This window comes from Gordonia hongkongensis (assembly GCF_023078355.1).
Lineage (GTDB): Bacteria > Actinomycetota > Actinomycetes > Mycobacteriales > Mycobacteriaceae > Gordonia > Gordonia hongkongensis.
In genome coordinates, this window is the sequence record NZ_CP095552.1 from 3,166,221 (window position 1) to 3,281,563 (window position 115,343).

Below are 115,343 nucleotides of genomic sequence, written 5' to 3' on the forward strand. Positions count from 1 at the left end.
CACCGTGCCGGCGCGCGGACTCGATGGCACCCTCGAGGAGTTGCCGCGCCCGCCCGGGATCGGCGTCGAGCAGACACTCGCCGGACACGTAGCGACACCAGGCCGCGACAACGTCTTCACCCGCTGTGGCACAGGCGATCTCGAGGGACCGCGCAGCCGGGTACGCGTCCTCGCCGCGGTAGGCGCGGATGAGCAGTGCACTGATGTCGGCCATGTGCGCCGCCCCCGGCATCCCGGCCGCCAGTGCGAGTTCGCGGAACGTCCGCGCGTCGTCGAGCGCAGTGTCGAGATCCCCCTGAAACAGGCCGATGTCCACGAGCATCATGTGGAGGTAGACGCGGACCGACGGGTCTGGGCCGGCGTCGAGGCCCCGGCGCGTGCACCGCCGCGCGGTCGGCAGGTCGCCATCGAAGCGGGCACCGCCGGCCGACACCGCCCACACCGCGGACCCGAGCGACGAGTCGTCGTGACGGTCGATGAGCATCCGCGCCCATGCGGTGACCTCCGGACTCATGGTCAGTTCGAGGAAGGGGATCGACCCCTGCAGGATCGTGTCGGCGAGAGCGGGATCGTGAACACTCGCATGGTCGATCGCCTGCCGCACGTCATCGAGCCGTTCATCGATCAGGCGCGCGGCGTCGAGGTGTCCGCGACCGTAGACCTCGCACCCCAACGGACCGAGCCAATCCGCGACCCACGCGGTGTGCGCACACCGCGCACCGTCGAGGGCGTCCCGACTCGCCAGTGCATCGATACCGAAGGCACGCAACGTCTCCAAGAGGAGGTAGCCCCCCGGATCGACCGACACCATGCACGCGTCGACCAGTTCGGCCATCGCATCGGCCACGTCTTCGCGGTCCAGCACTCCCGTCGCCGCGGCCAGGAACTCCGCATCGTCGAGTCCGAACCGGGAGGGGAAGATGCTGAGGACGTCGAACAGACCACGCGCCGAGTCGCTCAGCAGTCCATAGGACCAGTCGACGAGTGCGTGCAGGCTCCGGTGCCGGGGCGCGATCCCGCGCGGACCGCGCAGGACCCGGAAACGCCAGTGCAGTCGGTCGACGAGCACTGCCGGCGGTATCGCGCGCGCCTTCGTCGCCGCGAGCTCGACGCCGAGCGGCAGGCCGTCGAGCCGTCGGCAGATCTCCGCGATCGCCGGCGCCGTTGCTTCGTTCAGCTCGAAGCGTGGATCGCGTGCCCGGGCACGGACACAGAACAGCCGGACGGCATCCGACGACTCGATGGCGGCGGGCGCCGCATCCACGTCCGGCACCGGAAGTGGATCAAGGGAGATGATCTGTTCGGCGGCAATTCCCAGCGGCACCCGTGAGGTCGCGAGCACCGTGATATCGGGGCACCGATCCTGCAGCGCGACAACGAGTTCGACCGCTGCCTCGAGGACGTGCTCACAATTGTCGAGCACGAGCAGTCCGCGTCGACCGGTCAGCGCGCCGGTGAGTGCGTCCAGGGCCGCGACATCGCGACGCATCGACAGGCCCGTCGCCGAAGCCACCAGGTGCACCACCGCGTCGCGGCTCGCGACCGCTGCCAGTTCGGCGAACCAGACGGGACGGTCACTCGCCGACCGGACATGGTGCCGGACAAGCGCCGTCTTGCCGACACCACCGGGGCCGAGGACCGTGACGACCCCGCGTCCCCGCACGGTTGCCGTCAGGCCCGTCAGGTCGGCATCCCGGCCTATCAGCTGGCCCGAATCATGGTTCGCCGCGCCGATTTCGGTATGTGGTACCGCGACTGTTCCGGCCGGCCGCCGATCCCCGCGGACGCGGCGCGGCGGCGGGTCCCCGTCGAGGATGCGGGCATGCAGCTCGCGGACCGACGGGGCCGGGTCCGTGCCGAGATCCTCCGCGAGGCGTCGACGCAACCGTTGGTAGGCATCGAGCGCCTCGGCCGCACGATCCGTCCGCCACAGCGCCGCCATGACCCGGAGGTGGAGCCCCTCGCGATAGGGATGATCATCGACGAAGGGCAGCAGCCGGACATAGGCGTCTTCCGGACGGCCGAGGGTGACCAGGGCATCGGCAGCTGTCTCCGCGGCCAGGACACGCCGTTCGAGGAGCGCCCCGACCTCCGGCTGCGCCCAGGCACAGTCGGCGAACTCGCCGTATGGCGTTCCATGCCACAGACTCTCGGCCTGGTCGAGCAGATCGACAGCCAGCTGGGGCTCGGCATCGACGACGGCGACGGCCCGTGCCACGGTGTCGTCGAAGAGCAGTGTGTCGACATCGGTCCGATCGACGATGAGCGTGTACCCGGGCGCGGTCGTGACGACTCGCAGACGGCCGTCGACCTGACGTCGCCGCAAGGTGGTTCGTAGTCGGAAGACGAGGTTGTGCAGGGCCGACTCCGGGGTGGCCGGCGGCGCGTCGGGCCACAGGATGTCGGTCAGCCAGTCCACATCGGCCACCGCATTCGCGCGCGATGCCAGGGCGGCGAGCAGACAGCGGAGGCGAGGCGTGCCGAACTGCGGTCGGGACACACCCGCGTCATCCGGTGTGTCCACCGGACCCAGCAGAGTGAGACAGACCATGGCCTTATCATCGCAGGATGTCCCCCAACCAGGCGGAATCCGAACAAACGACATCGAACGGCCCGGGGTCGAGCCGTCCCCCGAGGATCCTCGGCGACGTGGACTCCGCGACCAGCGACCGTGCCAGCCGGTGGTGGTGGGATCACGACGCGGAGAACTATCACGTCGAGCACGGCGACTTTCTCGGTGCCCATGCCGCAGGCGGGGATTTCGTATGGTGTCCGGAGGGTTTACGCGAGGCCGATGTCGGGCTCCTGGGGGACATCGAGGACCAGGACATCCTCGAAATCGGCTGCGGTTCGGCGCCCTGTGCCCGGTGGCTGGCCGCGCACGGCGCGCGCGCAGTCGGCGTCGACCTGTCGCGGCGGATGCTGGGCATCGGACTCGACGCGATGGCGGCGGAAGGCGTGCGGGTCCCGCTCGTCCAGGCGACCGCCGAGACCCTGCCCTTCGCGGCCGCGTCGTTCGACGCCGCCTGTTCGGCCTTCGGCGCGGTACCGTTCGTCGCCGACTCGGCCGGGGTGATGAACGAGGTCGCACGGGTGCTGAAGCCCGGTGGGCGTTGGGTTTTCGCCGTCAATCATCCGATGCGCTGGATGTTCCTCGACGATCCCGGGCCGGAGGGCCTGACCGTACGGATCCCCTATTTCAACCGCACGCCGTACACCGAGACCGATGCCGACGGAACGTTGACCTACGTCGAGCACCACCGCACCATCGGTGACCGTGTTCGCGAACTCCGGGCCGCCGGGTTCATTCTCGACGACGTCATCGAACCCGAGTGGCCGGACGGTTTCGACCGCACCTGGGGGCAATGGAGCCCGTTGCGCGGCAGCTACTTTCCGGGAACAGCCATATTCTGCAGCCACAAGGCCGACTAGCGGCGCTCACAGCAGCTTCGACAAGAACTCCCGGGTCCGCTGTTCTCTCGGATCGGCGAGGACCTGACGAGGGTTCCCCTTCTCCACGACGACGCCGCCGTCCATGAACACGAGCTGGTCGGCGACTTCCCGGGCAAAACCCATCTCGTGCGTGACGACCAGCATGGTCATGCCCGACGCAGCCAGCTCACGCATCACCTTCAGGACATCGCCGACGAGTTCGGGGTCGAGCGCCGAGGTGGGTTCGTCGAACAACATGAGTTTGGGGTCCATCGCGAGCGCACGCGCGATGGCGACACGCTGTTGCTGGCCACCCGACAGCTGGGCCGGATAGGCGTCGGCCCGGTCGGACAGGCCGACCCGGTCCAGCAGGTAGCGGGCTTTGTCGACCGCCTCCGAACGCGACTGACGCTTTACCTGCATCGGCGCCTCGATCACGTTCTCGAGGGCCGTGCGGTGCGGGAACAGATTGAAATGCTGGAACACCATGCCGATGTCGCGTCGCTGGGTCGCCGCGTCCTTGGCACTCATCTCGTGGAGCTTGCCGTTGCGTTCCCGGTAGCCGATCAGATCACCGTCGACGTAGAGCCGGCCGGCGTTGACGACTTCGAGGTGGTTCACACAGCGGAGGAACGTGGACTTCCCCGATCCCGACGGACCGATGAGACACAGCACCTCGCCGCGCGCCACCTCCAGCGAGATCCCCTTGAGGACCTGGACCGAACCGAAGCTCTTGCAGACCCGGTCGGCCACCACCATCGGCGGCGGCGATCCGCCGGCGGCCGGTGCGGCCGTGTCTTCTGCGGGACTCATGCCTTCTCTCCCCCTGCCGGCCCGGCGGCGCCGCCGGGCGCAGTGGCCGCGCCGTCGGCCATCGTCTTGAGTTGCCGCGCCGTGAGCTGTCGGGTCGCGCCCTTCGCGTAGTAGCGCTCCACGTAGTACTGGCCCACCATCAGGACGCTGGTGATGACGAGGTACCACGTGGACGCGACGAGAAGCAGCGGGATCGGCTCGAAGATCACGCCCGAGATGTCCCGCTGTCGTCCGTAGAGGTCGAGGGTGAGCGGCACCGCCGCCACCAGGCTCGTGGTCTTGAGCATGCTGATCAGCTCGTTGCCGGTGGGCGGGATGATCACCCGCATGGCCTGGGGCAGCACCGTTCGTCGCATGGTCTGCGCCCACGACATACCCAGTGCCACCGACGCCTCGGTCTGTCCTTCACCGACCGAGGACACACCGGCGCGGACGATCTCGGCCATGTACGCGGCCTCGTTCAGGCCGAGTCCGATGACCGCGAAGAGGAACGCGGCGTTGAGCGTCTGGATGTCGAGCGACACGAACTGGTGCACGAACGGGATGCCGAGGTCGATCTGCTTGTAGATCGCCGGGAACAGGCCCCAGAAGACCAGCTGCACGTACACGGGGGTGCCGCGGAACACCCACAGATACACCCACGAGGTCCCGCGCAACACCGGGTTCGGGCTCAGCCGCATGATCGCGAGGACGACGCCGAGCACGATGGCGATGGTCATCGACAGCAGGGTCAGCGCGAGCGTGTAACCGACCCCCGACAGGATCCGCGAGTCGAAGAGATAGTTGCCGTACGTGCCCCAGCTGTAGGCCTCGTTGGTGGCGGCACCGTAGACGAACAGTGCACCCAGCACGACTATGATCACCGCCGCGACCCACTGTCCGGGACGACGGAGCGGAACCGCCTGGATCGGTTCGGGTTCGTCCGGCGGGGAGGCGGCGGTGCTGTGCGGTGACGTCATGTCAGCTCACCGCGCCGTTGATGACGGAGACATCGATCATGCCCTCCTCGAGGCCCCAGTTGGCCGCGATCTCTTCGTACTGTCCGTTGTCCATCAGGTACTGCACGGCCCGCTGCAGTGCGGGCGCGAGCGGTGAGCCCTTCCGCACCGGCCACCCGTACGGCGCGGAGTCGAAGACCCCGCCAGCGGGCTTCAGACGGTCGTCGGTGCGTTTGATCGCGTAGGCCGTGACCGGTGAGTCGGCCGACATCGCGTCCACCCGACCCAGGATCAGTGCGTTGACGGCCTCGTCCTGGCTGTCGAACCGGACCTTGTCGATCGCCGGTTTCCCCGCAGCGACACACGCCGCGCTCTTGGCGGGAACCTCGTCGGTGTCCTCGTAGGTGGTGGTCTGCACCGCGACTCGGAGGCCGCAGGCGTTGTCGGGGTCGATCTCGTCGTCGTTGTCGCTCGCCTGCGCCCACTGCACGCCCGCGCTGTAGTAGGTCACGAAGTCGACCTGCTTCTCGCGCTCGAGGGTGTCGGTGAACGACGACATCCCCAGCTGGTAGGTCCCGGCCTGCACCGAGGGGATGATGGTGTCGAACTGGGACTCCTTGTAATCGGGTACGAGTCCGAGCACCTTGCCGACGGCGTTCATCAGGTCGACGTCGTAGCCGATGATCTTTCCCGATGCGTCCTTGAACTCATTCGGCTGGTACGGGATGTTGACCCCGACGATGAGGCGTCCGGTGCGCGCGATCTCCGGTGGGACCAGCGCGGCGATCTCCGGCACCGTCGCGACGTCGACGTCGATCGGGACGACCTGACCGGCGCGCTCCCGCGCCTCGTTGTCCACGCATCCGGTCACGACGACCAGGACGGCGAGCAGGACGCCGAGCCAACGAGCCACCCGCGTCACACCACTACCCTTCGTCCGGCCGATCGCACCAACTCACTGTAGTTCGCCCGCCGCACCCCGGCTCGCCACCCACCGTTCACGCGTGTGCGCGCCCGTTTTCGGTCCTCAATCCGAGAGTCCCGCAAACCATTGCTCCCGAGACCGAAAGAACAACAAACCGCTGGTCTATGTTGTGCAAGCGATGCCCCCCTCTGCTCCCTGAGGTGCGAGGAGCGCTAGCGACGAGCCACGAAGGGTTGGCGACGCATCTCACCAAGACCCTTCGTGACGGCCTCCGCAAGCTCCGGCCTCCTCAGGGAGCAGTAATCGGACCCGCTCCGAGCACAACGAATTGTTTCGTAGTCCGCTCGCAGAGCTCACCCCTCGACTATCCGCCGGACCACCGCGTCGGCGAACTCGGCGGTGCTCGCCTCGCCGCCCAGGTCGCGGGTCGCGGTGTGCGCGAGCGTCTCGGCAACCGCCGCGTCGATCCGGGCACCGGCCGCGACGAGGGCCGCGTCGTCGGTCATCTGCCCGTACCTCTGAAAACCCATTGCCACCGAGGCGATCATCGCGACCGGGTTCGCGATGCCGCGCCCGGCGATGTCGGGTGCGGCACCGTGCGACGCCTGCGCCATCACGCGGGACTCCGAGCTGTTGACCGAACCGGCGATGCCCAGCGAACCGGCAAGCTCGCCGGCGAGGTCGGACAGCACGTCGCCGAAGAGGTTCTCGGTGACGAGGACGTCGAAGTCCGCGGGACGCCGAACCAGCAGCGCCGCCATGGCATCGACGTGTTGCTCGGACACCTCGATCTCGGGGAACCCGGCGGCGATGTCGCGGCATGCATCCCGGAACAGGCCGGTGGTCATGCGCAGGACGTTCGCCTTGTGCACGATGGTCAACCGCGGCTGCCGGTCGGAACCCGCACGCTCGATCGCGGCGGCGCATGCGACTCGCGCGATTCGCTCCGACGCCGCGCGTGTGACGAGCCCGACCGCCAGTGCCACGTCGGGTGTCGGCATGAATTCGCCGCTGCCGACCGCCATGTTGCGATCGGCGTAGAAGCCCTCGGAATTCTCCCGCACGACCAGGACGTCCATGTCCGGCCGGAGCGCCGGAACACCCGGAAATGCCCGGGCGGGACGGAGATTGGCGAACAGGTCGTACCGGGTTCGCAGGACCGCTCCCGGCGTGCGGTCCCCATGACCCGGCGGGTACGCCGCCGAGTCGTGGGGGCCGACGATCCAGAAGCCGAGCTCGTCGAGGGCCGTCAGCGTCTCCGCCGGCACCGGATCGCCGTGCGAGGTGATCGCAGACAGCCCGAAAGGTAAGTGCTGCCAACTGATCTCGATCGATTCCGCACGAGCGGCAGCCTCGGCGATCGTCACCGCCGCCGGCACGATCTCGGGTCCGATCCCGTCCCCGACGAGGACTCCGAACTCTCTGTCCCGGTCACCCATCAGTGAGCTGCGTCGTCCCAGGAGCGTCCGAACCCGACCGACACCTCCAGCGGGACGGACAAGGTGATGGCATTACCCATCTCTTCCCGGACAACGGCCTCGACGGCCTCCCGCTCACCCGAGGCGACCTCGATCACGAGTTCGTCGTGGACCTGGAGAAGTGTTCGCGACGTGAGCCCTTCAGCTGCGAGGCGCTTGTGGACGTTGATCATCGCGACCTTGATGATGTCGGCGGCGGTGCCCTGGATGGGAGCGTTGAGCGCCATCCGTTCTGCGGCCTGCCGGCGCTGCCAGTTGTCGCTGTTCAGATCGGGCAGATACCGCCGGCGACCGAACAGTGTTGCGGTGTACTCGTTTCGGCGGGCCTCGGCGACCACGTCGTGCAGATAATCGCGCACCCCGCCGAACCGCGCGAAGTACGCCTCCATCTGCTCCTTGGCCTCGTCGCGGCTGATCTTGAGCTGGGCGGCGAGCCCGAATGCGCTGAGCCCGTAAGCGAGTCCATACGACATGGCCTTCACCCGGTGGCGCATCTCGGTGGTGACCTCGTCGATCGGCACCCCGAAGGCCCGTGACCCGACGAAGTTGTGGAGGTCTTCCCCGGTGTTGAAGGCCTCGATGAGGCCGGCGTCCTCCGACAGGTGTGCCATGATCCGCATCTCGATCTGGCTGTAGTCGGCGGTCATGAGGCAGTCGTAGGGCACACCGGTCGCGGTGTCGGCGCCGACGATGAAGCCGCGCCTGATCTCGCGGCCCGCCTCGGTACGCACCGGGATGTTCTGCAGATTCGGTTCGGTGGACGAGAGGCGTCCCGTCGCGGCGATCGTCTGATTGAACGTCGTGTGAATACGTCCGTCGGCCGCGACCGACTTCAGCAGCCCGTCGACAGTGACCTTCAGCCGCGTCGCGTCGCGGTGCTCGAGGAGGTGTGCGAGAAAGGGATGCTCGGTCTTCTCGTACAACGACTGCAACGCGTCGGCGTCGGTGGTGTAGCCGGTCTTGGTCTTCTTCGTCTTCGGCATGTCCAGCTTGTCGAAGAGAATGGTCTGCAACTGTTTCGGCGAACCGAGGTTGATCTGTTCTCCGATGACCTCGTAGGCCGCCTCGGCCGCGGCGCGGATCCGGTCGGCGAACATCCGCTCGAGGGCACCGAAATGATCGACGTCGACGGCGATGCCCGCGGCCTCGGCATCGGCGAGCACGAACGACAGCGGCAGTTCCATCTCGGTGAGCAGCGGTTTGGAGTCGATCCGGTCCAGTTCCGTGTCGAGCGTGTCGGCGAGTTCCTGGACCGCCCGCGCCTCGAGCATGTGCTGTTCGGCCACCCGCCCGTCCGAATCGTCGTCGAGCAACGACATCTGGCCGTCGCCCGGGCCGCCGTCGGCGCGCAGTTCACGACGCAGGTAGCGCAGCGCGAGGTCGTCGAGGTTGAACGTCCGTTGTCCCGGTCGGACCAGGTAGGCCGCGAGCGAGGTGTCGCTGGTGACACCGTCGAGCTTCCAGCCGCGTGAGCGCAGCGCGTGTACGGCCCACTTCGCCTCGTGAACCGCCTTCGGCGCGGACGGGTCGGCGAACCAATCCCCCAGTGCCGCCTCGTCTTCGGGATTCAGCGCGGTCACATCGACATAGGCGGAGGTCCCATCGGCGGCCGCGATCGCCACCCCGGTCGGGTCCGCCCCGACCACGACATGCGGGGCGGTGACGGCGAGACCGACGCGACCGGTGCGCGCATGCTCGGTCAGCCATCCGGCGACCTCACCGGCACCCAGGACCGCGCCGTCGAGATCGAAACCTGCTTCCGCCTCGGGTTCGACCGAACTCAACGTCGAGAAGAGACGGTCCCGCAACACCCGGAATTCCAGGTCGTCGAACAGCTGGTGGATACGGTCCCGGTCCCACCCGACCATGGCCAGGTCGTCGGGGGACGTCGGCAGCTGCATGTCCCGGACGAGTTCGGTGAGCTGTCGGTTGGTCTGTACCGACGCCAGATGAGCGCGCAATGCGTCGCCGACCTTGCCCTTGACCTCGTCGACGTGATCGACGAGGGCCGCGAGCGACCCGTACTCGCGGATCCACTTCGAGGCGGTCTTCTCCCCGACTCCGGGGATACCCGGCAGGTTGTCGCTGGGGTCGCCGCGCAGCGCGGCGTAATCGGGGTACTGGGTGGGGGTGAGACCGTACTTCTTCTCGACCTCCTCGGGCGTGAACCGCGTGAGGTCCGACACGCCTTTGCGCGGATAGAGCACCGTGGTGGAGGCGTCGACGAGCTGCAGCGAGTCGCGGTCACCGGTGACGATCAGGACCTTGTATCCGTCCTCCCGGGCCCGCGTCGCCAAGGTCGCGATGATGTCGTCGGCCTCGTAACCCTCGATGGCCAGCACCGAGACACCCAGCGCGTCCAGGACCTCTTTGGTGAGATCGACCTGGCCGTTGAACTCGTCCGGGGATTTGGACCGCTGCGCCTTGTACTCCGGATACATCTCCGACCGGAACGTCTTGCGTGAGACGTCGAAGGCCGCGGCGATGTGCGTGGGCTCCTCATCGCGCAGCAGGTTGATCAGCATCGAGGTGAAGCCGTAGACGGCGTTGGTCGTCTGACCCGAATGGGTTTTGAAGTTCTCCGCCGGGAGCGCGAAAAACGCCCGGTACGCCAGGGAGTGCCCGTCGAGCAGCATCAACACCGGCTGCTTGGTCTTGCCCTTGGCTCCGGGTGCCGCCTTGCCCGTCGATCCGGTGGCCTTGGCTGGGGTCGTTGCCGGGGAACTCTGCGCTGGACTCACAATCGCCGAGTCTAGTGACCGCCCCCGACACAGCCTGCCGGACTCCTCACACTCGGCCGCTCACGGGAGGGGCCGGTACATGGACCACACCTTGGGGCCGTCGAGCGGCAGTTCGAACTCCTCGGTCACGCTGAACCCGAAACGCTCGTAGAGGGGCACGTTGCGGACGTTCGAGCACTCGAGATAGGCGGGTCCGTCGATCTGCTCGAGTCGATGCCCCAGGAGAGACGTGCCCACCCCGACCCCGTGCACCGGCGCCCCGATCTGACCGAGGTACCAGTGCGGCTCCTTGGGACGTCGTTTGCCGAACTCCTCCTCGAGCTTCATCCCGCGGCTCATCCGCGAGCCCATCGCCCGGAAGAAGCCGACCATCGACACCATCTGCGACAGGGCCGAGACCTTGTGGCCCGGGGGATCCCAGGCGGCGGCACCGACCGGTTGCCCGTCACGCATCGCGAGATCGAGCGTCGAATTCGGGCCGTGGCTGTACTTGAGCAGGGTGCGGAACATGATGAGGTGCCGCGCCGTGTCGGGCTGCATCCAGACCGTCACCGGGTCGTCGGCGAAGGCCTGCGCCAGGAGCGATGCGGCGAGTTCGACGTCTGAGGTGGTGGACACGCTGACCGGGACCATCGGACCAGCGTACGACCCGGATCGGGTCTCCGACAGCACATCGCGACTTCCCGACTGGGCAGCGTCGAGGAGAAGTTACCTCCGGGAAACGTCGTTGTCGCCACGTGGTGACGACGCTGGCGCTAATGTCCCGCAGGGTGACATCGCAACGCGCCGGCACCGCGCCGCAGACGCCGCCACGATGCGCTCTCGACGACCGTCCCGATCGCGAGAGCCATCCGCCTGGCCACCTTCCACCGATGCGCCGGTCGGCGATCGCGATGCTGGTGTTTCTCGCCGCGTCGATGCTGTTCGGGCTGTTCGGCGCCTCCCCGGCCGCGGCCGCGCCCGGCGACTCGGTCCGCGTCTTCGGCGTGCTGCGCAACGGTACGGACAAGGTCGCCGGCGTCGAACTCGAGGCCAAGGACGCATCCGGAACCGTTGTCGGCACCGCGACCTCGTCGGCCACGGGTGCGTGGTCCATCAACGTGCCACCCGGCCAGTACACGATCGTCATCAACACCGACTCACTCCCCGACGGCGTCGAGGTCCAGAAGGCGGAGCTGCCCGTCGACGTCAGTGGGGGCACCGCGCGACCGGTCATCTTCTCCTTCGGCGACGTCCGCACCGGCACCGAGGTGTCGGCGGTCTCCGAGCTGACACGGCTGGCCATCGACGGCATACGGTTCGGCCTGATCATCGCGATCACCGGCGTCGGTCTCAGCCTCATCTTCGGCACGACCGGGCTGACGAACTTCGCGCACGGCGAGTTGGTGACACTCGGCGCGGTGATCGCATGGGTGATCAACGTCAAGCTCGGCGTCCAGCTGATCCCGGCGACGATCCTGGCGGTGATCGTCGGGATCGGTATCGGCATCCTCAACGAGCTCGGTCTGTGGAGACCGTTGCGAAGACGACGAACCGGGCTGATCGCCATGCTCGTCGTGTCGATCGGCCTGTCGCTGGTGCTGCGCTACCTGATCCTGATCTTCTTCTCCGATCGCGCCGAACCGTTCGACGACTATCAGGCGCAGACCCAGATCGGCTCGGGCCCCTTCGCGATCACACCGGTCAACCTGGCCTGCATCATTATCAGTATCGTGGTCCTACTCGGCGTCGCACTGCTGTTGCAGCGCACCAGGATCGGCAAGGCCATGCGAGCGGTCGCCGACAACAAGGACCTCGCCGAGTCGTCGGGTATCGACGTCGACCGGGTCATCCTGTTCGTGTGGGCACTGGCCGGCGGTCTGGCGACGCTCGGCGGCGTGATGTTCGCGCTCTCCGAGCTCGGCGGCCGGGTGCAGTGGGAGATGGGCTTCAAACTGCTCCTGCTGATGTTCGCCGGCATCACACTCGGCGGTCTCGGCACGGCCTACGGCGCACTGCTCGGGTGTGTCATCGTCGGTCTGCTCGTCCAGTTGTCGACCTACATCCTCAGTCCGGACCTGAAATACATCGGCGGGCTGCTGATCCTGATCATCATCCTGACCATCCGGCCCCAGGGCATTCTCGGATCTCGAGCGAGGATCGGCTGACCCATGGACATCATCTCAGCGCTCCAGATCGCGATCGCCCAGCTGATCGGCCCGTCGGCGATCTTCTACGCCCTGCTGGCCATCGGCCTGAACCTGCACTTCGGCTACGCCGGCCTGCTCAACTTCGGCCAGATCGCCTTCGCACTGCTCGGCGGATACGGCGTCGGCATCATGGCGGTGAACTACGACCAGCCGTTGTGGCTCGGCGCCCTCATCGGCATCGCCGCGGCCGGGATGCTGGCCGTGGTGCTCGGCCTGCCGACCCTGCGTCTGCGCGCGGACTATCTGGCGATCGTCACCATCGCCGCATCGGAGATCCTGCGTCTGGTCTTCCGTTCGACGTCGACCGACGATTTCACCCGCTCCACCAACGGCATCTACGGATACGCGGGCAGCTTCTTCTCCATCAGCCCGTTCGACAACGGCAAGCAGTACTCGTTCCTCGGGGTCAAGTTCCTCGGCGGCGACCTGTGGTCGATGGTGGTCGGCTGGATCGTCGTCGGCCTGCTGTGTGTGATGGTGTATCTGCTGGTCCGCAGTCCGTGGGGCCGCGTCCTCAAGGCGGTGCGCGAGGACGAGGACGCCGCCCGCTCGCTGGGTAAGAACGCCTACTTCTACAAGATGCAGGCCCTGGTACTCGGCGGTTGCATCGGCGGCCTCGCGGGTGTCTTCAATGCCTTTGCGACGCAGTCGATCAATCCCGACTTCTACTCGACCGCACAGACGTTCTTCGCCTACGGCGCGCTGATCCTCGGCGGGGCGGCGACGGTGTTCGGTCCGGTGCTCGGTGCCATGTTGTTCTGGTTCCTCCTCGCCGTGCCCGACGCACTGCTGCGGCAGGCCACGTCCGGCGACGACCCGCTGTTGAATCTGTCCGCGCAGCAGGTCGGCGCATTCCGCTACGTTCTGCTCGGTCTGGCGATCATCCTGATGATGGTGTTCAGACCGCAGGGCCTGCTCGGGAACAAGAGGGAGGTGCAGCTCGATGCCTGACGACTCCGCCTACACGGGTACTGCGGCCATCCGGGCGACGCGCCGGGACCTCACCGCGCTCTCGGCCACCGAGCGTGCCCAGCTGTTCGCCGGTGTGGCCGCCGAGTCGGGTTCGCCCAAACCCGATCCGATCATCGTGGTGGACAACATCTCCCGTACTTTCGGCGGCATCAAGGCGGTGCAGGTCGATCATCTCGAGGTGCAGCGCGGCGCCATCACCGGCCTCATCGGCCCCAACGGCGCGGGCAAGACCACCTTCTTCAACCTGATCACCGGCTTCGACAAGCCCGACTCGGGCACGTGGTCGCTCAACGGCGACTCCCTGGGCCGGATGGTTCCGCATCAGGTGGCCCGCCGTGGCATGGTGCGCACCTTCCAGCTCACCAAGGCGCTCGCGAAACTGACTGTGCTGGACAATGTCCGACTCGGCGCGACCGGGCAGCGGGGCGAGCATTTCCTCGCCGCACTCGCGCCCTGGGTGTGGCGCAGACAGGAGGCCGAGGTCACCGAACGCGCACACGAGTTGCTCCGGCGCTTCAAGCTCGACGCCAAGGCCGACGACTTCGCCGGCTCCCTGTCGGGCGGGCAGCGCAAGCTGCTGGAGATGGCGCGCGCCCTGATGACCGACCCCGAGATCGTGATGCTCGACGAGCCCATGGCGGGCGTCAACCCGGCCCTCACCCAGAGTCTGCTCGAACACATCAAGTCGCTGCGGGACGAAGGGGTCACGGTCGTCTTCGTCGAACACGACATGGACGTCATCCGCGACATCAGCGACTGGGTCGTCGTGATGGCCCAGGGTCAGATCATCGCCGAGTCGCTCCCGGATCGCCTGGGCGACAACGACGCCGTCGTGGACGCGTACCTCGGCGGGCATCACGACCAGGCCCTGGAGTTCGACGATCAGGGCCGGCCGGTGGGCGCCACCGCGGTCCTCGCGGAGAAGGTCGAGGCGGCCATCGAGGCCACGCTGGAGGAGGGCGGCGATCTCTCCGAGGTCACCGAGTTGCCCTCGGCGACCCCCGACACGAAGGACGGACGATGAGCACCGACCCCGGTCCCGGACAGCTGACGCCCGCGCAACTCGCGGCCACCGCCGAGGAGCACCGCAAGCTGGCCGGCGACGCCCTGATGCGGGCCGACGACATCACCGCCGGCTACCTGCCCGGCATCAACATCCTCGAGGAATGCAACTTCTACCTCGGTGACGGGGAGATCGTCGGGATCATCGGCCCCAACGGTGCCGGGAAGTCGACGCTGTTGAAGACCCTGTTCGGACTGATCCCGGTGCGCAAGGGTTCGGTGACCCTCCGTGGCGACGACATCACCTCGGCAAAGGCCCATGTTCTCGTCGACAAGGGTGTCGGTTACGTCCCGCAGACACAGAATGTGTTCTCCGCGTTGACGATCGAGGAGAATCTCGAGATGGGCGTCTATCTGCGGCCCAAGACCTTCGCCAAGCGATTCGACTTCGTGTCCGAACTCTTCCCGCTGCTCTCGGAACGGCGAAAGATCAAGGCGGGTGCGCTGTCCGGCGGCGAACGGCAGATGGTCGCGATGGGCCGTGCGCTGATGATGGACCCGGCGGTACTGCTGCTCGACGAGCCGTCGGCCGGTCTGTCCCCGATGTTCCAGGACGAGGTGTTCATCCGCTGCAAGGCCATCAACGCGACCGGCGTCTCGATCATCATGGTCGAGCAGAACGCCCGGCGGTGCCTGCAGATCTGCGACCGCGGGTATGTCCTCGACCAGGGCCGCAACGCCTATACGGACACCGGCCGCAACCTGGCCACCGACCCCAAGATCATCGAGCTCTACCTCGGCACGCTCGCGGGCAGCTCCGAGAAGAACTGAGGTCATAGGCCCGTCCCGACGGCACTTCCCCCGCCGACCGCACCGACGACGAGACCCCCGGCCGAAGCCGGGGGTCTCGTCGTGTGCGGGTCTTACTGCGCCGCGACCGAGACGTACTTGCGCGTCGGGGTGAGCAGCTTGTTGGCGTCGTCGAACTCCAACACACCGTACGAGCCGACACTCGGCTCACCGGCTGCGTTGAACGCCAGGTTGCCGGTCTTGCCGACGTAGGCGATCGTCTTGCCACCGTTCAGCAGGTCCAGGCAGGCCTGGTAGGAGTCGCAGTTCTCCTCGCCGTTGGTCACCCCGATGATGTTTGCCGCGATCGCGCGGCCGTCGGTCGACTTGGCCGCGGTGGCCGCGAGTGCACTCAGCACCGTGGCGTCGTAACTCTCACCCGAGTAGTTGAAGTCGATGAGATCGCCGTCGACCTCCTTCAGGGCCGCCTGGAAGTCACCGCTGGTCTGGGTGAGCGGCGTGGTGCCCTTCATACCGGCGAGCAGGCCCGGACCGACGGCCTCACCGAGGGCGTTGCCCATGTTGCCGTCGACACCGTAGACGAGCTTGCCGTCGCTCGGGCCGATGCCCACCTCGTGCATACGTGTGATGATCTTGGCGCTCTCCTCGAAACCGATGACCGCGATGCCGTCTGGGTTGAAGTTCTTCACCTGATCGACCTCGGCGTTGAACGACTGGGCGTTCGGGTCGTAGATGATCTTCTGGATCTGGTCGGCCGGGACACCCGCGGCCTCGAGATCGCGAACGGTGTTGTCGGCCAGTCCGGTTCCGTACGGGTCGTTGAGCGCGAGGATCGACACGCGCTGCACGCCGTCTTCGGCCATCGTCTGCGAGAGCGCCTGCGCCTGGAGGGTATCCGCCGGTGCGGTGCGGAAGTACTGCCCCTTGTCCTCGTAACAGGTGAATTCGTCGGAGGTGTTGGCGGGCGAGAACATGACCGCACCCGCATTGGCGACCTTGTCGATCACCTTCAACGACACCGAGGACGACGCGGCACCGATGATCACCTGCGTTCCGGCGCTGAGTTCGCGGTCGACGGTGGCGTTGGCCGTGTCTGTCGTGGTGTCTCCAGAGTCACCGGTGACGAGCTCGACGGGTTGGTCGAGAACCCCGCCGGCGGCATTGATGTCCTTGATCGCGAGCTCCACGCCCGCCTCCATGGGCGGTCCGAGGAAGGCCAGCGAACCGGTCGCCGGGAGCAGGGTGCCGACCTTGAGTGCGGCCGTGCTCGCCGGGCCGGGGACAGCCTTGGGCGGGTTGCACGCCAGCTTCTGTGCGAGGCCGAGGCCCGGAGGTGCGGGGGTCGACTCGACGGCGGCACTCGACGACGCCTCGGAACCGCCGTCGGAACCCGAATCTGAACTGCTACAGCCCGCGATCACCAGCGTCGCCGCCGCGGTCACGACCACTGCCCCGCTCCTCAAAAAGCGTACGGACATCGATGCTCTCCTTGCGTCTGGCCTGCGCGTTCGGCGTTCGGCCGGTGCGTTCGGCATTTGTCACGAAGGCGGCGCATCGCCGTAGGGCGAACCGCGCCTCGCAGGAGAAAAGCTAGCGCGATCTTGTTGCGGCTGCGTAAAGACAGTGAAACTGGTTTGCGCGCAGAGGCATTGCGTCGTCCAGGGGTTCTGGATCAGTCGCTGCCGAGCGTCTCGACGACAACCTGCGCAACGGCTTTCATGGTGGTCCGGCGGTCCATGGCCGCGCGCTGTATCCATTTGAAGGCCTCTGGTTCGGACAGAGCCTGCTTCTCCATCAGCAGGCCCTTGGCCCGCTCCACGAGCTTGCGGGTCTCCAGCCGCTCGTTCATGGTCGCGACCTCACGCTCGAGCTGTTTGAGCTCCTGGTAGCGACTCACCGCCACCTCGATGGCCGGCACCAGATCGGCCTTCGTGAACGGCTTGACGAGGTAGGCCATGGCACCGGCGTCGCGCGCCTTGTCGATGAAGTCGCGTTGGCTGAACGCGGTCAGCATGACGACCGGGGCGAGGCGCTTCTCGGCGATCTCGGTCGCGGCATCGATACCGTCGCGCACGGGCATCTTGATGTCCATGATCACGAGGTCGGGGGCCAGCGACTCGGTCAACTCCACGGCGACCTGCCCGTTCGGCGCCTCGCCGACGACGTCGTAGCCCTCTTCACGCAGCATCTCGGTCAGATCCATCCGGATCAACGAATCGTCCTCGGCCACCAGCACGCGGTGTGTTGTCGTGGTCTCACCGGCTGCGGTCGTCGCACTGTCGGTCACCGTCACCATCCCCTCCTCCGCGTCGCTGACGCCACGTCTGTGTGCACGCAGAGTACCGGTTGGCAGGCCGCTCGGCCGATCATCTAGAGTTGGTTCCCGGCGCGGGCAACCCGCGCACTGGCCCCCGTAGCCCAATTGGCAGAGGCAACGGATTCAAAACCCGTCCAGTGTCAGTTCGAGTCTGACCGGGGGCACCAGAAACGACCTGATCACCGCCCGCTTTGCGGCGGCTCGGCACACTCACCAGGCCAACGCCGGTTCGCAGCCGCCGACGCCGATCCCGACATCGTCGCAACGCACTGTCCGGACCCCGAACAGACGCCTCAGGAGCTCATCGGCACCCAGGTCGGTGTGCTCCGCCCAGCGTCGGACACGGTGTCGTGCACGCGACGCCGTGAGCGTGACCGACGCCGGCCGCAACCCGCCGAAGTCCACCGTCACCTGGCCACCCTCCCCCGGTGCGACGCGCGTCGCGAGGAGCGCGAGCGAATCAGCGGAGAAGACCACGGGCCCGGCAACCTCGACGACGAACCTGCACCGCGACAGCGTCGACGCGTCCGGGCCACCGATCCGGATTCGCGAATCACGGACTCCGAGCTGAGCAACCAGCGTTTCGGCGTCGTCCCCGACAAGCCAGGCGGCGGCATCGGACCCGCGCAGGGCGCTGCCGACGGTGTGCAGCAGCGAAGCCGCGGTGTGGCCGTCCGTCGACACCAGCACGACGATGTCCGGGATCGGATACAGCAGCCCGGCGGTCCGGGCCGCCGGGTCGGTGACGAGCGGGGCGAGGGCCAACGCTTCGACATTCTTCGCCGAGACCCGTTCGGACACAGCGCGTTCTGCCCAGTCGGGTCCGTCGTGCCAGGCGACGGCGTCGGGTTCGTGAGCGAACACCGCACCCATCATGAAAGCCCGGTTCGCGAATTCCCAATCCTCTCCCCCGTACTGGACGAACGAAGGGTCGAATCCTCCCACGTCGTCGAACAGCTGTCGGCTGCAGCTCATCACCGCGCTGATCATGTACTTGTAGCCGTCCCAGCCCGGGACCAGGAGGTTGGATGTGCGGTCATAGGCGTCGACCAGCCACTCGGGTTCGTGGTCGTGCGCGGCCTCGAGATGCCGCTGGGCGGACAGCCATTCGACCACCGAGCGCGGCTCGACCTGACTCAGGTCCCCGTGCTTACGACGGCCGACCACGAGTACATCGGGCACCGCGGCGGCCAGTCGGACCATGTGCGAGATGTAGCCGGCGGTCGGAACCGTGTCCGCGTCGAGGAAACACAGCACCGAGCCGTTCGACGCAGCGACACCCAGGTTGCGGGCGGCTGCGGCTCGAAATCCCTTGTCCTCCTGCCTGACCACGGTGATGGCCAACCGGGAGGTCCACGCGCTCACATCCGGGGGAACTCTCGATCCGTCGTCGGCGACCACCACCTCCAGTCGATCCGGCGGATAGGTCTGCGCCGTCAACGCCTCGAGGACCAATGAGAGTTGGTGTGGCTGCTCGTAATACGGGATCACGACGCTCACCAAGGGTCTCGACGAAGTACTCCCGACCAGGTCCCAGCGATTGTCGGGCACGATGGTCCGGCCATCGTCGAGTCCGACGATCGTCACGCACTCCACCGCCGCAGCAACAGCTCGTGACTCCGACCGACATCGGCGGCGGTCGGCGACGGCGACACCGCCGCATCGATCCGCGTGGATTCCGGCTCCGCGAACGCACTCTCGATGGCGGCCCGGAGCGCAACGTCGTTGTTGTCGTGCATCGTGAGCACGCCCGGCGACCGAGCGGCGAGTTCCTCGGTGTAGGCGGTCCGCGGAACCAGCGGACGACGTCCGGCCGAGATCCAGGAGTTGATCGAACCGGATGCCGACATGTGCCGGTGGTATGCGACCGGAACCGTGACGTCGGCCGACGCCCGGCGGAGTTCGTCGTCCGTCAGGTAGCCGGTGATCGTGCATCGCCTCCCCGTGTCCGCGGCGAGCTTCGCGAGGTCGTCGGCGAGATCGTCGTGGCCGGGCGACGGAGTTCCGAGCGCCACGAAGCCGACCGATGGATCGAGACCGGCCATCGCTCGGAGCGTCTCGATGTGACCCTTCCCCGGATACAGGTAGCCGAGCACACCGACGGTCAATTCGTCTGAGTCCGAGGGCTTGTGGGCACGGACGGCGTCGAACATCAGCGGCACTACCTCCACCTCGATCGACGCGTCGACATACTCGGCGAAGAGCGACGCCTCGTGTCGGCTGGACACGATCACGCCCGCCGAAGACCGGGCCACCGCTCGGAAGAACTCGATGCGGGCCGGCATCGCCCGTCCATCCGAGGGCTGCGGCAGATCGTGCAACGTCACCGAGACCGGACGTCGGAGCCCCGCAATCATGGCGAGCAGGTTGTCGCGCGCTCGCAACGGAGTGTGTCCGAACAGACGGTCGGTCACGTGCATGTGCACGTGTGCGCACTCGGCCAGAACCGAGGACACGCCGGCACAGCGCGTGCGGAGGTGTGCCAGTCGATGATCGCCACCCTGGGCCGTCACCGCGTCGAAGACAGACTGGGCATACCGCACCACACCGTGCGAGCGGGGTCCGACGAGGAGGTGCCCCACTGGGCTCGTCATGACATTCCCAGGATCTCGATGAGATCGCCGTACCGGTCCAGCACGGCGTCGATGAACTCGGGATGCTCTGCGTACCACTGCATCTGACTGCGGTGCACCTCTTTCTCGGTCAGCACCGCACCGTCGACGTCCCAGGACGTCCGCGGGGGCGCCTGGATACCGAGCGCGTCGATCACCCGTCGTTCCAGCGGCGCCCGGATGTTGCCGAGCAGGTCGCGTGACGGCGGGACCGGCGCCGATGCCCCGAGCGCCTCGAGAATCCGACCGCCGAGGGTCAGTAGTACCCGGTTGCCGGGATGGTTGATCGTATGTGCGGCGTCGGCCCCGACGTCGAGCAGGATGTCGGAGATCCCGACGTCGCAGTGTCGCCGCTCGCGAACCTCGAGCTGGGCCACACTCCACTGTGCGGCCTCCCGGAAGCGGTCGGCGGAGACCTCGACATCCCATTCGTCGAAGCGGGTCCGGCCGGCTCTGACCGCCAGGACGGTCCGGAGATCGTGGTAGGGAACAGCAGCGGGTACTGCGGACGGTCGCGCGGGATGTCGGGCGATGACCTGAAACGGGAACAACCCGCCGTAGCGGATGACCGGCCACACCACGACGGTCGCGGCCGGCGCTATCTCCGCGAGGTCGGGTCCACCGATCGGGAGCCCCCGGTATCGGGCACGTACCGGCTGAGAGACGATGACCGCGGCCCGGCGGACGAGGCGTTCGACATGAGCGATGTCGGTGGACTCGAGTTCGTGGACCGGTGGGACTCGAATGGTGCGGAACGGAAGGTCCGGGGAGCTGGACAGCACGATCCGCAGCGCTTCGGCCTGGCAGTTTCCCCAGACGACGAGCAGCTGCTCGTCATCGTTCATCTGCGCCTCGGTGACGCCGTAGAACTCGCCGTAGTGTCGGGTCCGCCCGTCCACCAGCACGGTGTCACTCGACGTCATACGCACTTCGCTGTGGTCGAGCGACCTGGTGGTGTGCTGTCATCGTGTGTATCGACTCCCCTCGCGGACAACCGGCCGACCCCAGCTCCTGGTATATCCGTTCGTCTCGCTGACGAATCATCGGCTTGGTCACACTGCCCCGGTCCCCAAACATTCGGAACGAACCGGAAACCGGACGGGTGAGCGACGGCCCCGGTGATCAGATCACCGGGGCCGTCTGCCGTACAAGAGGTGACGTCACAACGTCCGGGCGATGATCTCCTTCATGATCTCGTTGGTGCCCGCGTAGATCTTCTGGACGCGGTTGTCGGCCCACAGACGCGCGATCGGGTACTCGTTCATGTAGCCGTACCCGCCGAACAGCTGCAGGCACTCGTCGGCGACCACCATGGCCCGGTCACTGTTCCACCACTTCGCCATGGCGACGGTCGGGATGTCGAGCTCGCCCTTGATGTGCTTGTTGATGCAGTCGTCGACGAACACGCGCGCGATCCGTGCCTCGGTCGCCGCCTCGGCGAGTTTGAATTTCGTGTTCTGGAAGCTGAAGATCGGCCGGCCGAATGCCGTGCGGTCCTTGGTGTAGGCGATGGTCTCGGAGACGGCCTTCTCCATGCCGGCCACCGAGGCCAGCGCGATGATCAGCCGTTCCTGCGGGAGCTGCATCATCAGCTGGACGAAGCCCTGGCCCTCTTCGGGGCCGAGGAGGTTCGAGGTGGGGACGCGCACACCATCGAAGAACAGCTCCGAGGTGTCCTGCCCTCGCTGGCCGATCTTGTCGAGTACCCGGCCGCGTCGGAAACCTTCGCGCTCGGCCTCGACCAGGATGAGCGAGATGCCCTTGGCTCCCTCGGAGACGTCGGTCTTGGCGACGACGATGATGATGTCGGCCTGACCACCGTTGGTGATGAAGGTCTTGGAGCCGTCGATGACTTACTCGTCGCCCTGCTTGATCGCCTTCGTCTTCACATTCTGCAGATCCGATCCGGTACCCGGTTCGGTCATCGCGATGGCGCCCACCGCCTCGCCACTGGCCATCTTGGGCAACCAGGTCTTCTTCTGCTCCTCCGAGCCGTACTCGAGGATGTAGTGCGCGACGATGCCGTTGTGCAGGCTGACGCCCCACGAGCTGTCGGCGACGCGCGCGCCTACTCCTCGATGAGCACGGCCTCGTGCGCAAAGGTGCCACCGCCGCCGCCGTACTCTTCGGGAATCGACATGCAGAGCAGGCCGAGGTCACCGGCTTTGTTCCACAGGTCGCGGTCGACATGGTGCTGCTCGATGAACTTCTCGGTGTTCGGCTGGATCTCCTTCTCACAGAAGCTACGTGCGAGATCCCGCAGCGCGGTGAGATCGTCGTCTTCCCAGGAGGACCGTTCGGTCATGGTGTGCGTACCTATCCACGATTGACAGTGTCAACGGTGAGCGTAACAGTCACCGTTGGCACTATCATGGCGGCGTCGTCATCCCTGACTGCGGAGCACGTTCTTCGTCGGTACGGCCGACCACCGCCGACTCGACGACATCGGGATGGCTGTCGAGCACCCGCTCCACCTCGACCGACGCGATGTTCTCACCGCCGGAGATGATGACGTCCTTGCTGCGGTCCCGGATCTCGACGTACCCGTCGGCGTGCATGACCGCGAGATCACCGGTTCGCAACCAGCCGTCGACGGTGGCCGCGGCCGTCGCCGCAGGGTCGCGGTAGTAGCCGAGCATCACGTTGTTGCCGCGGACCACCAATTCACCGATGGTCTCGCCGTCGGACGGGACATCTCGTCCCTCGTCGGACACCACCCGAACCCGCCCTGCCACGATGTTCCCGATCCCCTGCCGTGCCTTGCGTACGGCGCGTTCGTCGTCCGTGGCGTCGTCCCACTGAGGCTGCCACTCGTTCACGACGATCGGGCCGAACGTCTCGGTCATCCCGTAAAGATGGGTGATCTCGATGCCGAGCCCGGCCATCCGCGAGAGCAGCGCGGGAGATGGCGGTGCACCTCCCGTCGCAGCCCGGACGACGCGGTCGAGCCGTGCCGCGGACGGGTCCTCCGCGATCATGGTGAGCACCGTGGGAGCCGCGCTGAAGTGAGTCACCCCTTCCTCGGTGAGGTGGCGCCAGATCCGTCCGGTGTCGATGCTGCGCAGGCAGAGGTTCGTACCACCCGCGGCGATGACGGCCCAGGTGAAACACCAACCGTCGCAATGGAACATGGGTAGGGTCCACAGGTATGTCGAGCCCGGTCCGAGACCGGAGTGGTACGCCATCGCCAAGGACTGCAGGTACGCGCCGCGGTGGTGGTACATCACGCCCTTCGGACGGCCCGTCGTCCCCGAGGTGTAGTTGATCGCCAGCAACCCCCGCTCGTCGGTCTCCCGCCGAATCGGCGCCCCGGCCTGCGCGAGCAGCGACTCGTACTCGTCCGCGCCGTCCGCTGAACCACCCACGACGACCCGGATCCCCACCGATTCGGCGACCGCCCGTGCACGGTCGGCGAACTCAACGGTCGCGACAAGGAGCGTCGCACCGCTGTGCTCCAGGATGTAGACGAGCTCGGGTTCGGACAGCCGGATGTTCAGCGGCACCAACACCGAACCGTGCGCGGGCACGGCGCTGTGCAGTTCGAGCATGACCGCACTGTTCGCACAGAGGGCGGCCACGCGGTCACCCGGCCTGACGCCGAGCGCCTCCAGCGCGGCGGTGACGTGCCCGACCCGCCGATACAGGTCGGCGTAGGTGAGGCGGAGCGCACCGTCGATGACGGCGGTGCGGTCACCCCTGTAGATGTAGTGAGTCGTTGCTCTGGGCGCAACGTTGTGCGACATCTGGCCTCGAGCGGGTGGCCCGCGCGCGCCGCGCACCGGGGAACGGGAGTTCGTCGAAGACGATACTGCGTATGGGTCCGTTAACGTCGGAAGAGCTTGTTGCCCAACCACACCAGCGGGTCGTAGGTGCGGTCGACAACTCGCTCCTTCATGGGGATCAACGCGTTGTCGGTGATCTTGATCTGCTCGGGACAGACGTCGGTACAGCACTTGGTGATGTTGCAGAGGCCCAGTCCGTGCTCGGTGCGCGCCGAGTCGCGGCGTTCGGCCACGTCCAGGGGGTGCATGTCGAGTTCGGCGACGCGCATCAGGAAACGCGGCCCGGAGAAGTTCTGTTTGTTGTCCTCGTGATCGCGCACGACATGGCAGGTGTCCTGGCACAGGAAGCACTCGATGCACTTGCGGAACTCCTGCGAACGCTGCACGTCGACCTGCTTCATCCGGTACTCCCCGGCGCCAGACCCGGTGGCGGTGTGAACGATTGCACTTCACGGGCTTTGGCGTAGTTGAACGAGACATCGGTGACCAGGTCGCGGATCACCGGGAACGTGCGCATCGGGGTCACCGTCACGACCTCGTCCTCGGTGAACGTCGACATCCTCGTCATGCACAGCAGTTTGGGACGCCCGTTCACCTCCGCCGAACACGATCCGCACTTGCCCGCCTTGCAGTTCCAGCGCACCGCGAGATCCGGAGCCTGCGTCGCCTGTAGGCGGTGGATGATGTCCAGCACCACCTCGCCCTCGTTGACGGTCACCGTGTAGTCCTCGAGACCGCCGGCGTCGGTGTCGCCGCGCCAGATCCGGAACTTCGCGTCGTATCCCATGTCAGTCCTCCGAATGCCCCTCGGCTCGCTCGCCACCGGCGCCGGGATGACCGGCTATCTCGGCCGCCGTGTAGTACTTCTCGATCTCGGGGAACTCGAACAGTTCCAAGAGGTCCGGCCGCATCGGCGTCTGTTCCGTGCGCACGACGCTGACCTCCGGCACCGCGGCGTCGTCCCCGTCGAGGTCCGCGGTGCACACAAGCAGCGCATTGCGCCAGTTCGAGTCCATGGACGGATGGTCATCGCGGGTGTGACCACCGCGGCTCTCGGTGCGCATGAGTGCGGCCTTCGCGACGCACTCGCACACCAGCAGCATGTTGCGTAGGTCGACTGCGAGATGCCAGCCCGGATTGAACTGCCGATGTCCCTCGACTTGCATGCCGCCCAGACGCTTTCGCAGGTCCGCGAGCACGCCGATCGCTTCCTGCATCTCGTCCTCTTTCCGGATGATCCCGACCAGATCGTTCATGGCCTGCTGGAGGTCGGTGTGCAGGGTGTAGGGGTTCTCCGGTTTGCCCTCGGCCGGCGGATCGAAGGGCGCCAGCACGGACGCCGCCGCCCGGTCGATGTCGTCGGCGGAGACTGCGGGACGGGTCGTCAGCGATTCGACGTACGCCGCCGCCCCGAGGCCGGCCCGCCGTCCGAAGACCAGCAGGTCCGACAACGAGTTTCCGCCGAGCCGGTTCGAACCGTGCATCCCGCCGGAACACTCGCCGGCCGCGAACAGGCCCGGAACCCGTGACGCGGCCGTGTCCGAATCCACCTCGATCCCGCCCATCACGTAGTGACAGGTCGGCCCCACCTCCATCGGTTCGGCGGTGATGTCGACGTCGGCGAGCTCCTTGAACTGGTGGTGCATCGACGGCAGCCTGCGCATGATCTCCTCGGCGGGCATGCGGGACGCGATGTCGAGGTAGACGCCGCCGTGCTCGGTGCCGCGTCCGGCCTTGACCTCCTCGTTGATCGCCCGCGCGACCTCATCCCGCGGTAACAGGTCCGGTGTTCGCCGGGCGCTGTCGTTGTCCGCCAGCCATTCATCGGCCTCCTCTTCGGTCTCGGCGTACTGACCTTTGAAGACCGGTGGGATGTAATCGAACATGAAGCGCTTGCCCTCGGTGTTCTTGAGAACTCCACCGTCGCCGCGAACGCCCTCGGTCACGAGGATGCCCTTGACGCTGGGCGGCCACACCATCCCGGTCGGATGGAACTGGACGAACTCCATGTTGATCAGGCTCGCGCCGGCTCGCAGTGCCAAAGCGTGCCCGTCGCCGGTGTATTCCCACGAATTCGACGTCACCTTGAACGACTTGCCGATCCCGCCGGTGGCGACGACCACCGCGGGCGCCTCGAACACGATGAACCGGCCGGACTCGCGCCAATACCCGAACGCACCGGCGATCGCGTCGCCGTCCTTCAGCAGTTCGGTGATCGTGCATTCGGCGAACACCTTGATGCGCGACTCGTAGTCACCGGTGGCGGCGTAGTCCTCCTGCTGCAGCGAGACGATCTTCTGTTGCATCGTCCGGATGAGCTCCAGCCCGGTGCGGTCGCCGACATGAGCGAGTCGAGGATAGGTGTGGCCGCCGAAGTTGCGTTGTGAAATCCGCCCGTCCGCGGTTCGATCGAACAGGGCGCCATAGGTTTCGAGCTCCCAGACGCGATCCGGGGCCTCCTTGGCGTGCAACTCGGCCATGCGCCAGTTGTTCAGGAACTTGCCGCCTCGCATCGTGTCCTGGAAGTGCGTCTGCCAGTTGTCTTTCGAGTTGGCGTTGCCCATCGAGGCGGCACATCCGCCTTCGGCCATGACCGTGTGGGCCTTGCCGAACAGCGATTTGCACACCACGGCCACCGAGTAGCCGCGCTCGCGGGCCTCGATGACCGCCCGCAACCCGGCACCGCCCGCACCGATGACAACGACGTCGTACTCGTAGCGTTCCGGCTCGGTCATCTATCGGGACTCCCAACGTTGAGAACGGCTGCACCACAGGCGTTGTGTTGTCACTCGGTCAACCCACGAACCTCAGGTCCGAGATGGTGTTGCTGGCGACGAGCATGATGTAGAAGTCGGTGAGCACCAAAGTCCCGAGCGTGATCCAGGCGAATTGCATGTGCCGGGTGTTGAGCTTGGACACCTGACTCCAGACCCAGTACCGCACCGGATGTTTCGAGAAGTGCTTGAGCCGGCCGCCGGTCACGTGGCGACACGAGTGGCACGACACCGTGTAGGTCCAGAGCAGGAGCACGTTGACGACGAGGATCACGTTGCCCAGCCCGAAGCCGAAACCGCCGCCTTCACCGTGGAAGGCGACGATCGCGTCGTAGGTGTTGATCACCGAGATGACCACGGCCGCGTAGAAAAAGTACCGGTGCGAATTCTGGATGATGAGCGGTAGTCGCGTCTCGCCGGTGTAACGACTGTGGGGTTCGGCGACGGCGCAGGCAGGCGGCGACAGCCAGACCGACCGGTAATAGGCCTTGCGGTAGTAGTAGCAGGTCAGTCGGAACCCGAGCAGGAACGGCAGCGAGAGGAATGCCAGCGGAATCCACATCGGGAGTTCGGGGAAGGGGGTACCGAAATGACTCGCCCCGGGCACGCACGACTCGCTGAGGCACGGCGAATAGAACGGCGAGAGGTAGTGATAGTCCGCGGCGTAATAGGCGGTGCGCACGAAGGACCGGATCGTCGCGTAGATGACGAAGGCCGCGAGACCCACGACTGTCAGCAGCGGCGACAGCCACCACCTGTCCTGGCGGAGAGTTCGGGCCAGGATTCGCGCGCGGCCCGGAGAGAAGACCCCGACTGTGTCCCGCTCAGTCGCGGGGGCGCTCACTTCGTGCGCTCACGCGAATGAAAGCCCAGCCCTTCGTCTTGCGCACCCAGCCAGGCCGATTCGTCCGACTTGCAGTCAGGCACATAGATCACCTGGTCTCGCCCGACTTTCGTCTGCAGCAGCGGTGGCGGCGCGTGCTCGAAGTCGTGAAGGTCGATCTCCAGCCGATCCAGATCGTTGGACATTCGCCGAACCGCGTCTACATCGCCGTACTGCGTCTGCAGCGTGGTCATGTGATGCCGTAGCGCACCTATACTCCGATGCAGCTCCTTCAACTCGGTCGGTATCATGGCACATCCCTTCCTGCCTATGTGATGAAAAACACAGTACCGGCCGGGCCCGCTGAGTCAACGATGTTGGCGGAACGTGTCTGCTCCCCGACCGGAGGCCGCCAGATGAACGACGACGACCACATTCCCGCGGAGAACCTGCCCCGTGCCGAGCAGCGATGGACCGCATCGGCGTTCGTACTGGTCGCGATGGCGATCCCGTTCCTCCTGCCCGCGCGGTACGCCGCCGGTACCGCTTGGCTGCTCCCCGCGATCGAGGGGATGGTGCTGCTGACACTCATCGTGGTGGACCCGGGCCGCATCGACCGGCCCGGCCGGTGGGTCCGCAGCCTCTCCGTGGGGCTGGTCGTCGCCATCGCCGCAGGTGCGGCGTGGGGAGCGGGACGACTCGTGTGGGACCTGCTGCACGGAGATCCGCAGACCGCGGCGGCGAACCAGTTGCTGGTCGCCGGGGCTCTCGTCTGGCTGCAGACCGTCATCGCGTTCGCATTCCTCTACTGGGAGCTCGACGGCGGCGGTCCGGTGAACCGGCACCTGCGTCCGGCCGCATACCCGGACCTCGCCTTTCCGCAACACCTCGAGCCCCGACTGGCACCGCCGGGATGGCGTCCCGTGTTCTTCGACTACCTCTATCTGGCCCTGACCAACGCGACTGCCTTCAGCCCCACCGACGTGATGCCGCTGTCGCGTCGTGCGAAGCTGGCGATGGCGTCGCAGTCGCTGTTGTCGATCGTCATCCTCAGCCTGGTGGTGGCCAACGCGGTCAACCTTCTCGATTGACGACCGCGGCACGATCGCACACCGGAATAGGGTCGGCGACGTGACGGTTGTGCCGGCGGGGTCCGGAGGACCAGATCGGAGTCACGATGAGCGAGCCATCTATCAGGACCGTGCCGTCGCGGCAGGTCATCCCGGGTACCGAGCGGCACATCTTCCGGAGCGGGTGGCTCGATTCCCGCCAGTCCTTCCCCGTCACGGGCAACTTCGATCTCGCGGCGAACGCCCACGGAGTCCTGCTGGTGCACAACGACGATCGCGTCGACGCCGGTGAAGGTTTCGACGCCCACTTCCACCGGGACGCCGAAATCGTCACTTGGGTACTCGAAGGTGCTGTCACTCATCGTGATTCGTTCGGCAACACCGGCGTGATCACGCCGGGCGTCGCGCAGCGGATGAGCGCGGGCCGCGGGATCACCCACACTGAGGCGAATGCGTCACGGCGCAGCGAGAACCGGGACCTGCGCGTCGTGCAGATGTGGTTGGCGCCCGAGCACGGTGGAGGTGAACCCGGCTACGCCGAACGCGACTTCAGCGCCGATCTCGCGACCGGCGGGCTGGTCACGGTGGTCTCCGGCAGGCCCGAACACGCGGGCACAGATGCGATCTCGATCGGCAACCCGTTCGCGGCGCTGCACGTGGCCCGGATCGGTTCCGGACAGTCGGTCGCCCTTCCCCCGGCACCGTACGGACATCTCTACGTGGCGCGCGGCGAAGTCGACCTCGACGACGGCGCGCGACTGGTCGAGGGCGATGCGCTGCGCACCATCGATCAGGGCGAGGTCACCGTGTCCGCGAGGTCTGAGGCCGAGATCCTGTTCTGGGAGATGCACACGAACATCCTCGGTCTTCCACGGCCAGTGGGTGTCACAGGCGTAGGTGAGGTTCGGTGTCGCAGCCGCGAGATGCACCATCGCGGCGAGGCTGATGCCCAGGTGCGAATTGGAATGCATCGACAGGCCGAGTCCGAAAGTCTCACAGATACCGCCGAGGAGACGCGACCGCTGCAGGCCGCCCCAGTAGTGGTGATCGGACAGGACGACCGAGACCGACCGCTTGCGCACCGCCGGTTCGAGGTGGTCGAAGGCGACCACGCACATGTTCGTCGCGAGCGGCATGGACGCCTGCTCAGCGACGCACGCCATACCGTCGAGGCCGGGGGTCGGGTCCTCCAGGTACTCGACGATGCCCTCGAGTTCCGCCGCGACGCGCACCGAGGTCTCCACGGTCCACGCCGCATTGGGGTCCAGGCGCAACGGGATTCCGGGGAACTCCGCGTGCAGCGCCTTGATCGCCGCGATCTCTTCGTCGGGGGCGAACACGCCGCCCTTCAGTTTGATCGCGGTGAACCCGTAGCGGTCGATCATCCGGTGTGCCTGCCGGATCAGTCCGCTCGGATCGACGGCCTCGCCCCACTCGTCCGGCAGTCCGTTGGTGCCGGCCGCCCCGGGGTGGGCCGCCCACTTGTAGAACAGGTAGGCGCTGAACGGAACTCGGTCCCGCACGCGGCCGCCGAGCAGATCGCTCACCGGTCGACCGAGGACCTTGCCCTGGATGTCGAGACAGGCGACTTCGAATGGCGAGAAGACACGATCGGTGGTGCTGGCCGTGGTGATCATGCCGGCCACTCCGTCGCCCCCGGTCACCGACAGGGTCGAGACCCACAGGTCGATGGCATCGCGCAGGTTGTGGAGCGCGAAGGCATCGAGTCCGATGATCGCCTCGGCGGCGGCCTCCATCCGCGCGAGATGAGCGGTGTCGGCATAGGTCTCGCCGAGCCCGCGGATTCCGCCGGCCGTCTCGATCACGATGATCGCCCGCAGTGCGTAGGGCTGGTGCACACCCACCGTGTTGAGCAGCGGCGGGTCGACGAAGGCGACCGGGGTGACCGTGACCTCGGTGATCGTGGTGTCGGTGTGCGGACTCGCCACGGTTCGCGTCCCGACCGGCACCGACTGGAAGGTATTCGTCGACATGAGTTCTCAGACCGTGGCCTGCGCGGCGAGCGTCGTCGCGAGGACGGCGCGCCCGGCGGCGGTGATCCGCTCGAGCTCGGCCTGGTGCTCCGGTGTCGGCTGGACCAGCGGCGCGCGCACCGGACCCGCTTCGATGCCCTCCATCGTCACACCGTGCTTCACGAGTGCGACCGCATAGCCCGGCACCCTGTTGCGCAGACGGACCAAGGGGTGGAAGAACTCTCGCAGCAGCGCCTCGGTCAGCTCGACGTCGCCGTTCTCCAACGAGTTGTAGAAGGCCAAGGCCAGTTCCGGGGCGAACGCGAACGTCGCCGACGAGTACAACGTGACACCGATGGCGCGGTAGGCCTGCTGGGTGATCTCGGCGGTGGGCAGGCCGTTGAAGAACAGGAACTCCTTGCTGTCCCCGAGTGCTTCCTTGACCGCGATCACGATGCGCGACACGTTGTCGAGGTCACCGGTGCCGTCCTTGAACCCGATGACCGTCGGCAGCTTGGCGACCTCGATGGCCGACGCCTCGTCGAACACGGCGTTGCCGCGGTTGTAGACGATGAGCGGCAGATCGGTGGAGGCCGCGACTGACCGCGTGTACTCGGCGAGGCCGGCAGGCGGCATCGTCACCAGGTACGGGGGCAGGAGCAGGATGCCGTCGGCCCCATTGGCCTTCGCGCTCACCGCGAACTCGCGGGCCTGGACGAGGGAGCCGCCGGCACCGGCGAACACCGGGACGCGGCCGGCGACGGTCTCGACCGCGCAGCGGACGATCCGCCCGAACTCCTCGAGTCCGAGGGCGTGGAATTCGCCGGTGCCGCAGGCGACGAACACGCCGCCGGGACCGGCGGCCACCCCGCGGTCGATGTGTTCGGCGAGGCGACGGTAGTTCACCTCTCCGGTGCTGTCGAAGGGTGTGACAGGAAAGAACAAGACGCCGTTGAGCATTGGGACTCCTTGGATGGGGTGAGGATCAGTCGCGGATGAGTTCGCCGTCGACACGGCGCCAGATCTGTTCGGGGTTTCCGTCGGCAATGGGGTTGGGCAACAGCGCCGTCGGAACGTCCTGATACGCCACCGGCCGCAGGAAACGCTCGATGGCGAGCGACCCGACGCTGGTGCTACGGCTGTCGGAAGTGGACGGATAGGGTCCGCCGTGGACCATCGCGTGTCCGACCTCGACGCCGGTGGGCCACCCGTTGAAAAGGATTCGCCCGGCCTTGAGTTCGAGTGCCTCGAGAAGCACCCGGGCGTCGTCGAGGTCGGAGTCCGCAGCATGAACGGTCGCGGTGAGCTGACCTTCGAGCTCGGCGGTCACCTCCCGCACCTGTTTGAGGTCGCGACACCGCACCACGAGGCTCGACGACCCGAAGATCTCCTGCTGCAACGTCTCCGAAGCGAGAAAGGTCTCGGCCCGCGTGCCGAAGAGCGCGGCGGCGCAGGTGTTCGGACCCGTCGCTTCCGCCGATCGGGCGAGAACCTCCGCGGCCGAACCGAACTCCTCCACGCCGGAGGCGTAGCTCGCGGCGATCCCCGGGGTCAGCATCGGCGTCGGCGTCGAGGCGGCGATCGCCTCCGCGGCAGCGGCGATGAATGCATCGAGATCGGGACCGTCGACCGCGATGACCAGGCCGGGATTGGTGCAGAACTGTCCCGAACCCATCGTCAGCGAGCCGACGAATGCGCGGCCGAGGCCGGCGGCATCGGCACGCAGCGCCCCCTCCAGCGGGTAGACCGGATTGATCGAGCTCATCTCTGCGTACACCGGGATGGGTTCGGCTCGCGACGCCGCAGCGGCGACGAGAGCCGTTCCGCCCGAACGCGACCCGGTGAAGCCCACCGCCTTGATGCGCGGGTCGGTCACGAGGGCGATACCCAGGTCGGGCCCGCTGCCGTAGAGCAGGGAGAAGGTGCCGGCAGGCATTCCGGTGGCGGCCACCGCCTCGGTGATCAGACGTCCCACCAGTTCTGATGTGCCGGGATGGGCGTCGTGGGCCTTCACCACCACGGGACATCCGGCGGCCAATGCCGACGCGGTGTCGCCGCCGGCGACCGAGAACGCGAGCGGGAAGTTACTGGCGCCGAACACGGCGACGGGTCCGAGCGGCACCTTGCGCTGCCGGATGTCGGCGCGCGGCAGCGGCGTCCGATCCGGCCGTGCGGGATCGATCCGGGCGCCGTGCCAGCTGCCCTCGCGCAGCACCGAGGCGAACAACCGGAGCTGACCCGACGTCCGTCCCACCTCACCGGTGATCCGCGCCGCCGGGAGTCCGGTCTCGGCCACGGCACGCTCGACGAGGACCTCGGTCGCCGCATCGAGGTTGTCCGCGATCGTCGAGAGGAACCGCGCCCGTTCTTCGGACGAGGTGGCGCGATACGGTCCGAACGCTTCCGCGGCCGCAGCGGTGGCACGGACGACGTCGGCTGGGGTTCCGTGTGTGTACGCGGGCAGGAGACGAGTGCCTGTCGTCGGGTCCACGCCGTGGACGGCCTTCCCCGCGCCGGTCACCCGCTCACCCGCGATGATCAGTTGTCCGGTGAGGTCCTGCGTCGTCAGCGGTGCGGGGTGCTGCGCAATGGTCATCGTGGTCCCATCCGTTGTGCGTTGGCATTCCGCCGAGGTAGCCCGGCCGCGGCGGCGCCACGAGAGAGGTGTCATCTGCTCTCGATGGCGGGTCGCCGTCGGCGCGGCTGTGCGGTGAGCTCGGCCTTGCCCCGACCGTAGAACCCACGATCCATACATGTCCAAGTCAAATATGGACGTCTTCAATGCTCAGAGTGAATCGACCCAGGTGTCCGGTTCAGTCGGGACGCGCTCGCTTGTCAGCCGATACGTCATCCGGCCGGCCCACGCCGCGCCGCGTACCGGACCAACAGCAGTCGACAGTGGGACAATCACTGCGCCGAATCCGACATACCGCACATCGCCGAGCCACGGCGAGCGGCGGCTGTCGGAGCGGGCACACCACCCATTCGACGAAAGCGGAATCCAGAACCGATGAAGCGCATTCGCCTCCTCGCCGTCATGGCCCTGGCCATCACGGCACTCACCGTCTCCTACGGCACCGCACACGGCGCTCCCGCGCCCGCGGCGCCGTCCCACTTCTCCAGCGCATCCGCCGACGGGACCTCCATCACCTCCCAGCTCCGCAACGCGACGTTCGTCGCAGGCGAGCAGGAACTCCGGGTCGTCGACTCACACGGACGGACCATCGAGCGAATCGGACTGGTGCTGCCGTTCGACGGCGCCGCTGTCCCGATGCGCGCGAAGGTCTCCGCCGACCGCACCCAGGCGACGTTCACCCCGATCCTCACCCCCGAAGCCCGCGCGGCGATCGCTGCCGGCGTCCGCCCGGCCTCGGCGAAGAAGGACCGCGCCTACCAGCAGATGATCTGGCACATCACCAACGGGTGGAACCGCGGCGGCAACGTCACCACCGCCATCGGCGCTCTCGCCGGCCTCATCATCGGCTGCATCATCATCGTCGGCTGTGTCTGGGGTGCGGGCGTCGGCGCGGCCATCGGAGCGGTCATCGGTATCAACAACGGCGACCCCCGCGCCGGGCAGTCGATCCTGAACTGGATCAACACTCCGTAAGTCCAGCGAGCAGGGCTTGGCTTCTCGGGTCCCAGATGCTGCAGAATCCCCAACTCCGCGTGCGGGGTTGGGGATTTTCTGCTTCTTCCGGCCTCGTGGACGCGTTTTCGGCGCAGGAGGCCGCGTGCACCGCGCCGTGGAAGGTCGAAGGCCGTCAGTGACCGTGTCGGCAATCGGCGCCGAACGTCCGACCCCGGGTCACACTCGCGCATCTCACCCAATGCAGATGCGCGTGTTCAGTCCGGTGGCGACGTCGTAACCGGCCGCTCAGATGCAGCAGATGACCCGCCGAACCTGACCGGCCGGGGCCCGATGATGGGTTGATCGATGTACGTCACGGCTCGTTCCATCAACGAGTTCGCCGCGCGCACACTGGTGGAGGTCGGTGCGGCTCTCTCGACCCCACGTGCTCCCGCCGACGACTCGTCGCCGAAAAGACCCCTCCGCGAACCGAGTTCGGCGCACCTCGAGACGGGGTAGCCCGGACGACTGGACATCGGCCCGACGTCTATCGACTTCAACCGACCCGAACCGTCGCCGACCTCCGGCATCGGATCGGATGGAGACCGCCGGATACATGTCTCACTACCCAGGACCCGGCGGGTCACCGCGACCGGAGAACACCGGGTCGTAACCCCGCCGCGCACCCACCCACGGGGCGCCACAAGAGTGCGTCATCGCACCAGGCCGAGAACCGCCGGCCGGCCACACCCGAGGGATACGCCCTCAACAGCCAACGCGCCCACATCGATACCTGGACAGGGGTGTAGCCATCGCTGAAGATGCGGTAGGCGACGCCACCGCGACACAGCTGTTTCACCTCCAGCGAGTAATGCTGACCTTGCCCCCCGGATAAGCGGCACGACGGCTCCGCCGGTCCCACGTATCGCCCGCACCATCGAGGCGACCGTTTCGACGACCCAGTCAGTGTCTCGGCGATAGCAATTCCCGCATACTCAGCGGCATCTGAAATCGCTGAGCCGGACGATACCCTTCGGCCCCCAACATATGTCGCCGCTACCTTCCGCACGCCGGCAACGCCAGTCCGGTCGCCGCCGGGGACGTCGAGACTGCTCCATAAGTGAACATGCACACCCGATCCGGGCGTATTCGAAAACTGGAGCGACTTGAACCAGCCACTGATCACGATCCACGCACGGTCAACGCGAATCGACGCACAGTCAACGAAATATGCTGCACAGTCGATCGATTCACGGTTCTCGGCTTGTGGAATTTCCTCGAAATCGAACGCATGTGGATCTCCTGACCTGAAAGTGGGCGGTTTTCGGTCAGTTTCGATGTTGGAGTTCCGGGCATGCGCCGCCCCTGGTGAGGTTGGCCATCGCGATCAAAGCATCGGGAGTGTGAAATCCGTATGACCGCTTTGTCAATGACCGCAGATGGCAGTTCGTCGCCTCGACTCGAGCGTTGCTCATCTGACACGTGACCGCGTTGTAGATTTGCACCTCTCGTTTACGGATACTCGGCGCCGAGGTGCGAATCTCGGGTATATCGCAGGCCTCTGCCTTCCTCAACCAGCGCCGCAACGGCGCCCAACATGAGGAGTACGCACCTGAAAGTATGTGCCTTATTTCTTCTTTCATCTGATACGCACGGGCCAGCACACTGTTGGCATCGGCGACCACGATGGACTGCAGCCGCTCTTGACTCTCGGTGAGGTTGTCAGGATTCTTCAACAACGCCCACCTCAATCGGCCGCGTTCCACCTTTGACAAGCCAGCTATCCGGCTCATCACCCGAGACCGGCATCGATCCAGCGCCTGATTGACCCACTGCAGCACATGAAATGGGTCCATACACCAGTACGCTCCCGGCGCCCGCTCGGCGAGGACCGCACCGATGTACTCGGCGCCATCAGCACTGATGTGGGTGATCTCGCCGGCTCGCACATCACCCAGTTCATCGAAGAACCGCTCGATGGTCGCCTTCTTGGCGCCCTCACCAGCCCACACCAGTTGCCCTGTGTCATGGTTGACCACGACGACCAAGTACCGGCGGCCCTTGCGATAGGCGATCTCATCGATACCGATGCGCCGCAACCCGTTCAAGCGTTTGGTGAGTCCGACATGATCGTCGACCACACGCTCGACGATACGAGACACCGTCCGCCAGGAGACCCGCAGGTAGGCGCTCACCGCGGTCATCGGGGCGTGCGCACACATCCACGCGACGGTGTCGTCAAACGCCCTGGTCATCTTCACTTCCGGACGTGCCCACGGAACCAACTCAGTCTTCACACCATGGCGAGGGCACCGCACACGCGTCGCGGGCAGCTCGAGGAAACACCGCCAGCCGCCCATATCCAGATGCCGCCACAACCGCGGTGCCGGCGGCTGATCGTAACCCGGGCAGCGCTTCTTGCACTGCGGACACCGTGATCGTGCGTTCTTGTGCAGTTCTAGTGTCGCCACCATGACGTGCCCGCGATCATCCTCATCGAACCTGACACCCACGACACGGGCACGCTCGATTCCAAGCAACTTCTGCAGTACTCTGACAGTGCGCAACGCCCACTCCTCTAGGTCTTTTTCTTCGCAAGTCAAAACCTAAGCGAGACTGGGCGTTGCGTGCATTAGGCTCGCTAAAAGTAGCCCACTTCAGGGTCAGAAGAGCCACGCATGTTCCGGTACCTTGGAGTCATGCCAGAGCTCGCCACTCTCCTCGATCAACTCATCGAGACCACCCCGCCCGCCGACGACCCAACCGGCAGAGCAACATTCGACTCCCTCCACACGTGGCGCCTGATCCGCAACCTTGCCGATCACCAGATCGGCACCCACGCAGCACAACTCGACGAACTCGGCGTCGCGCAGAAGACCGGCAGCACCACCAAGAAGCTGCTGATCGAGTCAGGACATGCGCCGGCCGCCGCCCTCCGCACCATGCGCAGTGTCGACGCGCTGCCCAACCTGCCCGCTGTGGCGCGTCACGCTGCCGACGGACGACTGTCGAGCGAGATCGTCGATGCCATCGTCCGCGGCATGAACGAGATCGATAGACGTTGCGGGGAAGCGCTTTCCGTCGACAAGCGCTCCCGGTTTGAGATCGAACTCATCGCCCAAGCACTATCCGGTGCAACACCGACTGAAGTGCTCAAGCATGCGCAGGCCATCGGCAACGCTCTCGGCGATGCGTGTGACGCAGGAACCCCAGCGTCGGACGATGCAAGTTTGAACTCGGTGAGCGCCCACACCACCGACGACGGCCGCGTCGAGGTGCGTGCTGATCTCACCCAGGTGGTGGGCGAGAAGTTCTTGGCCATGATCGACGAACGGTCCTGCCCACGACCCGAACCCGACAGCACCAAGGATCGTCGCACCGCCGAGCAACGCCGCGCCGACGCCTTCGAATTGATCCTCGACCAAGCCGCGATCGGCGCGACCATCGACACCGTCGGAAGTCCACGCACGCAGCTCATGCTGACGATCCCCGCGACCGGAGACCTGGCGACGCTGCCGTGGACCGGATCGGTCAGCCAAGCGACCGCGAAACAGGCGTCGTGCGACGGATCGCTGACCCCTCGAGGCTCGCTTCGCTCGCACCTCGGGGAGCAGGGGCGACTCGACGCTGAGGGCGTACCGCTACAGATGGGCCACACCCACCGCTTGTTCCCGGCGCACCTGCGCAAAGCAATGATCGTCCGCGACGCCTGCTGCATCAAATGCGGTGCGCCACCGTCACATACACAGGTCCACCACGTCACCCATTGGGCCGACGGCGGCGCCACCGACCTCGACAACGGGTGTCTGCTGTGCCAGCGCTGCCACACCCAGGTCCACCACCACGGCTGGGACATCGTCATGGGATTTGACCGGCACCCCTGGCTCGTCCCACCCACCTCGATCGACCCGCACCGCCGACCACTACCCGCCTACAACCGCCGCACCATGCGCCTCGACGACGCCGCCTGACCGGCCGTCCGACAACCACTTTCGCGTAGCACCCTCCGCACCCGGGCCATACCCGGGACCGCATCCGTACTTTGACAACTCCACAGCGGAATACGACCGACCCGCTCCCACTCGGCCATTCGAGCGGGAGCGGGTTCCGGGCAGCCGAACCCGAACTCGGCGGCGACCACAGGAACAGGCCTCGGACAAGCACCACGACAGCGAGCAGCGCACCGCCCGTGCGGAGCCGTGATGGGCAAGACCTCGGCCGTGGCCATGGAACAGCTCAAGGTGCTCGTGTTCACCGGTGTGCGAACCGACTGGCCGACTCGACGACCGAGATGAAGGACAGGGCGGTCTCGAAGGCCCCGGCAGCGGCGAAGCGATGTCCCTGCCGCCCAGGTCCCCGACGGACGTCCCTGAACCGGGGTCTCTTTACAAATCTCGGTGAATGTCTAGACAACAGACATTGTCGCGGTTAATGTCTAGTGGCGTAGAACACAGCCCGCCCAGACAGGAGCGCGTATGAGTACCGCACCGACCCCGTTCACCGCGGATGACTCCGCCGCCGAGTGGAAGGACCGCAAACGCCATCTTTGGCTGCTCGGCCTGATCCCACCGACGTCGATCTTTCTCGCAATGGGTCTCGTCGCCGGCTTCAATGCGATCGGCCATGGTTTCGACGTCGTGTCGCCGGTGTGGTGGTGGATCGGGCCGCTACTCGTCTACGTCCTGCTCCCGATCCTCGACGTGTTTTTCGGGCCCGACGGATCGAATCCGCCCGAAGAGCTGATGGAGCAGCTGGAGAACGACAAGTACTACCGCTACTGCACGTACGTGTACATCCCGTTCCAGCTCGCGAGTCTCGTGATGGCCTGCTACCTGTGGACGGCCGACGACCTCAGTTGGCTCGGCATCGACGGCGGGCTCGGGCTCGCGTCGAAGATCGGGCTGGCGCTGTCGATCGGCGCGATGGGCGGGATCGGAATCAACACCGCTCACGAACTGGGGCACAAGAAGGACGATCTGGAACGCTGGTTGTCGAAGATCACTCTCGCCCAGACGTTTTACGGTCACTTCTACATCGAGCACAACCGTGGGCACCACGTGCGGGTCGCGACGCCCGAAGATCCGGCCAGCTCCCGTTTCGGAGAGTCGTTCTGGCGCTTCCTCCCCCGTAGCGTCTGGGGAAGCCTCACGTCCTCCGTCGAACTCGAGCGCAAACGCCTCGAGCGGGCGGGCAAGCCCTTCTGGCATCCGAGCAACGACGTCCTCAACGCATGGGCGATGTCGATCGTGCTGTGGGGGGCGCTCACCGCGATCTTCGGCTGGGAGATCCTCCCCTTCCTCGTGATCCAGGCCGTCTACGGTTTCTCACTGCTGGAGACCGTGAACTACCTCGAGCACTACGGTCTACTCCGCCAGAAGACGCGGACCGGCCGCTACGAGCGGTGCACGCCCGAGCACAGCTGGAACTCCGACCACATCTGCACCAACATCTTCCTGTACCACCTCCAGCGCCACAGCGATCACCATGCGAACCCCACCCGGAGGTACCAGACGCTGCGCAGCTTCGACGGCGCGCCCAACCTGCCGAGCGGATACGCGAGCATGATCACGCTCGCCTACTTCCCGCCGATCTGGCGGCGGGTGATGGACAAGCGGGTGCTCGACCACTACGACGGAGACGTCGAACGGATCAACATCGCACCGCACCGCCGCGAACGCGTCCTGGCCGAGCACGGGGTGTCGCCGCGATGAGCACCTTCCGTTGTCCGGTCTGCGATTACGTCTACGACGAGACCGTCGGCGCTCCCCGGGAGGGATTCCCGCCCGGCACGCCCTGGGCCACGATTCCCGACGACTGGCCGTGCCCCGACTGCGGCGTGCGGGAGAAGATCGACTTCCTCGGCGCCGGGAGCGAAGCGAGCGGGCCGGATGATCTCGGCGCCGGGAGCGAAGCGAGCGGGCCGAATGACCCCAGCGGCGCCGAGAGCGAAGCGAGCGGGCCGGATGAAATCAGCGAAGGGAACTCTGTGCGATGAACTTCAAGCTCTTCCGTTGTGAGGTCTGCGGTTTCGAGTACGACGAAGAGCTCGGCTGGCCGGAGGACGGCATCGAGCCGGGCACCCGCTGGGCCGACATCCCCGACGACTGGAGCTGCCCGGACTGCGGTGCTGCCAAGGCCGATTTCGAGATGGTCGAGGTGGCCCGTCCGTGAGCGCCGGCACCACCCGGGGCGGTTCGGTGGTGATCGTCGGCGCCGGCGTAGCCGGCATCACGGCTGCGGAGTCGCTGCGTTCCAACGGTTTCGACGGAACAATCACCGTGTTCGGGGACGAGCCACAACTCCCCTACCGACGAACGGCGCTGAGCAAGAACCTCGTCGACGGCGACCTGACGGACGCCAAGATCACGCTCCGTCCGCCCGGGTACTGGTCGGATCGGGGCATCGAGATCGTGACCTCGACGCGCGTCGCCGACGTCGACACCTCGTCGCGGCGGGTCTGCCTCGCCGACTCCTCCCAAGTGGATTACGACGCGCTGGTCCTGGCCACCGGAGGGCGTGCCCGGCGACTCCCCGGCACGACGTCGTCCCCGCTCGCCCTGCGCACCCGGCACGACGCGGCCGAGCTCCGGCACGCGATCCAGGACGGGCCGGTGATCGTTCTCGGCGGCGGACTGATCGGACTGGAGATCGCCGGAGCCGTGGCGTCGACCGGAGACGGTTCGCGCGTCACCGTCATCGAGCGCGAGACGTCGCTGTTGTCACGGGTCGTTCCGGCAACGGTGGCCGAGGCGGTGGCGACCCTGCACCGGGAACGCGGGGTGCAGATCCTCACCGGCGTGGTGCCCACAACGATCACCGCCGAGTCCGTGACGTTGGCGGACGGGCGGACCTTGACCGGAACGGTGATCAGCGCGATCGGAATGGAGCCCGATCTCGAATTGCCGCGCAGCGCAGGGATTCCCGTCGATGCGGCCGGGATCGTCGTCGACGATTCGCTGCGAACCGGGGTCCCCGGCGTCTACGCGGCCGGCGACGTCGCGGCGCGGCCCCATCCGTTGACGGGCGCACCGATGCGTGCCGAGCAGTGGCTCACCGCGACCGAGCACGGCAGACTGGTCGCCATGACGATCGCCGCCGACCTCGGGCTGGACACCGGCATCAGCACTGCGGTACCGCGTGTGCCACTGGCCTGGACGATGCAGTACACGACCAACATCCAGATCGTCGGGTGGCCGACATCGGGAGATCGTGTGGAGGTCGACCTGGACGACTCCTGCTCTGTCGTGCGGGCTTTCGCCGGAAGTCGTCTCGTCGGCGCGGTCTGCCTGGGCAGGGGCGGCTCGGGACGATCCCTGCGCGCCGAGATCGAGTCATCTCTCCAGCCGGTCGGTGCGCACGGATGACGACTCGCAACTATGCGCAGGACAGCAAAGCCCTGCTGCACAATTCGCTTCTCGACGGACTGCACGACCTGCTGCTGGACCGGGACTGGGCGGCGGTGCGCATGTCCGATGTCGCCGCCGCGACGGGGGTCAGCCGCCAGACCGTCTACAACGAGTTCGGCTCCCGTTACGGCCTCGCGCAGGGCTACGCGGTGCGGTTGGCGGGCCGTTTCGCCGGCCATGTCGCAGATTCCTTGGCGAGTTCCGTCGACGACGTCACCGAGGCCCTGCACAAGGGTTTCGGTGAATTCTTCGCCGGAGTCGCCACCGACCCGCTGATCGCCTCGCTGCTGTCCGGCGAGGCCAAACCCGATCTGATGAAGCTGATCACCACCGATGCGGCACCGATCATCACCACGGCCGCCGACCGGCTGGCCGAGGCCTTCCGCGAGTCCGAGTGGCTGTCGATGCCGGAGTCCGACGTCGTGCGGATCTCGCGCGCGATCACCAGGATGGCGCTGAGTTACATCGCGATGCCCCCGGAGGGCGATCGCGACGTCGCTTCCGACCTCGCCGAGGTCATCGCCCCCGCCATCGAGGCGGCCCGCACGCGGATGTGACGTCAGCGCCGCAGCAGGTTCCGCGTGCCTCGACGGATCACCGCGCGGTAGATGCGGTCGATCGTGCCGATCCGCGCGTCCTCCGGGTCCACGAGTTCGTTCTCCGCGATGACAGACTCCTCGCCGTCGATCGTCTCGTGATCGAATGCCTCGAGTGTCCGGCCCGGGCCGGTCAACCGATCGACCGCCCCGACGAGTGAGTTCTCCTGTGCCACAGTATCGTCGAACACCTCGTGGTCGACGCCCAGATGCTCGGACAACAACCGCGTGCGCATGGACAGGATCGTCTCGCGCAGGTCCCCGTCGGCAGGGTCGTTCGGATCGGCCTCGATGGCGACGTCACACTCGCTGTCGAATCCGAGCGACCGGTTGTTGAGGTTCGAGGATCCGATGCGCAGGAGGACGTCGTCGACGATGAGCACCTTGGCGTGCACGTAGATCGGGTCCCCCTCGGCCGTCACGGGGTAGAAGGCGCGGAATCTGTCGTACTTGTCGGCGCGCCACAGGAGTTGCAGCAATTTGTGCCGCGCACCGTCCATGGCGAGCCGTTCCACCGGACTGTCCGCATGCCTCGGCAGCACCAGGACGATCTCGGGCCCGTCGGGCTCGGCGAGTCGTTCCGCCAGCGCGTCCGCGACCTCGCGCGCCGCCAGGTACTGGCTCTCGATGTAGATCGTGCGGCGGGCCGCGGCGAAGGCCGCACGGTACAGGCGCCGGATCTCCTCGACCTGGGGCCGGTCGTCGTACTGCGGAATCGTCCGGGCCACCGCGACGTCGCAGTCGGTGAACGTGACGTCGAGATCCGTCGGCCAGATGTCGGGGCCGTCGGTGTCGACGAGGGGTTTGAGGCTCTCGCCGGTGGCGGCCTCCCACCGGTCGAGCGCGACAGACGCGACCACGCGCGCGGCGTCGCCGTCGAGGGCGACCGTGACGTCATGCCAGGGCCCATGCGGCCGGTCATCGGGATCCCGGCGAAACTCGTTGTGCGACAGATGTTCCGAAGTGTCCCACCGGTTCACCGTCATGTCGATGCCGCCACAGAACGCGAACTGGTCGTCGATCACCGCGATCTTCTGATGATGCGCGGCGGAGACGGGGTGGGCGGCGTCGATCCGGTAGTGCAGACGACGGCCGGTGAGCAGATCCTGGACGAAGGGCGGCGCGACTCCGCGCAGGATTCCGGTGAACGCGCCGGTGCTCCAGCGCAGGACGTGGATCTCCAGTTCCGGACGGTTGTCGATGAGCCACCTCAGGAAGTCACCGAGCACGTCGGGGACCTCGTCGTCGGCGGTCCGCGGATCGAGCCGGATCCGGGTGTCCACGTCCCAACCGATGAGGACGATGCGGCGCCGGGCCTGCAGCAACGCCGACTTCGCGTGCAGGAAGTAGTCCGCCGCGTCGACGATGCATGCGACGCGGTCGGCGGTCGCGATCTCCCGGCACGTGTCCCCGGCACGCAGGATCGGCTCGTGATCTGACTCGTCCACCGCGTTCGCTCCTTGAATCGCCTTGGCCCCCCGACCGGCGCCCATTGTGCCAAGCGCGCATGTCGCCCGCGCGGGCGAGGCGCCGGGCGAACGTCGGCGGGGACGAGGAACGAGGCGCGGCCACGGACGATGCCTACACTCGTCGAGGTGAGCGCCGACACGACTGCCGACCGACCCGCAGACGGTGCGGGCATGCGCCCGGTGCGTCGACGCGGTCGGCGGACGGTGATCGCCGCGGCGCTGGTCGTGATCGTCGTCGCGGGCGTCGGTCTCGTCGCATGGCGGGCCGTACCCGAACGGTGGTTACCTGGGACACCGCCGAGTTCCCGCAGATCGACGCCGCGGAACTCACGCCGGCCCAGCGACGCGTCGTCGAGGCGGTGCGCCACGAACACACCGCTCAGCGTCCCGGGACGTTCTACTCCGAGGGCGTCGACGAACCGTGGTGCGCGAACTTCGTGAGCTGGATCATGCGGACGGCCGGCAATCCGCTGGTAAATCCCCACTCCGGTCACTGGCGCATCCCCGGGGTGTACACGCTGCAGGAATACTACGAGGCCGCCGGTCGGTTCGACGCGGTCGGCGAGCAACCGCCCCGAGTGGGCGACGTCGTGCTCTACGACCGGTCGTCGGGATTCGGACAGCACACCAACATCGTCGTCGCAGTCGATGGTGAGTCCGCCGTCACCGTGGGGGGCAACGAGATGGGCCGCATCCGGGTGCATTCGCTGGACTGGCGCTCCGACGGCGGTGTCGTCGGATTCGGCCGCGGATTGCCGGGGTGACGATGACAGACTTCACCGGGTTCCCGGAGGCCGCCCTCGACTTCTACGACGATCTGGAGATCGACAACTCCAAGGTGTTCTGGGAGGCCCACAAGGCCACCTACCGTGCCGCGGTGGCCGAACCCATCCGCGCCCTGACCGACGCGCTGGCCGACGAGTTCGGCCCGGCCAAGATCTTCCGACCGCACCGCGATGTCCGGTTCTCGAAGGACAAAGCGCCGTACAAGACCCATCAGGGCGCGTTCGTCGCCGTGGCCCCGGCCACCGGGTACTACGTGCAGATCGGCGCACCGGGTGTTCGCGTCGGCGCGGGCTTCTACGAGGCCACCCCGGCCCGGCTCGCCGAGATTCGGAAGTCCATCGACCACGACCGCAGCGGACCCAAGCTCGAGAGCCTGCTCCGGCGGCTCACGGGGGACGGCTGGGAGATCGCCGGGGACCGGCTGAAGACCGCACCTCGCGTGTACGACGTCGCCCACCCGCGAATCGAACTGCTCCGCCACCGATCGCTGTCGGTGGGTCGGGACTACGGATTCGACGAGATCATCCATTCCGCGGAACTCGTCGATCGGGTGCGGCGGGACTGGCGGGCGACGGTCCCGTTCGTCGAGTGGATCGCGGCCCGCACCGGTAGCTGAGAGCCCGCACCGACCGGTTCGCGCGCCACATGGAAACGATCAGACGGCGACTTCGACGGTTGGCGCGCGCGTGCAACGGGAGGCGGGTGATACTGGTCGCCGACCGCGTCCGAGATCCGAGGACGATCACAGGCACCCGGGTGGACCTCCGATGACGATCCGAGTTTGTGACCCCGATGCCCGAGGAGCACCGATGACCGACACCGTCCACTACGGGCACATCTTCCATCTCGCCGGCAGTCCCGCGATCACCGAGGCGGTGGACGCGCTGGTATCGATACCCGACGGAGCTCTGGTGGTCGGCGACGACGGCACGATCAAGTTCGCCGGCGAGAGATCCGAGCTCCCTTCCGAATTCGCGAGCGCGGAGGCGCACGAGCACCCGAGCGGGTATCTCATCCCGGGCTTCGTCGACACCCACATCCACTTCCCGCAGACCTACGCCGGCGACTCCTACGGCGGCGGGCAACTGCTCGAATGGCTCAATCTGTGCATCTTCCCGTCCGAATCCAAGTTCGCCGACCACGAATTCGCCCAGGCCGCCGCGGTCGAGTTCACCAGGCGACGGGTCGCCGCGGGTACGACGGCGATGATGGTGTTCGGTTCCGCCTTCCCCCACGCCCAGGATTCCCTGTTCACCGAGACCCAGAAGGCCGGGCTGCGTATCGTGGCCGGCCGCGGCATCCAGACCGTCGGCGGTGACACCGCCAAGCCGCTGCTGACCTCGGAGGAGGAGGCGATCCGCCTCACCCGGGCCGAGATCGACAAGTGGCATGCCGCCGACACCGGCGACTACCGGACGGCGCTGCTCCACGTCGCGATCGTCCCGCGGTTCTCTCTCTCGGTGACCACCGAGACGCTGAAGAACCTCGGTGACCTCTACGACGAATACCGCGAGCAGGGCGTCTACGTCCACAGCCACCTCAACGAGAACAACCGTCCCGGCACCGGAGAGGTGGACACCACCAAGGAGGTCTACCAGGTCGACTCCTACCTCGACACCTATGACGGGAAGTTCCTGCCCGGATCGCAGGTCGGCGGCAAGAGCCTGCTCGGTCCGCGGACCATCCTCGCGCACTGCGTGCACTGCCAGGACGCCGAACTCGCGCGCATGGCCGAAACCGGTACCTCGATCTCGCATTGTCCGGTGTCTCAGTTGTTCCTCGGATCCGGCACGATGCCGTGGAAGCGCACCGTGGCGGCGGGTGTGAACATCTCCGCCGGAACCGATTTCGGCGGCGGCGACGAATGGCTCGTCCCGCGCGTACTCGGAGATGCCTTCAAACAGCACATCACCGAGCCCGGAGACGCCGGGGTGTCGATGCACCCTGCCGAGATGCTGTTCATCGGGACCGTCGGCGGGGCCCGGGCACTCGACATGGAGAACCGTTTCGGCAACTTCGATGAGGGCAAGGAAGCCGACTTCCTGGTCATCGAACCCGTGGACGCCCTGAAGTCCACGCTGGAGAACGCCGTCCGGTCCGACGATGCCGATCTCGCCCGCGACCAGACCCTGTTCGGCCTGCTGATGGGCCTGCGCGAGTCGTCCATCGCCGAGGTCTACGTCCAGGGGCGTCGGGTCACCGTCTGACCGGCAGCCCATGAATCGGCGACCCGAGGACACGACGATCGTCACCACCCACGACGCCACAGGCACCGCGATCATCGCGGTGTCGGTCTTCCACGCCGGCGACACCGGCGATTTCGCGGAGTGGGCCGCGACACTCGCCGCGTCGGCCACCGACTCCGACGGCTGTCTGGGTGTCGCGATCTCGGCGGTGACCGACGGACATTTCGACCCGGCGGTCGCCACCACCTTCGTCGACGAGGACGCCCTGGACCGTTGGCTCGACAGCTCGGGTCACCGCGCGGCGCTCGATGCCGGACGAGCGCGCGGTTGGCTACCGGCGACGCCCGTGCTCGAACTCGTCGACGGGCGGTCGCCCCCGCCCGGTGTCGGCGCGTTCCGGCACGACATCGTCACCGGAGCGGTGCCCGAATTCATTGCGGCACAACACGTGTTGACCAACTCGGCGAGCGAGTTCGGCGGTTACGAGGGCACCGCGCTGTTCGTCGATGCGCAGCAGGAGACATCGCTGTCGGTGTTGCGGTTCCGCACGGACCGTCAGCTGGCGTCCTGGGTCTCGTCGAGCCGACGCAGCGAAGCGCTCGCCGGGCTGCGTTCGAGCCTGACCCATGATTTCGAGACGATGGCCAGCACGACGGCCTTCGGCACCACGGTGCGCACCGATCGCGGCCGGATTCTGCAGACACCGAATTGGAAGTCGGCGATGATGGTGCTGCTGGTCCTGTACCCGACCGTGATGACCCTCTCCAGGTTCCTCGGCCCGACACTCGATCGTCTCGGTGCGGAGCCGTGGCTGGCACTGTGGCTGAGCCAGGTGGTCAGCGTCTCGCTCATGCAGTGGTGGCTGATGCCATGGGCCTCACGCCCGTTCCGGCGGTGGCTCGATCCGGTCGACGGAAGCAACTGGCGGAGCAACATCGCGGGAGCGGCTACGGTCCTGCTCCTCTACCTCCTGTGTCTGACGGTGTTCGCCAACGTGACGTGGCTCCAGTTCTGGGACTACGCCGACGCCTGATCTCGGCTCACCCCACGATCCCGTCGACGTACAGCCAGCGGCCGTTCGCTCGAAGGAAGCGACTGCGCTCGTGCAGCGATCCACGCTCCGCACCTCGCCGATAGTGGGCCGTGAACGTGACCTCTCCCTCGACCTCGAACAGTGAACCGCCACTACTCGACTCGATGTCGAGGCGGTACCAACTCATCGACTCGTCCAGATCGAGTGCGGCGGGGCGGGTGTCGGGATGCCAGCTCGCGAGCAGATGATTCCGATCGCCGAGCGCGAAAGCGGTGAAACGCGAACGCATCAACGTCTCTGCGGTCGGCGCGGCCCGCTCACCGGCGAGAACGGGACCGCAGCAGTCGCCGAGCGACGAGCCGGACGTGCACGGGCATCTCTCGGGGACGTCCCGCATTTCCGAACCGCGTTTCACCCCTCGATCGTAGGGTAGACAGGAGTGGCGGCCCGCCCGGGCGGCGGACCCACCGCGGACTATGCCCTGATGTTCTCACGATTGGAGCGATTACCTTGTCGGACAATGTGTATCGAGTCATCGAAGTGGTCGGATCGTCATCGACCGGCACCGACGACGCCATTCGTAACGCGATCGCGCGTGCCTCGCAGACCGTCAAGCATCTCGATTGGTTCGAGGTCACCGAGACCCGCGGCCACATCGAGGAAGGTCAGATCGCGCACTTCCAGGTCACGCTGAAGATCGGTTTCACGCTCGAGTCCTCTGCCGACGCGGCACAGTGACCCGCGACCTCACCGCCGTGAGTTCGCGGCGGTGAGGAACGCACCGATCTCGGCCCCGACGGTGCGAGGAGACGCCCGCGTTCGGCATGCGCCCGGTCGGGTCCGAACCTAGACTTCGGGGGATCATGACGCGCACTCAGCTCCTCCCCGGCCGGTCGATCCGATGAAGTACACACAGACGATCGCCGGCACCACCTATGGGTTCGACGGCCTCGTCGAACTCATGGCGAAGGCCACCCCACGCCGATCCGGCGATGAACTGGCCGGTTGCGCCGCCGACTCCGACGCCGAACGTGCCGCGGCCGCATGGCAACTCGCCGATGTGCCACTGAGCCGATTTCTCGACGAGCCGCTGGTGCCGTACGAGTCCGACGAGGTGACCCGACTGATCGTCGACACCCATGACCGGACCGCGTTCGCCGAGATCGCCGACCTGACCGTCGGCGGGTTCCGGGACTGGCTGCTGGAGATCGCCACCCGATCCGATGCCGGTGAACGTCTCGCCCGCGTCGGCCCCGGACTGACCCCCGAGATGGTGGCCGCCGCGTCGAAGATCATGAGGAACCAGGACCTGATCCTGGTGGCGGCGGCGACCAGGGTGACGTCCGCCTTTCGCTCGACCATCGGACTGCCCGGCCGGATCGCGACGCGCCTACAGCCCAATCACCCCACCGACGACCCACGCGGCATCGCCGCGGCGACCCTCGACGGCCTGCTCATGGGCTGCGGCGACGCGGTCATCGGGATCAACCCGGCGTCGGATTCGCCGCGGGCGACCGCCGACCTGCTCCACATGCTCGATGACATCCGGCAGCGTTTCGAGATCCCGATGCAGTCGTGCGTGCTGTCGCACGTGACGACCACGGTCGACCTCATCGAGCAGGGGGTGCCAGTCGATCTCGTGTTCCAGTCGATCGCGGGCACCGAGGGCGCCAACAAGGGGTTCGGCGTGACCCTGGACATCTTGCGCGAGGCCGACGAGGCGGGACGGTCGCTGCGCCGCGGAACCGTCGGCGACAACGTGATGTACCTGGAGACCGGTCAGGGATCGGCCCTCTCGGCCGGTGCGCATCTCGGCACCGGCGGCAAGCCGGTCGACCAGCAGACCCTGGAGACGCGGGCCTACGCGGTGGCGCGGATGCTGAAACCGTTGTTGATCAACACCGTCGTCGGCTTCATCGGACCCGAATATCTCTACGACGGGAAACAGATCATCCGCGCGGGACTCGAAGATCACTTCTGCGGCAAGCTGCTCGGGCTCCCGATGGGTGTCGACGTCTGCTACACCAATCACGCCGAGGCCGACCAGGACGACATGGACACGCTGCTCACCCTGCTCGGCGTCGCCGGCGCCGCGTTCGTCATCGCCGTGCCCGGGGCGGACGACGTGATGCTCGGTTATCAGAGCCTGTCGTTTCACGACGCCCTCTATGTCCGTGAGGCACTCGGACTGCGGCCCGCGCCGGAGTTCGAATCCTGGCTGGCGCGACTCGGCATGACCGACGGCGCCGGTCGCATCCTGCCGGTCGATCCGGGCGAATCCCCACTCCTGCCACTGGCGTCCGGGCGATGACGCCGAGCCAGCCCGCACCCGCGGATGACCGATCGACCCCCGACCCCTGGACCGAGCTGCGCCGGAGCACACAGGCCCGGATCGGACTCGGACGCGCGGGCAATTCGCTTCCGTCGCAACGGGTCCTCGAGTTCCAGTCCGCCCACGCAGTCGCCCGCGACGCCGTCCACGAGCCGCTCGACGTCGAGGATCTCACGCGCGCGATCGGCGAACTCGACCTCGATCCCCCGATCGTGGTCCGGAGTCGCGCGGCAACGCGCAGCGAGTACCTGCGCCGACCCGACCTCGGCCGGCTACCCGAAGATCTCTCGCAGCTCCCGCACGCCGACGCCGAGATCGGGATCGTGCTGGCCGACGGACTGTCACCGCGGGCCCTCACCGATCACGGCGGCGGCTTGGTCGCGGCACTGTTACGTCAATTCGACGGCCGGTACTCGATCGCGCCGCCGGTCATCGCGACCGAGGCCCGCGTCGCCCTCGGTGATCACATCGGCGAGGCGCTCGGCGTCAGCACGCTCATCGTGATCATCGGCGAGCGTCCCGGCCTCTCGGTCGCCGACAGCCTGGGCGTCTATCTCACCCACCTCCCCCGGCCGGGACGCGCCGACTCCGACCGGAACTGCATCTCGAACATCCACCCGCCCGACGGTCTGCACTACGACGTCGCCGCGCGGACGACTGCCGCGCTCATCGACGGCGCCCGGAAACTCGGACGATCCGGTGTCGCACTGAAGGACATGTCGCGCACGGACGCCCTCGCGCAGATCGACGACGCGGAGGCACTCCCGCACGAGTCGTGAGTGCGTTTCACTCCCTGAGGTGCGAGCGAAGCGAGCCTCCTTCTGCTCGCTGATCCGAAAGGACGACACAACCATTGCTCCCTGAGGTGCGAGGAGCGCAAGCGACGAGCCACGAAGGGTTTGACGACGCATCTCACCAAGACCCTTCGTGACGGCCTCCGCAAGCTCCGGCCTCCTCAAGGAGCAGTAATTGGGCCCGCTCCGAGCACAACGAGTTCGTTCCAGTCCACGACGGCCGCCAGGTGCAGCTACTGAGGTGCGAGCGAAGCGAGCCTCGAAGGACTCCATACGTGTCTCACCCGGCCCTTCGTGGCTCGTCGCTAACGCTCCTCGCACCTCAGGGACCAGTTGGGTCTGTGCTTCTTTCGGATCAGGGAGCGGAGGGGTCAGGTCCCGAGGATCTTCGCCTTCTGTGCGGCGAACTCGGCCTCGGTGAGGATGCCCTGCTGGTACAGGGCTCCGAGCTCCTTCAGCGCCGAGATGGTGTCCGTCGGGGTCGATGCGGGCGCCTGCTGCTGAGGCGGCGGGGCGTACTGGGGTTGTGCGTACTGTTGTTGTGCCCGTGGGTCCTGGGGAGCGGCACCCTGCTGGGCCCATCGGCTCGCCTGGCGTCGGGACACCCGGTTGCTCACCGCCGTCGCGGTGCCGGAGATGACGGCGGTGCGGGCGACGCCGCGGAGAAGTCCTGGCATGGTCTGTCCTTTCGGGGTTTCAGGTCGGTGGTCGCAGTGCGCTACGCGGTCGGAGCGGCCGGCGCCGCCTCGTCGGCCGCATCGAGTTGGGCGAGCAGTGCGTTCACCGGTATCCGGCCCGAAGCGACGAGCTGTCCGCCACCCTTTCGGACGGCCGTGGCGAACGGAGCAGCCCATGCGTTCTCCCAGACGAGGACGGCCGCGCTCGACCCCGGATCGATCACCGTGGCCGCCTCCGCGAGGTCGGAGTCGTCGAGCAGGGAGGTCGCCGCGCCGTCGAAGATCGCGAAATCAGCGCCGAGCGAGTTGATCTCGAGCCGGGCGACCGTACCGTCGGCGTCCTTGGTGATGAAGACGATGTCGATCAGTCGCACGATTCCGCGGTCGATCAGATCGATGAGATGTGGAAGTGCCTCACCGGTCGGCTGCTTGCCCGTCCACTCGACAACGATGTAGTCGATGGGTCCGAGTTCGCGGTCAGCCGTCTGGTCGACACCTGCTTGGTCGTCCAATTCCTTCTCCCTGTCTCGTGCCGTCGATGTGACCGTCTGGCAGCGGGCCCCGGTCACGACCTCAGATCCACCACCGAACGTCCCGGTTGCGCCTCGTACAGTTCGCCGATCTCACTGGCGTACTTGGTCGCAATCGGCTTGCGGCGCAACTTCATCGTGGGGGTGAGCTCGTCGCCGCCGGGATCCCAGGCGGTCGGCACGATGGTAAATCGTTTGACCTGCTCCACGCGGGACAGTGACCGATTTCCGGCACGGATTGCCACCGCCACCTCGTCCACCACGTCGGGGTGCGAGGACAACTCGGTCAGGTCGGCACCGGACAGGTCGAGTCGCTTGGCTCGCGCGGCCGCCGCATCCGGGTCGAGAACCACGAGCGCGGACACATAGGGCCGGCCGTCGCCGATCGCCGCGACCTGACCGATCAGCGACGACGCCGCCTTCATCGCGTTCTCGATGTTGGTGGGCGACATGTTCTTCCCGGACTCGTTGATCATCAGTTCCTTCTTGCGGTCGACGATGGTCACGTTGCCGTCACCGTCGATCGTCGCGATGTCACCGGTCGACAGCCAGCCGTCGGCATCGATCGTCTCGGCCGTCTTGTCGGGCTGTTTGCGGTAGCCGCGCATCACGACCGGTCCGCGGACGAGGAGCTCTCCGTCGTCGGCCAGTCGCACCTCCATGCCGCGGACCGGTTTGCCGACGGTTCCGATCCGGAGGTTGTCGCTGGTCGTCATCGTCGAGACGCCGGTGGTCTCCGACATCCCCCAGACCTCGAGAACCGGGATACCGAGTCCCAGGAAGAACTTCAGCACCTCCGGTGGGATCGCGGCCGCACCCGATCCGGCGAAGGAGACTTGGTCGAGGCCCAGTGCGGAGCGGACCTTGCGCAGCACCAGGCGATCGGCGAGACCGTGTGAGAGACCGCCGGAGCCCTTGCCGTCGATCTGGGCCTGCGCCGCCGAGGCCCCGGCGCGGAACGCCCAGTCCGCGAGCGCCTTCTTGACCGGGCTGGACTCCTCGGCCAACTTCGCCTCGATCCCCGCTCGGATCTTCTGCCACACCCGCGGCACCCCGAAGAAGAACGTCGGGTGCACGTCGGGAAGGGCCGCGGCGATCTCCCGGGGATCGGGCACCGTGGTGATCTGGATGCCGCGCATCATGTTCGCGGCGTGGGAGGAGACCCGGTCGGCGATGTGCGCTGCGGGCAGATACGAGATGGCACGGTCGTCGAAGCCCGCCTGAACGATCTCGGCGAGCGCCGTCATCTCGGCGACGATGTTGCGATGGGTGATCTCGACGCCCTTCGGCGGGCCGGTGGTGCCCGAGGTGTAGATCAGGGTCGCGAGGTCCTCGGGTTCCACCGCCTGCCATGCCGCGGTGAAGTCGAATCCGGCCGGCGGCGGGGACTGTTCGAGATCGGCCAGCGACAGCGCGCCCGTCGCGACGCCGTCGACGACGATCGTGGTGGACACCCCGGTCGCCGCGGCGGTGATCGCGGGCAGAAACACCTGCTCGGTGACGACGACGGAGTTCTCCGCGTTACCGAAGAGGTACTCGATCTGTTGGGGCGAACTCGTGTTGTAGATCGAGAACGGAACCGCGCCGAGGTGCAGCGCCGCGGCGTCGACGAGGTGGAACTCGGGGCGGTTCGTCAGCATGATCCCGACGGTGTCGCCGCGCTTGACCCCCAGGGCCGCGAGCCCCCCGGCGATGGCTTCGACGCGCGCGGCGTACTCCGTCCACGTGATCTCCTGCAGCCCACCGACCGTACGGATGGCGACGGCGTCGGGCCGTACGGTGACCGTCTGCTGGAACGCGGCGGGCAGCGTCGCCACTGCGACACCGGTCTGATGGGGGAAGGTGATGGTCTCTGCAGCGGTCATGACAGTCCTCGACTGGCCGAAGTGATGTGTTGCACGTCACATTAGCCAGTTCGGGCGCGCGTCACGGCCGGTTCCGGTGAATGGTGAACTGTTGACAAAAACCCCAGATCAGGACCGTTTGTCGAGCGAAGGACGCTCGGTCAGCGACTCGAGATTCCAGGCGCCGCCACCGGTCAGCTCGAGCAGATCGGTGTGATGCTGGTCGGTGGTGCTGCGGTGACTCACCGACACCAGGATCGTCTCCGGCAGCTCCGTGCGGATGAGCGAGTACAGCGAGTACTCCAGCCCCTCGTCCACGGCCGAGGTCGCCTCGTCCATGAACACGGCCTGCGGCCGGGTCAGCAGGATGCGCGCGAAGGCGATGCGCTGCTGCTCGCCCGGGGAGAGCACCTTGACCCAGTCCTCCTCGTCGTGGAGCCGGTCTGCCAGATGCGGGAGGAAGACCTTCTCGAGCGCCGCCTTGATGGCCTCGTCACCGACGTCGTCGGGCAGTGCCGGGTAGGCGACCGCCGTGCGCAGATCCCCCAGCGGGATGTAGGGCATCTGCGACAGGAACAGCGTGTGCTCCCCCGGCGGCCGGGTGAACTCGCCGTCGATGAAGGGCCACAGTCCGGCGAGGCCGCGGAGCAGTGTCGTCTTGCCCGAGCCCGACCGCCCTTTGACGACGAGAGCGGCCCCGGGTGCGAGGGAGAGGTTGAGCGCGCTGATGAGTTCGTCACCGCTCGGGGTCTTCACGTCGACGTCCGACAGAGCAACGGCGCGTTCGCGATCCACAGTCGTGACCTCGGCCATGGTCCGCGAGCGCGCATCGGCGTCGGCGAGACCGTCGAGACGGATGATCGACGCGCGCAGAGCGGTGAAATCGTCGTAGGCGTTCCGGAAGAACGAGAGTGCGTCGTGCATCTCGCCGAAGGCGCTGGCGGTCTGCGTCATGTCACCGAGCTTGATCTGACCGTCGAAGAACCGCGGTGCCTGCACGAGAAGTGGGAACACCACCGCGAGCTGCGACGCGCTGAAGTTCCATCCGACGAACGCCAGCTGCACATGGATGATCTGCCAGAAGTTCTTCACGACCGCACGGAATCTGGTCATGAGGTTGTTGTGTTCGACGCGCTCGCCGCTGTAGAAGGCGACGTTCTCCGCGCTGTCACGGACGCGGACGAGTGCGTAGCGGAAGTTCGCGGTGAGGCGTTCGCGCCAGAAGTTCAGTCGGATCAGCGGGCGTCCGATGGCGAACGCGACCACGCTGGCGACGAGAACGTAGACCAGGACCAGCCACATCATCATGCGCGGGATCTCGACCCCGAACAGCGTGACCGGCCCGGACAGGTCCCAGAGCACGACCGAGAACGACACGATGGACGCACACGCCGGGAGCACACCGTTCGTCGAGACCCCACCGCCGCCCCAGAACAACGACGAGCCGACGGTGGCGATGTTGGTGATGTCGGCCTCGATACGCTGGTCCGGGTTGTCGACGCCGGGGTGGATGTCGACGGCCCGTCGCTGCGGATCCGACTTAGCGCGCCCGAATCGTCTGCGCCGCAACAGTCCAGCGCTGAGGTCGACGAATCGGTTGCGGTAGAAGGCACGGCCGGACATCCAGTCGCCCGTCGCCCCTTCGGTCAGCCAGTAGCGGAGCCGGATCTCGAAAGCCGCACCGACATAGATCTCGACCATGGTGCGGACGACGTGAGTGGCGGCGAGGATGCCGAAGATCGTGATCGAATGCCAGAACGCGTCTTTGCCGATCTGGAGCATCTCCGCTCCCTGTGGCCCGCCCGTCGCGATGCCCTCGGCCGCGGTTTGCAGGGACGTGTACAGGTCGTTGCTCCAGTAGCTGAACAGGACGCTCAGCCGCACACCGAGCAACGACAGCAGGGTGAGGACGACGACCAGCGCCCACGCCCAGACCCGGGTTCTCGGGTCGGTGAAGAACCCCCCGATCACCCGCCACAGCGGGCCGCCCCACCGGCTGAATCGCGACAGCAGGTACCCGATCACCAAGATGGCCACGGCCGAGATCGCGAACGCGATGGCCAACCACTTCAGACTGGCCCACACCTCGTTGCCCCAGTCGATGCTGTACTCCACGCACACTCCTCGCGTCGGATGGCCCGGCGGCGGGCATCACGGTCGACAAACCCCGGTCGATCGCAGCGATGGCCCCGCCACCACGGGTCCGGGCCTCAACGATGATCCGGCGCAGTTTAACCCGGCGTTCACCCGGTGTCCGGGCAACCGCGTCGACGGAGCGCCGACCGGTCGCCGGGAGCGCGGAATGTCGGTTTTGCCGAGCGGTTCTGGTGACGTCAGCCCAGCGGGCGCAGCACCGCACCCTGCTGGAGCGCCGCGGTCGAGACCGACTCCGAGAAGCGACCGTCGGCATCGCCGACGCTGACGAGATAGCCCGCGTCGGTGTACTCCACGCCGCTCACCTCGAAGGTGAGTTGGCACCCGTCGTCGCCGCGGAGGAACACCGACAGCGTGGTGGTCGCCACCTCGCCGCCGGCCGCGTCGTAGAGAACGACCGGTGCGCCGCGGGCCAACGTGCCGCCGTCTGGGAGCGCGGCGTTCTCGGTCAGACAATCCGCAACGACCCCGCCCTTGGCGGTGAACGTCGGGGTGGTCAGCAGGCCGGCGACGACCGCGACACCCACGATGACCGCGAAGACGATCAACGCGACTGCGGACGCGACGATGACCGGGACCCGCGTGCGCCGCTGCCATGTCCGGCGCGGCAGCGGCGGGCCGGGGTCCAGCCACATCTCGGGTGCGGGGCCGTACCCCGGGGTCATCGACCCGCCCGTGCCGCGATCCATGAGCTCCCCCTGCAGACCCGTGCGGTCACTTCTTGGGCGGGAAGTACTTGATGAGCGCTTCTTGCACGACCGACGTCGCGAGAGTGCCGTCGCGCATCCAGAACCGGCCCGATCCCATCCCGCGTGACCCGGTGGCGACCGGCGACCGGGTGGCGTACAGCAGCCAGTCGTCGAACCGGAACTCGCGGTGGAACCACATCGAGTGATTGACAGTCGCGGCGAACAACCGGTCCATGCCCCAAGAGAGGCCGTGGGTGGTGATGATCGAGTCCAGCACCGTGGTGTCGGAGGCGTAACACATTGCGGCGACGTGCATCACGGGGTCGTCGGGCATCGTGCCGTCGGCCTTCATCCACACCCGGTTGTCGGTCAGCTTCTCCCCCGCCTCCTTCGCCTTCCAGCTCGGATCGTTCGCGAAACGGATGTCGATGGGGTGCAACGCATTCACGAAGGCCGCGATACGGTCCTCGTAACCCTTGAAATGCTCACCGAGAGTGGGCAGTTCCTCCGGATAGGGCACCTGGGGGATCTCCACTGCGTGCTCGAGCCCAGAAGTGTTGTCCTGGAACGCGACCAGCATCGTGAAGATCTCTTCGCCGTCCTGCTTGGCCGTCACCTGACGATTGGCGAACGACCTGCCGTCGCGGAACCGGTCGACGTGGTACTCCAACGGTTTGGTGACATCGCCACCACGGATGAAGTGCGCGTGCAGCGCGTGGATCGGCGGGTTGCCCCGACTCAGGCTCCGGGCCGCCGCGACGACCCCCTGGCCGAGCAGCTGACCGCCGAACGTCCGGGCGGTGACCTGCTCGGGATGGTGCCCGATGAACAGGTCGTCACCCTGACGTTCGACGTCGAGCAACGCGAGTAGCTTGCCGAGATCCCCGGCCTGGTCCACGGTCATGCCTCACACCCTAGAACCCGGACGCGGCTGCGTCGCGCACCGGCCCGAGCAGGAGCGGACGCGGTCAGTGGTCCTGCTCGCCGATCCGGTGCACGTGGATCAGGTTGGTCGAACCCACCGTCCCGGGCGGGGCCCCGGCCACGATCACCACGACGTCACCCTCGCTGAGCCGCCCGATACGCAGCAGCTGATGGTCGACCTGGTCGATCATGTGGTCGGTCGTGTCGACGTGGTCGACGATGAACGTCTCGGTTCCCCAGCTCAGCGCGAGCTGGCTGCGGACAGCCTGGGTCGGCGTGAACGCCAGCAACGGGAGGCGCGAGTGCAGACGGGCCAGTCGACGCACGGTGTCCCCGGACTGGGTGAACGCGACCAGCGCCTTCACCTCGAGGCGCTCGCCGATGTCGCGCGCCGCGTAGGAGATGACACCGCGCTTGGTACGGGGCACGTGGGACAGCGGCGGCACGTCGCGGGGGCCGGTCTCGACCGCCCGGCAGATCCGGTCCATGGTTCGCACCGTCTCGAGCGGGTACTTGCCCACCGACGTCTCGCCGGACAGCATGACCGCGTCGGCACCGTCGAGGACCGCGTTGGCCACGTCGGAGGCCTCGGCCCGGGTCGGGCGCGAGTTCTCGATCATCGAGTCGAGCATCTGCGTCGCCACGATCACCGGCTTCGCGTTCTCACGGGCCATCTGGATGGCCCGCTTCTGCACCAGCGGCACTTCCTCGAGCGGCAGTTCGACGCCCAGGTCGCCACGGGCGACCATGATCGCGTCGAAGGCCAGCACGATGGCCTCGAGGTTCTCGATCGCCTCGGGCTTCTCGAGCTTCGCGATGACCGGCACCCGGCGGCCGACGCGGTCCATCACCTCGTGGACCAGTTCGATGTCGGAGGGGCTGCGCACGAAGGAGAGCGCCACCATGTCCACGCCCAGTTCGAGGGCGAATTCCAGGTCGGCGATGTCTTTTTCCGACATCGCCGGCACCGAGACACTCATCCCGGGCAGCGACAGCCCTTTGTTGTTGCTGACCGGGCCGCCCTCGGTCACGGTGCAGAGGACGTCGTTGCCCTCGACCGCGGACACGGCGAGGCCGACCTTGCCGTCGTCGACGAGCAGGCGGTCGCCGGGGCTGGCGTCCTCGGCGAGCTGCTTGTAGGTGGTCGAGACGCGGTCGTGGTCGCCCACGACGTCGTCGACGGTGATGCGCACCTGCTCGCCGGTCTCCCAGACGGTCGAGCCGTCACAACCGTCGAAACGGCCGAGCCGGATCTTGGGGCCCTGTAGGTCGGCGAGGACGCCGACGGCTTTCTCCGTGGTGTCCGAGGCCTTGCGGACGCGCGCATAGACGGCCGCATGGTCCTCATGCGTGCCGTGGCTGAAGTTCATCCGGGCCACGTCCATGCCGCTTTCGACGAGCTCTTTCAGTCGCTCGTCGCTCGCGGTGGCGGGGCCCAGGGTGCAGACGATTTTGGTTCGGCGTGTCACAAGAACACCTTAGTCCCGTCCATGGTCCATCTCCATGTCGCCGACGACATGTCACCGGCTCGCCACCGGCTGTTACCGCTGGTGGCGAGCCGCTACCGCCGAGTATGAAATTTACTTAACTTGTTGCGGCCGCGTGTGTTCGACCGAGCCCGTCGGGTGGCGGCGAGGGCCTGCTCAGCGCACCGACAGGGGCAGGGACGCCGGACGGACCGGAGACGGGAGGTCGGACTCGCCGACCAGGAACTCGTCGACCGCACGCGCGGTCGAGCGACCTTCCGCGATCGCCCACACCACGAGCGACGCGCCGCGGTGGGCGTCACCGCAGACGAACACGCCCGGGGCGTCGGTCTGCCAGTCGCTCCCGCAGGAGATGACGCCGCGCCGGTTCGGCTCGATCTCGAGATCGGCGAGCAGCGCCCCACCCCGTACCCCGGCGAACCCGATCGCGAACAGGGCCAGCTCGCAGGGGATCTCGAATTCCTCACTCACCGGCGTGATCTCGCGGCGCCCGTCGGCATCGCGCGTCACCTCCACCTCGGCGAGCACCATCGTCGTAACGTTGCCGTCCTCGTCACCCTCGAATCGCTGAACCGCAACCTGGTGCAGCCGTTCGCCGCCCTCGTCGTGTGCGCTCGAGGTCCGCATGATCAACGGCCATGTCGGCCACGGCGACCGTTCGTCGTCGCGCTGCCCGGGCAGTTCCGGGTTGTAGTCGAGTTGCACGACCGAGGCCGCGCCCTGACGGTGCGCCGTACCCAGGCAGTCGGCTCCCGTGTCACCACCGCCGATGATCACGACGTGCTTGCCCGCGGCGGTGATGGGTGACGGCCCGTCGCCCTCGCACTCCTTGTTGGCGGGCACGAGATGCTCCATGGCGAGGTGGATGCCGTTCAGCTCCCGCCCCGGCACCGGGTTGTCGCGTGCCTCCATCGCACCGATGGCCAGGACCACCGCGTCGTGGTTCGCGCGTAGATCAGCCACGGACAGGTCGGCCCCCACGTCGCAGTTGGTGACGAAGGTCGTTCCCTCCGCCCGCATCTGGGCGATACGTCGGTCGATGTCGGACTTCTGCAGCTTGTACTCCGGGATGCCGTAGCGGAGCAAACCGCCGAGACGGTCGTCGCGCTCGTAGACGGTGACGTCGTGACCAGCCCGGGTGAGCTGTTGTGCCGCAGCCAGTCCCGCGGGTCCGGAGCCGACGACCCCGACCGACTTGCCGGTCGTGGACTCGGGCGGCTCGGGCCCGATGATGCCTTCGGCCCACGACTCGTAGGCGATGGTCTTCTCGATGCGCTTGATCGTCACGCTGCCGCCGGTCGCCGGTTCGGAGATCGACAGCACGCAGGCGGACTCGCACGGCGCCGGGCACACCATCCCGGTGAACTCCGGGAAGTTGTTGGTCGCGTGCAGCCTGCTGCTCGCGGCATCCCACCGGCCGCGCCGGACGAGGTCGTTCCACTCCGGGATGAGATTGCCCAGTGGGCAACCCGCGGTTCCGGAGTGACAGAACGGGATACCGCAGTCCATACACCGGCGGGCCTGTCCGCTGACCTCGTCGAGGACCTTGATCGGATTGTCGGCGTGTTCGTAGACGTCGTCCCAGTCCTGGACGCGTTCGGCGACCGGACGGTACTTCGCCTCTTTCTTCGGGACCTCCAGGAACCCGCGCGGGTCAGCCACGTGCCGCCTCCATGATCGCTGAATCGACGTCGCGCCCTTCGGCTTCGGCCATCCGGGCCGCGTCGAGGACACGCTTGTAATCGGTGGGCATCACCTTGGTGAACGCCAGGCAGCGTCGAGGCCAGTCGGCCAGTATCGATGCGCCGATCGCGGAACCGGTCAGTTCCGTGTGCGTGGCGATGGTGTGCTTGAGCCAGGCGAGGTCTTCCGGGTCGGGACGCAGGAGTTCGACCATGGCCGTGTTGACCTTCGCGGGATCGAGGTCGTGGACGAACGCGATACCACCCGACATGCCGGCCGCGAGATTGCGTCCCGTTGGTCCGAGGACGACCACCCGGCCACCGGTCATGTACTCGCAGGCGTGGTCGCCCACTCCTTCGACGACCGCCGTCGCACCCGAGTTGCGTACCGAGAAGCGTTCTCCCACTCGGCCTCTGAGGTACACCTCGCCGGAGGTCGCCCCGTAGAGGATCGTGTTGCCGGCGATCACCTGGTCCTCGGCGACGAACAGCGAGTCGGGATTCGGCGTGACGACGATCTTGCCGCCGCACAATCCCTTTCCGACGTAGTCGTTGGTGTCACCGGTCAACCGGATCGTCACTCCCGGCGGCAGGAAGGCCCCGAGCGATTGCCCGGCCGAGCCCTCGAGCCTGACCGTGATCGTGTCGTCGGCGAGGCCGTCGGCCCCGTACCGCCGGGTCACCTCCGAGCCGAGCAGGGTGCCGACCGTCCGGTTCACGTTGCGCACCGGCAACTCCAGGGTCACCGGGTGTGCGTCCTCGAGTGCACCCTCGGCGAGCTGGATCAGCGTCTGGTCCAGCGCGCGCTCGAGGCCGTGTTCCTGGCCCCGCACCCGACGACTCGGTCCCTTGTCCTCGATCTTGCGGAAGATCGGGCTGAGGTCGAGCCCCTTGGACTTCCAGTGCGCGACCGCCGCGTCGGTGTGCAGACGCTGCGACTGCCCGATGGCGTCGTCGAGCGTGCGATAACCCAACTGCGCCAGATACTTCCGGACGTCCTCGGCGATGAAGCGGAAGAAGTTGACCAGGTGGTCGACCTGACCGGTGAAGCGGGACCGCAACAGCGGATTCTGGGTGGCGACGCCGACCGGGCACGTGTCGAGGTGACAAACGCGCATCATGATGCACCCGGCGACGATCAGCGGCGCGGTGGAGAACCCGTATTCCTCGGCGCCGAGCAAGGCCGCGGTGATGACATCGCGCCCGGTGCGCAGCGCCCCGTCGCACTGCACCGTGATGCGGTCGCGCAGGCCGTTCAACATCAGCGTCTGCTGGGCGTCGGCGAGGCCGATCTCCCACGGCGTGCCGGCGTGTTTGAGCGAGGTCAGCGGCGACGCGCCGGTGCCGCCGTCGTGCCCGGAGATGAGGACGACGTCGGCGTGCGCCTTCGACACCCCGGTCGCGACCGTCCCCACGCCGACCGCACTGACCAGCTTCACATGGATGCGTGCCTGCGAATTCGCGTTCTTCAGGTCGTGGATCAACTGGGCGAGATCCTCGATCGAGTAGATGTCGTGGTGCGGCGGCGGCGAGATCAGCGCGACACCCGGCGTCGAATGCCGGGTCTTCGCGATCCACGGATACACCTTGTAGGCCGGGAGCTGGCCGCCCTCACCGGGTTTGGCACCCTGCGCCATCTTGATCTGGATGTCGGTGGCGTTGATGAGGTAGTCGCTGGTCACGCCGAACCGGCCCGACGCGACCTGCTTGACCGCGCTGCGGCGTTCCGGATCGTAGAGACGCTCGACGTCCTCGCCGCCCTCCCCCGAGTTCGACCGGCCGCCGATCCGGTTCATGGCCATCGCGATGGTCTCGTGGGCCTCCGCGGAGATCGATCCGTAACTCATCGCGCCGGTGTTGAAGCGCTTCATGATGTCCTCGACCGGCTCCACCTCGTCGAGCGGGATCGGTTCGCGCGCATCGAGATCGAAGTCGAACAGTCCGCGCAGGGTGCCACCCTCACGCGAGAGCCGGTCGACCTCGTCGGAGTACTTCTGGAAGATCTCGGCCCGGCCGGTCTTGGTGGCGTGCTGCAGCAGGAAGATGGTCTCGGGCGAGAACAGGTGCAATTCGCCCTCGCGGCGGTACTGGTACTCGCCGCCGACCTCGAGTCGACGGTAGACCTGTTCGGTGGGGTTCTCCGGGAAGGCCCGGTGGTGGCGGATGCGCACCTCCTCGGCCAGTTCGTCGAGTCCGACGCCCTCGATCCGCGACACCGTCCGGGTGAAGTACTCGCGCACCACCTCCGACGACAATCCCACGGCCTCGAAAGCCTGTGCGGCGGTGTAGGAGCTGATGGTCGAGATACCCATCTTGCTCATCACCTTCAGCACACCCTTGCCCAGCGCCTCCAGATAGTTGCCGATCGCCTTGGCCCGGGTCACCCCGGTCAGCTCACCCTCGGCGATCAGATCCTCGATGGTCTCGAGCGCCAGGTAGGGATTGACCGCGGCCGCGCCGAATCCGATCAGGGTCGCGATGTGGTGGACCTCGCGGGCATCGCCGGACTCCACGACGAGGGCGACCCGCGTCCGCTCCTTGGTGCGGACCAGGTGGTGGTGCACCGCCGAGGTGGCCAGCAGCGACGGGATGGGCGCGTGCTCGGCGTCGGTGAGCCGGTCGGAGATCACCAGCGTCGTGTGCCCCTCGGCGATCGCCTGACTGGCCCGCAGCCGGAGGTCCTCGAGCGCCGCGGCGAGACCCGCACCGCCCTCGGACACCTCGTAGAGCGCCCGCAGCACCTTCGCCGACAGACCAGGATTGTCACCGTCGTCGTTGATGTGGACGAGCTTGGCCAGCTCGGCATTGTCCAGCACCGGCCAGTGCACCATGATCTGGCGGCACGACGCCGCGGTCGGCCGCAGCAGGTTCTGCTCCGGACCCATCACGCGACTCATCGACGTGACGATCTCCTCGCGGATCGCATCCAGCGGCGGATTCGTGACCTGGGCGAACAGCTCGACGAAGTAGTCGTAGAGCAGCCGCGAACGCTGCGACAGCACGGCGACCGGGGTGTCGGTGCCCATCGATCCGAGGGGTTCGTAGCCCGACGCCGCCATCGGGGTCAGGAGTACGCGCAGATCCTCCTCGGTGTAACCGAAGGAGATCTGCCGGCGGACGACGGTGTCGTGGTTGGGCTGGAAGACCGGCCGGTCCGGGAGCGTGGCGATGTCGAGCAACCCGGCGTGGAGCCACTCGTCGTACGCCTCGGCGTTCATGAGCTCGCCCTTGAGTTCCTCGTCCGGGATGATCCGGCCCTGCTCGGTGTCGACGAGGAACATGCGGCCGGGTTCGAGCCGGCCCTTGCTGATCACGTCGTCGACCGGGACGTCGAGCACACCGGACTCGGAGGCGAGGATGACCCGGCCGTCGCGGGTCTGCCACCACCGGCCCGGGCGCAGTCCGTTGCGGTCGAGGACCGCGCCGACGACCGTGCCGTCGGTGAACGTGACGCACGCGGGACCGTCCCAGGCCTCCATGAGCGAGGAGTTGAACTGCAGGAACGCCCGACGACGGGGATCCATGTCGGGCACGTTCTCCCACGCCTCGGGCACCATCATCATCACCGCGTGGTGGACGTCCCGACCGCCGAGGTGCAGGAGTTCGAGGACCTCGTCGAGCGACGCCGAGTCGGAGGCCTCGGGCGTGCAGATCGGGAATGCGCGCTTGAGATCGCCGGGGATGAGGTCGGTCTCGAGGAGCGCCTCGCGGGCACGCATCCGGTTCCGGTTGCCGCGCACGGTGTTGATCTCGCCGTTGTGCGCCACGAACCGGAAGGGGTGCGCGAGCGGCCACGACGGGAAGGTGTTGGTGGAGAACCGGGAGTGGACGATGGCGATCGCGCTGAGGCAGCGGTCATCTCGCAGATCCTCGTAGTACAGCGGGAGCTGCATCGTGGTGAGCATGCCCTTGTAGACCATCGTTCGACTCGACAGCGATGGGAAGTACAGCCCGGTGCCGGCTTCGTCGATCTCCGGTGTCACCCGTTCGGCCTGCTTGCGGAACGGGTAGATGAAGCGGTCGAGCGCGAGCCCGGCGATGCGGTCGGCGCCGGGCGCCGGGTCGACGGTGACGAACAGCTGCATCATGTACGGCATGCATGCGACGGCCGTCCCGCCGACGTCGGCGTGTTCGTGGTCGACGGGGAGGTCCCGCCAGCCGAGCACGGTGATGCCCTCGTCGGCGGCGAGGGCCTCGACCCGCTCGATCGCCGCGCGGCGCAGGTCGGGGTCCATGGGCAGGAAGCACGTTCCCGCGGCGTAGCTGTTCGACCCGTCCGCGGCGGGCTCGGGTAGGTCGAAGTCGACGGTGTCGCGCAGCAACTCGTCGGGGAGTTGGATCAGGATTCCCGCGCCGTCACCGCTGTTGGTCTCCGCCCCGGCCGCACCTCGATGTTCGAGGTTCTCCAGCGCCAGCAACCCGTCGGCGACGATCGAATGCGAACGGCGACCGTGGATGTCGGTGACCATGGCCACACCACACGAATCGACCTCGGCCTCCGGGTCGTACAGACCCTGCTTGGCCGGCAGCGCAGAAAACAGCATCACTACCTCCACTCGAACCGAGAACCGGCTCGCTGCTGAGTGTCCAATGGGACAGCACTGGCCCGTGGAGCATTGCGCGGCGTACGAATGACCGTGCCGAGATCGGTACCGGGTTGAGTCAGAACCGTTGAGCGCTTGCGTGCTCTGGAACGGTCGGTACCGGGCGGAGGATCGCGCACCGTGAGATCCGATCCTATCCGAACACCCGGGGAGGCGTCGTCACCCGCGACCTGTGACCCTGCCGACGGATCAGCTCGTGGCAGGACCGAACGTCAGGACTTGTCTCCGTCGGAGGAACCGGCACCGGCACCCGGTGTGGTGTCGGTGGGGGTGTCCGTCGGGATGTCGGTATCCGACTCCTCGGCGGGATCAACTATGTCGGTGACCGCGTCGGCGTCGGTGTCCGGATCGGCGTCGGCAACCGGATCGGCGTCGGCAACCGGGGCTGCGTCGGGGACCGAGCCGGTGGTCGAGTCGTCCTTGTCGGCCGCGTCCATGTCGTCGTCGGCCTCAGGGTCTGCGGAGTCCACGGTCTCGTCGGCAGCCGGTTCGTCCCCCGGCGACGTCGCCGTCTCCGGCTGAGCGGGCGTTCCGGCCTCGGTACCGGCCTCGGTCGCTGAGGTCGTCTCCTCGTCGGCCCCGAGGTCGACCGCTTCGTCTGTCGGAGTTTCGGGGTGCGAGGTGGTGTCCGACTCGGCCCCGTCGAGCGCTTCCTCGTCGAGCGCTTCGTCGACCGGCTCCTCGCCACCGGCCTCGACGGTGTCCTCGCCCGGCTCGACCGGACCGTCGGCAACCGGCTCCGGTTCGGCGCCCGGCTCCGCTTCGGTCGTCGAGTCCGTGTCCGGTTCGGCGCCCGGCTCCGCATCGCTGCCCGCGGTCACGGGGTTTGCGGCTGCGACCGGGTCATCCGTGTCGGCGGTGTCGTCGGTGGACGGATCCCCCGCCGTGCCCGCCTTCTGACCCTGGTCGTCGGAATCGAACAGGGATGATCCCGCCGAACCCGTCGCCACCCCGGCGGCGGCCGCCGGACTCGGCTCCGGTTCGATGTCTTCGTCGTACCAGTCGTCGACGTACCCGGCGACACCCTGCTCCGCGAGCTCCGCGGCACGGTCGTCGTGATACATCTCCAGTCCCTGTTCGCGTCCCTTGGGCGCGACCACGAAATAGACGACGGCGGCGAGGAACACCAGCGCCGCGGTGAAGAGGTTCGGTCGGATGCCCGCGATGTCGTTGGCGACGGCCGCGCGATCGTCGCGCAGCAACTCGATGAAGAACCGGCCCAGGCAGTAGCCCGCGACGTACAGCGCGAACAGCCGGCCGTGCCCGATGCGGAAGAACCGGTCGACGACCACCAGGAGCACGACGATGAGCACGTTCCACAGCAGCTCGTAGAGGAAGGTCGGATGGACCACCGCGACCACGACGCCGTTGGACACGCCGTCGATCAGTCCGGGGTCGGAGTACCCGGCGGCGTTCTCGCGTTCGTAGATCTCCAGGCCCCACGGGAGTGTGGTCTCGCGTCCGTAGAGCTCCTGGTTGAAGTAGTTGCCGAGGCGACCGATCGCCTGTGCCAACAGGATCGGCGGCGCGATGGCGTCGCCGAAGGCGGGCAGGCGGATGCCGCGCCGACGAGCGCCGATCCACGCGCCCACCGCACCGAGCGCGACCGCGCCCCAGATACCGAGTCCGCCGTCCCAGATCTTCAGTGCGTCGATCGGTTCCTTCAGCGCATCGGCACCGAAGTACGTCTTCCAATCGGTGATGAGATGGTAGAGCCGGCCACCGATGAGGCCGAACGGGACCGCCCAGATCGCGACGTCGAGAACTTCGCCGTCCTGGCCGCCGCGGGCCATCCATCGGCGGTTGCCCCACCAGACGGCGACGATGATGCCGACGATGATGCACAACGCATACGCGCGTAGCGGGAAGGGTCCGATCTCCCACACGCCCTGAGGCGGACTCGGGAGGTAGGCGAGCATCGTCGAGGTCGGCGCGATCACGCTGTCACCCTAGCCGACCGGATGGGACGTTCGACCTGTCGACCGGGACCCGCCGCGTCGATCACGAGAGCGTCCGGTTCAGACAGACGCCCGACGCGAGCGGACCCCTTCGGCCAGTTCGGAGACGAGCGAGGCCAACCGGTCCTGGCCCGCGCTCGCCGCGGTCACCAGCGCCGAACCCACGATGACTCCATCTGCGTACGAGGCGATCTGGGCCGCCTGCTCGCGGTTGCGAACGCCGAGACCGACGCCGATCGGGATGTCGGAGTACTCGCGAACCCGCGCGCACAGCTCAGGAGCCATGTCCGACACGGCATCTCGCGCACCGGTGACACCCATCGTGGAGGCCGCGTAGACGAAACCCCGGGACGCATCGACAGTGAGGGCGATCCGCTCGGTCGTCGATGACGGAGCGACGAGGTAGATGCGGTCGAGCCCGTGCCGGTCGGCCGCCTCGTGCCACTCCGCACCCTCTTCGGGGATCAGGTTCGGGGTGATGAGTCCGGCACCGCCGGCCGCCGAAAGATCACGCGCGAAATTCTCGACGCCGTACTTGAGGACCGGGTTCCAGTAGCTCATGACCACCGCGTTGCCGCCGGCGGAGGTGATGGCCTCGACGGCGGTGAACACGTCACGGACACGCACACCGTTGGTCAGTGCCTGGTCGGCGGCGTCCTGGATGGTCGGGCCGTCCATCACCGGGTCGGAGTAGGGCACGCCGACCTCGATGATGTCGCAACCGGCGTCGACCATCGTCCGGAACGAGGTCAGCGACTCGTCGACGGTCGGGAAACCGACCGGGAGGTAACCGATCAGCGCACTGCGACCCTTGTCCCGGCAGCGGGCGAACACGGGGCCGAGCTTCGACGGGATCGACTGTGTGCTCATGCCTGCTCTCCGGGCTTCTGGACGTCCGACGATTCCGACAGGGTGGCCTCGTCCTGGGACGGCGGGGCGTCGAACAGCCCGAACCAGCGTGCGGCGGTGTCCACGTCCTTGTCGCCGCGACCGGAGAGACTGACGACGATGATCGAACCCTCCCCCAGTTCCTGCCCGAGTTTCAGGGCGCCGGCGACCGCATGGGCCGACTCGACGGCGGGGATGATGCCCTCGCGGCGACTGAGCAGCGCGAGTGCATCCATGGCTTCGGTGTCGGTGATCGGCCGGTACTCAGCTCGGCCGGTGTCCTTGAGATAGGCGTGCTCGGGTCCGACCCCCGGATAATCCAGGCCCGCCGAGATCGAATGGGATTCGATGGTCTGACCGTCGTCGTCCTGCAGGAGATAGGAGTACGCGCCCTGGAATGCGCCCGGTGTCCCACCGGTGAAAGTCGCTGCGTGGCGGCCGGTCTCGACGCCGTCGCCGGCGGCCTCGAAGCCGACGAGCCGGACGCCCTCGTCGTCGATGAACGGGTGGAAGATGCCGATCGCGTTGGAACCACCGCCGACGCAGGCGGTCACCGCGTCGGGCAGGCGTCCGGCCTTCTCCAGGATCTGCACGCGCGCCTCGAGCCCGACGATGCGCTGCAGATCGCGGACCATGACCGGGAACGGGTGCGGCCCGGCAGCCGTGCCGAAGCAGTAATAGGTGTTGTGCGCGTTGGTGACCCAGTCGCGCATGGCCTCGTTGATCGCGTCCTTCAGTGTCGCCGAACCGTTGTCGACCGCGATCACCTCCGCACCGAGGAGTCGCATGCGGGCGACGTTGAGCGCCTGGCGATCCGTGTCGACCCGGCCCATGTAGATCACGCACTCGAGACCGAGGAGCGCGCACGCGGTCGCGGTGGCGACCCCGTGCTGTCCGGCGCCGGTCTCGGCGATGACGCGGTGCTTGCCCATCCGCTGGGCCAGGAGCGCCTGTCCGAGAACGTTGTTGATCTTGTGCGAGCCCGTGTGGTTGAGGTCCTCGCGCTTGAGGAAGATCCGCGCCCCGCCGGCGTGCTCGGACAGGCGCTTCGCCTCGTACAGCGGAGACGGGCGGCCAGCGTAGTCGCGCTGCAGGCGGTCCAGTTCGGCGAGGAAATCGTCGTCGGCGCGGACCTTCTGGAAGGTCGTGGTCACCTCGTCGATGACGGCCATCAGGGCCTCGGGTACATGGCGCCCGCCGTAGACACCGAAGTGCCCGTGCTCGTCGGGTTCGATCGAGGTACGAGTGGTGAGCCCGACGCTCGCGGTGGGCAGCGGAGTCGCCTCGGCGGCGTCGGTGCGGACGGAATCAGGATGAGCGGTCACTTCAACTCACAGACGATCGGGCCGACAGGCTCACACGGACCGATGCCGGCCCGGACACTTTGTCAGCGAACAGGTTTCGGGCACGACGGGTGTGTGCCCGCGGTGACGAGCTCACGGACCGCGGCACGCGGGTCGCCACTGGTGACGAGACCTTCGCCGACGAGTACCGCATCGGCGCCGGCACCGGCGTAGGCCAGCAGATCGGCGGTGCCGCGCACACCCGACTCGGCGATCCGGATGGTCTCCGTGGGCAGACCGGGTGCGATGCGCGAGAAGGTGTCCCGCTCCACCTGCAGGGTCTTGAGGTTGCGTGCGTTCACGCCGACGACCGAGGCGCCGGCTTCGAGGGCGCGGCTGGCCTCCTCCTCGGTGTGTACTTCGACGAGCGCGGTCATGCCCAGGCTCTCGGTGCGGTCGAGAAGTGAGGCGAGCACGTTCTGCTCGAGGGCGGCGACGATCAACAGGATGACGTCGGCGCCATGGGCGCGGGCCTCATGGATCTGGTACGTGCCGACGATGAAGTCCTTGCGCAGCACCGGGATGTCGACCGCGGCGCGGACGGCGTCGAGGTCGGCGAGCGAGCCGCGGAACCGGCGTTCCTCGGTGAGCACGCTGATGATGCGCGCGCCGCCGTCTTCGTACGCGCGGGCGAGTTCGGCGGGGTCCCCGATGCTGGCGAGTTCGCCTTTCGACGGACTGGCGCGCTTCACCTCGGCGATGACACCGATTCCGGGCTGACGCAGGGCGGCCAGCGCATCCTTGGGGGCGGGAGCCTTGGCGGAGGCCGCTTTGACCGAGGCGAAGTCGACGACGGCCTCACGTGCCGCGACGTCGGCTTTCACTCCCTCGATGATCGATTCGAGAACGTTGGGCACGCTCACAGCGACTTGCTCCCTTCTCCCTCGACGTGTGTTCTCAGGGTAGACGGGCCGTTCGGGCCGGTTGCGTCCGGGTTGGCCGATCAGTGACCTCATCGCGCTGATGCGTCCATCGTCGGAGTCTGCGACCGGGCGTCGCCGTCGCCGACCCGTCATCGGCTTGCGGTTCAGCGACGGTCGGGGTCGTTCGGGTCGGTCGGGTCGATGCCGGTGTCGAGCGCGTCCCACATCATCCGCTCGTTCGCTCCGGGCGGCGTCGGCTCCGCCGCCGGGCCGGGGTCGTCCGCCCGACCGCTCGTTCCGGGCTTCGCAGAGCCGGATCGGGTCGCATCGGGCTCCGCGGCCGCGGAGTCCTCGTTCTGCTCGGCGGCCTTACGACGCTCGTAGTCGGCGAAGATCTCGGTCTCGATCTCCTCGCGGCGAGCGGCCGGAGTGGTGTATTTCGACGATCGGGTGGCCCCCTTCGCGACGCGCAGCAGCATGACCGCTGCACCTACCGCACACACGGTGCCGGCGAGCACGACCACCGCGGCGAGGGGGTTGGTGTCGACGAAGAGCACGATGTAGCGATCGGGGATGCTGCCCGCCTCGGCGGCGTACGCAGAGTCGGTGCCCCCGGTGATCAGCGAGATCGCCGGGAAAGCGGCCAGGAGCCCGCCGACGGCGACCAGGATCGCGACGACTCGGAGGGCCCAGCCACGCACTGACAGCGCCGCGAGTATGCCCGCCAAGTAGACCAGCGCCAGCGGCGTGAGCCAGGGACTCCAGTCCCCGCCGTTGACCTCGAACGCGCGCTGCGGGGACAACCCGTCCTCGGCGGAGACGGTGGCCCAGGTCAGCCGGCTCGCACCCCAGAAGGCCGCTGCGGCCGCCGCCATCAGCAGTGCCGCGACGACCTGTCGGCGCCGGACGGACTTGCGGCGGATGGCCTCTACGTCAGGACCTGCCGCGGCTCCGGATTCGTCAGAGGTCATGAGTTCTCACCCACCCGTCGCATCGTCGAGGCGGCCGCGACCGCGTTGAGCACCGCGGTGGCCTTGTTACGCGCCTCGTTGTACTCGTACTCGGGCTCGCTGTCGGCCACCACACCACCGCCGGCCTGGACGAACGCCTTGCCGCGCGCGAGCAGCGCGGTGCGGATGGCGATGGCGGTGTCGGCGTTGCCGGCGAAGTCGAGATAGCCGACGATCCCGCCGTAGAGCCCGCGGCGGGTCATCTCGTGTTCGTCGATGAGTTCCATCGCCCGCACCTTCGGTGCGCCGGTCAGGGTTCCGGCCGGGAAGCACGCCGTCACGGCGTCGAGGGCATGCTTGTCGTCGCGGAGGGTCCCCGACACGGTCGAGACGAGATGCATGACGTGGCTGTAGCGCTCGATGTGCCGATAGTCGCTGACCTTGACCGTGCCGGGTACGCAGACACGTCCGAGGTCGTTGCGCCCGAGGTCCACCAGCATCAGGTGCTCGGCGTTCTCCTTCTCGTCCTCGATCAGGCCCTTGCCGAGCAGTTGGTCTTCCTCCTCGGTCGCGCCGCGCCAGCGGGTGCCCGCGATCGGGTGCGTGGTCGCCACCCCGTCGGCCACGGTGACCAGTGCCTCGGGGCTGCTGCCGACGATGGTGAACGGCTTGCGCGCGATCGCGTCGGGCGAGCCGGTGTCGCTGTGCTCCTCGGTGCCGGGCATCCGCAGGAGGTACATGTACGGACTCGGATTGGATGCGCGCAGCACGCGATAGACATCGAGCGGGTCGGCGTCGGAGTCCATCTCGAAGCGCATCGACGGCACGACCTGGAAGGCCTCGCCGGCCTCGATCTCGCCGACGAGATCGGTGACGATCTCGCTGTACTCCGCGAGCGATCGCTGCGCGGCGAACTCGGGCCGCGGGCGGTCGAAGGTCGACACCGTCGACGGCGCGGGTGCGGCGAGCGCTTCGGTCATCCGGTCCAGCCGGTCGAGTGCGTCGGCGTAGGCGTCCTCGACCCGCTCGTCGGAGCCGTCCCAGTTGACCGCGTTGGCGATGAGCGTGATCGTGCCCTCATGATGGTCGACCGCGGCGAGGTCGGTAGCCAGCACCATCATCATGTCCGGGAGGCCCAGATCGTCGACCGTGGTCTCGGGCAGACGCTCGAGCCGGCGGACCATGTCGTAGGCCATGAAGCCGACGAATCCGCCGGTCAACGGGGGCATCCCGGGGAGTGGGTCGGTCTGCAGGAGGCGCAATGACTCCGCGAGGACCTCGAGCGCGTCGCCGCCCTCGGGTGCGCCGACGGGCACCGACCCCCACCAGTGCGCCTGTCCGTCGACGACGGTCAGGGCCGATGGTGCGCCCGCGCCGATGAACGACCATCGGGACCAGGACCGCCCGTTCTCGGCGGACTCCAGCAGGAAGGTCCCCGGACGGTCGCCCGCGAGTTTGCGATAGGCCGACAGCGGCGTCTCGGAGTCGGCGAGGACCTTACGCGTCACCGGTACGACGCGGTGATCGCGCGCGAGGTCGAGGAACTCGGCGAGAGTCGTGGTGTCGGCGGCCCCGCCGGTGGTGGCGGTCATCCGAGCGGCTCGCCGCCGACGCCCCACTGATTACGCGGAACCTCCGTGATCGTCACCCAGACCGAGTCGGGGTTCTTGCCGGTTGCCTTGGCATAGGCCTCGGTGACCGCGGCAATCGTCTCGCGCTTGACGCGATCCGACAGTCCCGGCGTCTGCGAGATCTGGATGAGGGGCATGGACGCACCGCCTTTCGAAGGTCTCGAGCTGTGGCGTGTCCCGGAGTTCGCACCCGGGACTCGTGTCTCGGGTCTATTCTGCTGGGTCCGTCGAGCCCGACCCGGATTCGGCCCCGGAACCCGGCGCCGCGTCGATCCCGAACGTCAGCGACTCGGTGTCGAAACAGCTGTGGTTGCCGGTGTGGCAGGCCGCGCCCACCTGGTCGACGATCAGCAGCACGGTGTCGCCGTCGCAGTCGATGCGGGCGTCGTGCACATACTGCGTGTGCCCGCTCGTCTCCCCCTTCACCCAGTACTCCTGGCGTGACCGCGAGTAGTAGGTCCCCTTCCGGGTGGCGAGCGTGCGCTCGAGCGCGACGTCGTCCATCCAGGCGACCATCAGCACCGTCCCGGTGCTGCGTTCCTGCGCCACCGCGGTGAACAGGCCGTCGGCGTTGCGTTTGAGGCGTGCGGCGAGATCGGGATCGAGTGCCATCAGCGACCTTCCGGATCGGTGCGGGAGGGGACGCGGCGTGTCATCGGACGGTGATCCCGGCGTCGCGCATGGCCGTCTTCACCTGGGCCACGGTGAGTTCGCCGAAGTGGAAGACCGAGGCCGCGAGAACGGCGTCAGCGCCCGCCTGCACCGCCGGCGCGAAATCGTCGATGCGGCCGGCGCCGCCGCTGGCGATGACCGGCACCGACACCGCGGCGCGTACGGCAGTCAGCATGCGCAGGTCGAAGCCCTGTTTGGTGCCGTCGGCGTCCATCGAGTTGAGCAGGATCTCGCCGACACCGAGGTCCTGCCCACGGACCGCCCACTCGACCGCGTCGATCCCGGTGCCCTTACGGCCGCCGTGGGTGGTGACCTCCCAGCCCGACGGCGTGGGTTCCGCACCTTCGGGAACTGTCCGGGCGTCGACGGACAGCACGATGCACTGCGAACCGAAGCGCCGGCTCATCTCGGCGAGCACCTCCGGCCGGGCGATGGCCGCGGTGTTGACGCTGACCTTGTCGGCCCCGGCGCGCAGCATGGTGTCGACGTCGTCGACGGTCCGGATGCCCCCGCCGACGGTGAGCGGGATGAACACCTGATCGGCGGTGCGCTTCACCACGTCGATCATCGTCGAGCGCCCCGAGCTCGACGCGGTCACGTCGAGGAAGGTCAGTTCGTCCGCGCCTTCGCGGTCGTAGCGCTCGGCCAGCTCGACCGGGTCGCCGGCGTCGCGCAGGTTGGCGAAGTTGACGCCTTTGACCACGCGGCCGTCGTCGACGTCGAGGCACGGGATAACCCGGGTCGCCAGCGTCATCGTCGGGTCTCCTTCGGGGTGGTGGATTCTGGGGTGATGACGTCTGGGGTCCATTCCGGGATCGTCTCGCCGATGACACGCATCAGACCGGCGTGCACGGTCGGGGTACCGGCGACCAGCGACGGCGACGCCACGGTCCACGGACGGCCGGCGATGTCGGTCGCCACACCGCCGGCGGCCCGGACCAGCGCCGCTCCTGCCGCGTTGTCCCAGGGGTGCCGGCCGAAGGCGATCGCCCCGCCGAACACGCCGGCCGCGGTGAACGCCATGTCCACACCCGTCGACCCGGTCATCCGGATCCGGGCGGCACGCGTGCTGAGTTCGCGCAGGAGGTCGGCCCGGCGCGCGCCCGGGTAGCGGCCACCGCCGCGGGCATCGAACGGACCGAAGGCGATGGCTGCCTCGGCGAGTTCCATGTCGGGAGCCGGCGGGACGGCTACGCCGTTCAGCACCAGCGGACCGTCGGCGTGTGCGGCGTACCGGCGTCCCACGAGCGGCAGCCACGTCATCCCGAGCGTGGCCTCGCCGTCGACCACCAGACCGAGGAGGATCCCGGTGAGCGGCATCCCCGCGGAGTAGTTGAAGGTGCCGTCGATCGGGTCGAGCACCCACACCGGACCGTCGACGACGTCGGCGCCGCCGAATTCCTCGCCGTGGACCGGGATCTGGGTCCGGTCGGCGAGCTCGGCCCCGATGTGGCGCTCGAGGTCGAGGTCCACCTGCGTGGCGAAGTCGGTGCCGCCCTTGTTGATCGCGCTCGGCGCACCCTGACCGTCGACGAAGCGATCGACGGCGGCGTCGAGGATCGACCCGGCGGTGTCGAGCAGCCGGGGCAGGTCGAGGGTGGAGTCCGCCGCGCTCATCAGACCCCGGCGACCGCGGTCAACGCCTCCGGCAGCGTGAATCGGCCCGCATAGAGCGCCTTGCCGACGATGGCGCCCTCTACACCCTGGCCGGTGAGGCCGGCGATCGCGACCAGATCGTCGATGGCCGAGACGCCGCCCGAGGCCACGAGGGGGGCGTCGGTGGCCGCGGCGACCTCGGCGAGGAGATCGAGGTTCGGACCCTGCAGCGTGCCGTCCTTGGAGACGTCGGTGACCACGTAGCGGGCGCATCCGTCGCGATTCAACCGCTCGAGGACCTCCCAGAGATCGCCTCCGTCGGTGACCCAGCCCCGCCCGCGCAACCGGTAGGAACTGCCGTCGCGGATCACGTCCAGACCGACCGCGATGCGGTCCCCGTGCTCGGCGATCGCGCGGGCACACCACTCCGGGTTCTCCAGGGCGGCGGTACCGAGGTTCACGCGCGTGCACCCGGTGGCGAGGGCGGCGGCCAGCGAATCGTCGTCGCGGATGCCGCCGGACAGTTCGACCTTCACGTCGAGTTCACCGACCACGCCGGCCAGCAGTTCGCGATTGTCGCCGCGGCCGAACGCGGCGTCGAGGTCGACGAGATGGATCCACTCCGCACCGTCCCGCTGCCACGCCAGCGCCGCGTCGCGCGGCGAACCATACGACGTCTCGGTGCCGGCCGCGCCCTGGACCAGGCGGACCGCCTGCCCGTCGGCGACGTCGACGGCGGGAAGGAGTTCGAGGGTGCTACCCATGGGTGAATCTGTCCTGTCTGTTCTGGATCGAGCGCGGTTCTTGATCGAGCGAGTCGGCGGTGGACGTGATCGGGGTGGGGTCAGGCGGGGTGGTGACCGTCGCGCGCCGCGATCAGGTCTGTCCGGGCGCGGTCGACCATGCGGTTGGCAACGGTACCGATCGCGGCGATCATCGCCGCCACCGCCACCAGCGCGGCGACCAGTCCGGCGATCGGCGACCAGTGCGCACACAGCGCGATGATCGGGACGGACACGATCAGGACAAGCACTCCCGCACCGAGAGCGTAGAAGGCGAGCTTGGCGATCGAGAAACCGGAGGACGCCGAGGACGCGCCCGCCGCGTCGGACCCGGACGGTCGCCCGACGGGTCCGTCGCCGTACCCGGCGTCGTCCGGGCGCGGCGTGCCGTCGGTCACGAGAGTCCCCGAACCCAGTTCTCCAGCAGGTGCGCACCGGCGTCGCCGGACTTCTCCGGATGGAACTGGGTCGCCGACAGCGGCCCGTTCTCCACCGCGGCGAGGAACGGTCCACCATGTTCGGCCCAGGTCAGCTTGGGCGCGGTCAACGGCGAACCCTCGTTGTCCATCTCCCAGGTCTGCGCGGCGTAGGAATGCACGAAGTAGAAGCGGGTGTCGGCGTCGAGCCCGTCGAAGAGCACGGTGCCCTCGGGTGCGTCGACCGTGTTCCAGCCCATGTGCGGCAGAACGGGAGCGGGCAACTGGGTCACACTGCCCGGCCACTCCCCGCAACCCTCCGCCTCGACGCCGAACTCGACGCCGCGCTCGAACAGGATCTGCATGCCCACGCAGATGCCCAGGACCGGGCGGCCGCCCGCCAATCGTCGCCCGACGATCCGGTCGCCCTTGACCGCGCGCAGGCCTTCCATGCAGGCGGCGAACGCGCCGACGCCGGGCACGACGAGGCCGGTGGCGTTCAGGGCCGTGTCGAAGTCGGAGGTGACCGTCACCTGTGCCCCGGTCCGCTCGAGCGCACGCTGCGCGGACCGCAGGTTGCCCGAGCCGTAGTCGAGGATCGTGACGTCGGCGACGCTCACAGCGCGCCCTTCGTCGACGGCACACCGGTCACGCGGGCGTCGTACTCGGTCGCCGCGCGCAACGCGCGGGCCACGGCCTTGAACTCCGCCTCGGTGATGTGGTGCTGGTCGCGGCCGTAGAGGACCCGCACGTGCAGCGCGATGCGCGCGTTGAGCGCGATCGACTCGAACACGTGCCGGTTGATGACGGTCGAGTACGGGACACCCGGGTAGCCACCGATCACGGCGGTGAGCATGTGCTCGGGCTCGCCGGTGTGGACGCAGTAGGGGCGGCCCGACACGTCGACGACGGCCTGGGCGAGGGTCTCGTCCATCGGGATCCAGGAATCGCCGAAGCGACGGATGCCCTTCTTGTCGCCGAGCGCCTGGCCGAGAGCCTGGCCGAGCACGATCGCGGTGTCCTCGATGGTGTGGTGGCCCTCGACCTCGATGTCGCCCTTCGCCTCGACGGTGAGATCGAAGCTGCCGTGCTGACCGAAGGCGGTGAGCATGTGATCGAAGAACGCGATGCCGGTCGAGATGTTCGTCACGCCATCTCCGTCGAGATTCAATTCGACGGAGATCGACGACTCCCTGGTGCTCCGTTCGACCTTCGCGACACGGGGCGCGGGGTTGGTCGCAGAGGGGGTGCTCACTGAGGGTTCTCCAGATCTGTGGTGGCGAGCGTGCGGCTGACGTCGAGGAAGGCGTCGTTCTCATGCGCGAGACCGATGGTCACCCGGAGGTGACCGGCGATGCCGACGTCCCGGATGAGGACGCCCTGGTCGAGGTAACGCTGCCACGACGCCGCAGCATCCCGGAACCGTCCGAACAGCACGAAGTTGGCGTCGGAGTCGATGACGCGGTACCCGAAGGCGGTCAGCGCCGCGACCACGCGCTCGCGTTCGGACCGGATCGCGGCGACGCCGGCGAGGGTGTCGTCGCTGTGGCGCAATGCGGCTCGCGCGGCGGCCTGGGTCAGCACGGACAGGTGGTACGGGAGCCGCACCAGCTGGATCGCGTCGACGACGGCGGGCGCTGCGGCGAGGTAGCCGAGCCGGCCGCCGGCGAAGGCGAAGGCCTTGCTCATCGTGCGGCTGACGACGACCTTGGCCGGGAACTCGTTTATGAGCTCGACGGCACTCGGAGCCGCCGAGAACTCGGCGTAGGCCTCGTCGACGATCACGATGCCCGGAGCCGCCTCGACGATGCGACGCAGGTCCGCGAGCGGGATCGAACCACCGGTCGGGTTGTTCGGCGACGTCACGAAGACGACGTCCGGCTCGCGGTTCGCGACTTCGGCGACCGCGTAGTCGGTGTCGAGCGAGAAGTCGCCCGCCCGCGCCGCGACCAGCCAGGTGGTGTCGGTGCCGTCGGAGATGATCGGATGCATCGAATACGACGGCACGAACCCGAGCGCACTGCGGCCGGGACCGCCGAAGGCCTGCAGCAGTTGCTGCAGAACCTCGTTGGAACCGTTTGCCGCCCAGAGGTTCTCGACGCCGAGCTGCACACCGGTGGCCCGGGTCAGGTAGGCGGCGAGGTCGGCACGGAGGGCGACGGCATCGCGATCGGGATAGCGGTGCAACTCAGCGGCGGCCTCGCGCACCGACGCGGCGACATCGTCGATCAGGGCCGGCGACGGCGCGTGCGGGTTCTCGTTGGTGTTGAGGATCACCGGAACCCTGAGTTGCGGTGCGCCATAGGCACTCTTGCCACGGAGGTTCTCACGTAGCGGCAGGTCGTCGACGGTGATCGAGCTGCCCGGGGTTGCCGTCACCGGATCGGCGGCCGTCACCGGCCCGCGCTCCCGACGAAGCGCTGCTTCACCGCATCACCGTGACCGGGCAGGTCCTCGGCATCGGCGAGGGTCACCACCTTGTCGGCGACCTCGCGCAGCGCGGCCTCGTCGTAGTCGATGACGTGGACGCCCTTGAGGAAGGTCTGCACCGACAACCCGGAGGCGAAGCGCGCCGAACCCGACGTCGGCAGAACGTGATTGGAGCCCGCACAGTAGTCACCGAGGCTGACCGGCGCGTAGGGCCCGACGAAGATCGCGCCCGCGTTGTGCACCCGGTCGGCGACCGCGGCCGCATCCCGGGTCTGGATCTCGAGGTGTTCGGCCGAATAGGCGTCGACGACGGCGAGCCCCGCGTCGAGATCGTCGACGAGGACGACGCCCGACTGCTCCCCCGACAGCGCGGTGGTCACGCGTTCGCGGTGCTTGGTGGCCGCGACCTGCTGCTCGAGAGCCTCGTCGACGGCGTCGGCGAGTTCGGCGCTGTCGGTCACGAGCACCGACGCCGCGAGGACGTCGTGCTCGGCCTGGCTGATGAGGTCGGAGGCGAGGATGCCCGCGTCCGCCGAGTCGTCGGCGAGGATCGCGATCTCGGTGGGTCCGGCCTCGGAGTCGATGCCGACCACGCTGCGGCACAGACGCTTGGCCGCGGTGACGTAGATGTTGCCCGGGCCGGTGATGAGGTCGACGGGGTCGAGAACGGCATTCGGCTCGTCCGCGGATTCCGTGTCGGCGCCACCGTAGGCGAGCAGTGCCACGCCCTGGGCACCGCCGACCGCCCACACCTCGTCGACTCCGAGGAGCGCACAGGCGGCGAGGATGGTCGGGTGCGGCCACCCGCCGAAGTCCTTCTGCGGAGGCGAGGCGACGACCAGCGAGCCGACGCCGGCCTCCTGGGCGGGGACGACGTTCATGATGACCGACGACGGGTATACGGCGTTTCCGCCCGGGACGTACAGGCCGACGCGGCGCACCGGAATCCACTTCTCGCTGACGACGCCGCCGTCGACGACCTGGGTGCGGGTGGTCTCCCGGCGCTGATCGGCGTGCACCTTGCGCGCGCGGGCGATCGACTCGCGCAGCGCCTCGGCGACCTGCGGGTCCAGCCCGGCCAGAGCATCGGCGATGACCCGAGCGGGCACCCGCACCGACGCGGGGCGGACACCGTCGAACTTCTCGCCGTAGTCGAGCGCAGAACTGCTGCCGTTCTCCGCCACCGCATGCACGACCGGTGTCACCGTGTCGAGGACGGCATTGACATCGGTACCCCCGCGGGGCAGCGCACGACGCAACTCGGCGAGTGTCGGCGTGCTACCGCGCAGGTCAATTCGGGCGAGCATGATCTCTCCTGGTGGCTGCTGATTTACCCAACAAGGATACGTGTCGGGTGCCAGCGGGTTTCTGGTGCGGGTTGTCACCGAGAACGTCGGGGCAGTTCGATCCGGTATGCGGACGAAGCTGCCCCCGTCCTTCCACCGGCCGTTCGCCAGGACCGAGTTGTCCGACGTCGAGGTCCGAACCGGCGACGCGGGGCTGAACCTACGGTGCCGGGATGTCCAGACCGAGGTCCAGGACGGTGACGGAGTGCGTCAGCGCGCCCACGGCCAGGTAGTCGACGCCGGTGCGGGCATAGTCGGCCGCGACGTCGAGCGACAGGCCTCCCGAGCTCTCCAGCTTGGTGCCCGGCGAACGGGTGTTGCGGCGCTGGACGGCCATCTGGGTCTCCCACGGCTCGAAGTTGTCCAGCAGGACCAACTGCGGTTCGAGTCCGAGGACCTCGTCGAGCTGGGTCAGCGAGTCGACCTCGACCTCGACCGGTAGGCCCGGCGCCGCCGCCCGGACCGCCTCCAGCGCCGCGGCGACCGAACCCGCGGCGACGACGTGGTTGTCCTTGACGAGGGCGGCGTCGCCGAGCCCCATCCGGTGATTGACTCCCCCGCCGGCACGAACCGCGTACTTCTGCAGATGCCGAAGACCCGGAAGTGTCTTGCGCGAGTCGCGGATTCGGGCGTCCGTACCCTCCACCGCCGCCACCCAGGCCGCGGTGGTCGTGGCGATCCCCGACAGGTGCGAGATCAGGTTGAGCGCCGTGCGTTCCGCGGTCAGCAGCGCTCGCGTCGGAGCGTGGACGGCGAGTACGACGGTGCCGGGTTCAACGCGGGTTCCGTCGTCGACGCGCGACGTGATCGTGTACTCGCCCGCCCCGATCACCTCGTCGAAGACCGCCTCGACCACCGGCACGCCGGCGATCACACCATGCGCGCGGCTGATGATCGCCGCGTCGACGACCGCGTCGGCGGGGACCGTGGACGTGCTCGTGACGTCGGGGCCGTATCGCAGATCCTCGTCGAGCGCGGTGCGGATCAACGCGCGGACCTCGTCGGTGACCGCGGCGCCGAGTTCACCGCCCGCGGCCTGGCCGACGAAGCCGCCGGCCGGGGCCGTCGTCGAGGGGGTGGAGCTGCTCACTCGCCCGATCCGGGGTTGCCGATCGCGATCATGCGCTCGACGCTCTTGCGCGCCTTCTCGGCGACGTCGGCGTCGACGAACACCTCGTCGCGACCCTCCCGCAGGCACCGGAGCATGGCCGCCGGGGTGATCATCTTCATGTAGGGGCACGATGCCCGGTCGTTGACCGCCTGGAAGTCGACACCCGGTGCGGCCTTGCGCAACTGGTGCAGCATCCCGACCTCGGTGGCGACGAGCACCTGCTTCGCGCCGGTCTCGCGCGCGGCGTCGAGCATGCCGCCCGTCGACAGGATCTTCACCTTCTCCTCGGGAACGAAACCCTCGCCGGCCAGATACAGCGCCGAGGTCGCGCAACCGCATTCGGGGTGGATGAACAGGTCGGCGTCCGGGTGCGAGTTCGCCTGCGCGGTCAACTCGTCACCGTTGATGCCGGCGTGCACGTGGCATTCGCCCGCCCAGATGTGGATGTTGTCGCGGCCGGTCTCGCGCTTGACGTGTGCGCCGAGGAACTGGTCCGGCAGGAACAGGACGTCGCGGTCGGGATCGATCGACGCGACCACGTCGACCGCGTTCGACGACGTGCAGCAGATGTCGGTGAGGCCCTTCACCTCGGCGGTGGTGTTCACGTAGGACACCACCAGCGCATCGGGGAACTCGGCCTTCCAGGCCCGGAGTTCGTCCGCGGTGATCGAGTCGGCCAGCGAGCATCCGGCGCGCTCGTCGGGGATCAGGACCCGCTTCTCGGGGCTTAGGATCTTGGCGGTCTCGGCCATGAAGTGGACGCCGCAGAAGATGATCTCGTCGGAGTCGACCTCGGCGGCGATCCGCGAGAGGGCAAGAGAGTCGCCGACATGGTCGGCAACATCCTGGATGGCTGGGAGCTGGTAGTTGTGCGCGAGCAGCGTCGCGTTGCGCGCCTTGGCGAGGCGGCGGACCTCGTCCGCCCACTCCTGCGTCGGCTCCACGCCGGTGTAACCGCCCGGCGCGTCGTACCACGTCGCATCGACGAGCGCCGAGTCCTCGACTGCGGGCGCGGTCATCGACGTGAGGCGATCACTGGTGATGCTCATGTGCCACTCCTCTGGCTACCCGGCGACGAGTTCCGTCCCCGGGACGCTGGTTCCCCAGATCACGGGCCGTGTGTCCGAGGCAGGTTTTCGACTCATGGTCGAAAACGCTATGCATCGTAACATTCGCCACACTCACGGCATTCCCATGACCTCGTCGCCGGCGTTCTCGGCCCGCGATCCAGGCGGACGACGAGTTCAGCCACACATCAGAGCGTCGAGGTAGCGCTCGGTGAATCGCGACTGCGCAACCCGCCCGATCGGCCCGCCCAGACGCGTGAACCAACGCCCCGGACGCGAGAACGCGACGACATGCCCGATCACGGTGCCGTCGTCGAGCCATTCCACCCAGAAGCGCTCTTCGCCGATCTCGGGATGGCCGGGCAGCGTGCCGTACGCGAAGCCGCGCTCGCGCGGGGCGTCGATCACCTCGACGACCCGGCACCGTGCGGTGATCGCGAGGGGGCCGAGACCGGCACGCAGGTCGACGTCGGCGTCGACAGTGGCCGCGGGCGTCGATTCGTCGACACCGAAGCCGGCACGACGATGCATGTCCCAGTTCATGATTCGCCGGCCGGCCGTGGAGAAGCAGGCAGCTCCCGAGCCGATGACCCGTGACCGGCGCAGATGGTGGTAACCGGACGGGAGCGTCCCGGCCGTCGCGCCGACCTCGGGATAGGTGAGATCCGATCGGTTCGCGGTCACCCGACTCGTGCCACCTCGGCGTCGAGCACGAGCGCCAGATCGTCGAGTGAGGTACCCAGCGCGCGAGCAAGCGCCGCGATCGTGGCGAAAGCGGGCGTCGGCATGCGTCCGGTCTCGATCTTGCGCAGGGTCTCCGGCGAGATACCCGCGCCCGACGCCACATCGCCCAGCGGACGGTCGCCGCGCAACTCGCGGAGACGGGCGCCGAGCCGGCGGCCGGCCGCGATCTGTTCCGGGGTCAGGGGGTTACGCACCATGTGGCGATCCTAGCGGGTCCGGTATACAAATACCGAGACGCGGTGGTATTTGTATACCGACCAGCGATCCGAAAGAACGCAATGACCACGAGAGGACGGGAATGGTCGAACTGAAGTCGCCTGCCGAGGTGGCCGCCATGGGAGTGACGGGGGCGTTCATCGCAGATCTCCTCGACGACCTCGCCGGACGCGCCGACGTCGGGGTCAACCTCCTCGAGCTCGAGGAACGCGCGCGGAAGCTCGTCAACGACCGCGGTGCTCAGTCCTGCTACTGGGACTACTCGCCGTCCTTTGGCCGCGGCCCGTTCCGCAATGTGATCTGCCTGTCGGTGAACGACGCTGTCCTGCACGGACTCCCGCACGATTACGTCCTCGCCGACGGAGACCTGCTCTCGATGGACATCGCCGTCGCCATCGACGGCTGGGTGGCCGACTCCGCGCGCAGCGTCATCGTCGGCACCCCACAGCCCGACGATCAGCGCCTCGTCGCGGCCACGGAAGAAGCACTGGCCGCAGCCATCGACGCCGCTCGTCCGGGCGGTCGGCTCGGCGACATCTCGGCCGCGATCGGAGCGGTCGCCGCCGCACACGGGTATCGGGTCAACACCGAGTTCGGCGGACACGGACTCGGCCGCACCATGCACGAGGATCCCCACGTCGCCAACGTGGGCCGGGCCGGACGCGGCATGAAACTACGCCCCGGCCTGACCCTCGCGCTCGAACCGTGGTTCACGCTCGGTTCCGAGCGCATCAAGTTCGACGCCGACGGGTGGACCATCCGGTCGTTCGACGGCTCCCGCGGCGCGCACAGCGAACACACGATCGCCGTCACCGATGGCGAGGCGCTGGTCCTCACCTCGCACGGGGGCGGGTAGTCGAGGTCACCAGGTGGCTTCGACACGGCGCCTCGACCTCGACGCGCTCCTTCGTCGCTTGCTCGGCCCGGCGGCTTCGCTCGGAGCCGGCTCAACCAGCAGGGGGTCGCCGACTCCTCCAGCGGAGGTCACCAGCACAACCAGCAGAGGTCACCAGCACAACCAGCCGGGGGTCACCAGCACAACCAGCCGGGGGTCACCAGCACAACCAGCCGGGGGTCACCAGCACAACCAGCCGGGGGTCACCAGCACAACCAGCCGGGGGTCACCAGCACAACCAGCCGGGGGTCACCAGCACAACCAGCGGGGGGCACCGGCTCAATTAGCAGGTGGGGCACTGGCTCAATTAGCAGGGAGGCGTCGACTCAACCAGCAGGGGCGCCAGCCGGGGGCTCCAACTCAACCAGCGGGGGTCAGCAGCAGGGCGCACCCTACAATCGGGCGCATGCCATCCGCCGGGTCCGAGCCACCCATCGCCGACGGTGCGACCCTCCGGGTGGAAGTCCTGAGCGTCGTCTTCCAGATCCGCGTACCCCAGACCCGGAACACGCCGGACACCGACGACCCGTCGCTGTGTGTCCTGCTGTCGCGGTCCGCCGACGGCGTGTGGACACTTCCCGGCGGCGGGGTCGGCGCCGAGGAGACGTTGTCGGCGAGCGCACGCCGGCTCGTCGCGGACGCGCTCGACGTCCGTGAGATCGCGCACCTGGAACAACTGTCGGTCTTCTCCGACCCGCACCGGGTGCCCACGGTCCGCACCATCGCGTCGACCTACATGGGCCTCGTGCCCTCCGACGCCGACGCGACACCCCCCGACGCCGCGGGCTGGTTCGCCGTCGACGGATTACCGCCCCTGGCCTTCGATCACGCCGGGATCGTCGAGGCCGCCCGGCATCGACTTGCGGCCAAACTCTCCTACACCAACATCGCGTTCGCGCTGGCCCCCGCCCGGTTCCCGATGTCGGCATTGTCGGAGATCTACTGCGCCGCACTGGGTTATCCCGTGGACACGACCAACCTGCTCCGCATCCTGAGCCGGCGCGCGGTGGTGGTCGCCACCGGGACCGTCGGCAAGACCGGCCGTAACGGGGGTCGCCCGCCGGCGCTCTACGCCTTCGCGGAGAAGGAGCTACGCGTCACGGATGAGTTCGCGACGCTGCGCCCACCGATGTGAACACGTCCGCCGGCAGCTCGTCGGACTCGAGATCTCCGACGCCCAGATCGGCTGTCCGCGAGAACAACACGCAGACGAGGTACACCACGGCGAACGCGAACGGGGCACAGATGAGCAGCGTCCACGGCTCGCTCGAGCCGGACCGCGTCGCGCCGTCGAGCCACAGCTCCGGCGCGACCCGGTAGACGGCGTCGACCGGCAGTGCGGTCGGATCGTCGTCGAACCGCAGGCCCGCGACCCACATCCCGACCGACGCCGCAAGCGCCGAACCTGCCACCGTCGCGAGGGCGGGCCACACGAATCCGGCGACCCCGCGCCACGTCCGGGCCGCAAACCACACGACGATGGCCGTGACCGCGCCGTAGGCGAACATCGTCAGGGCGAAGGCGCCCACGCCGGCGAAGTCGGCGGGGATGTCCTCGCGACGGAGACCCTCGAACACGACGCCGGTGGTCGGCGGGGTGAGGAGCGCCCAGACCGCCCCGGCGACGACGCCGATGAGGGCCACGCCGACGGTGACCGCGGCCAGTCGCGAGACCGTGCGGACCGGCGGTTTCACCGGCGACCCAGCTCCGACGAGTCGACCGTCCCGTGCCTCGAGCAGCGGGCATCCCATCCGTCGGGCCGCACCTGGACCACCATCCGGCGCCCGCACTGGCCACAGAAGCGAGGGGGTTCGAGACCCAACCGGGCAGCCGGCGGCACGGCGTCGGGAGCCTGCAGTTCCAGTTCGAGTCCGGTGAACACACCGAACCGGCACGGCTCGGCGAGAGGACCCGGGACGGTGTCGATCATGAGAACACGCTACCCATCACTGCGACGAACCCGTCAGATCGTGTCGTTCAACGACTTGATCGGCATGGACAGATCACTGAGGAGATCGAGATCGTCCTCGGCGGGCCGGCCGAGGGTCGTCAGGTAGTTGCCGACGATGACGGCGTTGATGCCGCCGAGGATGCCCTGCTTGGCCCCCAGGTCGCCGAGTGTGATCTCACGACCGCCGGCGAAGCGCAGGATGGTGCGCGGCAGCGCCAGACGGAAGGCAGCCACCGACTTGAGGGCCTCCGCGGCCGGCAGCACGTCGAGATCGCCGAACGGGGTGCCGGGGCGCGGGTTCAGGAAGTTCAGCGGCACCTCGTCGGGCTCGAGCGTCGCCAGTTCGGCGGCGAACTCGGCCCGTTGCTCCAGGGACTCGCCCATACCGAGGATGCCGCCGCAGCAGACCTCCATGCCCGCCTCCCGGACCATGCGCAGGGTGTCCCAGCGCTCCTCCCACGTGTGGGTCGTCACCACGTTCGGGAAGTGGCTGCGCGCGGTCTCGAGATTGTGGTTGTAACGGTGCACGTCCATGTCGCGGAGCTGGTCGACCTGATCCTGGGTGAGCATGCCCAGGCTGCACGCGATCTGGATGTCGACCTCGTTGCGGATGGCCTCGATTCCCGCCGCGACCTGACTGAGCAGCCGCTTGTCGGGACCGCGGACCGCCGCGACGATGCAGAACTCGGTCGCACCGGTCTTCGCGGTCTGCTTGGCCGCCTCGACCAGGGAGGGGATGTCGATCCATGCACTGCGCACCGGCGAGGCGAAAAGTCCGGACTGGGAACAGAAGTGGCAGTCTTCCGGGCACCCGCCGGTCTTCAGCGAGATGATGCCCTCGACCTCGACCTCGGGCCCGCACCAGCGCATCCGCACATCGTGGGCGAGCTGGAGCAGTTCGGTCAGCCGGTCGTCGGGCAACCGCAGAACCCGGAGAACCTGCTCCTGATCGAGCGGCTCGCCGCGGTCGAGCACCTGGTCACGGGCGATGGCGAGGATGTCGTCCGACGCCGGTGCCGAGGTGGCGGCGTCGACTGTTGCCTGGGTCACTGGTGATACTCCTTGGATGATTGTTCCGCTGCGGGAACGTGTTACGGCGTCCGGACGAGCTGTTCCGGATGGCTGGGAGAAAGGGTCGCGAGCCACTCGTCGTCGAACCACGACGCTGCGTGGCGGCGGAACTCGTCGGGTTCGAGGTGCGCGGCGCCGGCGGGCAGGACCCCGACGACCGGCACGCCGGTCACCCGCGGCAGGTCGGTGCGGTTGCACCGCATCGCGAGGTCGGGATCGTCCGGCCACCAACCGATCACGAGTCCGGCGGGACGCAGACCGCGCGCCCGCACCGCGTTCACGGTGAGCTCGGCGTGATTGAGCGCGCCCAGCCCCGGCGCCACCACGACCACCACACCGTCGACGGTGTCGGGAACGAGGGTCGCCGCGGCGATGTCGAGGATCGTGGCCGACTCCCCCAGCCGCACCAGCACTCCGCCGGCACCCTCGACGAGGGTCAGGTCGTGTGACGCGGCCAGATCGTCCACAGCGCGGACGATCACCGCCGGATCGGCCAATCGCATCCCGGCACGGCGCGCGGCGGTGTCGGGCGCGAGGGGTTCCGGGTAGCGGAAGAGCTCGACCGCGGTGACGTCGCCAACCAGGCGTTGCACCTCGGCGAGGTCGCCGGGTTCGTCGGGACCGACGCCGGTCTGGACGGGTTTGCATACGGCGACGCGCCCTTCGTGGCTCGTCGCTATCGCTCCTCGCACCTCAGGGAGCAGAGGATGGGCAGACGCTTGCGCTCCTCGCACCTCAGGGAGCAGGGGGTCGGCCACCTCAGGGAGCAGAGGATGGGCAGACGCTTGCGCTCCTCGCACCTCAGGGAGCAAGAAATGGTCGGGCGCCAGGGCTCCTCGCACCTCAGGGAGCAGAGGGTCGGCCACCTCAGGGAGCAGGCAGGCGGCGGCGAGTGCCGCGGTGGCGACGGTCTTCCCGACGTCGGTCGAGGTCCCGGTGACGGCGAGGACCCTGCCGCGGCGTGCGGCGGTCACCGTGCACCGACTTCGCGCAGAGCGGCGTCGACGACGGCGGCCACGTGGTCGAGGGCAGCGGCATCGAGGTCGGCGCGCACCGTGATCCGCAGCCTCGAAGTCCCGACCGGGACCGAGGGCGGACGGAAACACCCGACGAGGACGCCACGGTCCCGGCACGCGGCAGCAGCCGCCACCGCGCGTTGCGGATCCCCGACGACGATCGCGATGACCGCCGCGGCGGGCTCTTCGACGCCACACGCGAGCGCCAGGCGACGGGCGTTGTCGCGCAGTCGGTCCGGCAACCCGGGTTGCGCCCGCAGGATCGTCAGGGCGGCATGCGCGGCGCCGACCGCGGCCGGGTTCAGGCCGGTGTCGAAGATGAAGGTGCGGGCGCAGTCGACGAGGTGCGAGCGCAGCAGCTCCGACCCGAGGACCACACCGCCCTGCGCGCCGAGCGATTTCGACAGCACGGTCGTGACGACGAGATCGGGAGCACCCGAAAGTCCCTGTTCGGCGACGAGTCCGCGACCACCCGGACCACGTACCCCGAGAGCGTGGGCCTCGTCCACGAGCAGGACGGCCCCGTGCGCGCGTGCCGCGGCATACAGATCCGCGACCGGCGCCGGTTGACCGTCGATGCTGTACACCGAATCGGTGACGACGAGCGCCCGGGCCTCGGTACGTTCGGCGAGGGCCCGCCGGACCGCCTCGTGATCGCCGCGGTCGACGACCACCACCCGGGCACGCGACAACCGGCAGCCGTCGATCAGCGACGCATGGGTGCCGGTGTCGCTGACGATCAGGTCGCCGCGTGTCGCCAGCGCGGTGATCGCACCGACATTCGCCAGGTAACCGGACGAGAAGACCAGTGCCGCATCGAATCCGAGGAAGTCGGCGAGATCGTGCTCGAGATCGACGTGTGCCTGGGTGGTGCCGACGACGAGGCGCGACGCCGTCGAGCCACCTCCCCACCGTTCCGCGGCGGCCCGCGCACCCGCGATCACTGCGGGGTGGGTCGACAACCCGAGGTAGTCGTTGGAACCGAGGTTGATCTCGTCGCCGGCCGCCCTGCGGACGTGTGGGCTGCGATGCAGGCCGGCCTCGGCGCGCGCACGGGCGGCGCCGGCCAGCCACGCCAGACCGATCTCTCCCCCGCCGCTGACCCGCGCATCGCCGTCGACCCTCGAATCCGGCTGCACCTGAATCGAAGTCATGACCGCACCACTGCCGGCTCGCGATCGCCGACCGTGGCATGCACGGCAGCGGACACTCCGCGCACGATCACCCCGATGTCCTCGGGTGTGCAGATGAACGGCGGCATCGTGTAGACGAGATTGCGGAACGGCCGCAGCCATGCCCCGGCCTCGACGGCCGCGTCGGTGGCCGCCACCATGTCGACCGGGCGATCGAGTTCGACGACGCCGATAGCGCCGAGGACCCGCACATCGACGACGCCGTGGCGATCACGCAGCGGTTCGAGTCCGTCGCGGAGCCCTCGCTCGATCGCCGAGACCCGCTCGGCCCAGGGCGTTTCCAGCAGCAGTTCGATCGCTGCGACGGCCACCGCGCAGGCCAGCGGGTTGGCCATGAAGGTCGGGCCGTGCGCGAGTCCGCCCGCCTCCCCCGCACTGATCACCTGAGCGATCTCGGACGTGCACAGGGTCGCGGCGAGCGTGAGGTAGCCACCGGTGAGCGCCTTGCCGACACACATGATGTCGGGCGCGACGCCGGCGCCCGGCGCCGCCTCGGCCCCCGGGGCGGCGTCGGCCGCGAACAACGTTCCGGTACGGCCGAATCCGGTCGCGATCTCGTCGAAAATCAGCAGGACGTCGTGGCGGTCACAGATCTCCCGGAGCGCACGCAGATATGCCGCGTCGTGGAATCGCATGCCGCCCGCGCCCTGGACCACGGGTTCGACGATGACCGCGGCGAGCTCGTCGCGATGCGCGCGCACGGTGCGCTCGAACTCGGCGACGTACTCGGGCCGGAACTCGGCCGGCGGGGCGTCGACGAAGATCTGTTGTGCGAGGACACCCTTCCACATCGCGTGCATGCCGCCGTCGGGATCGCAGACGCTCATCGGGGTGAAGGTGTCGCCGTGGTAGCCGCCACGCCAGGTGAGCAGACGCGTGCGGCCGGACCGACCGCGGCTGCGCCAATACTGCAGCGCCATCTTGACCGCCACCTCGACCGACACCGACCCCGAGTCGCAGAAGAACACCTTCTCCAGGCCGGCCGGGGTGATCTCGACGAGGAGCTGCGCCAGCCGGGCGGCCGGTTCGTGGGTCAGACCGCCGAACATGACGTGCGACATCCGACCGAGCTGAGCCGCCGCGGCGGCGTCGAGTCGGGGGTGTCCATAACCGTGGATCGCCGCCCACCAGGAGCTCATCCCGTCGACCACCGATCGGCCGTCCGCGAGTTCGAAGCGGACACCCGAGGCCGAGGCCACGACCAGCGGCCGGGTGGCCGCCGGCAGCGCACCGTAGGGGTGCCAGATGTGGTCGGCATCGATGCGACTGATCGCGTCGTGATCCATGAGGCACCTCCCGGCCTGTCGTTAGGCAGTCCTGAACACCGTCCAGGGTCCTGAACACCGTACAGGGAATCCTGAACGCTGTACAGGCCCGGGGTTCGATGCCCACTGCCGGGTCATTACGCTGACGCGGGTGAGCAACAGTCGCACCGACGTTCTGCGCGCCGCCCGCGACATCCTGGGCGAGCACAGCCTGGCCGACCTGTCGATGCGACGCCTCGCCACCGAACTCGGCGTCCGTCCCAACGCGCTGTACTGGCACTTTCCCAACAAGCAGACCTTGCTGGCCGCACTCGCCGACGACATCCTCGGCGCGGTCGCCATCCCCGACACCTCGCTGGCCTGGGACGAGCGCCTCGATCTGCTCGCGACCGACATGCGCAGCGCGCTCCTCGGAGTTCCCGACAGTGCCGAGGTCGTGTCGTCGAGCTGGGCCAGCGGCCTGTCGTCGAAGGCCATCACCGCCGACATCATCGCCGCCGGCACGGCCGGCGGTTTGTCCGTCCGCGACGCCGAGGCGGTCAGCACCGCACTGTGTCAGCTGGTCATCGGGCTCACCATCGAGGAACAGACGCGAGCGCAGATGGAGCGTCTGGGTGTCACCGGGCCGTCGGGTCGCGACTTCGCGGGCGAGTTCCGCGACGGGCTGGCCATCATCCTCGACGGAGCCCGGACGCGCCGCTCGCGGTGAACCCCGCGCGGCCCCGCAGATCGGTGCGCGAGTGTCGCGGTCGTCCGAATCGGTGTTTCACAGCTTCGGCGAGTACATTGCTAGCCGGTCATCCCGGCCCCGAGACCGATCTGTCCCCCACCGGAAAGAACACGCCCTGTGGCATCGACGACGCGAGTAGTGGCGCCGGAGTCGTCCCCCTCGACGCCGACGACGCCCGCATACCGCACCGACCTCGACGGCCTGCGCGGTATCGCCATCGCCCTCGTCGCCTGCTTCCACGTGTGGTTCGGCAAGGTCTCCGGCGGCGTCGACGTCTTCCTCACCCTCTCGGGATATTTCTTCGTCGGGTCGCTGCTGCGGCACGCGATCACGAGCCAGGCTCCGCACGTCTCCTTCCGCGACACGCTCAACCCGTGGCCACGGCTCAAACGTCTCCTCAAACGGCTGCTGCCGGCGCTGCTCACCGTCCTGATCGCGGTCACGGTGCTGACCCTGCTGATCCTCCCGCAGACCCGGTGGGCCAATGTCGGCCGCGAGGTCATCGCGAGCGCGCTGTACTACCAGAACTGGTATCTCGCGCAGAACTCCCAGGACTACCTCGCCGCGAGTTCGGCGAACAGCCCCCTGCAGCACATCTGGTCGATGTCGGTGCAGGGCCAGTTCTTCGTCCTGACCCTGCTCGTCGCCCTCGCGTTCGCGGCGTTGCTCAAGGTCGGTGCCCGCGTCGCCCGGCCGTTTGCCGACCCGCGGGTCATCAGGTTCCTCGTCGGCGGCGCGGTGTTGGTCGTCGCGCTCGCCTCGTTCTACTGGGCGCACCGCGGCCTGGCGATCAACCAGCCGTACAACTACTACGACACGATCTCCCGTCTGTGGGAACCGCTGGCCGGCGGCCTGCTCGCGATCTGGTTGCCGTCCCTGCGAATCCCGAACTGGCTGCGCAACATCGCGACCGTCTTCGCGCTCGCGCTGATCGTCAGCTGCGGGTTCTGGATCGAGGGTGTCAACGCCTACCCCGGTCCGATGGCGCTGGTGCCGGTCGGCGCGACGCTGCTGATCATCTGGGCGGGCGCGACGGCGTTGCAGAAGCCACCTCGGGGGTCCCATGCCGCGGCCACCGAGATGCCCGTCACGAACCGCTGGCTCGCGAGCAGGTGGCCGGTCTGGCTCGGGACCATCGCGTATTCGCTGTACCTGTGGCACTGGCCGCTGCTGATCTTCTACCTGACCTGGCGCGACAAGAACCATGCCAACTTCGTCGAGGGCGTGCTCATCCTCGCGGCGTCGGTCGGGCTCGCGTGGCTCACCAAGCGCTACATCGAGGACCCGCTGCGCGGCGGCGATCGTTCGGCGCTGAGCCGCGGCCGCCGCGACGGACGGTCGCGGTGGCTGTCGTACACGTCGGTCGTCACCTCGATCCTCGTGGTGGCGACGCTCGTCACCGGCGTCGGCATCACCGTGTGGGAGCGGCACGTCGCGAACATCGTCGTCGACACCAAGAACCTCGACCCGAGGTCGTACCCGGGGGCCCGAGCACTGCTCGACGGCTGGCCGGTGCCCGCCCTCGACCCACAACCGTCGGCGCTGGAGGTCATCAAGGACTTCCCCGAGACCTCCACCGACGGGTACATGAGCGACTTCACCGACAACGAGATCCACGTCGGCACCTACGGCGATCCGACCGCGACGCGCACCATCGCGCTCGCCGGCGGATCGCATGCCGAGATGTGGATCTCGGCGCTGGACACCCTCGGCAAGCGCAACGGTTTCAAGGTGAAGACCTACCTCAAGATGGGGTGCCCGCTGTCGACGAACCGGGTACCGAAACAGCGCGGCGTGCCCTACCCGGAGTGCTACGACTGGGGACAGCGCGTCATCGATCGCGTCATCGCGGACAAGCCGGGCGCGGTGCTGACGAATTCGACGCGACCGCGGGACTACGAACCCGGCGACTGGGTGCCACCGGACTACGTGCCGATCTTCGACCGTTTCCTCGACGCCGGGGTGCCGGTGTTGGGCATGCGGGACACCCCGTGGCCGAAGAACGCGAAGGGCACCATCGACACCCCGATCTGCCTCGCCGACGGCGGCGACGCCGAGAGCTGCGGGTCGCGCCGCAGTGCTGTCCTCTCACCCGAGGACCCGGCGGCGGAGCTGGCCGCCACGCGACCCGACTTCCACCCCCTCGACATGTCCGACGGGATCTGCGACGCCGAGCGGTGCCCGGCGATCGTCGGCAACATCACCGTCTACAAAGACCCACACCACCTGAGTGCGACCTATGTCCGCAGCCTCACCGACGAGCTGGGGCGCCAGATGGAGGCGCAACTGCCGTGGGCTGGTCCCGCGGTGCCGTGACGGTCGGCGGAAGTCGCGGGCTTCCTCCGGAAGCGGCGGGTGGGGCAGCCCACATCTGACCCGACCGGCCGCGTCCTGAGATGACCGTCCGCGGCAACGCGACTAGGGTCGACCCATGACGTCGTCGAAGGCGGGTAAGACCGGACCGCCGGCCCCCGGTGAACAGCCGGGTGATCCCGACTCCACTCCCGATTCAGATTCCACCGCCGATCCCGGCTCCCCCTCGGAGCCCCACGCACCGGAGTACGACACCACCTCGACGACGGCAGCACCTCCGAGTGGTGGCAAGACCATCGCCGACCCCGTACCGATGCCGTCCGACCCGATCCAGGCCGAGGCGCTGGTCCAGCCGGAACCGGCCCCGATCCCGGTGTGGCCGGGTACTCCATACCCCCTCGGCGCCACCTATGACGGTGTGGGAACGAATTTCTCGCTGTTCTCCGAAGTGGCCGAAGCCGTCGAGCTGTGCCTGATCGACCGCGAGGGCCACGAGCGTCGGATCCGGCTCGAAGAGGTCGACGGTTACTGCTGGCACTGCTACCTGCCCAACGTCGGCCCCGGCCAGTTCTACGGCTTCCGCGTCTACGGGCCGTACGACCCGTCGCAGGGATTGCGTTGCGACCCGAGCAAACTCCTGCTCGATCCGTACGGCAAGGCCTTCCACGGCGACTTCGACGGCGACGCATCGCTGTTCTCCTACCCGCTCCCGACGCCGCCCGAGGACACCGACGAATCGGCGGTCGACGACGACGCATCCGCAACCCCCGAGACCGGGGACGCCGACACCGGGACCGGCGGTGGCGGGACCGACGAGGGTGCGGTCGACGATGCCGACGAGCCGACCGCCGAGGCGGGCGATGCGGCCGATCCCGCCGATGTGGCAGGCGAGTCCGACGGCGATGCCGCGCCCGCGGAGCACGAGGACATCCCCGATCCCGAGCCGGTCAATCCGATGCCGCAGTTGGACTCACTCGGGCACACCATGGTCTCGGTGGTGATCAACCCCTACTTCGACTGGCAGAACGACCGGTCGCCCAATCGTCCGTACCACCAGACGGTCATCTACGAGGCGCACGTCAAGGGCATGACCGCGACCCATCCCGACATCCCCGAGTACCTGCGCGGCACGTACGCGGGGCTGTGCCATCCGGTGATCATCGATCACCTCAAGGAGTTGGGCATCACCGCCATCGAACTGATGCCCGTGCACCAGTTCATGCAGGACTTCGTCCTGCGCGATCAGGGTCTCCGAAACTACTGGGGCTACAACACCTTCGGATTCCTGGCACCGCACATCGAGTACTCGTCGAACCCCGACCAGCCGGCCAGCGCGGTGACCGAGTTCAAGGCGATGGTGCGTGAGTTCCACAACGCCGGCATCGAGGTCATCCTCGACGTCGTCTACAACCACACCGCCGAGGGCAACCACCTCGGACCCACCGTGTCCTTCCGCGGCATCGACAACGCCGCCTACTACCGGCTCGTCGACGGCGATCCCGAGATGTACATGGACTACACCGGAACCGGCAACAGCCTCAACGGTCGTCATCCGCACACGCTGCAGCTCATCATGGATTCGCTGCGGTACTGGATCCTCGAGATGCACGTGGACGGCTTCCGTTTCGACCTCGCGTCCACGCTGGCCCGCGAACTGCACGACGTCGATCGGCTGTCCGCGTTCTTCGATCTGGTGCAGCAGGACCCGGTGGTCAGTCAGGTGAAACTGATCGCCGAGCCCTGGGACATCGGCGAGGGTGGTTACCAAGTGGGCAACTTCCCGCCGCTCTGGACCGAATGGAACGGCAAGTACCGCGACACCGTCCGCGACTACTGGCGCGGCGAGCCGTCCACCCTGGGCGAGTTCGCCTCCCGGCTCACCGGATCGTCGGATCTGTACGAGGCGACCGGCCGACGGCCGCTCGCGAGCATCAACTTCGTCATCGCGCACGACGGTTTCACGCTGCGGGACCTGGTGTCCTACAACGAGAAGCACAACATGGCCAACGGTGAGGACAACCGGGACGGCGAGAGCCACAACCGGTCGTGGAACTGCGGAGTCGAGGGACCCACCGACGATCCCGAGATCAACGCCCTCCGCGCGCGGCAGCAGCGGAACATCCTGGCGACGCTGTTCCTGTCGCAGGGCACGCCGATGCTGGCGCACGGCGACGAGATCGGGCGTACGCAACAGGGCAACAACAACGTCTACTGCCAGGACTCCGAGTTGTCCTGGATGGACTGGACTCTCGCCGAGGAGAACGCCGACCTGCTGGAGTTCACCCGCAAGGCCATCGCGCTGCGCACCCGGCATCCGGTCTTCCGGCGACGAAAGTTCTTCGGCGGGAAGCCGATCAGGTGGGGCGACCAGGCACTCGACATCGCCTGGCTCACGCCGGCCGGCCAGGAGATGACCGCCGAGGACTGGGACAGCGGGTTCGGCAAGAGCCTCGCCGTGTTCCTCAACGGAAACGGACTGGGCGAGAAGGACGAACGTGGCGAACTGGTCGTCGACGACTCCTTCTTCATCTGCTTCAACGCCCACTACGAGGACCTGGACTTCACGCTCCCGCCGACGTGGTACGGCAACGAGTGGGTCGGCGAACTGGACACGACGCATCCCGTGGGGGACAGCGAGCTGACGGCCGCCGCCGGTGAGTCGGTGACCGTCGGCGCCCGCTCCGTCCTGGTCCTGCGAAAGACCTCGTGACTCCCATGGGCAATCGTCCGACCCCGCGCGCGACGTACCGGCTCCAACTACACGGCGACTTCGGATTCGCCGATGCCACAGCACAGCTCGACCACCTCGCCGAGTTGGGGATCAGCCACGTCTACCTCTCCCCGATCGGCACGGCGTCGGCCGGGTCGACGCACGGCTACGACTGGTTGCCGCCGCCGGCGGTCTCCGCCGTGCTGGGCGGGATCGACGGGCTGCGGGAACTGCGTTCCGCCGCCGCCGAACGCGGTCTGGGTCTGATCATCGACATCGTCCCGAACCACACCGGAGTCGCCGATGCACTCGCCAACCCGTGGTTCGCCGACCTGCTCCGCCACGGGCCCGGATCGGCGTACGCGCACTATTTCGACGCCGACTTCAGCGACGACAACGGTGCCGACGGAAAGCTGGCCCTGCCGATCGTCGCCGCCGATGGGGACTTGAGCCCGCTCGAGATCGACGAGCACGGGAATCTGCGGTACTACGATCACGCGTTCCCGATCGCCCCCGGCACCGCGGGAGACATTCGGCCCGCTCGCTCCGCTCCCGGCGCCGGGGACACTCGGCCCGCTCGCTCCGCTCCCGGCGCCGGGGACACTCGGCCCGCTCGCTCCGCTCCCGGCGCCGGCGGCACACCGGGTGAGATCCACTCCCGCCAGCACTATCGGCTCGTGCCGTGGAACAGCGGCCTGATCGGCTACCGGCGGTTCTTCACGGTCAACGAACTCGCCGGTCTGCGCCAGGAGGACCCGGAGGTCTACGACGCGACGCACCACTGGCTGCGTGAGTTGCTCGACGCCGACCTCATCGACGGTGTGCGCGTGGATCATCCGGACGGTCTGTGGGACCCCCAGGATTATCTGCGCCGATTGCGAGCGGACGTGGGCGACGACCGTCTCCTCTACATCGAGAAGATCCTGGCGCCGGATGAGCCCCTCGAACCGACACTGCCGGTCGAGGGCACCACCGGGTACGACCACATGCGCGTGATCGATGCCGTGTTCGTGGCGCCGGCCGGCGTCGCCCAGCTCACCGAGCTACACGAACGGATCACCGGCGAGAGCGGTGACGCGCGGTGGGTGGAGGCCGCCGAGCACGATCGCAAACTCCGCACCGTGCGGGAGTCGTTCCCGGCGGAGCTCAGACGTCTCGTGCGCGCCGTCACCACGCGCGTCGAGGGATCACCGGCCTCGGATCCGGACGTGATCGCCACCGCCTGCGCCGAACTGATCGCCGCGCTCGGGGTCTACCGGGCGGACTACCCGTCGTTGCGTCCACGTCTACTCGCCGTCGCCACCGGGATCGCCGAGGCGAAACCCGAACTGCGTGCCGCGATCGACCTCATCGTGCGGGAGACGGCGGTGCCCGGCGAGGCGACATCGAGGCTGGCGCAGACCTGCGGAGCGGTGACCGCGAAGAGCGTCGAGGACAGCTTGTTCTACCGGACGGCCCGGCTCGTCTCCGCCCAGGAGGTCGGTGGCGATCCCGCGAATCCCGTCATGTCGCTGGCCGATTTCCACGAGCACAACGCCGAGCGCGCCGCGCGGTGGCCGCTGGCCATGACGGCCACGTCGACGCACGACACCAAACGCGGTGAGGACGTGCGCGCGCGGATCGCGGTGCTCGCCCAGATCCCCGACCGCTGGTCCCAGCTCGTCGAGGAGGTCTGGCGCGAGACCGACGTGCCGGATGACCTGACCGGCTATTTTCTGCTGCAGAACATCGTCGGGGTCTGGCCCACCGAGGACCCGGTCACCGATGAGTTGCGGGGCCGGTTGATCGAGTACGCCCGTAAGGCGACTCGCGAGGCCGGTCTGCGCACCACGTGGACCGAGGTGAACGAGGAGTTCGAGGCCGCGGTCGAGACCTGGATCGGCCAGGTCACCAGCGGGGACGTCGCATCCTCGGTCGCCGAACTCGTCGACCGCATCGGACCGGCGTGGGAGCAGGAAGCGCTGGCGCGCAAGGCGATCGCGATCCTCGGGCCCGGGGTCCCCGACATCTATCAGGGCACCGAGTGGTGGGAGGACTCCCTCGTCGATCCCGACAATCGACGACCGGTCGACTTCGGCCGGTCGACCGAGCACCCGAAGACCCGACTCGTCCAGGCAGCTCTCCGTGCCCGGGCCGCGCATCCCGATGCGTTCGCCGTTGCGGGCACCTATCAGCGACTGACCGCCGACGGGCCCGCCGCCGACCACACCATCGCGTTCGTGCGAGGCACCGGCGACACCCCCTCGGTCGTCGTGGTGACCGCCCGGTTCACCCACAGCCTCGACCACGATGCCGCGGCCGCGACGTCGATCGCCCTGCCCCCGGGGTTCCGGTGGCGCGACGACCGAACAGGGTCGGTGTACGAGGGATCGGTCGACCTCGCCTCGGCCCGTGCCGAACACCCCGTGGCGATACTCGTCCGAACGTGACGCCCACCCACCACTGATAGACGAGCGCGCCCCCGAATCGGTGGCGCGCTCGTCCATTGCCGGTGAGTGTGTCGGCCCGGATCAGCCGCCGGGTGCGGGTGCCGGCGCGGGCTGCGGTGCCGGCGACGGCTGGGGTGCCGGCGCACCTGCGGCGCCGGGCAGCGACTGCGACGGATCGATCTGACCGCTGGGGCTCCCCGGCGGACCGTCGACCTCGGACACCAGCCACTTGCCGTCTTCCTTGCTGAGGTCCAAGCGGAAGACCATCAGGCTGGTACCGCCGCTGGGCAACTTGACGCTGCGGCCGGTCACCTCCGCCATCACCACGGTCTTGGCGGTGTCGGCATCGACGGTCTCGACGGCAACCACGCTGATCGTCGAGGACACCTCGATGTTCAGGGACTCCACATTGGCCTCGGTGTCGGCCCGTTCCTGCTCGAGGCGGTTGCGCAACTCCCCCGTCGACAGCGGACCCAGCAGTTCCTTCGAGTTGCCCGCGTTGTCGGCGTTGAGTGTCGTCACGAGCTTCGTGACGAAGTCCGCCGAGGCCGCCTTGGAATCGGCGAACGCGTCGGCCTCCCGCTGGAGGTCGTAGGCGCGCCAGCCGAAGAACGCCACCAGCGCGATGAGCGCGACCGCGACGATGGCGGCGAGAACCTTCTTGATCCCGCCGCCGGTGACCGTGAACGAGATCTCGCGGCGATCCGAACCCGCCTTCGATGATGCTGCCGGCGACGGGTCACCCGCGGCATCGGAGGCGTCGGCACCGTCGGTCTCGGACGTGCTCGCCGCCGTGCCGGTTCCGCTCCGTCGAGCCGACTTCCCCCGCGGCGTCGCCGCGGTCCCGGCGTCGTTCGTGTCCTCCGCGCTCGTCGCCCCATCGGTGTGATCGGCTGCGACATCCCCGCTCTCGGGCGACGTGCTGTCGGCCTTCTCGTCCGTCGGATTCACGTCGGTATCAGTACGATCTGGGTCATTCCGGTCAGTCATCTACAGGTCACACAACTTGTCTGTCGTCGTCGAGTGGCCGTCAGTCGTCGAGCGGCCCATCACTTGTCGAGCGGAACGGTACGGGCGTTCGGGTCGTAACCCGGCGGCGGTCCCGCGGTGTCGTCGCCCGGTGGCCGCGGCGCATTGGCCGAGCCACGGATCTGCTGACGCGGATCCTCGGTCACACAGTACAGATTGGTCGGGATGGTCAGCTCGAGGATCTGCGTCGGCCGCCGCGGCGTCACCGGGTAGTTGCAGCTCGGACGCGGGTACACCGACCCGAAGGCCCACCACGCACCGTCGTGGAACATGGTGAGGCTCTTGACACTGGCATCGCGGATCGCGGGGAACAGCGTCGCGAGCGCCGGCGCCCGCAACGCACCCTGCTCGGCGATGTCGACGAATTGCTTCGTCACATCGGTGATCGGATCCGTCAACTGGTTGATCGACCCGGCCAGGCTCGTGAACTGCGAGGGACCCCGGTCGAGGAGCTCACGGAGTTCCTGGTCGGAGGCAGCCGCCGAGTTGACCAGCGAGCTCAACCCCGCCACCGTCGTGCCGAGGTCGGGCTGGATCTGTGCCGTGGTCTTGAAGATGGTCCCCGCGTTCTGGATGAACTTGGTGGTCTCCGGCAGCGCGGTGTACAGCTTCGCGAAGATCGTGCCACCGGAGTCGAAGATGACGGACAGGTCGTTCGTGCCGTCCTCGTCGTAGAGAGCGATCTTCAGATTGTCCACGGCGGAACGGAGTTTCGCCGGATCGATCTGGTTGATCAGTTCCAGCGAGGACTCGAGCAGTTGCGAGAACGGCACGGTGACCTCGGTCTGGTCGGCCCGGATGACGTCCCCGTCCTCCAGGTAGGGACCGTCGGACGTGTCCGGCTGGAAATCGACGTACTGCTCGCCCGCAGCCGACAGACCCAGTGCCGCAACGGTGGTGTCGCGGTTGATCTTGTACCGGTCCTCGACCGTGACGACGACCTCCACCGAATCCGGTTGCACCCGAACGGTGTCGACGTCGCCGATGCGCGCGCCGCGCAGTGTGACCCCGGACGTCTCCTGCAGACCGCCGGAGACCGGGAACTGGATGGTGAGCTTGTACTTGTCGGCGAACGGCTGCCACCGCAGGATGCCCAGGGCGAGATAGCTGAGTCCGACGACCATGACCAGTACCAGGGCGATGTTGCCCACGAGTACCGAATTCCGGCGTAGGACACCGAATATGCCGCTCATCCGCAACACCCCCTCGTCCCCGTGATCCGCGCCAGCAGACGGGTCAGTGTCTGCTGCAACGCCGCCGAACCCTCGTCCACGTCCTGGATCTCGGGCAGTCTGCTCGCCGAGTCGAAGCCGACACCCGGGCTGAGCCAGTAGACCTTCGACGACACCGCCGCCGCGCTACCCGGTGTGGACTTGACCCACTTCGGCGTGAGCTCGTGCAGGTTGTCGGCCAGTGATCCGAGCGGACCCGCGGCCTGCCGGAGCCCGGCCAGCACCGTCGACAGATGGCCCAGCATCTCGACCAGGTTGTCCTGATCGCTGTCGAGGAAGTCGTTGGTGGCCGCGGTGACCTGCTGGGTCTTGTCCAGGGTGGTCAGGATCGTGGCGATCTGCCCGTTCAGCGACTCGAGCGCCGGACCCAATTTGTTGATCGACGCCATGATCTGCGCACGCCCGTCGGCGAGCTGACCGCTGAGCACCCGCGTGGCGGCCAGCGAGCGATCGACCGCCGCCGAACTCTGGTTCAGCTTCCGGATGCCGGTGGTCAGGCCCCGGATGGCGCCGTTGAGATCCGACGGGTTCGTCGCGACCGCGCTGCTCAGCTCGGTGAGGATGATCGTCAACGAGTTCAGCGAACCGCTGTCCACGACCCCGCTCATGCTGATCAGCAGATCCTCGACCGTCGCCGCGGCCGACGTCGGACCGGTGAGCGTGTCCCCGTCCACCATCAGACCGTCGCGCGCCTCGATCGGCGGCAGCAGGGCGACGAAGACGTCGCCCAGCGGTGTGGCCTGGCGGAGTTCGGCGCCGGTCCCGACCGGGAGCTTGGTCTTCTTGCTGACCTGCATGGTCACCACTGCGGTGTAGTCCTTGGCGACGAGGTCGGTGACCTGTCCGACATCGGTTCCGTTCAGCTTCACCTTCGCCTGCGCCGGCAGGTTGAGCGCGTTGGCGAAGTTCGCGGTGATCGTGATCGAGTCACCGATGCCGCCCGGTGCGGGCAGCGGGATCTGCTCCACCGTGAGACTCGGGAGGAGTCCGCAACCGGTGAGCCCCATGAGCGCCGCGAGCAGCACCGCCATGACTCCGCCTCGGCGGACCCGGCCGTGGGATCGCGCCGGGCGCCCGGGACCGTCCGAACGGCTCAGCGAATCCATTGTGGCCGTTCTCATTTCGTCAGCTCCAGCATCGCCGAGTAGATACCGAGGTCGGGACCGAAGTCCTTGAGCTTGCCCGTGCGGCAACCGTCCTTCTGCAGGTTGATCGCCTCACAGAACTCGGCGAGGAGTTCGTTGTCGAGGAGCGTCTTGTCGAGCAGCACCTGCGTGCGCCACGCGCCCTGTTCGGCCGAGATCGAGTTGCTCAGGTTCTGGAAGAGCAGCGGGCCGACGTCGACCGTCTCGACGACCTGCCGCGAGTAGTCCCCGAGATTGGCGGTCAGCGCGGCGAGCCGGTCGAACGACACCGACATGGTGTTGGTGTTGTTCTGCAGGAACACGGTGGTGTTCTGCAGCGTCTGATTCAGGTTGGCCAGGGTGGCGAGCAGACCGGGCGCCTGGTCTCCCAGCAGCTGCGACACCTGGTTGACCGACTCGGAGAACGCCGTCATCTTCGGATAGTTCTGCACCAGGGTGGTGGTCAGACCCTCGATGGTCTCGAGGATGTCGACGAGGGCATCGCTGTTGCCCGCCACCACATCGGACGCCCCGCCGAGTTCGTCGAGCGCCGCGCGGATCTCCTCGCCGTTGCCGGTGGCGATGCCGGAGGTGATGTCGATCATCTCCGCGAGAGGGCCGGGTCCTTCTCCTCACCCTTGAGGGCCACCACCAGACCGTCGATGGCGTCGAACAGCTCGCCGACCGACACCGGGGCCTTCGTCTCTTTCAGGACCGAGCCGTCCTCGAGCTTCGGTCCGCCGTCGTAGGCGGGCGACAACTCGATATGGCGGGTGGTGACGATCGAAGTGTTGACGATCGCCGCCGTGGCGTCGGCCGGGACGGGGACGTCGCTGTCGATCGTCATGGTCACCTTGACGCGCTCGCCCTGCGGCTCCACCGCGGTGACCTGACCGACCGGCATGCCGAGGACCGCGACGTCGTTGCTGACGTAGAGCCCGGCGACGTTGTCAAAGTAGGCCGTGACCTCGATGGCCTGTCCGAGCGCCGCCTTCCAACTCCCCGGGATCATCGAGCAACCGGAGAGCCCCAGGATGCCGAGCAGCGCGACCCCGACCAGCAGGATCGGGCGGCGGAGTCCATGGGCGTGCATCGTCGTACCTGCCGTCCTGTCCGGGCTCATCGTTTCCGGGCTCAGCATCCGTCCACCACCCGGGCCAGGCACAGCCAGTTGTCGGGGAAGATGCCCCACGGCAGATAGCCGTTCGCGTAGGGCCCGTCGCCGATGACGTTGTTGGTCAGGCGCGCGGTGACCGGGAGGATCTCCAGCAATTTGCGGAGGTTGTTGCGGTTCTTCTCCAGACCCTGGGTGATCGTGTTCAGGTTGGCCATGATGGGCGCGAACTGGTTGGCGTTCTCGCCGGCCACCGCGGTCGCCTGCTCGGTGAGTTCGGCGATGCCGTCGAGCATCCGGGTGACCAGTTCTTCACGCGCAACGATTTTCTGGGTCAGGTCGCGTCCCTGACCCACGATCACGGCGAGCTGGGCCTGATTGTCGTTGACGATGTTGGTGATCGTCTTGGTGTCGGCGATCAATTGGTTGATCTGGTCCTTGCGATTCGTGATGACCTTCGACATCTGGGTGAGCGCCTCGAAGGTCGGCTCGGTGATCGCCGGTACGCCGGCGAGCTGCCGGTTGAGGGTGCGGATGCTCTCGGAGAGCGTCCGGTCGTCGATCCCGGTCAGGATCGGCGCGCCCGCCTCGATGGTGCGCTGGAGATCGTAGGGCACGGCGGTCTTCGCGATGTGCCCGTCGGGTGCATCCTCCGGCGAATCTCCCAGCGACACATCGATGTAGCGCTGACCCAGCAACGTCGACATCTTGATCTCGGCGGAACCGTTGGACGTCACCCGGACGTCGCTGTCGACCTTCATGGTGATGGCGACGTGCTGTCCGGCGAGTTCGGTGTCGGTGACCTCACCGACGTCGATACCGGCGACGCGGACCTTGTCCCCCGGCCGGATACCGCCGGCCTGGGCGAAGTCGCCGGTGAGGGTCTTCTTGCCCAGATGCGCAGTCGCGAGAGCGGTCACGCCGAGCAACAGGGCGACGATGACCACGGCGCCGATCACGCCGAACCACACGCGCCGGTTGTCACGGAAACTCCTGCGGAACCAGCTCATCGGCACACCACCGAGTGATTCGTGCCGCCGATCTTGTTGAAGATCCCGGGCGGTAGCAGGACGTCGCCGATCGCGACGTCGAGATCACATGCATAGATGTTCAAGTAAGCGCCCTCACCGAGCACGAGCGGGAAATGACCGAGGAAGATCGGCGCGTCGACCGCCATCCGATCGAGTTTGGCGCCATTGCTGATCAGGGTGTTGGTCGCGATCCGGCCGTCCGTCGCGGCGTCGGCGAGACTCTGTCGGCTCTCACTCAGCACGTCGGCGAATCCGCTTGCGGTGCGGCCGATGTCGGTCACCGCACTGCCGAACGCCGCGGAGTTCGAGTTGAGGTTTGCGATCAGCGCCGACATCGACTCGATGACGGTGCCCAGCTGACCGCCCTGGCGCGACAGGTCGCGCATGACCGCACTCAGGTTGTTGATGATCGCGCCGAGCACGACGTCCCGGTTGGCCGTGTCCTCCGCGAGGCGGCCGACCTCGGCGACCGTGTAGCTCAAGGACACCGAATTGCCCTGGAACGCCTGGATCAAGCCCTCGGACAGGGCGTTGACCTGTTCCGGGGTGAGGGTCTCGAAGACCGGCTGGAACCCGGCGAGCAATGTGGTGACGTCGAAGGAGTCCTCGGAGGGGAGCTCGAGCGTCGACCCCGGGTCGAGCGGCGTGCTCTCCCGATCCGGGACCAGCGTCAGGTTCAGATATCGCTGCCCGATGAGGTTCTGGTAGCGGATCGCCGCCCGGGTGTTGGTGTACACCTGCTGGTTGTCCTGCACCTCGAAGGTGACCCGGGCGCGGCCGTCGGCGAGTTCGATCCCGTCCACACGACCGACGCGGACTCCGGCCATGCGGACGTCGTCGCCCTCGGCCAGACCCGAGGCGTCACCGAAATAGGTGGTGTAGCTGTTGGTCGTCCCCGGCACCGAGCGCTCCAGCGTCGAGAAGATCACGTAGGTGACCAGCAACGCGGCGATCCCGAAGATGGTGAAACCGATCAGCGGTTTGCGGATCGATTCCGAAGCCGCGCTCATCGTCCTCCTCCTTGGCCGTCGCCACCCCGGCCCGGCTCGGCGGCGTTGCGCACCTCGAGCGTCTGGACCAGGGGGCCCAGCATGATCGTGTCCGCTGCCGACGGGGTACGGCGCAAGACGGTGCCGAGGGTCTTGTTGTCGGCATCGGTGGTGACATTGCCGACCGGCTTGTTCCGGCGCATCCCGTCGGACGGATAGATCGACAGCGGACCCGACATCGTCGGCCCCGTGCCCGTGCCCGGTCCCACGCAGCCGGGGCCGCGCAGTGTGCCGTAGGGGCCGCCGTCGTACACCGGGCAGTTCTGCCGGGTGTAGCGCTGGAAGGCGCCGAAGCTGACACCGATGTTGAGCTGCACGTGACCGTTGGTGCCGGTGAACACCGTCAGCACCCTCGCGGCCAGGTTGTTCAGTGCGATCACGCCCTGCGGCAGCGAGTTCGGCTCGAGGACGAGCGCACCCAGCATGCGGTTCAGATCGGTCACCAGACGCTGACCGCTGTCGCCATTGCGCGCGAACAGCAACTGGGTCTGATCGAGCAGGCCCTGACTCGCCGTCAACACCGCGGTCAGGTCACGCTGCTTCTCCGCGATGGTGATCGCCGGGATCACGCTGCGGCCCAGGGTGTCCAGCAGTTGCGGCGCCGACTGCGACAGTCCGGTGAGCGCGGCATCGAAGTTGTCGAAACCCGGGGGCGCGCCCGGCGGGAACTGGGCGTTGATCGAGTCGAAGTAGTTCTTCAGGACGGGGACGAACGACCCGAACACCGAGCCGCCGCCCTTCAGCGCGTCGGCGATCGTGCCGAGCACCTGCGCCAGTTCCTCCGGCGGCACCGCGTCGAGGATCCGCTTCAGCTCGTTCTGGGCGTCCTGCAGCTTGATCGTCTCGAGCGAGTCGTCGGCCGGGATCACATCGCCGGCGGACAACCGGTCGGCACCCACCTCGGCGGGCTGCACCAGCTCGACCGAGTTGACACCGAACAGATTCGACGGAACCGTACGCGCGGTCACCGAGGCAGGAATGCCTTCCGCCTGGGCGGGCTGGATGTCGATGGCGACGTCTTTGATCAGGTTGCCGGCGGTGGCCTGCGAGGAGTCGTCGACGGCGATGGACTTGACCGTTCCGACGATCAGCCCGTTGTACCGGACGTCGGCTCCGTTCATGAGGCCGTCGCCGACATCGACGAGTTCGGCCGTGACAGGCACCGTCTTGCTGAACGTGCCCTGGTACCGCATGAACAGCAGCACGAAGATCACCAGCAGGACGAGCAGGAAGGCGACTCCGCGCAGCACGTATTGCAGCAGCGAGGGATTGCGCCCGTCGGTCGCGATGTTCACGGTCTCCCCCTCATCCCGAGATCTTGATCCCGGGCGACGTGCCCCAGAACACGAGTGTCATGACCAGGTTCGCGAAGACGATGACGATGATCGCGAGTCGGATGGCATGTCCGGCAGCAACTCCCACTCCTTCGGGACCACCTGAGGCGAAGTAGCCGTAGTAGCACTGGATGAACGTCGTCAGCAGGACGAAGACGATCACCTTGAAGAACGAGAACAACATGTCCCACGAGACGAGGAACTGGTTGAAGTAGTACAGATACGTGCCCTCGCCCTGACCGCTCTGCAGCATGAACATGAACTGGCAGGCGAGGTAGTTGGCGGCCAGCGACACCGAGTAGAGCGGGATGATCGCCAGGACGGCCGCGCACATCCGGGTGGTGACGAGATACGGCAGCGGCCGGATCGCGATCGCCTCGAGGGCGTCGATCTCCTCGGCGATGCGCATCGAGCCCAACTGTGCGGTGAACCGGCAACCCGACTGGGCGGTGAACGCGGTCGCGGCGAGCAGCGGTGCGATCTCGCGGGTCGTCGCGAAGGCGGACAGCCCGCCGGTCACCGGGGACATGCCGAGCAGATTGAGGGCGGTGTAGCCCTCGATACCCACGGTCGCGCCGCCCATGATGCCGAGGATCACCATGACACCCACGGTGCCGCCACCGACGACGATGGCGCCGTTGCCCCAGGCCACGTCGGCAAGGAGGCGCCACACCTCTTTGCTGTAGTGACGGAACGCCAGCGGCACCGCGGCGATCGAGCGGACCAGGAAGGTGATCAGATGGCCCATCGCGGCGAGCGCATCGCGCGGACCGCGGTACACCGCCTTGGCGGCCTCGAGCGGCCGCAGGGCCGGAGGTACATACCGTGACGCGGTCATCTCACACCACCCTCGACGGGAACAGGATCGCGAACAGCTGCGTGAGGATCACGTTCACCGTGAACAGCAGCAGGACCGAGTTGACGACAGCGGCGTTCACCGAGTTGGCCACACCCGCAGGCCCGCCCTTCGTCGAGAGGCCGCGATCGCAGGCGACGATGGCCACGATCGCGCCGAATATGACGGCTTTGGCCAACGCGAACATGAGGTCGGCGGTGGTGGCGAAGGACGCGAAGGTGCCGGTGTAGCTACCCGGTGTGCCGCCCTGGAAGTAGACGTTGAAGACGTAGCCGGTGATGAACCCGACGAAGCAGACGAACCCGCAGAGCAGGAAGCTGACGACCATCGTCGCGAGGAGTCGCGGCGAGATCAGACGCTCGATGGGGTTGACGCCCATGACGCGCATCGCGTCGATCTCGTCGCGGATGGTGCGGGATCCGAGGTCCGCGGCGATCGCCGAGCCGACGGCGCCCGCGAGGAGCAGCGACGTCACCAGCGGTGCACCCTGCCGGATCACACCGAGACCCGTCGCCGCGCCGGAGAACGACGTGGCACCGACCTGACCGGCGATGTTGGACACCTGGATCGACACGATGACGCCGATCGGGATGGCGACCAGGAGGGTCGGGAAGACCGAGGTGCTGGCCATGAAGGCGCACTGACGGATGAACTCCCCGAACGGGAACCGTCGCTTGAAGAGATCGACGAAGAGGGTCCGGAACACCTCGACGAACATGCCGAGCTGGCGACCGAATGTGTCGAACGAGGCAACGACATGGCCGTCCACCCACGACCGCACCGCCCCCGGCCTCTTGCGACCCACCTCCGCGTCGTCCGAGGTGACTGCGTTAGTGCTCAAACCCTGCCCTTGCGTCTCGGCTTACCCGTTCACCGGCCGTCAGGTCGCGATGGCGCGTGTCGACGTCGACGCGCGTTCTCGTTCCCGCAGACCCGCTTCGCGTGCCCCCCGTGGGCATGAGCGCCGCGGGTAACATACCCCACTTCCCTCGTCCGAATGTGTCCGGCCTCACACTAGCGCCCGACTGCACCTGTCCGAGGTCCGACATACCTTGCATGATGTGACGAATCCCCCGACCGCTGCCGCTGTTGCCCAGAGCACGATAACTTGGTCGGACGACCAGCGGGAACAAAACCTACCACTTCGTTCCAATGTGGAGCCCTTCCGATCACCGCGATCACTGGGCGAACTCCGGGTCTGGGCACCGAATGCGCAGGTCGTCGAGCTGGTGATCGGGTCGTCCGCGCAGGACCCGGCCGCGGACCGGATCACCATGACGGCAGGCGCGGGCGGGTGGTGGCAGGTGGACACCGCACCGGGAACCGAACCCGTCGAGGAACTGCGCTACGGATTCTCGATCGACGGCGGACCGGTGCGTCCTGATCCGCGGGCCGTGCGCCTGCCGGACGGGGTGCACGAACTGTCGGCATTGTTCACCGTCGACGACGCCGGATGGACCGACGCAGACTGGACCGGTCGCGACATCCGGGGAGCGGTGGTCTATGAGCTCCATCTCGGCACCTTCACCCCGGAGGGCACGCTCGACTCCGCCATCGGCCGGCTCGACCATCTCGTCGACCTGGGGGTCGACTTCGTCGAGCTGATGCCGGTCAACGCGTTCAACGGGGTTCACAACTGGGGCTACGACGGCGTCGGCTGGTACGCGGTGCAGGAGACCTACGGCGGACCGGCAGCGCTGGCCCGGTTCGTCGATGCCTGTCACGCCCGGGGACTCGGTGTCGTCCTCGACGTCGTCTACAACCATCTGGGTCCGTCCGGCAACTACCTACCCGACTTCGGGCCCTACCTCTCCGAGGGCGTCACATCCTGGGGATCGTCGGTCAATCTGTCCGATCCGGACTCCGACGAGGTCCGTGCGTTCATCGCCGGTACGGCCCTGCGGTGGTTCACCGAGTTCCATGTCGACGCCCTGCGCCTCGACGCGGTACACGCGCTGGCCGACCACCGCGCCGTGCACATACTGGAAGAACTCGCCGCCGCCACCGACGATCTCGCCGTCGAACTCGGGCGACCGCTGTCGCTGATCGCCGAGAGCGACCTCAACGATCCCCGCATGATCTCCCCGCGCAGCGTCAACGGACTCGGGCTCACCGCGCAGTGGGACGACGACATCCACCACGCGATCCACACGCTGGTGTCGGGCGAACGGCAGGGCTACTACGGCGACTTCGGGAGCTACGGCTGCCTGGAGAAGGTTCTCACCGGCGGGTTCTTCCACGACGGCACCTATTCGTCGTTCCGGAAACGCCGTCACGGACGACCGATCCCGACCGACCGGCTGCCCGCGTCGGCCCTCCTCGCCTACACCTGCAACCACGATCAGATCGGCAACCGGGCGATCGGCGACCGCCCGAGCGCCTACCTCGACGGCGGACAGCTGGCGATCAAGGCGGCGCTGGTCCTGCTGTCCCCGTTCACCCCGATGCTGTTCATGGGTGAGGAGTGGGCGGCCGCGACACCGTTCCAGTTCTTCACCTCCCACCCGGAGCCCGAACTGGGCCGAGCCACCGCGGAGGGGCGCAAATCGGAATTCGCCGAACACGGCTGGGACAGCGACGACGTGCCCGATCCGCAGGACCCGGCGACGTTCGAGCGGTCGAAGCTGGACTGGACCGAACTCGACGATCCCGCACACGCGCGTGTGCTCGACTTCTATCGAACTCTCATCGCCTTGCGGAAAGCCGAAGCCGCGCTGTCCGATCCGGCCTTCTCGTCGGTGTCCGTCGACTTCGACGAGGCGGCCGGATGGTTCGCGATGCATCGCGGTGACTGGTCGGTGGTCTGCGTTCCCGGCGCCGCACCGGTGACCGTCCCGATCTCGCTCGACGTCGAATTGGCGTGGCAGTCACCGAGTTCCGAGGGCTCCGAGCTCGCCTCGCCGGGTCACAACGTGATCGTCGGCCGCCGTGGTGACGGCTCATAGCCCGAAGTCGCGTGTACCGCGGCTCCGGGCCATGAAGTCAAGTGGTCAGACGGCGTCGCCGCCGTCGATACTGCCGAAGTCGCCGACCTCGACGTTGCCCTCGTCGTCGACCGCGGTGTCGAAGATGCCGTCGCAATCGGTGTCGGCGACCGCGATGTCGGTGAGGCCGTCGGCGTCGGTGTCGGCCTCGATGACGTCGATCTCGCCGTCAGCATTGGTGTCATAGGCGATGGAGTCGGCCTGGCCGTCGCCGTCGGTGTCGAGGATGGCGTCGGTGGTGCCGTCACCGTCGACGTCGGTGAGTGCGGCGTCGACGGCTCCGTCGCCATCGGTGTCGATGAGAACGGCGTCGGCGGGGATCTCGGTGCTCATGGGGTTGTCCTTCCAAGTGACGAGGCGCTGTGGTGGTGCAGTGCCTCTGGGCGGTTCATGTACTTGGAGGCGGCACCGGACGCGAATGTTCCCGTGGTCTGGGGAGTCATCCGAATGGTCGACGCCGGCGTTTCGCGGCCCCGATTCTCAGGTCAGGTAGGCGTACGCCGGACTACCCGGTTCGAGCCGCTCGCAGTGCAGCCGGGAGTGCGCCATCCGGTCCATCAGGTCGCCGAGCCCGTCGCGGTGTCCCAGCTCGACGCCGACGAGGGCGGCGCCGGTCTCCCGGTTGTTGCGTTTCACGTACTCGAACAGCGTGATGTCGTCGTCGGGTCCGAGAACCTCGTCGAGGAAACGCCGCAGCGCACCCGGCTCCTGTGGGAAGTCGACCAGGAAGTAGTGCTTGAGTCCCCGGTGCACCAGCGAGCGCTCGATGATCTCGCCGTACCGGGACACGTCGTTGTTGCCGCCGGAGACCAGGCACACCACCGTGGAGTCCGCGGGCAGCTGCAGTTTGTCGAGGATCGCGACGGCGAGCGCCCCCGCGGGTTCGGCGATGATGCCCTCGTTCTGGTAGAGCTCGAGCATCGCCGAGCAGATGGCGCCTTCATCGACGTGGGTGATATGCGCGGTTCCCGGCACGGGGGCGTGACGCTCGTCGGGTACCACGCGTGCGGCGGGGGCGTCGGTGATGCTCGCCAGCACCGGGTGATCGGTCACGGTCGCGCCCATCTCCGACAACACCCGGTGCCCGATGGTCCCGATGCGCTTCACCGCTGCCCCGTCGACGAACGGGTCGATCTCGGCGAGGGTCACCGGTCCCCCGTTGACGAGGGCGGCGCTCAGCGACACCGCGCCGGTCGGTTCGACACCGACGATCGTGACGTCCTCGGACAGGCCGCGGAAATAGGTGGCCATCCCGGCCAGGCATCCCCCGCCGCCGACCGGTGCGACCACGACGTCGGGAACACGACCGAGCTGTTCGACGATCTCGTGCGCGATGGTCCCCTGACCGGCCGCGGTCCGCGGGTCGTCGAATGCATGGATCCACGCGGACCCGGTACGCATCACGTCGTCCTGAGCAGCGGCCGCGGCGGCGTCGTAGGTGTCGCCGACGGCCTTGAGCTCGACGAAGTCACCACCGTGCCAACGGATTCGATCTCGTTTCTGCTTGGGCGTGGTGGTCGGGACATAGATGCGTCCGGGCACCTGCATGCTCCGGCATGCGAACGCGACCCCCTGGGCGTGGTTGCCGGCGCTGGCCGCGACGACGCCACGCGACAGCTCCTCGGCCGACAGCTGCGCCATCACGTTGTAGGCGCCGCGCAGTTTGTAGGAACGGACGGCCTGGAGGTCCTCGCGCTTCAGGAAGATCTCGGCCCCGGTGTCGGCGGACAGCCGCGGGCAGATCTCGAGCGGGGTACGCGCCACCGCGTCGGCGATACGGATCGATGCGGCTTCGATCGCGTCTACCGACAACGCCTGTTGATGGACCGGGACGTGGTGCGTACTCACGACAGCCATGTTCTCACTGTCTGCCGGTGATCCGATGTCGCGGGTTCCGACGCCCGTCCGCGACCGCGTCGTGGGTGGTGGCATCGCGGCGCCGGATGAATCCACATCGCGGCACATTCGCGCACCCGATGGCGTAACACTGGACGGGTGCGTTTGACAGCGGGCCGGACGGGAATCTTCCCGACGACCGTCTAACCCAGCCATTGCCGACGGCGACCAGCCTCACCGACCAGGGAGCAGCCATGACAGCTCGTCGAACCTTCCCACCCCGCACGCGACGCCTGTCGCGACTGGCCGCGCTCGGCGCGGCCGCCGCCCTGGCGGTCGGGCTCGGCGCCGCCGTCGACCCCGCCCCGGCCTCGGCCGCCCCCGTGTGTGCGGGTGCCGGACAGCCGGCGCGACTTGTCGGGTCGGTGCCCGGCGCGGCGCTCGAGGGCCTGACCGTCGACGCCGCCGGACGCCTCTACACCACCGACCTGATCACCGGTCGCGTGTATCGCCTGGCCGGACCGGGCGCACCTGCGGTTCCGATCGCACGCGTGCCGGGCGGGAGCGGAGCGGGCGCGCTGGCGTGGACCCCCGGCGGCACCCTGCTGGTCGGATACGGCGCCGACCCGCGCGTCTTCGTGGGCGACGCGCTGCGACACGCATCCATCGCCCGGCTCGACATCAACACCCGCGCACTGCGGCCCTGGGTGACGGGACTCTCGGCGGCCAACGGGATGGACGTGTCGGCGCGCGGAAATGTGTACGCCACCAACGACTTCGGCAATCTCATCGGTCGGGTGAGCCCCACCGGCGCCGTGCAGGCCGCCTGGGGAGCGCTGCCGAGCGCGAACGGAGCAGTACTCGGACGCGGCGACGGGTGGCTGTACGTGTCGAGGACCTTCGTGAACCCGGGCGTCAGCCGGATCTCCACCGCGAATCCGCGCGTCGTGCAGAACCTGCTCAACGTGGGTGCGCCATCGACGCCGGACGGACTGACCCTCGATTCACGAGACCGACCTGTGGTGCCGTTCAACGCGACGGGTGAGATCGTGCGTGTGACGGCGCCCGGAAGCTACTGCGTGCTCGCGACGGGCCTACCGACCTCGAGCGTCGTGTCCTACGGACGAGGCGACCGCGGGTTCTCGGCCGGACGTCTCTTCCGCGCCGGATTCGACGGACGGATCTACGAGATCCCCGGCGGGTTCGATGCCGGCGCGACGGCCGCCGTCCCCGGCAGGTAGCGCTCGCCCCACCACACCGCGAGCAGCGTCAGTCCGCTCGCCCAGGCGGTGACCACGAGTGAGCCGAGAAGAACGATGCTGACCAGTGCCACCACGACCGCGGCGGCGACGGCGTGTGCCTTGTGGACCGGCCACTGCGCACCCAGGACATCGACGGTGCGGGGCTGCCGCGATGCAGGACGACCGGGGTCGACGTCGATCAGAGTCGCCATGTCGGATCACTCCCTCACTGGCCGGGTGCGCTGGACGTGACGTCGAGTGTAGCGCAGAACGAACGAAAATGTTCGGCGACCCGAATCCTGAGTCACGGCCGGGTGAAGTCCGTCGAGCAGGCGACCCTCACTTCAGCCGCGTCAACTCAGACAGCTTGGCCCCAGGAGGGCTTTGAGGTCGCCCATCAGCGCCGAACTCGGGGCCACACGTAACGACTCGGTCAGTTTCAGCTGGGTCTGCCGCTTGTCGCTGACGAGCGTCACGTGCACGTCGGCCATGCCGGGATGCCGGGTCAGCACCTGCTTGAGCGCCGCCACGCGGTCGGGGGTGCAGAGTCGCGCCGACAGTGTCAGGGCCACCGGTTTGGTCGCCCCCGCGGTTTCCAGATCCGGCACCGCGAGATCGTTCGCGCTGATCATCATGCTGTCGTCGCGCAGGTTGACGCGCGCCTTGATCAGGACGATGTTGTCGGCGACGATGTCCATCCCGTACGCGACATAGGCCCGCGGGAAGAAATACACCTCGACTCCACCGACCATGTCCTCGAGGGTCACCGCGGCCCACGGCTCGCCCTTCTTGTTCACCCGCCGGGTCACCGAGGAGATGATGCCGCCGATGGTGATCTGGGCGCCGTCGGCGACGTTGCCCTCGAGGAGCGTCGAGATCGAGGTGTCGGTGTGCGCGGCGATCGCGTGCTCGACGCCGCTGAGCGGATGGCCGGACACGTAGAGCCCCAGCATCTCCCGCTCGATGGCGAGCTTGTGCTTGGTGTCCCATTCCTCTTCGGGCACCTTGACCGCGAACACCTCGGCCATCGAGTCGTCGGCACCGCCGGCGTCGCCGAAGAGGTCGAACTGTCCGATCGCCTCGGCCTTCTTGGTTCCGATGACCGATTCGACGGCCTCCCCGTGTACGAGGAACAGACCCTTGCGCGGGTGTCCGAGTGAGTCGAAGGCGCCGGCCTTGATCAGCGACTCGGTCACCTTCTTGCTGCAGGCGGTGACGTCGATCTTGCCGAGGTAGTCGGAGAAGTTGGTGAATTTCCCCTTCTCCTCGCGCGCCGAGATGATCGAACCGACGACGCCGGAGCCGACGTTGCGGATCGCGGCCAGGCCGAATCGGATGTCCTTGCCGACCGCGGCGAAGTTCCGCTGGGACTCGTTGACATCGGGCGGCAGCACGGTGATCCCGAGCTTGCGACAGTCGGCCAGGTAGATCGCGGCCTTGTCCTTGTCGTCGCCGACCGAGGTCAGGAGGCCGGCCATGTACTCGGCGGGATAGTTCGCCTTGAGGTACGCG

The 115,343-nt window shown here is 67.7% G+C and carries 94 protein-coding genes, 1 tRNA gene and 7 pseudogenes (2 of these 102 cut by a window edge); 30 read left to right on the forward strand and 72 right to left on the reverse strand.

What is annotated here, in order from left to right; genetic code table 11:
• On the reverse strand, window positions 1-2,551 hold the 5' portion of the coding sequence (locus tag MVF96_RS14315; protein WP_247449441.1) for an ATP-binding protein. 464 nt of this gene lie to the left of the window's left edge; only the first 2,551 of its 3,015 coding nucleotides appear in the window; its start codon is at window positions 2,549-2,551; its stop codon lies off the left edge, out of view.
• A 17-nt stretch (window positions 2,552-2,568) separates the two neighbouring features.
• Here MVF96_RS14315 and MVF96_RS14320 point away from each other — a divergent pair, with 17 nt between their 5' ends.
• The gene (locus tag MVF96_RS14320; protein ID WP_247449442.1) at window positions 2,569-3,432 is read left to right on the forward strand and encodes a class I SAM-dependent methyltransferase; all 864 of its coding nucleotides are present in this window, start codon (window positions 2,569-2,571) and stop codon (window positions 3,430-3,432) included.
• A gap of 6 nt (window positions 3,433-3,438) precedes the next feature.
• Here MVF96_RS14320 and MVF96_RS14325 read toward each other — a convergent pair whose 3' ends face one another.
• The 6 genes from MVF96_RS14325 to MVF96_RS14350 all read right to left on the reverse strand — a co-directional run bounded on the left by MVF96_RS14325 (window position 3,439) and on the right by MVF96_RS14350 (window position 10,960).
• Entirely contained in the window at window positions 3,439-4,245 is an 807-nt protein-coding gene (locus MVF96_RS14325) for an amino acid ABC transporter ATP-binding protein (protein ID WP_272498183.1), read from the reverse strand.
• Window positions 4,242-5,204, reverse strand: a complete 963-nt coding sequence (locus MVF96_RS14330) for an amino acid ABC transporter permease (protein WP_247449444.1) — start codon at window positions 5,202-5,204, stop codon at window positions 4,242-4,244. The genes MVF96_RS14325 and MVF96_RS14330 overlap by 4 nt, the downstream gene beginning before the upstream one ends.
• Before the next feature lies 1 nt (window position 5,205).
• Window positions 5,206-6,105 carry an ABC transporter substrate-binding protein gene (locus MVF96_RS14335; RefSeq protein ID WP_205334149.1) on the reverse strand — a complete coding sequence of 300 codons (900 nt, stop codon included), beginning with the start codon at window positions 6,103-6,105 and terminating at the stop codon, window positions 5,206-5,208.
• Between the two features lie 356 nt (window positions 6,106-6,461).
• Window positions 6,462-7,547: an isocitrate/isopropylmalate dehydrogenase family protein gene (locus MVF96_RS14340; RefSeq protein ID WP_247449446.1), complete on the reverse strand. Its 1,086-nt coding sequence runs from the start codon at window positions 7,545-7,547 to the stop codon at window positions 6,462-6,464.
• Window positions 7,547-10,327, reverse strand: a complete 2,781-nt coding sequence (gene polA, locus MVF96_RS14345; RefSeq protein WP_247449448.1) for a DNA polymerase I — start codon at window positions 10,325-10,327, stop codon at window positions 7,547-7,549. The genes MVF96_RS14340 and polA overlap by 1 nt, the downstream gene beginning before the upstream one ends.
• Window positions 10,328-10,387: 60 nt before the next feature.
• Window positions 10,388-10,960 carry a GNAT family N-acetyltransferase gene (locus MVF96_RS14350; protein WP_247449450.1) on the reverse strand — a complete coding sequence of 191 codons (573 nt, stop codon included), beginning with the start codon at window positions 10,958-10,960 and terminating at the stop codon, window positions 10,388-10,390.
• Window positions 10,961-11,220: 260 nt separating this feature from the next.
• On the opposite strand from MVF96_RS14350, the gene MVF96_RS14355 reads away from it, so the two are divergent.
• From MVF96_RS14355 to MVF96_RS14370, 4 genes are read left to right on the forward strand one after another with little or no spacing between them, the layout of a single operon-like run.
• Complete coding sequence (locus MVF96_RS14355) at window positions 11,221-12,474, forward strand: branched-chain amino acid ABC transporter permease (RefSeq protein ID WP_058251876.1); 1,254 nt, start codon at window positions 11,221-11,223, stop codon at window positions 12,472-12,474.
• A gap of 3 nt (window positions 12,475-12,477) precedes the next feature.
• Window positions 12,478-13,467, forward strand: coding sequence for a branched-chain amino acid ABC transporter permease (locus MVF96_RS14360; protein ID WP_247449452.1), 990 nt, complete (start codon window positions 12,478-12,480; stop codon window positions 13,465-13,467).
• Entirely contained in the window at window positions 13,460-14,512 is a 1,053-nt protein-coding gene (locus tag MVF96_RS14365; protein ID WP_065632383.1) for an ABC transporter ATP-binding protein, read from the forward strand. Before MVF96_RS14360 ends, MVF96_RS14365 begins: the two co-directional genes overlap by 8 nt.
• A complete protein-coding gene (locus MVF96_RS14370) occupies window positions 14,509-15,321 on the forward strand; it encodes an ABC transporter ATP-binding protein (protein WP_065632382.1) in 813 nt (270 codons plus the stop codon). The genes MVF96_RS14365 and MVF96_RS14370 overlap by 4 nt, the downstream gene beginning before the upstream one ends.
• Window positions 15,322-15,413: 92 nt before the next feature.
• On the opposite strand, the gene MVF96_RS14375 is transcribed toward MVF96_RS14370, so the two are convergent.
• Window positions 15,414-16,778 carry an ABC transporter substrate-binding protein gene (locus tag MVF96_RS14375; protein ID WP_058251839.1) on the reverse strand — a complete coding sequence of 455 codons (1,365 nt, stop codon included), beginning with the start codon at window positions 16,776-16,778 and terminating at the stop codon, window positions 15,414-15,416.
• A 194-nt stretch (window positions 16,779-16,972) separates the two neighbouring features.
• Complete coding sequence (locus MVF96_RS14380) at window positions 16,973-17,596, reverse strand: ANTAR domain-containing response regulator (protein ID WP_068972546.1); 624 nt, start codon at window positions 17,594-17,596, stop codon at window positions 16,973-16,975.
• Between the two features lie 111 nt (window positions 17,597-17,707).
• Here MVF96_RS14380 and MVF96_RS14385 point away from each other — a divergent pair.
• A tRNA-Leu gene (locus MVF96_RS14385) sits at window positions 17,708-17,784 on the forward strand.
• 43 nt (window positions 17,785-17,827) lie between these two features.
• On the opposite strand, the gene MVF96_RS14390 is transcribed toward MVF96_RS14385, so the two are convergent.
• The 9 genes and pseudogenes from MVF96_RS14390 to MVF96_RS14430 all read right to left on the reverse strand — a co-directional run bounded on the left by MVF96_RS14390 (window position 17,828) and on the right by MVF96_RS14430 (window position 27,919).
• Window positions 17,828-19,204, reverse strand: a complete 1,377-nt coding sequence (locus MVF96_RS14390; protein ID WP_247449453.1) for a glycosyltransferase — start codon at window positions 19,202-19,204, stop codon at window positions 17,828-17,830.
• Complete coding sequence (locus tag MVF96_RS14395; protein ID WP_247449455.1) at window positions 19,201-20,211, reverse strand: glycosyltransferase family protein; 1,011 nt, start codon at window positions 20,209-20,211, stop codon at window positions 19,201-19,203. The genes MVF96_RS14390 and MVF96_RS14395 overlap by 4 nt, the downstream gene beginning before the upstream one ends.
• The gene (locus MVF96_RS14400; RefSeq protein ID WP_247449457.1) at window positions 20,208-21,152 is read right to left on the reverse strand and encodes a WcbI family polysaccharide biosynthesis putative acetyltransferase; all 945 of its coding nucleotides are present in this window, start codon (window positions 21,150-21,152) and stop codon (window positions 20,208-20,210) included. The genes MVF96_RS14395 and MVF96_RS14400 overlap by 4 nt, the downstream gene beginning before the upstream one ends.
• 237 nt (window positions 21,153-21,389) lie before the next feature.
• Window positions 21,390-22,534, reverse strand: a pseudogene (locus MVF96_RS14405) (acyl-CoA dehydrogenase family protein).
• Between the two features lie 64 nt (window positions 22,535-22,598).
• Window positions 22,599-23,972, reverse strand: a complete 1,374-nt coding sequence (locus MVF96_RS14410) for an AMP-binding protein (protein WP_247449459.1) — start codon at window positions 23,970-23,972, stop codon at window positions 22,599-22,601.
• Window positions 23,973-24,052: 80 nt separating this feature from the next.
• A pseudogene (locus tag MVF96_RS14415) lies at window positions 24,053-24,798 on the reverse strand (succinate dehydrogenase/fumarate reductase iron-sulfur subunit).
• Between the two features lies 1 nt (window position 24,799).
• Window positions 24,800-26,746: a fumarate reductase/succinate dehydrogenase flavoprotein subunit gene (locus MVF96_RS14420; RefSeq protein ID WP_247449461.1), complete on the reverse strand. Its 1,947-nt coding sequence runs from the start codon at window positions 26,744-26,746 to the stop codon at window positions 24,800-24,802.
• 58 nt (window positions 26,747-26,804) lie between these two features.
• Window positions 26,805-27,629 (reverse strand): hypothetical protein, encoded by an 825-nt coding sequence (locus MVF96_RS14425; protein ID WP_068972541.1) that lies wholly within the window; start codon window positions 27,627-27,629, stop codon window positions 26,805-26,807.
• Entirely contained in the window at window positions 27,626-27,919 is a 294-nt protein-coding gene (locus tag MVF96_RS14430) for a hypothetical protein (protein WP_247449463.1), read from the reverse strand. Before MVF96_RS14430 ends, MVF96_RS14425 begins: the two co-directional genes overlap by 4 nt.
• Window positions 27,920-28,024: 105 nt before the next feature.
• On the opposite strand from MVF96_RS14430, the gene MVF96_RS14435 reads away from it, so the two are divergent.
• Together MVF96_RS14435 and MVF96_RS24665 are read left to right on the forward strand one after the other, a co-directional pair.
• Window positions 28,025-28,699: a hypothetical protein gene (locus MVF96_RS14435; protein WP_247449465.1), complete on the forward strand. Its 675-nt coding sequence runs from the start codon at window positions 28,025-28,027 to the stop codon at window positions 28,697-28,699.
• Window positions 28,700-28,785: 86 nt separating this feature from the next.
• Window positions 28,786-29,121: pseudogene (locus tag MVF96_RS24665) on the forward strand (pirin family protein); the annotation flags it as partial.
• Window positions 29,122-29,340: 219 nt separating this feature from the next.
• On the opposite strand, the pseudogene MVF96_RS14445 reads toward MVF96_RS24665, so the two are convergent.
• The 3 genes and pseudogenes from MVF96_RS14445 to MVF96_RS14455 all read right to left on the reverse strand — a co-directional run.
• Window positions 29,341-30,672: pseudogene (locus tag MVF96_RS14445) on the reverse strand (enolase C-terminal domain-like protein); the annotation flags it as partial.
• Between the two features lie 6 nt (window positions 30,673-30,678).
• Window positions 30,679-31,611, reverse strand: coding sequence for a 5-dehydro-4-deoxyglucarate dehydratase (locus MVF96_RS14450; protein ID WP_247449467.1), 933 nt, complete (start codon window positions 31,609-31,611; stop codon window positions 30,679-30,681).
• Window positions 31,612-31,636: 25 nt separating this feature from the next.
• Window positions 31,637-33,247 (reverse strand): aldehyde dehydrogenase (NADP(+)), encoded by a 1,611-nt coding sequence (locus MVF96_RS14455; protein WP_247449468.1) that lies wholly within the window; start codon window positions 33,245-33,247, stop codon window positions 31,637-31,639.
• A 414-nt stretch (window positions 33,248-33,661) separates the two neighbouring features.
• On the opposite strand from MVF96_RS14455, the gene MVF96_RS14460 reads away from it, so the two are divergent.
• The gene (locus tag MVF96_RS14460; protein ID WP_068971945.1) at window positions 33,662-34,261 is read left to right on the forward strand and encodes a DUF8020 domain-containing protein; all 600 of its coding nucleotides are present in this window, start codon (window positions 33,662-33,664) and stop codon (window positions 34,259-34,261) included.
• A gap of 1,289 nt (window positions 34,262-35,550) precedes the next feature.
• Here MVF96_RS14460 and MVF96_RS14465 read toward each other — a convergent pair.
• A complete protein-coding gene (locus MVF96_RS14465; RefSeq protein ID WP_247449470.1) occupies window positions 35,551-36,789 on the reverse strand; it encodes an ISL3 family transposase in 1,239 nt (412 codons plus the stop codon).
• A 111-nt stretch (window positions 36,790-36,900) separates the two neighbouring features.
• Between MVF96_RS14465 and MVF96_RS14470 the strand changes: the two genes are divergently transcribed.
• The 6 genes and pseudogenes from MVF96_RS14470 (at window position 36,901) to MVF96_RS14495 (ending at window position 42,185) form a co-directional block, all read left to right on the forward strand.
• Window positions 36,901-38,193, forward strand: a complete 1,293-nt coding sequence (locus MVF96_RS14470) for an HNH endonuclease signature motif containing protein (protein WP_247449472.1) — start codon at window positions 36,901-36,903, stop codon at window positions 38,191-38,193.
• Between the two features lie 504 nt (window positions 38,194-38,697).
• Complete coding sequence (locus tag MVF96_RS14475; RefSeq protein WP_205332986.1) at window positions 38,698-39,933, forward strand: alkane 1-monooxygenase; 1,236 nt, start codon at window positions 38,698-38,700, stop codon at window positions 39,931-39,933.
• Window positions 39,930-40,100: pseudogene (locus MVF96_RS14480) on the forward strand (rubredoxin); the annotation flags it as partial. The gene MVF96_RS14475 and the pseudogene MVF96_RS14480, both read left to right, overlap by 4 nt.
• A gap of 113 nt (window positions 40,101-40,213) precedes the next feature.
• Entirely contained in the window at window positions 40,214-40,393 is a 180-nt protein-coding gene (locus MVF96_RS14485) for a rubredoxin (protein ID WP_058251790.1), read from the forward strand.
• Window positions 40,390-41,586 carry an NAD(P)/FAD-dependent oxidoreductase gene (locus tag MVF96_RS14490; protein ID WP_247449473.1) on the forward strand — a complete coding sequence of 399 codons (1,197 nt, stop codon included), beginning with the start codon at window positions 40,390-40,392 and terminating at the stop codon, window positions 41,584-41,586. The genes MVF96_RS14485 and MVF96_RS14490 overlap by 4 nt, the downstream gene beginning before the upstream one ends.
• Entirely contained in the window at window positions 41,583-42,185 is a 603-nt protein-coding gene (locus MVF96_RS14495) for a TetR family transcriptional regulator (protein WP_226513511.1), read from the forward strand. Before MVF96_RS14490 ends, MVF96_RS14495 begins: the two co-directional genes overlap by 4 nt.
• Before the next feature lie 2 nt (window positions 42,186-42,187).
• On the opposite strand, the gene MVF96_RS14500 is transcribed toward MVF96_RS14495, so the two are convergent.
• Complete coding sequence (locus MVF96_RS14500) at window positions 42,188-43,717, reverse strand: phospholipase D-like domain-containing protein (protein WP_413466941.1); 1,530 nt, start codon at window positions 43,715-43,717, stop codon at window positions 42,188-42,190.
• 147 nt (window positions 43,718-43,864) lie between these two features.
• Between MVF96_RS14500 and MVF96_RS14505 the strand changes: the two are divergent.
• From MVF96_RS14505 to MVF96_RS14520, 4 genes and pseudogenes are all read left to right on the forward strand, one after another.
• Window positions 43,865-44,457 (forward strand): annotated as a pseudogene (locus tag MVF96_RS14505) (CHAP domain-containing protein).
• Window positions 44,458-44,459: 2 nt separating this feature from the next.
• Window positions 44,460-45,095, forward strand: a complete 636-nt coding sequence (locus tag MVF96_RS14510; protein WP_247449475.1) for a DUF2461 domain-containing protein — start codon at window positions 44,460-44,462, stop codon at window positions 45,093-45,095.
• 193 nt (window positions 45,096-45,288) lie between these two features.
• The gene (locus MVF96_RS14515; RefSeq protein WP_159371003.1) at window positions 45,289-46,686 is read left to right on the forward strand and encodes an amidohydrolase family protein; all 1,398 of its coding nucleotides are present in this window, start codon (window positions 45,289-45,291) and stop codon (window positions 46,684-46,686) included.
• 79 nt (window positions 46,687-46,765) lie between these two features.
• The gene (locus tag MVF96_RS14520) at window positions 46,766-47,698 is read left to right on the forward strand and encodes an antibiotic biosynthesis monooxygenase (RefSeq protein ID WP_159371934.1); all 933 of its coding nucleotides are present in this window, start codon (window positions 46,766-46,768) and stop codon (window positions 47,696-47,698) included.
• A gap of 7 nt (window positions 47,699-47,705) precedes the next feature.
• On the opposite strand, the gene MVF96_RS14525 is transcribed toward MVF96_RS14520, so the two are convergent.
• Entirely contained in the window at window positions 47,706-48,095 is a 390-nt protein-coding gene (locus MVF96_RS14525; protein ID WP_247452112.1) for a YchJ family protein, read from the reverse strand.
• A gap of 113 nt (window positions 48,096-48,208) precedes the next feature.
• Here MVF96_RS14525 and MVF96_RS14530 point away from each other — a divergent pair, with 113 nt between their 5' ends.
• The 3 genes from MVF96_RS14530 to eutC all read left to right on the forward strand — a co-directional run bounded on the left by MVF96_RS14530 (window position 48,209) and on the right by eutC (window position 50,809).
• Complete coding sequence (locus tag MVF96_RS14530) at window positions 48,209-48,436, forward strand: dodecin (protein ID WP_065632361.1); 228 nt, start codon at window positions 48,209-48,211, stop codon at window positions 48,434-48,436.
• Window positions 48,437-48,599: 163 nt separating this feature from the next.
• Window positions 48,600-50,009, forward strand: a complete 1,410-nt coding sequence (locus MVF96_RS14535; RefSeq protein WP_226513513.1) for an ethanolamine ammonia-lyase subunit EutB — start codon at window positions 48,600-48,602, stop codon at window positions 50,007-50,009.
• A complete protein-coding gene (gene eutC, locus MVF96_RS14540) occupies window positions 50,006-50,809 on the forward strand; it encodes an ethanolamine ammonia-lyase subunit EutC (protein ID WP_137808514.1) in 804 nt (267 codons plus the stop codon). The genes MVF96_RS14535 and eutC overlap by 4 nt, the downstream gene beginning before the upstream one ends.
• 386 nt (window positions 50,810-51,195) lie before the next feature.
• On the opposite strand, the gene MVF96_RS14545 is transcribed toward eutC, so the two are convergent.
• The 29 genes from MVF96_RS14545 to MVF96_RS14685 all read right to left on the reverse strand — a co-directional run bounded on the left by MVF96_RS14545 (window position 51,196) and on the right by MVF96_RS14685 (window position 83,409).
• Complete coding sequence (locus MVF96_RS14545; RefSeq protein WP_165629931.1) at window positions 51,196-51,501, reverse strand: SHOCT domain-containing protein; 306 nt, start codon at window positions 51,499-51,501, stop codon at window positions 51,196-51,198.
• A 41-nt stretch (window positions 51,502-51,542) separates the two neighbouring features.
• Window positions 51,543-52,013, reverse strand: a complete 471-nt coding sequence (locus tag MVF96_RS14550; protein WP_065632357.1) for a DUF6325 family protein — start codon at window positions 52,011-52,013, stop codon at window positions 51,543-51,545.
• Window positions 52,014-52,066: 53 nt separating this feature from the next.
• Window positions 52,067-53,896 carry an AMP-dependent synthetase/ligase gene (locus MVF96_RS14555; RefSeq protein ID WP_165629930.1) on the reverse strand — a complete coding sequence of 610 codons (1,830 nt, stop codon included), beginning with the start codon at window positions 53,894-53,896 and terminating at the stop codon, window positions 52,067-52,069.
• Window positions 53,897-54,004: 108 nt separating this feature from the next.
• Window positions 54,005-55,990, reverse strand: coding sequence for an ABC transporter ATP-binding protein/permease (locus MVF96_RS14560; RefSeq protein ID WP_165629929.1), 1,986 nt, complete (start codon window positions 55,988-55,990; stop codon window positions 54,005-54,007).
• A 218-nt stretch (window positions 55,991-56,208) separates the two neighbouring features.
• Window positions 56,209-56,718 (reverse strand): hypothetical protein, encoded by a 510-nt coding sequence (locus MVF96_RS14565; protein ID WP_247449477.1) that lies wholly within the window; start codon window positions 56,716-56,718, stop codon window positions 56,209-56,211.
• Window positions 56,719-56,743: 25 nt separating this feature from the next.
• On the reverse strand, window positions 56,744-57,622 hold the full coding sequence (locus MVF96_RS14570; RefSeq protein ID WP_065632354.1) for an acyl-CoA thioesterase: 879 nt from the start codon (window positions 57,620-57,622) through the stop codon (window positions 56,744-56,746).
• A 64-nt stretch (window positions 57,623-57,686) separates the two neighbouring features.
• Window positions 57,687-59,111: a pyruvate kinase gene (pyk, locus tag MVF96_RS14575; RefSeq protein WP_065632353.1), complete on the reverse strand. Its 1,425-nt coding sequence runs from the start codon at window positions 59,109-59,111 to the stop codon at window positions 57,687-57,689.
• 174 nt (window positions 59,112-59,285) lie between these two features.
• Window positions 59,286-60,791: a glutamate synthase subunit beta gene (locus MVF96_RS14580; RefSeq protein ID WP_137808510.1), complete on the reverse strand. Its 1,506-nt coding sequence runs from the start codon at window positions 60,789-60,791 to the stop codon at window positions 59,286-59,288.
• A complete protein-coding gene (gene gltB / locus MVF96_RS14585; protein WP_247449479.1) occupies window positions 60,784-65,355 on the reverse strand; it encodes a glutamate synthase large subunit in 4,572 nt (1,523 codons plus the stop codon). Before gltB ends, MVF96_RS14580 begins: the two co-directional genes overlap by 8 nt.
• A 272-nt stretch (window positions 65,356-65,627) precedes the next feature.
• Entirely contained in the window at window positions 65,628-67,355 is a 1,728-nt protein-coding gene (lgt, locus tag MVF96_RS14590; RefSeq protein ID WP_247449481.1) for a prolipoprotein diacylglyceryl transferase, read from the reverse strand.
• Between the two features lie 78 nt (window positions 67,356-67,433).
• Entirely contained in the window at window positions 67,434-68,243 is an 810-nt protein-coding gene (gene trpA / locus MVF96_RS14595) for a tryptophan synthase subunit alpha (protein ID WP_247449482.1), read from the reverse strand.
• Window positions 68,240-69,586: a tryptophan synthase subunit beta gene (trpB, locus tag MVF96_RS14600; protein ID WP_205332996.1), complete on the reverse strand. Its 1,347-nt coding sequence runs from the start codon at window positions 69,584-69,586 to the stop codon at window positions 68,240-68,242. Before trpB ends, trpA begins: the two co-directional genes overlap by 4 nt.
• Before the next feature lie 62 nt (window positions 69,587-69,648).
• Complete coding sequence (gene trpC, locus MVF96_RS14605) at window positions 69,649-70,467, reverse strand: indole-3-glycerol phosphate synthase TrpC (protein WP_065632347.1); 819 nt, start codon at window positions 70,465-70,467, stop codon at window positions 69,649-69,651.
• 164 nt (window positions 70,468-70,631) lie between these two features.
• Complete coding sequence (locus MVF96_RS14610) at window positions 70,632-71,438, reverse strand: TIGR02234 family membrane protein (RefSeq protein ID WP_205332997.1); 807 nt, start codon at window positions 71,436-71,438, stop codon at window positions 70,632-70,634.
• Window positions 71,435-73,009 carry an anthranilate synthase component I gene (locus tag MVF96_RS14615; RefSeq protein WP_137808506.1) on the reverse strand — a complete coding sequence of 525 codons (1,575 nt, stop codon included), beginning with the start codon at window positions 73,007-73,009 and terminating at the stop codon, window positions 71,435-71,437. Before MVF96_RS14615 ends, MVF96_RS14610 begins: the two co-directional genes overlap by 4 nt.
• Entirely contained in the window at window positions 73,006-73,185 is a 180-nt protein-coding gene (locus MVF96_RS14620) for a tautomerase family protein (RefSeq protein WP_004021167.1), read from the reverse strand. The genes MVF96_RS14615 and MVF96_RS14620 overlap by 4 nt, the downstream gene beginning before the upstream one ends.
• 73 nt (window positions 73,186-73,258) lie before the next feature.
• The gene (gene hisI / locus MVF96_RS14625) at window positions 73,259-73,660 is read right to left on the reverse strand and encodes a phosphoribosyl-AMP cyclohydrolase (protein WP_058251762.1); all 402 of its coding nucleotides are present in this window, start codon (window positions 73,658-73,660) and stop codon (window positions 73,259-73,261) included.
• Between the two features lie 40 nt (window positions 73,661-73,700).
• A complete protein-coding gene (gene hisF / locus MVF96_RS14630; RefSeq protein ID WP_058251761.1) occupies window positions 73,701-74,474 on the reverse strand; it encodes an imidazole glycerol phosphate synthase subunit HisF in 774 nt (257 codons plus the stop codon).
• Entirely contained in the window at window positions 74,471-75,337 is an 867-nt protein-coding gene (locus tag MVF96_RS14635) for an inositol monophosphatase family protein (protein WP_058251760.1), read from the reverse strand. The genes hisF and MVF96_RS14635 overlap by 4 nt, the downstream gene beginning before the upstream one ends.
• The gene (gene priA / locus MVF96_RS14640; RefSeq protein ID WP_058251759.1) at window positions 75,337-76,080 is read right to left on the reverse strand and encodes a bifunctional 1-(5-phosphoribosyl)-5-((5-phosphoribosylamino)methylideneamino)imidazole-4-carboxamide isomerase/phosphoribosylanthranilate isomerase PriA; all 744 of its coding nucleotides are present in this window, start codon (window positions 76,078-76,080) and stop codon (window positions 75,337-75,339) included. Before priA ends, MVF96_RS14635 begins: the two co-directional genes overlap by 1 nt.
• Before the next feature lie 80 nt (window positions 76,081-76,160).
• Window positions 76,161-76,496 carry a hypothetical protein gene (locus MVF96_RS14645; protein WP_137808505.1) on the reverse strand — a complete coding sequence of 112 codons (336 nt, stop codon included), beginning with the start codon at window positions 76,494-76,496 and terminating at the stop codon, window positions 76,161-76,163.
• Window positions 76,493-77,134: an imidazole glycerol phosphate synthase subunit HisH gene (gene hisH, locus MVF96_RS14650; RefSeq protein ID WP_068970342.1), complete on the reverse strand. Its 642-nt coding sequence runs from the start codon at window positions 77,132-77,134 to the stop codon at window positions 76,493-76,495. The genes MVF96_RS14645 and hisH overlap by 4 nt, the downstream gene beginning before the upstream one ends.
• A complete protein-coding gene (gene hisB, locus MVF96_RS14655; protein WP_247449484.1) occupies window positions 77,131-77,769 on the reverse strand; it encodes an imidazoleglycerol-phosphate dehydratase HisB in 639 nt (212 codons plus the stop codon). Before hisB ends, hisH begins: the two co-directional genes overlap by 4 nt.
• Complete coding sequence (locus MVF96_RS14660) at window positions 77,766-78,911, reverse strand: histidinol-phosphate transaminase (RefSeq protein ID WP_247449486.1); 1,146 nt, start codon at window positions 78,909-78,911, stop codon at window positions 77,766-77,768. Before MVF96_RS14660 ends, hisB begins: the two co-directional genes overlap by 4 nt.
• Window positions 78,908-80,251 carry a histidinol dehydrogenase gene (gene hisD / locus MVF96_RS14665; RefSeq protein WP_247449488.1) on the reverse strand — a complete coding sequence of 448 codons (1,344 nt, stop codon included), beginning with the start codon at window positions 80,249-80,251 and terminating at the stop codon, window positions 78,908-78,910. The genes MVF96_RS14660 and hisD overlap by 4 nt, the downstream gene beginning before the upstream one ends.
• Window positions 80,252-80,450: 199 nt before the next feature.
• Window positions 80,451-81,380, reverse strand: coding sequence for a carboxylating nicotinate-nucleotide diphosphorylase (nadC, locus tag MVF96_RS14670; protein ID WP_247449490.1), 930 nt, complete (start codon window positions 81,378-81,380; stop codon window positions 80,451-80,453).
• Window positions 81,377-82,450: a quinolinate synthase NadA gene (gene nadA / locus MVF96_RS14675; protein ID WP_055476574.1), complete on the reverse strand. Its 1,074-nt coding sequence runs from the start codon at window positions 82,448-82,450 to the stop codon at window positions 81,377-81,379. The genes nadC and nadA overlap by 4 nt, the downstream gene beginning before the upstream one ends.
• Before the next feature lie 195 nt (window positions 82,451-82,645).
• Window positions 82,646-83,152: a DUF1990 family protein gene (locus MVF96_RS14680; RefSeq protein ID WP_165629926.1), complete on the reverse strand. Its 507-nt coding sequence runs from the start codon at window positions 83,150-83,152 to the stop codon at window positions 82,646-82,648.
• Entirely contained in the window at window positions 83,149-83,409 is a 261-nt protein-coding gene (locus MVF96_RS14685; RefSeq protein ID WP_055476572.1) for a helix-turn-helix domain-containing protein, read from the reverse strand. Before MVF96_RS14685 ends, MVF96_RS14680 begins: the two co-directional genes overlap by 4 nt.
• A 101-nt stretch (window positions 83,410-83,510) precedes the next feature.
• On the opposite strand from MVF96_RS14685, the gene map reads away from it, so the two are divergent.
• Both map and MVF96_RS14695 read left to right on the forward strand, forming a co-directional pair.
• Window positions 83,511-84,284, forward strand: a complete 774-nt coding sequence (gene map / locus MVF96_RS14690) for a type I methionyl aminopeptidase (RefSeq protein ID WP_165629925.1) — start codon at window positions 83,511-83,513, stop codon at window positions 84,282-84,284.
• A gap of 445 nt (window positions 84,285-84,729) precedes the next feature.
• Window positions 84,730-85,458: an NUDIX hydrolase gene (locus tag MVF96_RS14695; RefSeq protein WP_159371016.1), complete on the forward strand. Its 729-nt coding sequence runs from the start codon at window positions 84,730-84,732 to the stop codon at window positions 85,456-85,458.
• On the opposite strand, the gene MVF96_RS14700 is transcribed toward MVF96_RS14695, so the two are convergent.
• The 6 genes from MVF96_RS14700 to MVF96_RS14725 form a co-directional block, all read right to left on the reverse strand.
• Complete coding sequence (locus MVF96_RS14700; RefSeq protein WP_247449492.1) at window positions 85,421-86,017, reverse strand: DUF2567 domain-containing protein; 597 nt, start codon at window positions 86,015-86,017, stop codon at window positions 85,421-85,423. The genes MVF96_RS14695 and MVF96_RS14700 overlap by 38 nt on opposite strands.
• Window positions 86,014-86,253: a biotin synthase auxiliary protein BsaP gene (bsaP, locus tag MVF96_RS14705; RefSeq protein ID WP_055476568.1), complete on the reverse strand. Its 240-nt coding sequence runs from the start codon at window positions 86,251-86,253 to the stop codon at window positions 86,014-86,016. Before bsaP ends, MVF96_RS14700 begins: the two co-directional genes overlap by 4 nt.
• A gap of 33 nt (window positions 86,254-86,286) precedes the next feature.
• Complete coding sequence (gene bioB, locus MVF96_RS14710) at window positions 86,287-87,324, reverse strand: biotin synthase BioB (RefSeq protein ID WP_247449493.1); 1,038 nt, start codon at window positions 87,322-87,324, stop codon at window positions 86,287-86,289.
• A gap of 41 nt (window positions 87,325-87,365) precedes the next feature.
• Entirely contained in the window at window positions 87,366-88,049 is a 684-nt protein-coding gene (gene bioD / locus MVF96_RS14715; protein WP_226514251.1) for an ATP-dependent dethiobiotin synthetase BioD, read from the reverse strand.
• A gap of 266 nt (window positions 88,050-88,315) precedes the next feature.
• Window positions 88,316-89,515, reverse strand: coding sequence for an 8-amino-7-oxononanoate synthase (locus MVF96_RS14720; protein ID WP_226513526.1), 1,200 nt, complete (start codon window positions 89,513-89,515; stop codon window positions 88,316-88,318).
• A complete protein-coding gene (locus tag MVF96_RS14725) occupies window positions 89,512-90,840 on the reverse strand; it encodes an adenosylmethionine--8-amino-7-oxononanoate transaminase (protein ID WP_247449494.1) in 1,329 nt (442 codons plus the stop codon). The genes MVF96_RS14720 and MVF96_RS14725 overlap by 4 nt, the downstream gene beginning before the upstream one ends.
• A gap of 130 nt (window positions 90,841-90,970) precedes the next feature.
• Here MVF96_RS14725 and MVF96_RS14730 point away from each other — a divergent pair, with 130 nt between their 5' ends.
• From MVF96_RS14730 to treY, 4 genes are all read left to right on the forward strand, one after another.
• The gene (locus MVF96_RS14730; protein ID WP_055476563.1) at window positions 90,971-91,528 is read left to right on the forward strand and encodes a TetR family transcriptional regulator; all 558 of its coding nucleotides are present in this window, start codon (window positions 90,971-90,973) and stop codon (window positions 91,526-91,528) included.
• Window positions 91,529-91,687: 159 nt separating this feature from the next.
• Complete coding sequence (locus MVF96_RS14735; protein ID WP_247452113.1) at window positions 91,688-93,865, forward strand: acyltransferase family protein; 2,178 nt, start codon at window positions 91,688-91,690, stop codon at window positions 93,863-93,865.
• Window positions 93,866-93,980: 115 nt separating this feature from the next.
• The gene (glgX, locus tag MVF96_RS14740) at window positions 93,981-96,572 is read left to right on the forward strand and encodes a glycogen debranching protein GlgX (RefSeq protein WP_418930388.1); all 2,592 of its coding nucleotides are present in this window, start codon (window positions 93,981-93,983) and stop codon (window positions 96,570-96,572) included.
• Window positions 96,573-96,577: 5 nt separating this feature from the next.
• Window positions 96,578-99,001: a malto-oligosyltrehalose synthase gene (gene treY, locus MVF96_RS14745; protein ID WP_247449496.1), complete on the forward strand. Its 2,424-nt coding sequence runs from the start codon at window positions 96,578-96,580 to the stop codon at window positions 98,999-99,001.
• An 81-nt stretch (window positions 99,002-99,082) separates the two neighbouring features.
• Here the strand turns inward: treY and MVF96_RS14750 are convergent, their stop codons facing one another.
• The 9 genes and pseudogenes from MVF96_RS14750 to MVF96_RS14790 form a co-directional block, all read right to left on the reverse strand.
• Window positions 99,083-99,991, reverse strand: coding sequence for a hypothetical protein (locus MVF96_RS14750; protein WP_247449498.1), 909 nt, complete (start codon window positions 99,989-99,991; stop codon window positions 99,083-99,085).
• Between the two features lie 59 nt (window positions 99,992-100,050).
• The gene (locus tag MVF96_RS14755; RefSeq protein ID WP_058251741.1) at window positions 100,051-101,223 is read right to left on the reverse strand and encodes an MlaD family protein; all 1,173 of its coding nucleotides are present in this window, start codon (window positions 101,221-101,223) and stop codon (window positions 100,051-100,053) included.
• Entirely contained in the window at window positions 101,220-102,368 is a 1,149-nt protein-coding gene (locus MVF96_RS14760; protein ID WP_159371026.1) for an MlaD family protein, read from the reverse strand. Before MVF96_RS14760 ends, MVF96_RS14755 begins: the two co-directional genes overlap by 4 nt.
• Before the next feature lie 11 nt (window positions 102,369-102,379).
• Window positions 102,380-103,479: pseudogene (locus MVF96_RS14765) on the reverse strand (MCE family protein).
• 41 nt (window positions 103,480-103,520) lie between these two features.
• Window positions 103,521-104,510, reverse strand: coding sequence for an MCE family protein (locus tag MVF96_RS14770; protein ID WP_055476590.1), 990 nt, complete (start codon window positions 104,508-104,510; stop codon window positions 103,521-103,523).
• A complete protein-coding gene (locus MVF96_RS14775) occupies window positions 104,507-105,541 on the reverse strand; it encodes an MCE family protein (protein WP_159371028.1) in 1,035 nt (344 codons plus the stop codon). The genes MVF96_RS14770 and MVF96_RS14775 overlap by 4 nt, the downstream gene beginning before the upstream one ends.
• Window positions 105,538-106,875, reverse strand: a complete 1,338-nt coding sequence (locus MVF96_RS14780) for an MlaD family protein (RefSeq protein ID WP_247449500.1) — start codon at window positions 106,873-106,875, stop codon at window positions 105,538-105,540. The genes MVF96_RS14775 and MVF96_RS14780 overlap by 4 nt, the downstream gene beginning before the upstream one ends.
• Window positions 106,876-106,885: 10 nt before the next feature.
• Window positions 106,886-107,752 (reverse strand): MlaE family ABC transporter permease, encoded by an 867-nt coding sequence (locus MVF96_RS14785; protein ID WP_055476553.1) that lies wholly within the window; start codon window positions 107,750-107,752, stop codon window positions 106,886-106,888.
• A 1-nt stretch (window position 107,753) separates the two neighbouring features.
• On the reverse strand, window positions 107,754-108,611 hold the full coding sequence (locus MVF96_RS14790; RefSeq protein WP_065632319.1) for an MlaE family ABC transporter permease: 858 nt from the start codon (window positions 108,609-108,611) through the stop codon (window positions 107,754-107,756).
• 313 nt (window positions 108,612-108,924) lie between these two features.
• Between MVF96_RS14790 and treZ the strand changes: the two genes are divergently transcribed.
• A complete protein-coding gene (treZ, locus tag MVF96_RS14795) occupies window positions 108,925-110,715 on the forward strand; it encodes a malto-oligosyltrehalose trehalohydrolase (RefSeq protein ID WP_083207473.1) in 1,791 nt (596 codons plus the stop codon).
• A gap of 45 nt (window positions 110,716-110,760) precedes the next feature.
• Here the strand turns inward: treZ and MVF96_RS14800 are convergent, their stop codons facing one another.
• A complete protein-coding gene (locus MVF96_RS14800) occupies window positions 110,761-111,087 on the reverse strand; it encodes a hypothetical protein (protein ID WP_247449502.1) in 327 nt (108 codons plus the stop codon).
• Between the two features lie 147 nt (window positions 111,088-111,234).
• Window positions 111,235-112,611, reverse strand: a complete 1,377-nt coding sequence (gene ilvA / locus MVF96_RS14805; RefSeq protein ID WP_247449504.1) for a threonine ammonia-lyase IlvA — start codon at window positions 112,609-112,611, stop codon at window positions 111,235-111,237.
• 233 nt (window positions 112,612-112,844) lie between these two features.
• On the opposite strand from ilvA, the gene MVF96_RS14810 reads away from it, so the two are divergent.
• Complete coding sequence (locus tag MVF96_RS14810; RefSeq protein ID WP_247449506.1) at window positions 112,845-113,831, forward strand: SMP-30/gluconolactonase/LRE family protein; 987 nt, start codon at window positions 112,845-112,847, stop codon at window positions 113,829-113,831.
• Here the strand turns inward: MVF96_RS14810 and MVF96_RS14815 are convergent.
• Both MVF96_RS14815 and dnaE read right to left on the reverse strand, forming a co-directional pair.
• Complete coding sequence (locus MVF96_RS14815) at window positions 113,774-114,043, reverse strand: hypothetical protein (RefSeq protein ID WP_247449508.1); 270 nt, start codon at window positions 114,041-114,043, stop codon at window positions 113,774-113,776. The two genes, MVF96_RS14810 and MVF96_RS14815, sit on opposite strands and share 58 nt — an antisense overlap.
• 141 nt (window positions 114,044-114,184) lie before the next feature.
• Window positions 114,185-115,343, reverse strand: the end of a protein-coding gene (dnaE, locus tag MVF96_RS14820) for a DNA polymerase III subunit alpha (protein WP_055476139.1). It continues 2,384 nt past the right edge of the window; only the last 1,159 of its 3,543 coding nucleotides appear in the window; the start codon falls outside the window, past its right edge; the stop codon is at window positions 114,185-114,187.

Bases quoted from the DNA above. Each gene is read 5' to 3' on its own strand.
- map (WP_165629925.1), top strand. From the start codon at position 83,511: ATGGTCGAACTGAAGTCGCCTGCCGAGGTGGCCGCCATGGGAGTGACG.
- MVF96_RS14800 (WP_247449502.1), bottom strand. From the start codon at position 111,087: ATGAGCACCGAGATCCCCGCCGACGCCGTTCTCATCGACACCGATGGC.
- MVF96_RS14535 (WP_226513513.1), top strand. From the start codon at position 48,600: ATGAAGTACACACAGACGATCGCCGGCACCACCTATGGGTTCGACGGC.
- MVF96_RS14775 (WP_159371028.1), bottom strand. From the start codon at position 105,541: ATGAGCGCGGCTTCGGAATCGATCCGCAAACCGCTGATCGGTTTCACC.
- MVF96_RS14815 (WP_247449508.1), bottom strand. From the start codon at position 114,043: ATGGCGACTCTGATCGACGTCGACCCCGGTCGTCCTGCATCGCGGCAG.
- MVF96_RS14330 (WP_247449444.1), bottom strand. From the start codon at position 5,204: ATGACGTCACCGCACAGCACCGCCGCCTCCCCGCCGGACGAACCCGAA.
- MVF96_RS14455 (WP_247449468.1), bottom strand. From the start codon at position 33,247: ATGACCATTGCGCAGCACCCCGCACCGCTGACGACGCAGGACCTCACC.
- MVF96_RS14495 (WP_226513511.1), top strand. From the start codon at position 41,583: ATGACGACTCGCAACTATGCGCAGGACAGCAAAGCCCTGCTGCACAAT.
- ilvA (WP_247449504.1), bottom strand. From the start codon at position 112,611: ATGGCTGTCGTGAGTACGCACCACGTCCCGGTCCATCAACAGGCGTTG.
- MVF96_RS14325 (WP_272498183.1), bottom strand. From the start codon at position 4,245: ATGAGTCCCGCAGAAGACACGGCCGCACCGGCCGCCGGCGGATCGCCG.
- MVF96_RS14400 (WP_247449457.1), bottom strand. From the start codon at position 21,152: ATGACGTCGAGTGACACCGTGCTGGTGGACGGGCGGACCCGACACTAC.
- MVF96_RS14750 (WP_247449498.1), bottom strand. From the start codon at position 99,991: ATGACTGACCGGAATGACCCAGATCGTACTGATACCGACGTGAATCCG.
- MVF96_RS14320 (WP_247449442.1), top strand. From the start codon at position 2,569: ATGTCCCCCAACCAGGCGGAATCCGAACAAACGACATCGAACGGCCCG.
- MVF96_RS14760 (WP_159371026.1), bottom strand. From the start codon at position 102,368: ATGGATTCGCTGAGCCGTTCGGACGGTCCCGGGCGCCCGGCGCGATCC.
- MVF96_RS14725 (WP_247449494.1), bottom strand. From the start codon at position 90,840: ATGGATCACGACGCGATCAGTCGCATCGATGCCGACCACATCTGGCAC.
- MVF96_RS14430 (WP_247449463.1), bottom strand. From the start codon at position 27,919: ATGATACCGACCGAGTTGAAGGAGCTGCATCGGAGTATAGGTGCGCTA.
- MVF96_RS14485 (WP_058251790.1), top strand. From the start codon at position 40,214: ATGAACTTCAAGCTCTTCCGTTGTGAGGTCTGCGGTTTCGAGTACGAC.
- MVF96_RS14755 (WP_058251741.1), bottom strand. From the start codon at position 101,223: ATGAGCGGCATATTCGGTGTCCTACGCCGGAATTCGGTACTCGTGGGC.
- MVF96_RS14785 (WP_055476553.1), bottom strand. From the start codon at position 107,752: ATGACCGCGTCACGGTATGTACCTCCGGCCCTGCGGCCGCTCGAGGCC.
- MVF96_RS14610 (WP_205332997.1), bottom strand. From the start codon at position 71,438: ATGACCTCTGACGAATCCGGAGCCGCGGCAGGTCCTGACGTAGAGGCC.
- MVF96_RS14810 (WP_247449506.1), top strand. From the start codon at position 112,845: ATGACAGCTCGTCGAACCTTCCCACCCCGCACGCGACGCCTGTCGCGA.
- glgX (WP_418930388.1), top strand. From the start codon at position 93,981: ATGACGTCGTCGAAGGCGGGTAAGACCGGACCGCCGGCCCCCGGTGAA.
- priA (WP_058251759.1), bottom strand. From the start codon at position 76,080: ATGGGTAGCACCCTCGAACTCCTTCCCGCCGTCGACGTCGCCGACGGG.
- MVF96_RS14555 (WP_165629930.1), bottom strand. From the start codon at position 53,896: ATGACCGCTGCAGAGACCATCACCTTCCCCCATCAGACCGGTGTCGCA.
- MVF96_RS14475 (WP_205332986.1), top strand. From the start codon at position 38,698: ATGAGTACCGCACCGACCCCGTTCACCGCGGATGACTCCGCCGCCGAG.
- hisD (WP_247449488.1), bottom strand. From the start codon at position 80,251: ATGCTCGCCCGAATTGACCTGCGCGGTAGCACGCCGACACTCGCCGAG.
- MVF96_RS14545 (WP_165629931.1), bottom strand. From the start codon at position 51,501: ATGCCAGGACTTCTCCGCGGCGTCGCCCGCACCGCCGTCATCTCCGGC.
- MVF96_RS14410 (WP_247449459.1), bottom strand. From the start codon at position 23,972: ATGTCGCACAACGTTGCGCCCAGAGCAACGACTCACTACATCTACAGG.
- hisF (WP_058251761.1), bottom strand. From the start codon at position 74,474: ATGACGCTGGCGACCCGGGTTATCCCGTGCCTCGACGTCGACGACGGC.
- MVF96_RS14515 (WP_159371003.1), top strand. From the start codon at position 45,289: ATGACCGACACCGTCCACTACGGGCACATCTTCCATCTCGCCGGCAGT.
- MVF96_RS14500 (WP_413466941.1), bottom strand. From the start codon at position 43,717: ATGGGCGCCGGTCGGGGGGCCAAGGCGATTCAAGGAGCGAACGCGGTG.
- MVF96_RS14615 (WP_137808506.1), bottom strand. From the start codon at position 73,009: ATGACCGCCACCACCGGCGGGGCCGCCGACACCACGACTCTCGCCGAG.
- treY (WP_247449496.1), top strand. From the start codon at position 96,578: ATGGGCAATCGTCCGACCCCGCGCGCGACGTACCGGCTCCAACTACAC.
- MVF96_RS14370 (WP_065632382.1), top strand. From the start codon at position 14,509: ATGAGCACCGACCCCGGTCCCGGACAGCTGACGCCCGCGCAACTCGCG.
- MVF96_RS14470 (WP_247449472.1), top strand. From the start codon at position 36,901: ATGTTCCGGTACCTTGGAGTCATGCCAGAGCTCGCCACTCTCCTCGAT.
- MVF96_RS14395 (WP_247449455.1), bottom strand. From the start codon at position 20,211: ATGACGAGCCCAGTGGGGCACCTCCTCGTCGGACCCCGCTCGCACGGT.
- hisI (WP_058251762.1), bottom strand. From the start codon at position 73,660: ATGGCACTCGATCCCGATCTCGCCGCACGCCTCAAACGCAACGCCGAC.
- MVF96_RS14525 (WP_247452112.1), bottom strand. From the start codon at position 48,095: ATGCGGGACGTCCCCGAGAGATGCCCGTGCACGTCCGGCTCGTCGCTC.
- MVF96_RS14340 (WP_247449446.1), bottom strand. From the start codon at position 7,547: ATGGGTGACCGGGACAGAGAGTTCGGAGTCCTCGTCGGGGACGGGATC.
- MVF96_RS14620 (WP_004021167.1), bottom strand. From the start codon at position 73,185: ATGCCCCTCATCCAGATCTCGCAGACGCCGGGACTGTCGGATCGCGTC.
- MVF96_RS14635 (WP_058251760.1), bottom strand. From the start codon at position 75,337: ATGAGCGCGGCGGACTCCACCCTCGACCTGCCCCGGCTGCTCGACACC.
- MVF96_RS14510 (WP_247449475.1), top strand. From the start codon at position 44,460: ATGACAGACTTCACCGGGTTCCCGGAGGCCGCCCTCGACTTCTACGAC.
- MVF96_RS14720 (WP_226513526.1), bottom strand. From the start codon at position 89,515: ATGACTTCGATTCAGGTGCAGCCGGATTCGAGGGTCGACGGCGATGCG.
- MVF96_RS14355 (WP_058251876.1), top strand. From the start codon at position 11,221: ATGCTGGTGTTTCTCGCCGCGTCGATGCTGTTCGGGCTGTTCGGCGCC.
- eutC (WP_137808514.1), top strand. From the start codon at position 50,006: ATGACGCCGAGCCAGCCCGCACCCGCGGATGACCGATCGACCCCCGAC.
- MVF96_RS14460 (WP_068971945.1), top strand. From the start codon at position 33,662: ATGAAGCGCATTCGCCTCCTCGCCGTCATGGCCCTGGCCATCACGGCA.
- MVF96_RS14365 (WP_065632383.1), top strand. From the start codon at position 13,460: ATGCCTGACGACTCCGCCTACACGGGTACTGCGGCCATCCGGGCGACG.
- MVF96_RS14565 (WP_247449477.1), bottom strand. From the start codon at position 56,718: ATGGATCGCGGCACGGGCGGGTCGATGACCCCGGGGTACGGCCCCGCA.
- MVF96_RS14450 (WP_247449467.1), bottom strand. From the start codon at position 31,611: ATGCTCAACGGCGTCTTGTTCTTTCCTGTCACACCCTTCGACAGCACC.
- MVF96_RS14695 (WP_159371016.1), top strand. From the start codon at position 84,730: ATGCCATCCGCCGGGTCCGAGCCACCCATCGCCGACGGTGCGACCCTC.
- bsaP (WP_055476568.1), bottom strand. From the start codon at position 86,253: ATGATCGACACCGTCCCGGGTCCTCTCGCCGAGCCGTGCCGGTTCGGT.
- MVF96_RS14770 (WP_055476590.1), bottom strand. From the start codon at position 104,510: ATGAGCTGGTTCCGCAGGAGTTTCCGTGACAACCGGCGCGTGTGGTTC.
- gltB (WP_247449479.1), bottom strand. From the start codon at position 65,355: ATGCTGTTTTCTGCGCTGCCGGCCAAGCAGGGTCTGTACGACCCGGAG.
- nadA (WP_055476574.1), bottom strand. From the start codon at position 82,450: ATGAGCATCACCAGTGATCGCCTCACGTCGATGACCGCGCCCGCAGTC.
- trpA (WP_247449482.1), bottom strand. From the start codon at position 68,243: ATGAGCACACAGTCGATCCCGTCGAAGCTCGGCCCCGTGTTCGCCCGC.
- MVF96_RS14570 (WP_065632354.1), bottom strand. From the start codon at position 57,622: ATGACCGTGGACCAGGCCGGGGATCTCGGCAAGCTACTCGCGTTGCTC.
- MVF96_RS14685 (WP_055476572.1), bottom strand. From the start codon at position 83,409: ATGGTGCGTAACCCCCTGACCCCGGAACAGATCGCGGCCGGCCGCCGG.
- MVF96_RS14420 (WP_247449461.1), bottom strand. From the start codon at position 26,746: ATGACCGAGCCGGAACGCTACGAGTACGACGTCGTTGTCATCGGTGCG.
- MVF96_RS14380 (WP_068972546.1), bottom strand. From the start codon at position 17,596: ATGGTGACGGTGACCGACAGTGCGACGACCGCAGCCGGTGAGACCACG.
- MVF96_RS14375 (WP_058251839.1), bottom strand. From the start codon at position 16,778: ATGTCCGTACGCTTTTTGAGGAGCGGGGCAGTGGTCGTGACCGCGGCG.
- MVF96_RS14350 (WP_247449450.1), bottom strand. From the start codon at position 10,960: ATGGTCCCGGTCAGCGTGTCCACCACCTCAGACGTCGAACTCGCCGCA.
- MVF96_RS14435 (WP_247449465.1), top strand. From the start codon at position 28,025: ATGAACGACGACGACCACATTCCCGCGGAGAACCTGCCCCGTGCCGAG.
- MVF96_RS14360 (WP_247449452.1), top strand. From the start codon at position 12,478: ATGGACATCATCTCAGCGCTCCAGATCGCGATCGCCCAGCTGATCGGC.